Origin of the sequence: Rhizobium sp. Rhizsp42, assembly GCF_047304155.1 — a bacterium.
Classification (GTDB): Bacteria; Pseudomonadota; Alphaproteobacteria; order Rhizobiales; family Rhizobiaceae; genus Rhizobium.
In genome coordinates, this window is sequence record NZ_JBGLYS010000022.1 from 1 (window position 1) to 108,276 (window position 108,276).

At 61.9% G+C, this 108,276-nt stretch carries 94 protein-coding genes and 1 pseudogene; 43 read left to right on the forward strand and 52 right to left on the reverse strand.

Annotated features, from left to right (window positions below):
• Positions 1 to 305 precede the first annotated feature (305 nt).
• The 5 genes from ACCD05_RS19820 to ACCD05_RS19840 all read right to left on the reverse strand — a co-directional run bounded on the left by ACCD05_RS19820 (position 306) and on the right by ACCD05_RS19840 (position 5,194).
• Positions 306 to 1,862, reverse strand: a complete 1,557-nt coding sequence (locus ACCD05_RS19820) for a formate dehydrogenase beta subunit (protein WP_112950332.1) — start codon at positions 1,860 to 1,862, stop codon at positions 306 to 308.
• Positions 1,859 to 2,338, reverse strand: a complete 480-nt coding sequence (locus ACCD05_RS19825) for a formate dehydrogenase subunit gamma (RefSeq protein ID WP_112950333.1) — start codon at positions 2,336 to 2,338, stop codon at positions 1,859 to 1,861. Before ACCD05_RS19825 ends, ACCD05_RS19820 begins: the two co-directional genes overlap by 4 nt.
• Before the next feature lie 159 nt (positions 2,339 to 2,497).
• A complete protein-coding gene (locus tag ACCD05_RS19830) occupies positions 2,498 to 3,394 on the reverse strand; it encodes a LysR family transcriptional regulator (protein ID WP_112950334.1) in 897 nt (298 codons plus the stop codon).
• 198 nt (positions 3,395 to 3,592) lie between these two features.
• Positions 3,593 to 4,453: a DUF1989 domain-containing protein gene (locus ACCD05_RS19835; protein ID WP_112950335.1), complete on the reverse strand. Its 861-nt coding sequence runs from the start codon at positions 4,451 to 4,453 to the stop codon at positions 3,593 to 3,595.
• A gap of 36 nt (positions 4,454 to 4,489) precedes the next feature.
• Positions 4,490 to 5,194 (reverse strand): GntR family transcriptional regulator, encoded by a 705-nt coding sequence (locus ACCD05_RS19840; protein WP_413394819.1) that lies wholly within the window; start codon positions 5,192 to 5,194, stop codon positions 4,490 to 4,492.
• A 401-nt stretch (positions 5,195 to 5,595) separates the two neighbouring features.
• On the opposite strand from ACCD05_RS19840, the gene ACCD05_RS19845 reads away from it, so the two are divergent.
• A complete protein-coding gene (locus ACCD05_RS19845; RefSeq protein WP_112435912.1) occupies positions 5,596 to 6,381 on the forward strand; it encodes a transporter substrate-binding domain-containing protein in 786 nt (261 codons plus the stop codon).
• A 96-nt stretch (positions 6,382 to 6,477) separates the two neighbouring features.
• Complete coding sequence (locus ACCD05_RS19850) at positions 6,478 to 7,974, forward strand: amino acid ABC transporter permease/ATP-binding protein (protein ID WP_112435940.1); 1,497 nt, start codon at positions 6,478 to 6,480, stop codon at positions 7,972 to 7,974.
• 83 nt (positions 7,975 to 8,057) lie between these two features.
• Here ACCD05_RS19850 and ACCD05_RS19855 read toward each other — a convergent pair whose 3' ends face one another.
• The 3 genes from ACCD05_RS19855 to ACCD05_RS19865 are packed head-to-tail and all read right to left on the reverse strand — an operon-like array spanning position 8,058 to position 12,156.
• A complete protein-coding gene (locus ACCD05_RS19855; RefSeq protein WP_413394822.1) occupies positions 8,058 to 9,770 on the reverse strand; it encodes an acetyl/propionyl/methylcrotonyl-CoA carboxylase subunit alpha in 1,713 nt (570 codons plus the stop codon).
• A complete protein-coding gene (locus tag ACCD05_RS19860; RefSeq protein WP_112435914.1) occupies positions 9,767 to 11,389 on the reverse strand; it encodes an urea amidolyase family protein in 1,623 nt (540 codons plus the stop codon). The genes ACCD05_RS19855 and ACCD05_RS19860 overlap by 4 nt, the downstream gene beginning before the upstream one ends.
• Positions 11,386 to 12,156 carry a LamB/YcsF family protein gene (locus ACCD05_RS19865; RefSeq protein ID WP_413394824.1) on the reverse strand — a complete coding sequence of 257 codons (771 nt, stop codon included), beginning with the start codon at positions 12,154 to 12,156 and terminating at the stop codon, positions 11,386 to 11,388. The genes ACCD05_RS19860 and ACCD05_RS19865 overlap by 4 nt, the downstream gene beginning before the upstream one ends.
• A 177-nt stretch (positions 12,157 to 12,333) precedes the next feature.
• On the opposite strand from ACCD05_RS19865, the gene ACCD05_RS19870 reads away from it, so the two are divergent.
• Positions 12,334 to 13,020, forward strand: coding sequence for a GntR family transcriptional regulator (locus ACCD05_RS19870; RefSeq protein ID WP_413394826.1), 687 nt, complete (start codon positions 12,334 to 12,336; stop codon positions 13,018 to 13,020).
• A gap of 22 nt (positions 13,021 to 13,042) precedes the next feature.
• Here ACCD05_RS19870 and ACCD05_RS19875 read toward each other — a convergent pair whose 3' ends face one another.
• The 7 genes from ACCD05_RS19875 to ACCD05_RS19905 form a co-directional block, all read right to left on the reverse strand.
• The gene (locus ACCD05_RS19875; protein WP_413394828.1) at positions 13,043 to 13,990 is read right to left on the reverse strand and encodes an NAD(P)-dependent oxidoreductase; all 948 of its coding nucleotides are present in this window, start codon (positions 13,988 to 13,990) and stop codon (positions 13,043 to 13,045) included.
• A gap of 63 nt (positions 13,991 to 14,053) precedes the next feature.
• Positions 14,054 to 14,773, reverse strand: a complete 720-nt coding sequence (locus tag ACCD05_RS19880) for a GntR family transcriptional regulator (RefSeq protein ID WP_348531769.1) — start codon at positions 14,771 to 14,773, stop codon at positions 14,054 to 14,056.
• Between the two features lie 85 nt (positions 14,774 to 14,858).
• The gene (locus ACCD05_RS19885; RefSeq protein ID WP_112435917.1) at positions 14,859 to 15,680 is read right to left on the reverse strand and encodes an alpha/beta fold hydrolase; all 822 of its coding nucleotides are present in this window, start codon (positions 15,678 to 15,680) and stop codon (positions 14,859 to 14,861) included.
• A 3-nt stretch (positions 15,681 to 15,683) separates the two neighbouring features.
• The gene (locus ACCD05_RS19890; RefSeq protein ID WP_112435918.1) at positions 15,684 to 16,529 is read right to left on the reverse strand and encodes a carbohydrate ABC transporter permease; all 846 of its coding nucleotides are present in this window, start codon (positions 16,527 to 16,529) and stop codon (positions 15,684 to 15,686) included.
• Between the two features lies 1 nt (position 16,530).
• Positions 16,531 to 17,469 (reverse strand): carbohydrate ABC transporter permease, encoded by a 939-nt coding sequence (locus ACCD05_RS19895; protein ID WP_112435919.1) that lies wholly within the window; start codon positions 17,467 to 17,469, stop codon positions 16,531 to 16,533.
• 15 nt (positions 17,470 to 17,484) lie between these two features.
• The gene (locus ACCD05_RS19900; RefSeq protein ID WP_112435920.1) at positions 17,485 to 18,789 is read right to left on the reverse strand and encodes an extracellular solute-binding protein; all 1,305 of its coding nucleotides are present in this window, start codon (positions 18,787 to 18,789) and stop codon (positions 17,485 to 17,487) included.
• A 46-nt stretch (positions 18,790 to 18,835) separates the two neighbouring features.
• Positions 18,836 to 19,918: a sn-glycerol-3-phosphate ABC transporter ATP-binding protein UgpC gene (locus ACCD05_RS19905; RefSeq protein WP_112950340.1), complete on the reverse strand. Its 1,083-nt coding sequence runs from the start codon at positions 19,916 to 19,918 to the stop codon at positions 18,836 to 18,838.
• 299 nt (positions 19,919 to 20,217) lie between these two features.
• On the opposite strand from ACCD05_RS19905, the gene ACCD05_RS19910 reads away from it, so the two are divergent.
• The 15 genes from ACCD05_RS19910 (at position 20,218) to ACCD05_RS19980 (ending at position 37,501) form a co-directional block, all read left to right on the forward strand.
• Entirely contained in the window at positions 20,218 to 21,006 is a 789-nt protein-coding gene (locus tag ACCD05_RS19910) for an SDR family oxidoreductase (protein WP_047503451.1), read from the forward strand.
• 2 nt (positions 21,007 to 21,008) lie between these two features.
• A complete protein-coding gene (locus ACCD05_RS19915) occupies positions 21,009 to 22,148 on the forward strand; it encodes a pyridoxal phosphate-dependent aminotransferase (protein WP_112435922.1) in 1,140 nt (379 codons plus the stop codon).
• Between the two features lie 43 nt (positions 22,149 to 22,191).
• Positions 22,192 to 23,070 (forward strand): alpha/beta fold hydrolase, encoded by an 879-nt coding sequence (locus tag ACCD05_RS19920; protein WP_112435923.1) that lies wholly within the window; start codon positions 22,192 to 22,194, stop codon positions 23,068 to 23,070.
• A 5-nt stretch (positions 23,071 to 23,075) separates the two neighbouring features.
• Positions 23,076 to 24,329, forward strand: a complete 1,254-nt coding sequence (locus ACCD05_RS19925; protein ID WP_112435924.1) for a hydantoinase/carbamoylase family amidase — start codon at positions 23,076 to 23,078, stop codon at positions 24,327 to 24,329.
• Positions 24,329 to 25,258, forward strand: a complete 930-nt coding sequence (locus ACCD05_RS19930; protein ID WP_162718062.1) for a cupin domain-containing protein — start codon at positions 24,329 to 24,331, stop codon at positions 25,256 to 25,258. The genes ACCD05_RS19925 and ACCD05_RS19930 overlap by 1 nt, the downstream gene beginning before the upstream one ends.
• Positions 25,258 to 26,196: a nucleoside hydrolase gene (locus ACCD05_RS19935; protein ID WP_112950341.1), complete on the forward strand. Its 939-nt coding sequence runs from the start codon at positions 25,258 to 25,260 to the stop codon at positions 26,194 to 26,196. Before ACCD05_RS19930 ends, ACCD05_RS19935 begins: the two co-directional genes overlap by 1 nt.
• 345 nt (positions 26,197 to 26,541) lie before the next feature.
• Positions 26,542 to 27,477, forward strand: coding sequence for an ABC transporter ATP-binding protein (locus ACCD05_RS19940; protein WP_112435927.1), 936 nt, complete (start codon positions 26,542 to 26,544; stop codon positions 27,475 to 27,477).
• Positions 27,478 to 27,499: 22 nt separating this feature from the next.
• Positions 27,500 to 28,279 (forward strand): class II aldolase/adducin family protein, encoded by a 780-nt coding sequence (locus ACCD05_RS19945; protein ID WP_112435928.1) that lies wholly within the window; start codon positions 27,500 to 27,502, stop codon positions 28,277 to 28,279.
• 51 nt (positions 28,280 to 28,330) lie between these two features.
• Complete coding sequence (locus ACCD05_RS19950) at positions 28,331 to 29,356, forward strand: ABC transporter substrate-binding protein (protein WP_112435929.1); 1,026 nt, start codon at positions 28,331 to 28,333, stop codon at positions 29,354 to 29,356.
• A gap of 5 nt (positions 29,357 to 29,361) precedes the next feature.
• Complete coding sequence (locus ACCD05_RS19955; RefSeq protein WP_112435930.1) at positions 29,362 to 30,150, forward strand: ABC transporter permease; 789 nt, start codon at positions 29,362 to 29,364, stop codon at positions 30,148 to 30,150.
• Positions 30,147 to 30,905, forward strand: coding sequence for an ABC transporter permease (locus ACCD05_RS19960; protein ID WP_047503477.1), 759 nt, complete (start codon positions 30,147 to 30,149; stop codon positions 30,903 to 30,905). The genes ACCD05_RS19955 and ACCD05_RS19960 overlap by 4 nt, the downstream gene beginning before the upstream one ends.
• A 6-nt stretch (positions 30,906 to 30,911) precedes the next feature.
• Positions 30,912 to 32,213, forward strand: coding sequence for an LLM class flavin-dependent oxidoreductase (locus ACCD05_RS19965; RefSeq protein ID WP_112435931.1), 1,302 nt, complete (start codon positions 30,912 to 30,914; stop codon positions 32,211 to 32,213).
• Positions 32,214 to 32,563: 350 nt separating this feature from the next.
• The gene (locus ACCD05_RS19970; protein WP_413394835.1) at positions 32,564 to 33,133 is read left to right on the forward strand and encodes a TetR/AcrR family transcriptional regulator; all 570 of its coding nucleotides are present in this window, start codon (positions 32,564 to 32,566) and stop codon (positions 33,131 to 33,133) included.
• Between the two features lie 39 nt (positions 33,134 to 33,172).
• The gene (locus tag ACCD05_RS19975) at positions 33,173 to 34,366 is read left to right on the forward strand and encodes an efflux RND transporter periplasmic adaptor subunit (RefSeq protein WP_413394837.1); all 1,194 of its coding nucleotides are present in this window, start codon (positions 33,173 to 33,175) and stop codon (positions 34,364 to 34,366) included.
• Positions 34,367 to 34,372: 6 nt separating this feature from the next.
• Positions 34,373 to 37,501 (forward strand): multidrug efflux RND transporter permease subunit, encoded by a 3,129-nt coding sequence (locus tag ACCD05_RS19980; protein WP_112435934.1) that lies wholly within the window; start codon positions 34,373 to 34,375, stop codon positions 37,499 to 37,501.
• Between the two features lie 80 nt (positions 37,502 to 37,581).
• Here the strand turns inward: ACCD05_RS19980 and ACCD05_RS19985 are convergent, their stop codons facing one another.
• The 3 genes from ACCD05_RS19985 to ACCD05_RS19995 form a co-directional block, all read right to left on the reverse strand.
• Positions 37,582 to 38,796: an MFS transporter gene (locus ACCD05_RS19985; protein WP_112435935.1), complete on the reverse strand. Its 1,215-nt coding sequence runs from the start codon at positions 38,794 to 38,796 to the stop codon at positions 37,582 to 37,584.
• 45 nt (positions 38,797 to 38,841) lie between these two features.
• Complete coding sequence (locus ACCD05_RS19990; RefSeq protein ID WP_112435936.1) at positions 38,842 to 39,348, reverse strand: GNAT family N-acetyltransferase; 507 nt, start codon at positions 39,346 to 39,348, stop codon at positions 38,842 to 38,844.
• A 130-nt stretch (positions 39,349 to 39,478) separates the two neighbouring features.
• The gene (locus ACCD05_RS19995) at positions 39,479 to 40,732 is read right to left on the reverse strand and encodes a multidrug effflux MFS transporter (RefSeq protein WP_112435937.1); all 1,254 of its coding nucleotides are present in this window, start codon (positions 40,730 to 40,732) and stop codon (positions 39,479 to 39,481) included.
• A gap of 429 nt (positions 40,733 to 41,161) precedes the next feature.
• Here ACCD05_RS19995 and ACCD05_RS20000 point away from each other — a divergent pair, with 429 nt between their 5' ends.
• A complete protein-coding gene (locus ACCD05_RS20000) occupies positions 41,162 to 48,196 on the forward strand; it encodes a DUF4082 domain-containing protein (RefSeq protein WP_413394841.1) in 7,035 nt (2,344 codons plus the stop codon).
• A gap of 52 nt (positions 48,197 to 48,248) precedes the next feature.
• Positions 48,249 to 49,469: a CobW family GTP-binding protein gene (locus ACCD05_RS20005; RefSeq protein ID WP_112436009.1), complete on the forward strand. Its 1,221-nt coding sequence runs from the start codon at positions 48,249 to 48,251 to the stop codon at positions 49,467 to 49,469.
• Positions 49,470 to 49,779: 310 nt separating this feature from the next.
• On the opposite strand, the gene ACCD05_RS20010 is transcribed toward ACCD05_RS20005, so the two are convergent.
• A complete protein-coding gene (locus ACCD05_RS20010) occupies positions 49,780 to 49,983 on the reverse strand; it encodes a cold-shock protein (RefSeq protein ID WP_018896919.1) in 204 nt (67 codons plus the stop codon).
• Positions 49,984 to 50,207: 224 nt separating this feature from the next.
• On the opposite strand from ACCD05_RS20010, the gene ACCD05_RS20015 reads away from it, so the two are divergent.
• Positions 50,208 to 50,504: a YkgJ family cysteine cluster protein gene (locus tag ACCD05_RS20015; protein WP_111565073.1), complete on the forward strand. Its 297-nt coding sequence runs from the start codon at positions 50,208 to 50,210 to the stop codon at positions 50,502 to 50,504.
• On the opposite strand, the gene solA is transcribed toward ACCD05_RS20015, so the two are convergent.
• From solA to ACCD05_RS20045, 6 genes are all read right to left on the reverse strand, one after another.
• Positions 50,501 to 51,658 (reverse strand): N-methyl-L-tryptophan oxidase, encoded by a 1,158-nt coding sequence (gene solA, locus ACCD05_RS20020; RefSeq protein ID WP_111565074.1) that lies wholly within the window; start codon positions 51,656 to 51,658, stop codon positions 50,501 to 50,503. The two genes, ACCD05_RS20015 and solA, sit on opposite strands and share 4 nt — an antisense overlap.
• 10 nt (positions 51,659 to 51,668) lie before the next feature.
• Positions 51,669 to 53,162 carry an HAL/PAL/TAL family ammonia-lyase gene (locus ACCD05_RS20025; protein WP_112435983.1) on the reverse strand — a complete coding sequence of 498 codons (1,494 nt, stop codon included), beginning with the start codon at positions 53,160 to 53,162 and terminating at the stop codon, positions 51,669 to 51,671.
• Positions 53,159 to 53,935, reverse strand: coding sequence for an ABC transporter ATP-binding protein (locus ACCD05_RS20030; RefSeq protein ID WP_047503518.1), 777 nt, complete (start codon positions 53,933 to 53,935; stop codon positions 53,159 to 53,161). The genes ACCD05_RS20025 and ACCD05_RS20030 overlap by 4 nt, the downstream gene beginning before the upstream one ends.
• Positions 53,936 to 53,962: 27 nt before the next feature.
• Positions 53,963 to 54,667 carry an ABC transporter permease gene (locus ACCD05_RS20035; RefSeq protein WP_047503521.1) on the reverse strand — a complete coding sequence of 235 codons (705 nt, stop codon included), beginning with the start codon at positions 54,665 to 54,667 and terminating at the stop codon, positions 53,963 to 53,965.
• A gap of 10 nt (positions 54,668 to 54,677) precedes the next feature.
• Positions 54,678 to 55,403 carry an ABC transporter permease subunit gene (locus tag ACCD05_RS20040; protein WP_112435984.1) on the reverse strand — a complete coding sequence of 242 codons (726 nt, stop codon included), beginning with the start codon at positions 55,401 to 55,403 and terminating at the stop codon, positions 54,678 to 54,680.
• Between the two features lie 96 nt (positions 55,404 to 55,499).
• Positions 55,500 to 56,342, reverse strand: coding sequence for a transporter substrate-binding domain-containing protein (locus ACCD05_RS20045; RefSeq protein WP_111565076.1), 843 nt, complete (start codon positions 56,340 to 56,342; stop codon positions 55,500 to 55,502).
• A gap of 186 nt (positions 56,343 to 56,528) precedes the next feature.
• Here ACCD05_RS20045 and hutC point away from each other — a divergent pair, with 186 nt between their 5' ends.
• Positions 56,529 to 57,284, forward strand: coding sequence for a histidine utilization repressor (hutC, locus tag ACCD05_RS20050; RefSeq protein ID WP_413394846.1), 756 nt, complete (start codon positions 56,529 to 56,531; stop codon positions 57,282 to 57,284).
• A 323-nt stretch (positions 57,285 to 57,607) separates the two neighbouring features.
• Here hutC and ACCD05_RS20055 read toward each other — a convergent pair whose 3' ends face one another.
• A complete protein-coding gene (locus tag ACCD05_RS20055) occupies positions 57,608 to 58,210 on the reverse strand; it encodes an outer membrane protein (protein ID WP_112435986.1) in 603 nt (200 codons plus the stop codon).
• Positions 58,211 to 58,545: 335 nt separating this feature from the next.
• On the opposite strand from ACCD05_RS20055, the gene ACCD05_RS20060 reads away from it, so the two are divergent.
• Complete coding sequence (locus ACCD05_RS20060; protein ID WP_413394865.1) at positions 58,546 to 59,442, forward strand: DUF6030 family protein; 897 nt, start codon at positions 58,546 to 58,548, stop codon at positions 59,440 to 59,442.
• 11 nt (positions 59,443 to 59,453) lie between these two features.
• On the opposite strand, the gene ACCD05_RS20065 is transcribed toward ACCD05_RS20060, so the two are convergent.
• The 7 genes from ACCD05_RS20065 to ACCD05_RS20095 all read right to left on the reverse strand — a co-directional run bounded on the left by ACCD05_RS20065 (position 59,454) and on the right by ACCD05_RS20095 (position 67,385).
• Entirely contained in the window at positions 59,454 to 60,602 is a 1,149-nt protein-coding gene (locus ACCD05_RS20065; protein ID WP_112950386.1) for a serine hydrolase domain-containing protein, read from the reverse strand.
• Positions 60,603 to 60,623: 21 nt separating this feature from the next.
• The gene (locus ACCD05_RS20070; protein WP_112435989.1) at positions 60,624 to 61,655 is read right to left on the reverse strand and encodes a histone deacetylase family protein; all 1,032 of its coding nucleotides are present in this window, start codon (positions 61,653 to 61,655) and stop codon (positions 60,624 to 60,626) included.
• Positions 61,656 to 61,724: 69 nt separating this feature from the next.
• Positions 61,725 to 62,759 carry an extracellular solute-binding protein gene (locus tag ACCD05_RS20075; protein WP_162718083.1) on the reverse strand — a complete coding sequence of 345 codons (1,035 nt, stop codon included), beginning with the start codon at positions 62,757 to 62,759 and terminating at the stop codon, positions 61,725 to 61,727.
• A gap of 22 nt (positions 62,760 to 62,781) precedes the next feature.
• Positions 62,782 to 63,582 carry an ABC transporter permease gene (locus tag ACCD05_RS20080; RefSeq protein WP_112950385.1) on the reverse strand — a complete coding sequence of 267 codons (801 nt, stop codon included), beginning with the start codon at positions 63,580 to 63,582 and terminating at the stop codon, positions 62,782 to 62,784.
• The gene (locus ACCD05_RS20085; protein ID WP_112950384.1) at positions 63,575 to 64,495 is read right to left on the reverse strand and encodes an ABC transporter permease; all 921 of its coding nucleotides are present in this window, start codon (positions 64,493 to 64,495) and stop codon (positions 63,575 to 63,577) included. Before ACCD05_RS20085 ends, ACCD05_RS20080 begins: the two co-directional genes overlap by 8 nt.
• Position 64,496: 1 nt before the next feature.
• The gene (locus ACCD05_RS20090; RefSeq protein WP_112950383.1) at positions 64,497 to 65,597 is read right to left on the reverse strand and encodes an ABC transporter ATP-binding protein; all 1,101 of its coding nucleotides are present in this window, start codon (positions 65,595 to 65,597) and stop codon (positions 64,497 to 64,499) included.
• 117 nt (positions 65,598 to 65,714) lie between these two features.
• Positions 65,715 to 67,385, reverse strand: coding sequence for an amidohydrolase (locus ACCD05_RS20095; protein WP_112950382.1), 1,671 nt, complete (start codon positions 67,383 to 67,385; stop codon positions 65,715 to 65,717).
• 186 nt (positions 67,386 to 67,571) lie between these two features.
• Here ACCD05_RS20095 and ACCD05_RS20100 point away from each other — a divergent pair, with 186 nt between their 5' ends.
• Positions 67,572 to 67,970, forward strand: coding sequence for a cupin domain-containing protein (locus ACCD05_RS20100; RefSeq protein WP_111565086.1), 399 nt, complete (start codon positions 67,572 to 67,574; stop codon positions 67,968 to 67,970).
• Positions 67,970 to 68,671, forward strand: coding sequence for a RibD family protein (locus ACCD05_RS20105; protein ID WP_112950392.1), 702 nt, complete (start codon positions 67,970 to 67,972; stop codon positions 68,669 to 68,671). The genes ACCD05_RS20100 and ACCD05_RS20105 overlap by 1 nt, the downstream gene beginning before the upstream one ends.
• A gap of 62 nt (positions 68,672 to 68,733) precedes the next feature.
• Here ACCD05_RS20105 and ACCD05_RS20110 read toward each other — a convergent pair whose 3' ends face one another.
• The 5 genes from ACCD05_RS20110 to ACCD05_RS20130 all read right to left on the reverse strand — a co-directional run bounded on the left by ACCD05_RS20110 (position 68,734) and on the right by ACCD05_RS20130 (position 72,433).
• The gene (locus ACCD05_RS20110; protein ID WP_112950381.1) at positions 68,734 to 69,348 is read right to left on the reverse strand and encodes a dienelactone hydrolase family protein; all 615 of its coding nucleotides are present in this window, start codon (positions 69,346 to 69,348) and stop codon (positions 68,734 to 68,736) included.
• Positions 69,349 to 69,360: 12 nt separating this feature from the next.
• Positions 69,361 to 70,317, reverse strand: a complete 957-nt coding sequence (locus ACCD05_RS20115; protein WP_112950380.1) for a glutathione S-transferase family protein — start codon at positions 70,315 to 70,317, stop codon at positions 69,361 to 69,363.
• Positions 70,318 to 70,427: 110 nt separating this feature from the next.
• Positions 70,428 to 71,321, reverse strand: a complete 894-nt coding sequence (locus tag ACCD05_RS20120; RefSeq protein WP_413394852.1) for a LysR family transcriptional regulator — start codon at positions 71,319 to 71,321, stop codon at positions 70,428 to 70,430.
• A gap of 114 nt (positions 71,322 to 71,435) precedes the next feature.
• Positions 71,436 to 72,035 carry a nitroreductase family protein gene (locus ACCD05_RS20125; protein WP_111565090.1) on the reverse strand — a complete coding sequence of 200 codons (600 nt, stop codon included), beginning with the start codon at positions 72,033 to 72,035 and terminating at the stop codon, positions 71,436 to 71,438.
• Between the two features lie 179 nt (positions 72,036 to 72,214).
• The gene (locus ACCD05_RS20130) at positions 72,215 to 72,433 is read right to left on the reverse strand and encodes a hypothetical protein (RefSeq protein WP_047503571.1); all 219 of its coding nucleotides are present in this window, start codon (positions 72,431 to 72,433) and stop codon (positions 72,215 to 72,217) included.
• A 169-nt stretch (positions 72,434 to 72,602) separates the two neighbouring features.
• Here ACCD05_RS20130 and ACCD05_RS20135 point away from each other — a divergent pair, with 169 nt between their 5' ends.
• Positions 72,603 to 72,854, forward strand: a complete 252-nt coding sequence (locus ACCD05_RS20135) for a DUF982 domain-containing protein (protein ID WP_047503574.1) — start codon at positions 72,603 to 72,605, stop codon at positions 72,852 to 72,854.
• A 121-nt stretch (positions 72,855 to 72,975) separates the two neighbouring features.
• Positions 72,976 to 74,793, forward strand: coding sequence for an EAL domain-containing protein (locus ACCD05_RS20140; RefSeq protein WP_112950391.1), 1,818 nt, complete (start codon positions 72,976 to 72,978; stop codon positions 74,791 to 74,793).
• 11 nt (positions 74,794 to 74,804) lie between these two features.
• Here the strand turns inward: ACCD05_RS20140 and ACCD05_RS20145 are convergent, their stop codons facing one another.
• The 7 genes from ACCD05_RS20145 to ACCD05_RS20175 form a co-directional block, all read right to left on the reverse strand.
• Complete coding sequence (locus tag ACCD05_RS20145; protein ID WP_112950378.1) at positions 74,805 to 76,526, reverse strand: glycerol-3-phosphate dehydrogenase/oxidase; 1,722 nt, start codon at positions 76,524 to 76,526, stop codon at positions 74,805 to 74,807.
• Positions 76,527 to 76,585: 59 nt separating this feature from the next.
• On the reverse strand, positions 76,586 to 78,115 hold the full coding sequence (locus ACCD05_RS20150) for an FGGY-family carbohydrate kinase (RefSeq protein WP_112950377.1): 1,530 nt from the start codon (positions 78,113 to 78,115) through the stop codon (positions 76,586 to 76,588).
• A 7-nt stretch (positions 78,116 to 78,122) separates the two neighbouring features.
• Positions 78,123 to 78,983, reverse strand: coding sequence for a DeoR/GlpR family DNA-binding transcription regulator (locus ACCD05_RS20155; RefSeq protein ID WP_112950376.1), 861 nt, complete (start codon positions 78,981 to 78,983; stop codon positions 78,123 to 78,125).
• 103 nt (positions 78,984 to 79,086) lie between these two features.
• The gene (locus tag ACCD05_RS20160) at positions 79,087 to 80,034 is read right to left on the reverse strand and encodes a D-ribose ABC transporter substrate-binding protein (RefSeq protein WP_018896948.1); all 948 of its coding nucleotides are present in this window, start codon (positions 80,032 to 80,034) and stop codon (positions 79,087 to 79,089) included.
• An 86-nt stretch (positions 80,035 to 80,120) separates the two neighbouring features.
• Entirely contained in the window at positions 80,121 to 81,173 is a 1,053-nt protein-coding gene (locus tag ACCD05_RS20165; protein ID WP_112950375.1) for an ABC transporter permease, read from the reverse strand.
• A gap of 23 nt (positions 81,174 to 81,196) precedes the next feature.
• Entirely contained in the window at positions 81,197 to 82,747 is a 1,551-nt protein-coding gene (locus ACCD05_RS20170; RefSeq protein ID WP_112436001.1) for a sugar ABC transporter ATP-binding protein, read from the reverse strand.
• A complete protein-coding gene (locus tag ACCD05_RS20175) occupies positions 82,744 to 83,400 on the reverse strand; it encodes a DUF2291 domain-containing protein (protein WP_112950374.1) in 657 nt (218 codons plus the stop codon). Before ACCD05_RS20175 ends, ACCD05_RS20170 begins: the two co-directional genes overlap by 4 nt.
• Positions 83,401 to 84,332: 932 nt before the next feature.
• Between ACCD05_RS20175 and ACCD05_RS20180 the strand changes: the two genes are divergently transcribed.
• From ACCD05_RS20180 to ACCD05_RS20215, 8 genes and pseudogenes are all read left to right on the forward strand, one after another.
• Positions 84,333 to 85,886: an FGGY-family carbohydrate kinase gene (locus ACCD05_RS20180; RefSeq protein ID WP_112950373.1), complete on the forward strand. Its 1,554-nt coding sequence runs from the start codon at positions 84,333 to 84,335 to the stop codon at positions 85,884 to 85,886.
• 85 nt (positions 85,887 to 85,971) lie between these two features.
• Entirely contained in the window at positions 85,972 to 87,486 is a 1,515-nt protein-coding gene (locus tag ACCD05_RS20185) for a glycerol-3-phosphate dehydrogenase (protein ID WP_111565097.1), read from the forward strand.
• 10 nt (positions 87,487 to 87,496) lie between these two features.
• On the forward strand, positions 87,497 to 88,429 hold the full coding sequence (locus ACCD05_RS20190; protein ID WP_112950390.1) for a TIM barrel protein: 933 nt from the start codon (positions 87,497 to 87,499) through the stop codon (positions 88,427 to 88,429).
• Between the two features lie 63 nt (positions 88,430 to 88,492).
• A complete protein-coding gene (locus ACCD05_RS20195; protein WP_112950372.1) occupies positions 88,493 to 89,428 on the forward strand; it encodes a sugar-binding transcriptional regulator in 936 nt (311 codons plus the stop codon).
• A 41-nt stretch (positions 89,429 to 89,469) separates the two neighbouring features.
• Positions 89,470 to 90,267 carry a triose-phosphate isomerase gene (locus ACCD05_RS20200; protein WP_112436005.1) on the forward strand — a complete coding sequence of 266 codons (798 nt, stop codon included), beginning with the start codon at positions 89,470 to 89,472 and terminating at the stop codon, positions 90,265 to 90,267.
• Positions 90,264 to 90,719 carry an RpiB/LacA/LacB family sugar-phosphate isomerase gene (locus ACCD05_RS20205; RefSeq protein ID WP_047503606.1) on the forward strand — a complete coding sequence of 152 codons (456 nt, stop codon included), beginning with the start codon at positions 90,264 to 90,266 and terminating at the stop codon, positions 90,717 to 90,719. Before ACCD05_RS20200 ends, ACCD05_RS20205 begins: the two co-directional genes overlap by 4 nt.
• 220 nt (positions 90,720 to 90,939) lie before the next feature.
• Positions 90,940 to 91,914, forward strand: a pseudogene (locus ACCD05_RS20210) (alpha/beta fold hydrolase); the annotation flags it as partial.
• A gap of 189 nt (positions 91,915 to 92,103) precedes the next feature.
• Positions 92,104 to 92,241 carry a DUF1127 domain-containing protein gene (locus ACCD05_RS20215; protein ID WP_111565103.1) on the forward strand — a complete coding sequence of 46 codons (138 nt, stop codon included), beginning with the start codon at positions 92,104 to 92,106 and terminating at the stop codon, positions 92,239 to 92,241.
• Between the two features lie 36 nt (positions 92,242 to 92,277).
• Here the strand turns inward: ACCD05_RS20215 and ACCD05_RS20220 are convergent, their stop codons facing one another.
• Genes ACCD05_RS20220 through ACCD05_RS20240 form a run of 5 tightly spaced genes read right to left on the reverse strand, consistent with a single transcriptional unit; the run spans position 92,278 to position 97,190 of the window.
• Entirely contained in the window at positions 92,278 to 93,348 is a 1,071-nt protein-coding gene (locus ACCD05_RS20220) for a siderophore-interacting protein (protein ID WP_112950371.1), read from the reverse strand.
• Positions 93,345 to 94,172: an ABC transporter ATP-binding protein gene (locus ACCD05_RS20225; protein WP_112436007.1), complete on the reverse strand. Its 828-nt coding sequence runs from the start codon at positions 94,170 to 94,172 to the stop codon at positions 93,345 to 93,347. The genes ACCD05_RS20220 and ACCD05_RS20225 overlap by 4 nt, the downstream gene beginning before the upstream one ends.
• Complete coding sequence (locus ACCD05_RS20230) at positions 94,169 to 95,203, reverse strand: iron ABC transporter permease (RefSeq protein ID WP_162724686.1); 1,035 nt, start codon at positions 95,201 to 95,203, stop codon at positions 94,169 to 94,171. Before ACCD05_RS20230 ends, ACCD05_RS20225 begins: the two co-directional genes overlap by 4 nt.
• Positions 95,204 to 95,205: 2 nt before the next feature.
• Positions 95,206 to 96,246, reverse strand: a complete 1,041-nt coding sequence (locus tag ACCD05_RS20235) for a FecCD family ABC transporter permease (RefSeq protein WP_413394860.1) — start codon at positions 96,244 to 96,246, stop codon at positions 95,206 to 95,208.
• Positions 96,243 to 97,190 (reverse strand): iron-siderophore ABC transporter substrate-binding protein, encoded by a 948-nt coding sequence (locus tag ACCD05_RS20240; RefSeq protein WP_413394868.1) that lies wholly within the window; start codon positions 97,188 to 97,190, stop codon positions 96,243 to 96,245. The genes ACCD05_RS20235 and ACCD05_RS20240 overlap by 4 nt, the downstream gene beginning before the upstream one ends.
• Before the next feature lie 361 nt (positions 97,191 to 97,551).
• Here ACCD05_RS20240 and ACCD05_RS20245 point away from each other — a divergent pair, with 361 nt between their 5' ends.
• Positions 97,552 to 99,693 carry a TonB-dependent siderophore receptor gene (locus ACCD05_RS20245; protein WP_112950367.1) on the forward strand — a complete coding sequence of 714 codons (2,142 nt, stop codon included), beginning with the start codon at positions 97,552 to 97,554 and terminating at the stop codon, positions 99,691 to 99,693.
• 56 nt (positions 99,694 to 99,749) lie between these two features.
• On the opposite strand, the gene ACCD05_RS20250 is transcribed toward ACCD05_RS20245, so the two are convergent.
• Together ACCD05_RS20250 and ACCD05_RS20255 are read right to left on the reverse strand one after the other, a co-directional pair.
• A complete protein-coding gene (locus ACCD05_RS20250) occupies positions 99,750 to 100,640 on the reverse strand; it encodes a helix-turn-helix domain-containing protein (RefSeq protein WP_112989568.1) in 891 nt (296 codons plus the stop codon).
• A 187-nt stretch (positions 100,641 to 100,827) separates the two neighbouring features.
• On the reverse strand, positions 100,828 to 101,529 hold the full coding sequence (locus ACCD05_RS20255) for a GntR family transcriptional regulator (RefSeq protein ID WP_047503627.1): 702 nt from the start codon (positions 101,527 to 101,529) through the stop codon (positions 100,828 to 100,830).
• 121 nt (positions 101,530 to 101,650) lie between these two features.
• Here ACCD05_RS20255 and ACCD05_RS20260 point away from each other — a divergent pair, with 121 nt between their 5' ends.
• The 7 genes from ACCD05_RS20260 (at position 101,651) to ACCD05_RS20290 (ending at position 108,160) form a co-directional block, all read left to right on the forward strand.
• Positions 101,651 to 103,165, forward strand: a complete 1,515-nt coding sequence (locus ACCD05_RS20260; RefSeq protein WP_112989575.1) for an aldehyde dehydrogenase family protein — start codon at positions 101,651 to 101,653, stop codon at positions 103,163 to 103,165.
• 253 nt (positions 103,166 to 103,418) lie between these two features.
• Positions 103,419 to 104,369, forward strand: a complete 951-nt coding sequence (locus tag ACCD05_RS20265) for a substrate-binding domain-containing protein (RefSeq protein WP_112950365.1) — start codon at positions 103,419 to 103,421, stop codon at positions 104,367 to 104,369.
• Positions 104,370 to 104,438: 69 nt separating this feature from the next.
• Positions 104,439 to 105,458: an ABC transporter permease gene (locus ACCD05_RS20270; protein ID WP_183795221.1), complete on the forward strand. Its 1,020-nt coding sequence runs from the start codon at positions 104,439 to 104,441 to the stop codon at positions 105,456 to 105,458.
• Positions 105,458 to 106,195 (forward strand): ATP-binding cassette domain-containing protein, encoded by a 738-nt coding sequence (locus ACCD05_RS20275; RefSeq protein WP_016554332.1) that lies wholly within the window; start codon positions 105,458 to 105,460, stop codon positions 106,193 to 106,195. Before ACCD05_RS20270 ends, ACCD05_RS20275 begins: the two co-directional genes overlap by 1 nt.
• Positions 106,196 to 106,226: 31 nt before the next feature.
• Positions 106,227 to 107,069, forward strand: coding sequence for a 5-dehydro-4-deoxy-D-glucuronate isomerase (gene kduI, locus ACCD05_RS20280; RefSeq protein WP_112950162.1), 843 nt, complete (start codon positions 106,227 to 106,229; stop codon positions 107,067 to 107,069).
• A complete protein-coding gene (kduD, locus tag ACCD05_RS20285) occupies positions 107,066 to 107,821 on the forward strand; it encodes a 2-dehydro-3-deoxy-D-gluconate 5-dehydrogenase KduD (RefSeq protein WP_112437412.1) in 756 nt (251 codons plus the stop codon). The genes kduI and kduD overlap by 4 nt, the downstream gene beginning before the upstream one ends.
• Before the next feature lie 3 nt (positions 107,822 to 107,824).
• On the forward strand, positions 107,825 to 108,160 hold the full coding sequence (locus tag ACCD05_RS20290; protein WP_409527962.1) for a cupin domain-containing protein: 336 nt from the start codon (positions 107,825 to 107,827) through the stop codon (positions 108,158 to 108,160).
• Positions 108,161 to 108,276: the final 116 nt, after the last annotated feature.

Here is a 108,276-nt window from a genome sequence, read left to right on the forward strand (position 1 = left end):
TGACTGTCCCTCGATCATTACCCGCATCTCACTGATCCGTTCTCTCAACGGGCGCGGCATCTTTCATGCCACCTCCTGTCTGGAGCGATATGTTCTGCTTGATGCGATCGGGTTTAGATCTCGGCGCCAGCCGCCACCCCCCTCTGTCCTGCCGGACATCTCTCCCACAAGGAGGGAGATTGGCTGGAAGCGGCCGCTCGCTCCACTTTCATTGTTTGGCTCTGCACAGGCCACGGGTCGATCTCCCCCCCTGTGGGGGAGATGCCGGGCAGGGCAGAGGGGGGTATCGCAAGCCGCAGCGCTCATCATTCCGCAGCCTCCACCATCGGCCCCGGCGCGAAATCATCAGGAAAATGCGCCATCGCGCTCAGCACGGGATATGGCGTGAACCCACCCAGCGCGCAGAGCGAACCAAACTTCATCGTGTTGCAGAGATCGGCCAGCAGCGCCCGGTTCTTCTCCGGCTCGATACCGCTGGCGATCTTGTCTGCCGTCTCCACCCCGCGCGTCGAGCCGATGCGGCACGGCGTGCACTTGCCGCAACTCTCCACCGCGCAGAACTCCATCGCAAACCGCGCCTGCTTCAGCATGTCGGCGCTGTCGTCGAAGACGACGATCCCCGCGTGGCCGATAAGCCCGTCCCTGGCTGCGAACGCCTCATAGTCGAACGGCGTATCGAACAGCGCACGTGGGAAGTAGGCGCCGAGCGGCCCACCCACCTGCACCGCCTTGACCGGTCGCCCCGAGGCTGTGCCACCGGCGATCTCATCGACGATCTCACCCAGCGTCAATCCGAAGGCGACCTCATAGAGGCCGGGATGCTTCACATTGCCGGCGATCTGCAGCGGGATCGTGCCGCGCGAGCGGCCCATGCCGAAATCGCGATAATACGCAGCGCCCTTCTCCATGATGACAGGCACCGATGCGAGCGAGATCACATTGTTGATGACGGTCGGACAGTCGAACAGGCCCTTGTGCGCTGGCAATGGCGGCTTGGCGCGCACGATCCCACGCTTGCCCTCCAGGCTGTTCAACAACGCCGTTTCCTCGCCGCAGACATAGGCGCCGGCGCCGGTGCGGATCTCGATCTCGAACGCCTTGCCGAAGCCGAGCACCGACGGACCGAGCACGCCGGCACGCGCCGCGATCTCGACAGCCTCGGTCATGGCTGCAATCGCATGCGGATATTCCGAGCGAATATAGACGAAGCCCTTGGTGGCTCCGGTCGCGAGCCCCGCGATCGCCATGCCCTCGATCAGCACAAAGGGGTCACCCTCCATGATCATCCGGTCGGCGAAGGTGCCGCTGTCGCCCTCGTCGGCATTGCAGACGATATATTTGCGCGCACCCGGCGCATCGAGCACCGTCTTCCACTTGATGCCCGTCGGGAACCCCGCGCCGCCGCGGCCGCGCAGACCGGAATCGGTCACGTCCTTGACGATATCGGCCGGCTGCATGGAAATGGCGCGCCGTAGACCAGCCAAGCCGCCATGTGCCTCGTAATCGGCAAGCGACAGCGGATCGATCAAGCCGCAACGGGCGAAGGTCAATCGTGTCTGTCGCTTGAGAAACGCGATCTCCTCGACCGCGCCAAGACAGAGCCGGTGATCGCCGCCCGACATAAGCCCGGCATCGAACAATCCCGCGACATCCCGCGCTTTGACGGCGCCATAGCCGATCCGCTGCCCGGCGACTTCAACCTCCACCAGCGGCTCCAGCCAATGCATGCCGCGCGAGCCGTTGCGCACGATAACGGCATCGAGGCCGCGATCTGCAATCTCCCTGGCGACCACATCGGCCACCTTGTCGGCGCCGAGCGCCAGTGCGGCGGCATCGCGCGGGATAAAGATCCGGACACTCATCGGCGTGCCTCCGCGATCATCTCCTCAATATCGGCGACATCCACCCGGCCATGAACCTCTCCATCAAGCATCGCTGATGGAGAGCACGAACAGAGCCCGAGACAGAAGACCGGTTCCAGCGTGATCGCCCCGTCGGGCGTCGTGCCGTGCCAATCGATGCCCAGCATCGCCTTCACCCGCTCGGCCAGACGGTCTCCCCCCATCGACTGACAGGATTCGGCGCGACAGAGCTTCAGCACATGCCGGCCGGCCGGGTGGTTGCGATAATCGTGATAGAAGGTGACGACGCCATGCACTTCGGCCCGCGACAGGTTGAGCCCATGCGCGATGACGGGAAGCGCCTCCTGCGGGACGTAACCGAACACGTCCTGGATCTCGTGGAGGATCGGCAGCATCGGGCCTTCGAGCGTCTTGAGACGATCGACGATCTCACGCACCTGGTCGGAAATATCGCCGTCGGCGACACGAATATTCATCAGCGGCCCTCCCAGACCAGCAGCGACGTTCACGGACGTTCGGCAAGCCTCCTCCAGAAGCCGTTGGCCGACGATACGGGACCGTCAAATCATTATAGAACTTTCTCAGGGAAGGACGAAGCGATCAATAAAGCTGTCTCGTCAGTCGATAGGAATTTCCTATTGAAGGTCCGGCTTCTCTATGAGGATGCGCGCCTCGTGCAGGAGCGCCGAGACCAGCGGCGTGAAGGGCTCACGGTGGGTCGCGACCAAGCCGACGACATGATGCGCCTGCGGCTCGACAATCGGGATCATCCGGATTTCGGCCGGAAAGCCGAATGATTTCGCGACATTGCGCGGCATGATGCTGGCCCAGCGGCCTGTGCGCACGTGCGAGAACAGCACGATCATCGAATTGGATTCGAGCGTGGGCTGAGCCGTCACTCCAGCTTCTGACAACAACTGATTGATAATACGTCGGTTCTGCATGTCGGCCGTCAATAGACAGAGCCTGATATCGCCGACCTCTTTCCAGGTAACGCTTTCGCGATCGGACAATGGGCTGCCGGCCGCCGTGATGAGATTATACTGTTCGGCAAAGAGAGGAACGCTGGTGACGCGCCCGAGCGGCTCGTTTTCGAGATAGGTTATGCCGGCATCGATCTCGAGATTCTCAAGCATGCTAAGCACTTGCAGCGAATTGCGCGAGACGATCGAGAAGGTGACGTCGGGATGGCGCTCCTGAAAGGGTGCGGTCAGCTGCGGCAGCATGGAGAGCGCGGTTGGGATGGCAGCGATCCTAATATGGCCCGCGAGGCCCGATCGGGCGGCGCGCATTTCCTGGCGCATGGTGCGGGCGTCGCCGACGATCCGGCGCGCCCATTCGAGCACGCGCTGCCCTTCAGGCGTCAGCCCCTGAAAACGCGAGCCGCGCTGTACGAGGATGACGCCAAGTTGGTCTTCGAGCTGACGGATGGCGGCGGAAAGGCTGGGCTGGGAAACGCCACATTCCTCGGCGGCACGGCCGAAATGCTTTTCATTGGCAAGCGCGATGAAGAATTCCAGTTTGTCGATCATGCGGCCTCCCTGCCGGGCGCCACCTTACCGCCATCGCGGCGAATGTGAAGAGCCGAGCGGCAGCCTCGATACGTGCCGTAGGTCCGTGCGGCTTGAGGCTCGCGCCCCGGCGGTCATGCCGATGAATCTGCTCCCCAAAGGCGAGAGAACTCCCGTGAATTTGTCACGAGAGCTCGACTTGGTTGCGGCCTGAAGGAGTCAGAGCCCGTGCGTGCCGTCGTAGCCGTTGACCGCGGGCGCTCTCCAGCCTTCCGGCGGATGTGCCGGCTTGTAGAGCTCGACCACCAGCGGATAGCAGGCGACGGAATCCGAGGAGTGCTCGGAGGAGCAATCGCCGCCCGGGCAGGCCGACATGCAGCCGAGGAGATCGATCTCGGCGAAGAATTCGAGATAGTCGCCAGGGCGGACCGGGCTTGCCTTCATGAAATACTGGCCGGTGTCGCGTGTGAAGCCGGTGCACATGAAAACATTGAGCACGTCGTGAATGTAGGTGCCGGCTTCCTGCAGCGACTTGCCGGTCTTCGCGGCGAAGGCGCGGGTTAGGTTGGAGTGGCAGCAGTGGTGATACTGGCCGCCATTGCTCAAGAGATTGTGCGTATAGGGATCGCAGCGCGTGCCGATGACGTCGTGCACCGAGCCGCCGAATTCGTCGAAGCCATACCAGTCGAGCGTGTCATGGGTGATTGTCGCGATCGGGCGCAGATAAGGCATGTTGGAGAAGAGCTGGTCGCCGAGGCCGACATGCGTGCCGTTCAGCGCCCGGGTTTTGCCGGTGAAGAGGCGTTCCTCGAGGTTGCTGGCATTGAAGAGGTTGAGATCCCCTACCTGCGAGCCCTCGCTGGAGAGGATGCGGCAGAAATGGCCGGCCGGCACGGTCCAGCAGGCCGCATCACGCGGCGGGACGACCACGCGCTCGACGAATTCCAGATCGTCGCGCAACGCGCGGTATGCCGCAAGATCCGGCCGAGGCAACGTCTCGACGGGATAACAGATGACCGGCTTGATGGCCTTGCGGCTCGCTGCGTCTTCCGGTGCGCTGGTAATCGGCTGGGGCTTCATCCCTCATTTTCTCCTGATATGCCGGGCGGGCTGCCGTCAGTCGGCAGGCGTCGCCAATGTCTTCTTGGGGCGGGGCAGGCTCTGCGCGCGGGCGGCTTCCAGCACCACGCGTTCGGATTCCTGCAGATAGAGTTCGAGTGCGCGGGTGGCTGCCGTGCGATCGCCATCGCAAAGCAGGCCGCAGATTTCGACGTCGCGCGCCACCCACGGTTCCTGGAATCGGCGGGCATCGGGCGCCATCGAGAAGGCGAGGCGGGCCTGGGCGGCGACGGTCGCGAACACGTCGTTCAATCTCGGGCTGCGGATGAAATCGACGATCTGCTGGTGGAATTCCAACGATGCGGTGCCGCACTGCTGCCAGTCCTTGGCAAGCGCGGCGCGCTGTACCGCTTCGACGCGGGCAACGAGTTCCGACATCGCTTCCTGCGAGGCATAGGCGCTGCAGGTGACGCCGCGCAGCTCAAGCGTCATGCGGATCGCGTAGATCTCGCTGATCTCGGTGGAATTCAGCGCCCGCACCGTCGCGCCGTAATGCGCGCGGTGCTCGATCAAGCCTTCGGCAACCAGATCCCGCAGCGCCTCGCGCAACGTGTTGCGCGAAACGTTCAGCGCTTCCGCCCACACGACCTCACGCAGCGGCGCGCCGGGCGCCAGCTCACCACGCAGAATCTTGTCGCGCAGCAGGCCGGCGGCGGTCTGCGTCAGCACAAGAGGTCGGTCGGGGGAATTTTGGTTGGTCAATAGGGTCTCCTTGGTGATTTATTTTTGTTGAACAACTTACGCATGTCAAGAGAGATGAAGTCCGCATGCCGGGATGTCGCCGGTGAGAGAGAAGCGGTTCCGAGGCGCCATGGGCTAAGGACCTTGCTTTCTAGCGTTACCAGATTCGTGCCCCTCCTGCTTCGGAGCTGAATGTGCTGTTGCGACGTCTTTTTTCGTCGTATTGCAGGTGCTGTAGCCGGGGCGTCTCGTTTTATCTCGTCATTTCAGTCGCTTGTCAGCATTCCGTCAAGTTCCTTCGCCGGGATGCGGATGGACGATCTGCTCGAAATCAGCCCCTTGATGAAACTTTATGCATCGAGGGGGATTGCAATCTCATAATTGTTCAACAAAAATGAGCCATCAATCGAGAGGAACAGTCCATGAAAAAACTCCTTGCCGGTCTCATCATGTTGGCGGCGCCGCTGACGGCGGCCCATGCGGAAACGCTGAAGATCGGTGTCGATCTCACCTATCCCCCCTACAACTACTTCGACGACGCCAACCAGCCCGCCGGCTTCGACGTCGAGCTGATGAGACTGATCGGCAAGAAGACCGGCAGCGATGTTTCCTTTCATGACACACGTTTCGAAAACCTGATCCTCGGCGTCTCCAGCGACCAGTTCAACGTCATCGCCTCCACGCTCTACGTGACGGCCCCGCGCGCCAAGCAAATCGACTATATTCCCTACATGAAGACGGGCGTTTCGATCGCGGTTTCGGCCGCCGGCGGCCAGAACTTCGCCAAGCCGGAGGAGCTTTGCGGCAAGCGCGTCGGCTCGATCAAGGGCGCGGCCTGGATCCCCGAGCTCGAGAAGCTGAACACGACGGTTTGCGCCGCCAGCCCGATCGATTCCCGCGAATTCCCGACCTCGCCTGAAGCAACACAGGCCGTCATGTCTGGCGGCGTGGACGCCCAGCTGGAAAACTCGGCGGTGCTTGCCGATGCTGCCAAGAAGCTGAACGGCCGCCTGAAGGTCACCTCCACCGAACAGCTCTACCCCGTCATCGTCGGCTTCGGCGTGAAGAAGGGCAACACCGAGGTCGCATCCTTCCTGCGCGATACGCTGGCGAAGCTCGATGGCGATGCCGACTACGAGGGGCTGTTCGCCAAGTATGGCGTGGCCAAGTCGACGGAAGCCGAGTTCAAGGCGGCTGTCGGGCAGTAAGCGTTCCAGGCAGGTGCCGGTGAAGCGCTCGCCTGACTGATCAACACAGGAATGCGCGGCGCTTCGGCGCCGCTGCTCTTTTGGGGATACCCGCCCATGAACTTCGACTGGAACTACCTCTTCAGCCTCGTGCTCTATCCGGACTTCTGGCGCGCGACGGCTCTCGTCGCCTGGCTCGGCGTGCTGACCTGGGTTATCGGAACCGTGCTCGGCTTCCTCCTGGCGCTCGCCCGGCAATCCAGCCTGCGCGCGGTGCGCTGGTTCGCGAAGACCTATATCTGGCTTTTCCGCAGCCTGCCGCTGCTGGTGCTGCTGATCTTCGTCTACAACATGCCGCAGTTCATGCCGGCGCTCGGGCCGGTGCTGTCGGTGCCCTTCTGGGCCGGCCTGATCGCGCTGGTGATATCGGAGACGGCTTATCTCGCGGAAATCCACCGCGCCGGCCTCATCGCCGTCGATCAGGGGCAGCATGAAGCGGCCCACGCGCTCGGTGTCCGCCCCGTCGGCAAGTACCGGCATATCATCCTGCCGCAGGCGATCCGCGTGGCGCTGCCCTCGCTTGGCAACGAGTTCATTACCATCGTCAAGCTGACCTCGCTCGTCTCGGTCATCTCGCTCGCGGAAATCCTGCTCGTCGGCCAGCGGCTTTACACCCGCAACTTCATGGTCATCGAAACGCTGGTCGCGGTCTCGTTCTATTACGTGCTCGTTGTCTCGATCTTCAGCTTCTTCCTGTCGCGCCTTGAAGGTCGTCTCGACATCTCCAGGATGACCGGCGCCGAGATCGCCGTCCCAGCAGCCGTCGCCCAGGCAAACGTTGCCAGCAACGAACGCCGCGTCGGCGAAGAGGTCGTGGTCGGCGTCGATGGCATCAGCAAGAGCTTCGGCGACAAGCGGGCGTTGTCTGACGTGTCGCTTCAGGTGCGCAAGGGCGAGGTGCTGAGCATCATCGGTCCCTCGGGCTCCGGCAAGACGACGCTCATCCGCACGATCAATGCGCTGCAGGACATCGACGACGGCCGCATCACGCTCGACGGAAACGAGTGGATCACGGCGGACGCCAAAGGGTACCGGATGGTTCCCGACTTCCATCACCGCGTCACCTGTCTCGGAATGGTGTTCCAGTCGTTCAACCTCTTCCCGCACATGACGGCGCTGGAGAACGTGACGTTTGGCCCGCGCTATCACGGCAATCGCGACAAGCAGGCGGTGCGCGCCGCGGCAATGAACCACCTGGCCCGTGTCGGTCTGGCAGCGCATGCCAACAAGTATCCGCACCAGCTCTCGGGCGGCCAGAAGCAGCGTGTGGCGATTGCCCGCGCGCTCGCCATGGACCCAGAGATCATGCTGTTCGATGAGCCGACCTCTGCGCTCGATCCGGAACTGGTGGGCGAAGTGCTGCAGGTCATCGAGGGTCTTGCGCGCGAGGGCATGACCATGGTGATCGTCACCCACGAAATGCGCTTCGTCAGCCGCGTCAGCGATCGTGTCGTGATGATGGAAAACGGCCACGTCGTCGTCAACATGACGGCGGACGAACTGGAAAGCTCTCCGGCCGACAGTCGCATCCAGCAGTTTATGCGGCAGAGCTGATCGCTCTTTTATCATCTGAACAAAAGAAAGCCGGCGGATCGCAAGACCCGCCGGCTTTCCTGCTTTGAGCTTTACGCTTCCTCTTACGCGATGAGCGCCAGCTCCGCGCCGAGAACGACGCTGTCGCCCACCTTGGCGCTGAGCTTGATCGTGCCGGCCTTGGGCGCGGCAACCCGCGTTTCCATCTTCATGGCCTCGATCACGGCAACGATCTCGCCCTCGACAACCGTCGCATTGTCCTCGACCAGCCACTGCCGGAACGTGCCCGGAATGGGCGCGGTAACCGCGCCCTCTCGCTTCTGAGACGCTTGCGGCGCGGATGCCTGCGGGGAGACCGCGAGGCCGGAAAACAGCGCTGCCGGCAAGCCGATCTCATGGCGCTTGCCATCGATCTCGATGAAGCTACGCAGCAGACCGCCGTCGACAGGTTCGATCCTCGGCGAGGAGGCGACGCCACGGAATTCGGTCTCGATCCAGTTGGTGAAGACCTTGAAGCCGTCCTCGCCGGTAAAGTCCTTCTCCTCGAGAACCGCGCGATGGAAGGGGAGCACAGACGCCACGCCCTCGATGCGGAACTCGGCGAGCGCGCGGCGGGCGCGAACAAGCGCTTCCTCGCGCGTGGCGCCGGTCATGATCAGCTTCGCCATCATGGAATCATAGAGGCCGGGGATTTCCGAGCCGCTTTCAACGCCGGTATCGAGGCGGATGCCGGGACCTGATGGTGCGCGGAACCGGGTAATGAGGCCTGGCGTCGGTAGGAAGCCACGGCCGGGATCTTCGGCATTGATGCGGAACTCGAAGGCGTGGCCGCGTGGCTTTGGCGTTTCCGTCACCGAGAGCGGCTCGCCATCGGCAATCCGCAGCTGCTCGATGACAATATCGACGCCGGTGGTCTCCTCGGTCACGGGATGCTCGACCTGCAGGCGCGTGTTGACCTCGAGGAAGGAGATCGTGCCGTTCTGCGAGAGCAGGAACTCGACCGTGCCGGCGCCGGTATAGCCGGCCTTGGCGCAGATCGCGCGGGCGGCATCATGGATGCGCTGGCGCTGCTCCTCGGTGATGAAGGGAGCCGGCGCCTCCTCGACGAGTTTCTGGTTGCGGCGCTGCAGCGAGCAGTCGCGGGTGCCGAGGACGACCGTATTGCCGTGGCTATCGGCAATCACCTGCGCTTCGATGTGGCGCGGCTTTTCGAGGAACTGCTCGGCGTAGCATTCGCCACGGCCGAAGGCTTCGACGGCTTCGCGAACGGCGGAATCGAAGAGCTCACCGACTTCGTCGATATGGTGCGCCACCTTCATGCCGCGCCCGCCGCCACCGAACGCGGCCTTGATCGCCAGCGGCAATCCGGCTTCGCGGGCAAAGGCGACTGCTTCGGCTGCCGAAGCCAGCGGGCCGGCGGAGCCCTTCACCAGCGGTGCGCCGACGCTTTCGGCGATCCGCCGCGCCTCGACCTTGTCGCCAAGCGCCGTGATGACATCAGGCGCCGGACCAACCCAGATCAGGCCGGCATCGATGACCGCCTGCGCGAACTCCGCGCGTTCGGAAAGGAAGCCATAGCCAGGGTGGACGGCATCGGCGCCGGCGCGCTTGGCGATCTCGAGAATCTTCTCGATGTTCAGATAGGTGTCCGCGGGGCGACCGGCGCCGAGGCCGTAGGCTTCATCGGCAAGTTCGGCGTGCAGCGAGCTTGCGTCGGCATCCGAATAGATCGCGACCGAGGCGACGCCATAGTCGCGGGCGGCGCGGATGATGCGGATGGCGATTTCGCCGCGATTGGCAATGAGCAGCTTTTTCATGAAATCAGTGTCCTGTTCGGCTCGATGCCGGCGATGACCTCGCGCGGCTCGAAGGCGGAGATCGAATTGAAACGGATGCGGGCGCCGATCGGGATCTGGCCGGCGAGGTCGAGATGGTGGCTGGCGACGACGCCGATGACGGGGTAGCCACCTGTCAAGGGATGATCGGCAAGGAAGAGCACGGGCTGGCCGCTATGCGGCACCTGGATTGCGCCCAGTGCCGTGCCTTCGGAGGGCAGTTCGGCATTGTCGGAACGCTCGATCGCCACCTTGCCGTCAAGGCGCATGCCGACGCGGCTGGACTGGGGCGTCACGTCCCACTCCTGCGATGTCAGCGTGGCGACGCCGTGCTCGGTGAACCAGTCAGTGCGCGGGCCAAGCACGATATCGAGCATCACGACTTCGCCAGCGCGCGGGAGACGTCGTTGCTTGGCGTCGGCCGGCATGACAGCAAGTGATCGCCGCTCAGCCGGAACAAGGATGTCGCCGGCTGCGATCGGCGCCGGGCCGACCTTGGCGAGGGTATCGGTCGCCGCCGAGCCAAGCACCGGCTGAACCTCGAACCCGCCGCGCAGGGCGAGATAGCTCATCATGCCCTCGGGCGGAATGCCCAGCACCAGCTCGTCGCCGGCATCAAGGGCGATCGGGCTTGCGAAATCTGCGCTACTCTCGCCACCAGCCGCCGTACGGATCGTCAGCGGGCAGGGGGCGCCGGTTACGGCGAGGGTCGCCGGCCGATCGGCCTTGACGGCGAAGCCGCCGAAGAGCACTTCGACCACGGCAGTATCGCGCGGATTTCCGAGGCAGCGATTGGCCTCGATCATCGCCGTGCGGTCGAGCGCGCCGGATTCGGAGACGCCCTGGCTGGCAAGGCCCGGTCGGCCGAAATCCTGAAAGAGTGCCGGACGATCCGAGCGGGTGACCAGCAATCCGGCTTTCTGTGCCGGAGCGTCATTGACTGACGGCTTGGGTGAGGAGACCGGGACGACAGCGCCCTTGGCTATGTCGCGAAATCGAACGCGGTCGCCGGGCGCCAGCAGCGCCGCCCGTTCCCGGGTCGTGTCCCACATCGCGAGCGGCGTCTTGCCGAGCAGCTGCCAGCCGCCGGGGCTGTCTGATGGGTAGATACCGCCGAACTTGCCGGCGATGGCGACCGAGCCGACGGGGATTTTTACCCGTGGGCTCTTGCGCCGCGGCACGTCGAAACGTGGATCGTCTGAGGTCATATAGGCGAAGCCCGGCGCAAAGCCGGTGAAGGCGACGGTATAGGTCGCCTCGGTGTGGCGCTGGATGACCTCCTCGATCGTGCAGCCGAGCATTTCGGCGACATCGCCGAGGTCCTCGCCATCATAGGCGACCGGGATCTCGAAGAGCTCGCCACCTCGTGATGAGCGTGTTGAAAGGTCAAGCGCGGCGATCTTGTCGTAGAGCCCTGCCACGCTCGTCAGCCACGGATCGAAACGCACCATGACGGTGCGCGCGCCGGGGATCACTTCACGCACGCCTTCGAGCCGCGCCGCCAGAAGCGCGTCGAGCAGGGTCAGCGTTGCGGCGAGGTCGTCGAGCTCGACGAGGAAACTGTCGCTGCCTGAGGGTAGGAAACGCAGGCGCTCGCTCATGACGACATATCGACGAAGGACTTGAGCTCGACGCCGCGTGCTTCCAGCGTCTGCCGAAGCGTGCGGGCGATCGCGACGGCCGCCGGCGTGTCGCCGTGAATGCAGATCGACTGCGCGTCGAGCGCGATCTCGGTTCCGTCGATCGCCACAACGCGGCTTTCCGTGACCATGCGCAACATGCGCTCGGCGACGGCTTCAGGATCATGGATCACCGAACCGTCCAACCGGCGGCTGACGAGGCTGCCGTCGACGTTATAGGCACGGTCGGCGAAGGCCTCGCAGACGACGGTCAGTCCGGCCTCACGCGCTTGCGCCACGATCGGCGCGCCCGCCAGCGCCATCAATACGAGGCTTGGATCGACGGCCTTGATGCCTTCGATGACATCGGCGGCCTGGCGGGCGTCATGGGCGATGGTGTTGTAAAGCGCGCCATGCGGCTTCACGTAGCGCACCCTAGTTCCGGCCGCCTTCGCCAGACCCTGCAGGGCGCCGATCTGGTAGATCGTGTCGCCGACCAACTCGGCGCTCGATGGATCCATGTTGCGGCGGCCGAAGCCGACCAGGTCGCGGTAGCCGATATGGGCGCCGACGGCGACACCGCGCCGCGTCGCTTCTTTTAGCACCGTCAGGATTCCCGAGGGATCGCCGGCATGGAAGCCGCAGGCGATGTTGGCGCTCGTCACCGTCGCCAGCATGGCGGCGTCATCCCCCATCGGCCACGGGCCGAAGCTTTCGCCGAGATCGCTGTTCAGATCGATTGCCGCCATGTTCCATCTCCATTGAAAATACTGACGTCACGGATTATTGTTCAATAAAGCAATATGTATTGTTGAACAATATGCCGGAGCGCATTTTTGGACGTGCTGATGGTAGCCGGCGATAAGGCCGGTTGGCATGCGCTGGAATTCGATATGGTGCCCTGAACAAAGGGGGGAAGGGCGTTGATGATGCGCACGGCGATTACTGAGATGGACGACGAGCCGTTGACGGCGCAGATTGCCGGAAAGATCCGCGAAATGCTGATCTCGGGCGAACTGGCGCCGGGCGCCAAGCTTTCCGAACAGCAGATCGCCACCCAGTTCGGGATCTCGCGCAACACGCTGCGCGAAATATTCCGCCTGCTGACGAGCCAGAACCTGCTCGTGCACATACCCAACCGCGGCGTCTTCGTTGCCACGCCGGGCGAGGCTTCGGTGGTGGATATCTACAGGGTGAGGTACGTCATCCAGAAGGGTGCAGTTCGTGCCACCGTCCGCACACACCCGGCATTGGCGAGCATGAGGGAACTTCTCGCGCGCACTGATACGTCGCGTGAGGCTGGCGACTGGCGAAGCGTGGGTACGATCAACATGGAGTTTCATCGCTCGATGGTCGAGCTATGCGATAGCCCACGGCTAAGCGCCTGCTTTGAGCTTGTTCTGGCGGAGCTACGCTTGGTGTTCGCACAGTTCGAGGATACCGCCCATCTGCATGCTCCCTACATCGCTCTGAATTGCGAACTCCTTGCGTCTCTTGAGGCTGGCGACATCGAGACGGCATCGGATCAGCTAGACGCCTATCTTGTGCGCTCGGAAAGATCCGTTCTTGCGGCACTCCAAACAGCCAAGCCGAAGTCTTTCGGGCGGGCGTGATGATTGAGCCGTTTGATCCCGGTCAGTAACCGCGCACGGGATCGACCAGCGCCTCAAACTGTTCGCCTTTGAGATAGGCGTCGAGGTTCCGCATCAGCCTATGCTGGAAGGCCTGATCCTGATCGCCGCCGGCCCAGGAAATGTGCGGGCTGATGAAGGCGTTGGGCAGGGTGTAGAGCGGGTGGCCGTCGGGCAGCGGTTCCGGCGTTGTCACATCGAGCGTGGCGCTGCCGATATCTCCCGCAACGAGTGCCGCCACCAGAGCTTGCTGATCGACAAGGCCGCCGCGTGAGATGTTGATGAGATGCAAACCCGGCTTGGCTGCGCCAAGCAATTTACCATCGATCATTCCTTCCGTCTCCGCGGTCAGCGGCGCGGCGATGACGAGGTGGTCGGCGGTAGCGAATATCTCATGAATACCGGCCGCGACGATGCCGCCGTCTCCCTCCCAGGGCGTGCGCCGGTTGACCATGACGTTCATATCGAAGGCCAGCGCCCGGCGGGCGATCGCCTGGCCGAGGCTGCCGTAACCGATGAGGCCGAGCGTCTTGCCGTAGACGCGGCCGATGTCGTGACGGCGCCAGTCCGCTTCACCGCGGGCACGTGTCTCTTCCAGCCGCTTCTCGGCGCGCAGTATCGCCGCGAAAACGAACTCGGCGATCGGCAGCGCGTTCAGTCCGCGGCCGCAGGTCATGACCCGGTCCCGCAGCAAGGTCGGCGGATAGATCTCGATGCCTGTCGTCTGCGATTGCACCCATTTCAGCCGCTCCGGAAATCGCCAGTCGCGTGGCGCCAGTTTCCAATTCGCGAAACCGCCAGTGACGAGGATATCCGCCTCTGCCGCTATTCTCCATGGCTCCGAAGGTAGAGAATCCTGGATCACGACCGGTCGGGAGGGATGTTCTTCGAGAGCCTTGCCGAGCTCAGGACCAAGCTGGTTCAGGATGACGAGGCGTTGTGGGGCGGACATGTGTTTCCTCCTCCGCGCGACGATTGCCGCGCGGTCTCCTTGCGAGCGTGACGCTCGGTCTTGTTACTGAGCGCGGCTCATATGCGCCGGCAGCGACGAAATGAAGTCTGTCAGCTGGTCGCCGAGGAGCTGCACGTGATCGCTGGCCGCCTTGCGCGCCGCTTCCGGATCGCCCGCATCGATCGCATCCATGATGCGGACGTGCTCGGTCAGCGTGCTCAGCATGCGGCCGGGCTGGTAGGTGGCGCGCATGCGGTAGGCGCCGATGCGGCGGCGAAGCTGGATCGCTTGGTCCGCGATGAAATGCGTGTGTGCGGCTTCATAAAGCTGGTCGTGGAACTTCTGGTTCACCTTGTAGAAGGCAACCGGATCACCCGAATTGTAGGCTTCGACCAGTTCCTCGTGCACCTTGCGCATGCCGGCGCGTTCGGCTGGCGTTGCGCGGCGGGCTGCGAGCCGGGCACAGAGGCCTTCGAGAGCCGACATCACGTCGAACATCTCGATCAGCGCCGGAATGGAGAGCAGTGCTACGTGTGTGCCTTGGCGGCCGCGTGTCTCGACAAGCCCGATCGCCAATAGCGCCTTGATGGCCTCGCGCACCGGAGTGCGGGAAAGGCCGAAGCGACGCGCGAGCTCCATTTCGTCCAGCCGCTCGCCGGGGACGAGCCTGCCGTCGAGGATCATCTGCTCAAGCTGTTCACGCAGCTCGCCGGCGCGGGTCGGAGCGCGCATCCCGTTTGCCGCTTCGGGCAGACGCGTGTCATCCTGATCCAATGCGGTCACTCCTCTCGCCGAACTGCGAATGGCCAATTTGTATTTTGCTGGCGGCATTTATACTTTTCTTTTTGCGGTGCATTCAATGGGGGGATTATGGGTATACGAGTGTAGCAAGGCAGCTTCGAAGCTTTTCCACAATCATCACGGGAGCTTCTATCATCGGGAAGTGACCGGAATCGTATTCGACGACGTCAGTGTCGCTGAAGCAGGGCATCGGCTTCGGATCCGCCAGTCTCGCGACCCACGTCGAGTTGAGCATGATCGCCGGGCAGGAGATAAGCGGCCAACGTTGCTCGGCGTCCCAAGCGAAGAGGTCATCCTTCACATCAAGCGCAAAGGTGGCCGGAGCCGAGGCGATCATGTCGTCGGTAATTGCCTGGCGCATCGCCTCGTTCGTCGATGGATGCACGATGATATCGATCATGGCGCGCATACGGCCCGCATAGTCGGCAGCGAACTCCTCGTGGCGTCGGATGAGTTCGTTGTCGGGAACACGGCGGTAGTAGTCGCGGTCCGTCAGCGTATCGAGCCCGATCAGCGCCCTCACGCGGTCGGGCGCGATGATCGCGACCTCGGTCATGATCGGGCCACCCATCGAGTGACCGATCAGCGTCGCGCTTTCGATGCCGAGATAAGCCAACAGATGCGCGACGGCGGCGCCCATCGCGCGGATCGTCTGACCGGCTGGCGGCGGCGGGAGCATGCCGCCGAAGCCCGGATGCGAGACCGCGAGCACCCGGTGGTCGCGCGCCAGTTCGGGCGCGATAACGTTCCAATGCTCAGCATTGCCGCACCAGCCGTGGATCAGCACCAGGCAGTCGCCTTCAGTTCCGAAGACGCGATAGCCGATCTGACCACCCATAGGGGCGTCCAGTTTCAAAAGCGGGGCGAGGTTGTGGGTCGGTTCGTTCATGGCCTAGCCCTTGATCCCGCTGGTGGTCATGCCTTGCGTGAAATACTTCTGCAGCAGCAGGAAGAGCAGGATGAGCGGAACCGTCGCAACGGTCGCGCCGGCAAAGGTTTCGCCCCAGTTCGGCAGCTGCGTCGGCGAGCCCTGCTGGGCAATCGCCACCTGGATGACCTGGATTGCCGGATCCTGGATGATGACGAGCGGCCACAGGAAGCTGTTCCAGGAGAACAGGAAGGTGATAAGCCCGAGCGTCAGCATCGGCACCTTCACGTTCGGCAGCACGATCGAGAAGAAGATGCGCACATGGCCGGCGCCATCGATCCGCGCCGCGTCCTCGAGCTCGACCGGCAGCTCCTCGAACGCCTGCTTCAGCAGAAACAAGCCGAACGGGCTGGCGATCCAGGGGATCATGACGCCGAGCAGCGAGTTGGAAAGACCGAGGCCGGAAACCACCTGATAGAGCGGCACCATCATCGCCTCGATCGGCAGCAGGAAGGTGAGGAGGATCAGCACGAAAACGATCTTGGCGCCCGGGAAGCGGATGCGCGTCAGCGAGTAGGCGGCCATTGAACAGAGCAGCAGCGTCAGCGCCACCTGCCCGCCGGCAACGATGGCGGTGTTCATCAGCGCGGTCAGCACATTGGTGCGCTCGAACAGCGTGCGATAGTTCTCGAACGTTCCCTCGACGGGCAGGAAGGCGCGCCAGGAGAGCGGCGTGACGTCGTTGAACAGCGTCAGCTGATTCTTGAAGGACGATGAGACGATCCAGGCATAGGGCGCCAGGAAGCAGCACAGGATGACGACGATGACGAGTGCGACAATGGCGCCGCGCCGGAGATGTTGCTTCTTCATGTCAGTAATTCCAACGAGAGCGCAGCAGGGCCATCTGCGCCATGGAAATGGCAAGCACCACGAGCAGCAGCGCTACTGATAGTGCCGAGGCATAGCCGGCCTGCTGCATGATGAAGGCGCTGTTGTAGATGTGGTAGACGATCAGGTTGGTGCTGTCCTGCGGTCCGCCCTGTGTCATCAGGAAGGCGGGCGCGAAGGCCTGCAGCGAAAACACCGTCATGATCACCACGACGAAGAGTGTCGTGCGGGAGAGGAGCGGGATCGTCACGTTCCAGAGAACCTGGCGACGGGTGGCGCCATCGATACGGGCGGCCTCGGTCAGTTCCACCGGCAGCCCCTGCAGGCCGGCGAGGAAGAGAATGGCGCCGAAACCGACCTGCTGCCAGAGCGTCATGGCGATCAGGGCCGGCAGCGCCTGGCTCGTCGACGTGAGGAAGGGCTGGTTGCCGATACCGATAATGTTCAGAACGCCGTTGATGAGGCCGTTCGACGGGTCGAGCAGGAAGGACCACATGGTGGCGACGACCACGGAGGAGGTGACGACCGGCAGCATGATCATGGTGCGGACAAGGCCGCGCGCCGGCAGCTTCGAATTGAGGAAGAGCGCCAGCGAGAAGGCGACCGGGATGACGAAGACGACGACGCCAAGCGCGAAGAGGAAGGTCACGCCGAAGGAGACGGCGGCATCGTCATAATCGATCATGTCGGTGAAATTGCGCAACCCGACGAACTTGGCGGCGGCCGGGTTGAGCAGGGAGTAGTCATAGACGCTGTTGCGGGCCATGACGAGCAAGGGCACGTACTGGAAGACCAGCAAAAGGATCATGAACGGCGCAAGGAAGCCGGCCGCAAACAGCCAATCCCGCTTCTGCCGCTTGGTAGCGGGCTTTCGCGATTTTGGTTTGGCCGAAGCCGTGGATAGGGTATTTGAGACCGACATTCTTGCGTCCAATGCTTACCGATCGAGAACTCGCTGTACTTTCTTCTCCGCGTCCGCCATCAGGTCGGCCGGATCGCCGCCGAAGGCCACGGCACGCAGAGCATCGGTAACGAGCTTGTCGTACTGGGCGAACTTCGGACCCGGAGGACGCGGCTGGCCCCATTCCTGCAGCTGATCGACGAATACCTTCATCGGATAGGCGTTGTAGGTCTCGAAGCGTGGGAACAGGCTCTTCAGCGTCGGGAGATTGCCGCGCTGGCTGACGTTCATGTAGGCATATTCACCCGTGGACATGTCGACCACGAACTTCGCCGCGATCTCGGGATGCTTGGAACGCGCCGTTGCGCCGATCGTGGTCGAGCCGGTGTGGACGATCGGGGTCTTGAAGTAGGGGATCGGGGTGATGCCCCACTCGATCTTCGGATCCTTGATCAGCGCGCTGCCGGCGGCAGGCGTATCGATATAGAAGCAGGCCTTGCCGTCAAAGAAGGCGTTCGGGATGCCGACCTTGGGAGCGACACCTTCGGAATTGAACAGCGACTGATAGAACTTCAGCGCTTCGATCGCTTCCGGCGTGTTCAGATATCCCTCGACCGACTTGCCGTCCTTGGAGAGCGCCCAGAAGGTCTTGTAGGCGGAGCTTTCCGGATCGGCCTTCGGGTCGCCGGCGGAGCGCTGGTAAATCAGGTCCTGGTAGACGAGGCCGGGCTGGCCGTTACCGAAGCGGGTCGGGCCGAGACCCCAGACGCTCGGTGCGCCGGCCGGGCCCTGCTGGCAGGCCTTGAATGCAGCCAGTGCTTCCGGCCAGGTCCAGGCCTTGTCGAGCGTCTGCGGCGGCTTGATGCCGGCGGCTTCGACAAGCTTCTTGTTGTAGTACATGGCGACCGTGGTCTGCTCGATGCCGGGCGAATAGACCTCGCCTTCATAGCTGTGCTCGGCCTTGGTCGCGGGAAGGATATCCTCGTCCCAGCCCTTGGGCAGGTACTTGGTGATGGGCAGAAGGATGCCGGAGGCGGCGTAGGACTGGGTGTTGGGGCCGTCGTAAACCAGCACGTCAGGCGGGTTGGAGCTTGCTGCCTGAACGGAGATCGTGTCGGCAAGCTGGGCGAAGGGAACTTCGTTGATCTCGAATTTAACGCAGGGATTTTCCTTCTGCCAGGCTTCCATGGGCGCCGGATAAGGGTAGTTTCCCGGCGTGCGCAGAATGCGCAGCGTCACGGTTTCGCCGGTACAGGCAGCGCTGTCCTGGGCAAATGCGCCGGTGCTGCCAAGCGCGGTGGCGCCAAGCAGGCCGGCGAGAAAGAGTAGGCGTGCATTCATCAGCTGTTCTCCTTGTTTTTATGCAGTCGTACAGGCAGTGGTCGCGTCAGATGGCGCGGCCGGTATTCGGGTCGAAGAGGGACATGCGATCACGGGCAATACGGAGCGACTGGGTCTGCCCCTCGGCCGCCGCGAGTTCTGGCGGCAGCATGGCGGAACAGGAGACGCCTTCCAGCGTGAAATGAACAAGCGTCGTCGGGCCGAGTAGCTCGGCCATGTCGACCGGGACCGAGATTTCGGTTGCGCCGTCCGCCAGGAAATGTTCGGGGCGCAGGCCAATCTCGACATGGCGGCCCGCGTAGGCCTTCAAGGTTTCGACCTTGTCGGCGGGAGCGGCCAGCGTCGCGCCCGCGAACGTCAGCATCGGCGTTTCTCCGTCCATAACGACCTTGGCCGGCAGGAAATTCATGGTCGGGCTGCCGATGAAACCCGCGACGAAACGCGTGGCCGGACGCTCGTAGAGTTCCTGCGGCGTTCCCTGCTGCTCGATCAGGCCCTTATTCAGCACAACCACTCGGTCGGCCAGCGTCATCGCCTCGACCTGGTCGTGGGTGACGTAAACGGTGGTTGCCTTCAGTCGCTTGTGCAGCCGGCGAATTTCCGCGCGCATCTGCCCACGCAGCTTCGCATCGAGGTTGGAAAGCGGTTCATCAAACAGGAAAACGGCCGGATCGCGCACCATCGCGCGGCCCATGGCAACGCGCTGGCGCTGACCGCCTGAGAGCTGCTTGGGCCGGCGCTCCAGCAGAGCCGAGATATCGAGGACCTTTGCGGCTTCCTCGACGCGGCGGCGAATCTCGGCCTTGTCCATGCCCGACAGCTTCAGGCCGAAGCTCATGTTCTGCGCCACCGTCATATGCGGATAGAGCGCGTAGTTCTGGAAGACCATGGCGATGTTGCGATCGCGCGGCTCCAGCTCGTCGACGCGTCGATCACCGATCCAGATCTCGCCGTCCGTCAATTCCTCAAGGCCCGCCAGCATCCGTAGCGTCGTCGACTTGCCGCAACCAGAAGGCCCAACAAGGACGACGAATTCGCCGCTGCGAATGTCCAGGTTCAGGTTCTCGATCGTATTCGCCGAGGCGTTTTCGTAAGTCTTCCCCACATTCTTGAGGGACACATCTGCCATGAGAATTCCAGCCGTCCGTTTCAGAGGTCATTCACGCCCGAGGGCTGGGATGCGACATTATGCCATTTCGGTATTCGCGCAATAGGTATTCGTATACACAAAATAAGTTTTCGAAAATAAAAGGGAAAACGCTAACGAAATAAGCTTCACGCCTATTTGGTTCGCATTGTATGCAAAATTGTTCGTCAATTGGCGACAAGGCGGTAAAAAATCCAACTTGATCGCAAAAAACTCTATGGACATGGTGATAAATCGGCGTATGCAAGAATGCGAAATATGTATTCACACAGGAGATGCAAATGGAACTTAATCTTGCTGGAAAGACGGCGCTGATCACCGGAGCCTCGCAGGGCATCGGCCACGCCATCGCGAAGGTGCTGGCTGCTGAAGGATGTCACCTTCACCTTGCCGCCCGCAACGGCGCGGCGATGGAAGAGCTGAAGGCGGAGCTGGCGCAGTACCCGGTCAACGTCACGGTGCATGAAGCAGATCTCGGCACGACCGAGGCCATGGTGGCGCTCGACAAGGCCTGCGGCGACTACGACATCCTCATGAACAACGCCGGCGATATTCCTGCCGGCTCGATCGAAGACGTCACCGACGAATCGATCCGCCGCGGCTTCGATCTCAAGGTATTCGGCTACATCACGCTGGCGCGCGAATTCTGGAAGCGCCGCAAGGGCCAAGGTGAGGGCAAGGGTGGTGTGATCATCAACGTCATCGGCAATTCCGGCGAGAACTGGGATGCCGCCTACTTCGCCGGCTCCACCGGCAACGCCGCTCTGATGAGCTTCACCAAGGCGCTCGGCGGCCGCAGCATGGATGAAGGCATCCGTGTCGTCGGCGTCAACCCCGGCCCGGTCGATACCCCGCGCATGTTCAAGATCATGAAGCGCAAAGCCATCGACATGCTCGGCGACGAGAGCCGCTGGGAAGAACTATACGACAAGTATCCGGGCAAGCGTCCGGCAACCGCCGAAGAAGTCGCCGATCTCTGTGTCTTCCTGGCATCGCCCAAGGCCGCCTATATCAGCGGCACGGTCGTTACGATTGACGGCGGCATTGCCGCGCGCGGCTCGGTGATCTGACCATGGCCGCTGATGCACGCACCCGCAACCGCTATTTCGACGACCTGTTCTCCACGGCTGATCTGGCGTGGATGGGTCAGAACACCAACCACGTGCCCGCCCATCCAGCGGTCGCGGAAGCCATGATCCGCTCGGTCGAGGCCGGCGAATTCAATGCTTATGCCCCGCCGATGGGTTTCGAAGCGCTGCGCAGCGCAATCGTTGCCGATCTCGGCGTCGCCGGAACCTCAGCCGAGGCGCTCATTACAGAAGGTGGCGTCAACGCGCTCGCTATGATCTGCAAAGCGCGGTCGAAGCCTGGCACCACGTTCGTCACCACCGACCCGACGTGGAAGTGGCCGTGCATGTTCGCCGAACAGGCAGGCGCACAAGTGATCCAGATCCCGATCTACGACGCCTCGGTCAACTACAAGCTGACGCCGGAGGCTCTGCGCGCCAACGTCGATGAGCGCTGCGCGATCATCTACATCGTCGATCCGAACAATCCGCTCGGCATTCGCTATGACCGCGAAGAGATCGAGGCTTTCGCCGAGATCGCTCGCTCGGTCGGCGCGCTGCTGATCCACGATTGCACCTACCGCGATTTCGCCGACGGCCATACTCCGGTGTTGCAGGTCGCGCCGGAGGGCACGGTCGTTTCGCTGTCGTTCTCCAAGTGGCTCGGTCTCGCTGGCATGCGCATTGGCGCGCTCGTCGCCGAACCGAAGCTGGTCGACGAGTTCTCGGCCGCTTCCACCTCGGTACTCGGCGCATCGGTCGTGGCACAACGCGCGGCGATGGCCGGCCTTTCGGTCAAGCCGGAATGGATGAAGGACGTGCGCCGCATCGACAGCGCCAACAAGGCGATGATCATCGAAGCGGCGAAGGCGACCGGTCTCTCGGTTCCGATCCCGGTCTCGCATGGCAACTTCCTGGTTCTCGAGACCGCCTCCACCGGCGTGTCGCCAGAGGCCATCGTCGAAGCCGCCCGCCGCGAGGGCGTGATGATCCGCCAGGGGCGTTACCACACAGCCGCCTTCGGTGATCGCTTCATCAAGGTCTCGACCTCGGTGCCATCGGCTTGGGCTGAGCGTTTCTGCGAAGGCCTGCCGCGCTATATCGAGACCGCGCGCACGCTCAACGACGTACCGGCCCTTTTCTAGGGCCGGCATATCCATCGACGATAAAAGGCAAAGAGGCTTTCATATGTACGCGACCGCCAAGGATGGAACGAAGCTTTACTACGAGACGGCAGGAGAGGGCGGAACGCCTATCCTGTTCATCCACGAGTTCGGCGGCAACTACGATGCCTGGGAACCGCAAATGAGCTTCTTTGCCCGTCGTCACCGCTGCATCACTTATGCGGCGCGCGGCTACGCGCCATCCGATATCCCGGCTGATATCGAGATGTATTCACAGGCCAATGCCGCCGATGATGCAATTGCCGTGCTCGATGCGCTTGACATCGAGAAGGCGCATATCGTCGGCCTGTCGATGGGCGGCTTCGCCGCCCTGCATTTCGGCCTGCGCACGCCGGAGCGCGCCCTGTCGCTGACGATTGCCGGCGCCGGTTACGGTACGGAGCGGGAAACGGCCGACTATTTCCGCAATACCTCGCTGAAGGTCGCCGACAATTTCGAGAGGGATCCGGCCGAATTCTCGAAGATCTATTCGCTCGGCGCCAGCCGGGTGCAGTTCCAGAACAAGGACCTGCGCGGCTGGGCGGCCTTCGCCGAACGCCTGTCGCATCACTCGGCCGTCGGCGCCTCCAACACCATGCGCGGTGTCCAGTGCCGGCGCCCGTCCTTCTGGGATCTTGAAGAGCAGCTTAAGACGATGATGGTACCGACGCTGGTCATGACCGGCGACGAGGACGATCATTGCCTGCAGCCTTCGATCTACCTGAAGAAAATGCTGCCGGCCTGTGGTCTCTCCGTTCTTCCGAAGGCGGGCCATACGCTGAACCTCGAAGAGCCGGCGCTGTTCAATTCCGTAGTATCCGATTTCATCGCCCAGGTGGAGCAGGGTGCCTGGAAGGTGCGCGATCCCCGCGCCGATCCCGGTCAGGTCATGCGGACGGAGTAGAAGACATGGCGCGGCCCGCAATCTCTCCCGACCGGCTCTGGACCCGCCTTATGGCACTCGGCGAGGATGGCGCGCTGCCCGGCGGCGGCGTCAATCGCCAGGCACTGTCAGGCGAGGAAATCCTGGCCTGGCGGCGGATCATCGCCTGGGGTGCAGCGGCCGGCCTCGAAGCTTCGACCGATCCGGCGGGCAATCTGTTTCTGACGCTTAAAGGCGTGCTTCCCCACCTGGCGCCTGTCGTCGCCGGCAGTCACATCGACAGCCAGCCGACAGGCGGTCTTTTTGATGGCGCCTTCGGCGTGCTGGCGGCCCTTGAGGCCGTGACCGCGATATCGGAGGCGGGCCTGAAACCGGAGCGTTCGATCACGGTCGTCGGCTGGATGAACGAAGAGGGAAGTCGCTTCGCTCCCGGTATGATGGGCTCCGAACTGTTCGCAGGCCTGCGCACCCACGAAGAGGTGATGGCGGTGCGCGACGCCGATGGCGTCAGCGTCGGCGAGGCGCTTGGCGAGCTGCATGCGGCGTTCCCCGATTTGCCGCGTCGCAAACTTGGTTTTCCGATGCACTCCTACATCGAGCCACATATCGAGCAAGCCGATGTGCTGGAAACGGAAGGCGCCGTTATCGGCGTCGTCTCCGGCATCCAGGGCAAGAAAACCTACGACATCACGATCACGGGCCGCGAGGCACATGCGGGCACCGAGCCGATGAGCCGCCGGCAGGATGCGGTGCAGGCGTTCGCGCGCATGGCGACGCGGATGCATGACGCGATGGCAGGCGAAGAATTGATCAAATTCACCATCGGCCGTGTCGTGGTCGAGCCCAATGCGCCGTCGGTCGTCCCCGCCAAGGTTACATTCCGCATAGACCTGCGCCATCCTGAAAACACCGTGCTGGAAGCGTGCGGCGCCCGCCTTGAGGAAATCGCACGCGCCGAAGCCGGCGCATGCCAGGTAGACATCCGCCGTCTTGTCGACGCGCCCTCAAACGGGTTCGACGAGGGGCTGAAGCAGGCGATCCGGGTGTCGGCGGACCGGCACGGATTGTCGCGCCTTGAGGTTCTTTCCGCCGCCGGCCACGATGCGCGGCAGATGGCGCCGCTGACGCGGTCCGCCATGATCTTCATTCCCTGCCGGGGCGGCATCAGCCACCACCCGGACGAATGGTCCGAGCCGGATCATGTCGCTGCCGGGGCGACCGTTCTTCTCGACCTGCTTCTGGAGAAAGCCGGTGTTTCGTTCAACCAAGGAGATGCATGATGAGCACAGCCAACGACATGGCCGAAATGCCGGTCCAATTGCCGCGCGAGCCCGCCAACGCGGCCGAGGCGCGCAGCCGCTATTTCAATTCCGGCAATGCCTTCAACATAAAGCTTCCGGCGGTGCCGGGGCACATCTTCATGGAAGAGCCGGCGAAGGCGATGAAGATGGAAAAGACCGGCTTCATCAATTGCGACCAATCCCAGAAGATGGAATGTGCCTTCGCCGCGACCACGCCGCTGATGCTGGCGCGCTATGCAGTCGTGAAGGCCGGCGAGACGCTGGATACGACGCTCGTGAACACGGCGTCTATCTGGTACGTCATCAAGGGCAGCTCCAGCCTCGTCGTCGGCGACGAGAAGGCGACGCTCGGCAAGGGCGATGTCTTCCTTCTCCCGGGTGGCATCACCTCGGCGATCACCGCCAAGGACGATTGCGTCTTCTGGGCTGTCGGCAACGATCCACAGTTGAAGTTCGACGCCTCCGCTCCGGTCACCGGCAAGGAGGCCGCGGTACAGTTCGTGCACTATCCGGCCGATGAAATCACCCATCAGCTCGATGTTGTCTACAGCTCGAACGCCAATGCCTCGACCTCAGGCCACGCGCTGATCTTCTCGGCCGAAAAGACCGAAGCCGCCCGCAACATCACACCGACCATGACGCTTTCGCTCAACACGCTGAAGCCGAAGAGCGCGCAGCCGCCGCACAAGCACAATTCGGCCGCCATCACGCTGGTCGTCGCAGGCGACCCCGCCTATTCCATGGTTGCCGAGCAGAAATGCGACTGGTCGCCCTGGGCAACGCTGGTGACGCCTGCCGCCGCCAAGCACAGCCACCACAATGACGGGAACACACGCGCCGAATTTCTGATCGTCCAGGACGGCGGGCTCTACTATCATGCCCGCACCATGGGATTCGAGTTCTACTGATGCGGCTGATCATCGATACCGATACCGCAGGGGACGATACCTATTCCCTGCTGCTGGCCATGAAGACGCCGGGATCGACGCTGGAGGCGGTGACCGTCTGCGTCGGCAACGTGCCCTTCGACCAGCAGGTGGAAAACGCGCTGGCGACCATCGAGGCCGCTGGCTTCTCCGGCAAGGTGCCGGTTTACTGCGGCTCGCGCCGGCCGATGGTCAAGCCGTGGGAAGCCTCCACCATGCACGGCAATGACGGGATGAGCGGCGCCAACCTGCCGATCGCCCGCCAGCGGCCCGAGACGATGCATGCCGTCGATGCGATCATCGAGAAGGTGATGGCCGAGCCCGGCGAGATCGACATCCTCGCCCAGGCGCCGCTGACCAACATCGCGCTGGCGGTGATGAAGGAGCCGCGCATCGCCAAGGCGGTTCGCCATCTCTGGATCATGGGCGGTACCGACAACTCGGTCGGCAACATCACGCCCTGCGCGGAGTACAACTTCTTCATCGATCCGGAAGCCGCGAAGATCGTCTTCGAGGCGGGCTTCAACATCACACTTTCGACCTGGACGCTCACCATGCGCTCCAGCCTGTTCGAAGCGGATCAGCTCGACGAAATCTTTGCGATGAACACGCCGCTTTCGGAGTTCTACCGCAAGGTTTCTGCCACCCCTCGCCAGACGGCGGAAGCACGCTACGGTCGGCCGATCAGCACGCATCCCGACTCCTTGACCTGCGCCATGGCGCTCAATCCCGATCTGATCGAGAGTGCGCGGGACGCGGTCGTCCGGATCGAGACCGCGGGTGAAATCACCAGGGGATTTTCGGCCGTTCATCCTCCGGTTCTCGGCAATCGCTGGCCGGAGTTCAAGGTCAACGCGCGGGTCGTCGAAAAGGCATCGAACGGCGGCTTCTTCGATATGATGAAGCGGGCGCTTTCCTGAAGCTGCGACCGCTGAGCTGGCAATTTTGAGAAGCCGGGAACGAAGTCCGCTCCCGGCTTTTTTGTGTTCGGTAGCCGGAAGCGATCCAAAAGGCGGATGGCTACAAATCGCTCATCGAATGCACAACAAATAGCACATTACGGACACGTAGATTGGATACTTGTATCCACATAACCACTATTATGCATACTTATGGTGATTTCCATGCCTCTAACGAGGATGCTGATTGGGTTTTCTGCCGCAAGAATCGGTTTTTGAATAAAAAACCAGGGCAGTTAGCATCTGGCACGCCGCTTGCTTGTATCCTGCAGACGAAGAATTGCATACGTGACAGGAGTTTTGCGAATGACTGATCGGGCGATAACGCCTAACGAGCTCTTCCCACGCGGTTCGGCCTCCGGCGCTATGGGGTTGATCGAGTTGCTGATGCCGCGAAAGGCGCAGCCTGTGGCCACAGCTCCAGCCTTGCTTGAAGCTCCCGAGGCCGCCGACGACGGCAAGCCGCTTATCGAGCTTCGGAATGTGTCGAAGACCTTTGGTGCGACGAAGGCGCTGAGCGATCTCGAAGTGTCCATTCGCCCCGGTGAACTGGTCACCGTGGTTGGCCCGTCGGGTTGCGGCAAGAGCACGCTTTTCAATATCCTCGCCGGCCTGGAAGAGCCCGATCCGGGCAATATCCTGCGTCTCAAGGGCGTCAGCTCCACGGCATCCGATCTGCTCGGCAAGGTGTCGTTCATGCCGCAGCGCGATCTGCTGCTGCCTTGGCGTAACGTGATCGACAACGCCATTCTCGCTCTTGAGATCGAGGGGATGTCGCGCAATGAGGCGCGAAAGCTCGCTATGGAAATGCTTCCCGAATTCGGTCTCGCCGGCTTCGAGAACCAGTACCCCAACCAGCTTTCCGGCGGCATGCGCCAGCGCGTGGCGCTGATGCGTACCTTCCTGTTCAAGCGCGATCTGATGCTGCTCGACGAGCCATTCGGGGCACTGGATGCGCTCACCCGCACGATGATGCAGCGCTGGCTGCTCGATGTCTGGCAGAAGCATAAGCGCACCGTGCTGTTCATTACCCATGACGTCGACGAGGCGATCTTCCTCGGCGACCGTGTGCTGGTCATGACCGCGCGCCCGGGCAAGGTGAAGCTTGAGCAGGTTGTCGACCTGCCGCGTCCGCGCAAAGCCGACATCGTCACGTCGCCCGAATTCATTGCGCTGAAAAAGACCCTTCTCGAGGCAATCGAGGAAGAGAGCATGAAGTCCTTCCAGGTTGCTGGACACTGATTGAAGCATGAGGAAACAGATTATGACTGACCACTATTCGGGTCGCCCGGCCCATATCGCCGAAGACGAATGGAAGGCGCGCGTCGATCTTGCCGCCTGCTACCGCATGGTTGCCCGCCTCGGCATGGACGATCTGATCTACAATCACATCTCGATGCGCGTGCCCGGTCACGAAGACCAGTTCCTTCTCAACCCCTACGGTTTCCTGTTCGAGGAAATCACCGCGTCGAGCCTCGTAAAGATCGATATCGAGGGCAACAAGCTCGACGATACGCCTTACACGGTCAACAAGGCGGCCTTCGTCATTCATGGTGCACTTCACAAGTCGAGCCATGATGCTGTCTGCGTATTGCACACGCACTCCGATGCCAGCGTCGCGGTATCGTCGCAGAAGGATGGCCTGCTGCCGCTCAGCCAGTTCGCAATGCGCTTCTACAAGCGCCAGGCTTTCCACGCCTATGAAGGCGTCGCCATCGACTTGGCCGAGCAGGAGCGCCTCATCAGCCATCTCGGCGATAACAGGGTGATGCTGATGCGCAACCACGGCATCCTCACCATTGGCCGTACGCCGGGCGAAGCCTTCATGTTGCTCTACTATTTCGAGCGCGCCGCCCGCATCCAGCTCGATCTTCAAGCCGCGACCGCGTCCGGCGCCGAGCTGGTCATCCCGCCGCACGACGTATGCGAGAAGGCGGCACGCCAGTTCTGGGAGAGCAAGGGCGACATTCTTATTGCTGGCGAGCGGGAGTGGCCGGCCTTCCTGCGCCAGCTGGACAGGGAAGGCTCCGACTTCCGCAAGTAAGCGCATCATTGGGAGGAAAACGCCAAGTCACGAAAATCAAAAGAGGGTTTCATGCTTAACAGACGTAACGTGATTGCAGCTTTCGCTGCCGCCGCCATGACGCTTCCCGCGCTCGGCATGTCCGCCGCTTCAGCCAGTGCGCAGGAGATGGTCGATGCCAGCCTGCGCCTGAAGTGGCTCACCCAGGCTCAGTTCGCGGGCTTCTACGTGGCGCTTGAAAAGGGCTACTACAAGGACGAAGGCATCAACCTCACTATCAACCCAGGTGGGCCGAACCTTCTGACCGAAAACCTCGTCGCGACCGGCGCCGATACGTTCGGTCTTTCCGGCGGTTCCGACAGCGTGTTCGCCGCGCGCGACAAGGGCCTGCCGGTCGTCTGCATCGGTGTGGCCCATCAGCAGACGCCGTTCGTCTTTGTCTCGCACAAGGACGGGGCGGTCCAGAGTGTTGCCGACTTCAAGGGGAAGAAGATCACCACCTGGTTCACCGGGGCCAACCATGTGCTTGCGGCCATGCTGTCGAAAGCCGGCATCGATCCGAAGCAGGCCGATATCCAGCCGCAGCAGGTCTCCGTCACCCCCTTCGTCGACAAGCAGGTCGATGTCGTGACCGCGACCCGCTACAACGAGCTCTACGTCATCAACCAGCGCGTCGGCAAGGAAAACCTCAACATCTTCGTGCCCGAGGATAGCGGCGTTTCCTTCCCGCGCGATACGCTGATTGTCTCCGAGCAGACCGCGCAAGAGAAGCCGGAACTCGTCGAAAAGTTCCTGCGCGCCAGCGTCAAGGGTTGGAAGGAAGCCTTCGCCAACGAGAAGGAAGCAATCGACATCATCATGAAGATCGCGCCGACACTCGACCGCGCGCAGCAGGAATTCATGCTGTCCGAGATCAAGACGCTGATGACGGCAGGCAAGGCCTCCACCGACGGTATCTTTACTATCGACAAGGCCGCGGTCGGTTCCGCCAACGAGCTTCTGGCCAGGTATGGCGTGATCTCGAAGCCCGTCGATCTCGACAAGGCCTTCAACGCCTCCTTCATCGAGAAGATCCCGGCCGAGGAACGACGCCTGTGAGTGGAATGAATTCTTCTGCGACAAGCCTGCCCGTCATTTCGACGGGCAGGATCTACGCCGCGGCAAAACCAATCCTATGGCTGGCTGTCGGGTTGTTGGCGATCGAAGTCATCGTCATGGCCTTTGGCATCCGCCCCTATTATCTGCCGCGTCCGAGCGCCATTGCAGCCAATATCATGGCGACACCAGGCGCCTATATCGCCGGCCTGTGGCGGACCTTCCTCGAGACGGCGCTCGGCTTCGTTGCCGGCAGCTTGTTCGGCGTGGCCATTGCGGTCGTCTTTCACCGCTGGTCTGTGCTCCGCGAGCTGTTCTTTCCGCTCTTCATCGTGTCGCAGACCATTCCGGTCATCGCCTTCGGCGCGGTCGTCGTGCTCTGGTTCGGAAACACGCTGTTCGCCAAGGCGGTAATCTCTTTCTACGTCAGCTTCCTGCCGGTTACGGTCAATGCGATCCTCGGCTTTTCATCGGTCGATCCGAAACAGGTCCAGCTGGTGCGCAGCTTCGGCGCCAAGGATGGACAAATCCTGCGGCGGATCTATCTGCCGGCCGCCCTCCCGCAAATCTTCGTCGCGCTGAAGCTTGCCTCTTCGCTGGCTCTCGTCGGCGCCATCGTTGGCGAGTGGTTCGGTGACACTACCGGGCTTGGGGTGTTGTTGCTGCAGGCGATGTACAACGAAAACGTCGTCGGCATATGGGCCACCATCGTCGTCTCAGCCTGTCTCGGGATGGGGCTTTACGGCATCGTCTCCTTTGCAGAGCGCCATTTCGTCTTCTGGGGTAGCGAGAAATGAACAGCCAACCGAATGAAAACCTGCGCCAGATCGGGCGTGGCATCGCCGGCGCGCTTCTGCTTGCGGTGGTCTGGGAGCTCGCCGCACGTGGTCTCAACCTGCCAGCCTATGTGCTGCCCTCGGTCAGCAGCATTCTGGCCGGAATTGTCTCCGACGCGGGTAACCTTCTCGATGCCACCGCCTTCACAGCAGGCGAAGCCCTGGCGGGCTACGTGATTGGCTGCGGCATCGGCATGTCGCTGGCGGTCCTCGTTACGATCATCCCGGCTGCTCGTGGGGTGGTTTTGCCACTCGCGACCGCCATCAACTCCGTCCCCGTCGTCGCCTATTCGCCGCTTGTCCTGCTCTGGTTCGGCATGGGCATGGCCTCCAAGGTGGTGATGGTCGCGATCGCGGTCTCTTTCACGATCTTTCTCAGCACCATCGCAGGCCTAGATCGGATCGATCGCAAGACGGTCGATCTCATCCGTTCCTTCGGGGCAGGGCAGCTCGCCATCGTCTGGCGGCTGCGTCTGCCGACCGCATTGCCGCTGATCATCGCCGGCATGCGTGTCTCCACAGTGCGAAGCGTGCTGGTCGCCATCGTCACCGAGATGCTTGGCGCCTATGGCGGGCTCGGCTGGGTCATCTATCAGGCCGTGCTGCAGATCGATTTCGTCAAGGTCTGGGCGGCCATCATTGTTGCCTCGACGATCAGCCTCGTCTTCTTCGGCCTGATCAGCTTCGTCGAGCGACGCTACGTCTTCTGGAGATAAGCAGGCATGACACGCAAGATTCACTTCGGCCTCTTTCTTCTCGGCACCGGCAGCCATGTTGCCGGCTGGCGTATGCCGGGCGCGATCGATAGCTTCCAGAATATCGATCAGGTCCGCACGATCGCGCAGGAAGCCGAGCGTGGTCTTTTCGATCTGATCTTCATGGGCGATAACCTGCACGCCGATCCGGCAGCGCACCCATCCTACACAGCGCGGCTCGAGCCGCTGACGCTGCTGTCGGCTATCGCCGGCGCGACAAAGCATATCGGGCTCGGCGCCACCGTGTCGACGACCTACAGCGATCCCTTCACGGTCGCCCGCGTCTTCGCGTCGCTTGATCATCTGAGCGGCGGTCGCGCGGCCTGGAACGCGGTGACGACCGCAAACCCGACGGCGGCGGCGAATTTCGGGACCATTCATCCCGATCACGCCAAGCGCTACGAGATCGCAGAGGAATTCCTGACCGTTGTTCGCGGTCTCTGGGATTGTTGGGCTGATGACGCAATCGTCGCCGACCGCGAGACGGGTCTTTACATCGATCCGGCCAAGGTTCGCTCTCTTGATCACGAGGGCGCGCATTTCAAGGTCAAGGGCCCTCTGAACATCGGCCGCTCGCCGCAGGGTCAGCCGATCATCCTGCAGGCCGGCGGCTCTGGTCCCGGCCAAGAACTGGCGGCGAAGTCGGCGGATGTTGTGTTCTCGGTCACGCAGGATCTGGAGGAGGCTCGCGCCTTCTACCGCTCCGTCAAGGACCGCTTGCTGAATTACGGCCGCGCCGAAGACAGCATGGTGATCCTGCCGGGCGTGATGCCGATCGTCGGCCGCACGGAGCGCGAAGCGCACGACAAGCTCGCGGCGCTACAGGGCTTTATTAGCGAAACCAATGCCTTGTCGCTGCTGTCCGATCGCTTCGGCATCGACATGAGCGTCTACGATCTCGACGGTCCCATCCCCGACGATCTGAAGCCCTCCGACAGCTATCACGCCTTCGCCAAGGTCATGCTCGACAAGGCGCGGCGCGAGAACATGCGGCTGCGCGACGTCTACAACCTCATGGCCGCCGCGCGCGGTCACTGGGTGCTTTGCGGCACGCCCGAATATATCGCCGACACGCTCGAGGCCTGGTTTACGACCGGCGCCGCCGACGGCTTCAACATCATGCCGTCGCACTTTCCGGATGGGCTGACCGACTTCGTCGACATGGTCGTCCCGATCCTTCAGCAGCGCGGCCTTTATCGCACCGAGTACGAGGGCAACACGCTGCGCGACCGCATGGGCTTCGCACGTCCGGTGCGCGTTCCATCCTGAAGCTCTGAGCCTGCAGGAAAACGGTGAACACATCAGCACGCAGCGGGCTGCGTGCGCGCGCCATCGTGCACCTTTTCGGTGTGTTGCGGTGATCAGAGAGGCGGTAGCCGTCCGCCTAGTCCTGCTACAAAACGTCGTGTTTGTGCTTCCCCGCATTCGCCGCTTCAGACATCGGCCACGCCGACATTTCGGCCATGGCGACACAATCTGCCTTAACTGCTAAGCTGTTTTCATCGACCAACTGCCTTCCCGAAGGGGAAGCCGCCGCACCTACTTGAAGGCGTGACCGTTCAAGTTGGCGGTTTTTGTTGTTGCATTTAAATCCGATCGTTCGTAAATAAACGCCCGAATTGGAGCACTGCATGGGCCGGACGAGAAAAATCAGCGAGGATGACATCCTGGACGCAGCGGAGCGCGTGGTTGTACGGCTCGGCGCGACGGGGCTGTCGATCGATGCCGTCGCTCAGGAGGCCGGTGTCAGCAAGGCCAGGGTGGTCTACGATCACAAATCCAAAAGTGGCTTGCTCGAGGCTCTGGTTCATCGGAAATTCGAGGCTGACTTGGCGCATATCAATGATTGCGTGCGGGCGTCTCAAGATACGCCTCACCCCGAGCTCTTCGGTCGTATCTCGTCTGCCGAGATCACCGTTGACGAAACCTATCGCGCCGTTGCGATGGCTCTCAGCGCGTCGATGGCAAGCGGCGATAAGCTTCAGGAAACGATGCGCGAGTGGTGTGATCTCGATCTTCGCAAGATGGCGGAGGGAGCCAAGCCGAAAGCAGCTCTGATGGCCTATCTCGCACTAAGCGGTTTTTTCTGCACCGAGCTTTTTGCCTTCCATACCTGGCCGGAGAACGAGCGCCGGCAGATCCTCGAGGGCATACGCTCAATCTATCTCTCCTATGCGGATATGACATGACCCGCTCGACGCGCGGGGCACCTCAAAAAAGGAATGTAAATGCGACGCAGTAGCCGAATGGCGCGCCTGAAGGCGTGTCTGATCGCCACCAGCTTTCTCGTAACCCCCCTTGGTGCGTCCCAGGCCCAAGAGGCAGGCGCGATGCCGCCGCCGGCAGTTGCCGTTATCGAGTTGACGGGCAAGGATGTGCCCGTCGTCAACGAACTTCCCGGACGTATCGCGGCAACGCGTATCTCCGAGGTGAGGGCACGTGTGTCCGGCATTCTGCAGGAGCGTGTTTTCGAGCAGGGCGCGACCGTCAAGAAGGACGATGTCCTCTACCGGATCGATCCCCGTCTGTTTCGCGTTCGCGTGGCGAGCGCCGAAGCGGCGCTTCAACGTGCGAAGTCGATCCAGGATAATGCGCGACTTCAGCTCGAGCGGCAGAAGAGCCTGCGTGATCGCAACATTGCCTCCGGCATCGAGTACGACACGGCGGCCGTCAACCTCGCGCAGGCGACCGCGGATGTCGCCTCGGCCGAAGCCGGGCTGGACGAGGCGAAGATCAATCTCGAATATACCGAGGTCCGCGCGCCGATATCGGGCGTTATCGGCGCCGCGCTTGTTACCGAAGGTGCCCTGGTCACAGCCGATGGGACGTCGAACCTTGCCCTCATACAGCAGGTCGATCCCGTCTATGCCGATTTTACCCAGTCGGCGCAGGAATTGCTGAACCTGAAAAGGGCGGTGTCCGCCGGCACGCTTGCCAGCACGGCCCCCGGTGAGGCCCGCGTCGAGCTGGTGTTCGACGACGGCTCTCTCTATGCCGAGCCGGGCAAGCTGCTTTTTGCCAATGCCAATGTCGATTCCAACACGGGGCAGGTTACGCTGAGGGCGGAATTCCCCAACAAGGCCGGCGATCTTCTGCCGGGCATGTATGTGCGCGTCCGGATAGAGCAGGCCGTTCGCCACAATGCCTTCACGATCCCGCAGCGCGCGGTCATTCGTGACGATGCCGGTCAGGCCCAGGTATACGTGCTTGGCGCCGATAACGTGGCTGAGCTTCGCAAGGTCACGCTTGGCCAGGCCCAGGGTTCCGAATGGCTGGTCGAGGGCGGCTTGAAGCAGGGTGAAAGCATCATCGTCGACGGTGTGCAGAAGGTGCAGCCTGGCGCCAAGGTTGCGCCGGAAGCATGGAAGCCGGCCGAAGCGGCGGCCTCTTCTTCTCAGCAGCCGGTGAAGACATCGGAGTAATCGATCATGGCACAACTTTTCATTCGCAGGCCGATTCTGGCCTGGGTCTTCGCGTTGTTCATTTCCATCGCGGGCATCATCGCAATCCCATTCCTGCCGATTGCGCAGTATCCCAAGGTCGCGCCGCCCCAGCTGACGATCTCCACCGCATATCCCGGTGCATCGCCGCAGGAAATTTATCAGGGCGTAACACGCCAGATCGAAGATGAGCTCAACGGTGTCGCGGGCCTGCTCTATTTCGAATCGACCTCGGACAATTCCGGCTCGGTCAGCATCAATGCGACGTTCCGCGCCGGGACGGATATCGATCAGGCATCGGTCGACGTTCAAAACGCGATCCGCCGCGTGGAAGCCCGTCTTCCTGCCACCGTGCGCACGCAAGGCGTCACCGTCGAAGAGGCAAGCTCAGGCTTCCTGATGATCGTCTCGATGACATCGACCGACGGCAGTCGCGACGAAGTGGAGCTTGGCGACTACATCAATCGTAGCGTCATCGGTGAAATCCGACGCATCGATGGTGTCGGACGCGCTCAGCTTTTCGCAGCGCAGCGCGCTCTGCGCGTATGGATCGATCCGGACAAGATGGTCGGCCTCAACATCAACACGGACGATATCAACGCGGCAATCACCGCGCAGAACGCCCAGGTTGCGGCAGGCCAGATCGGCGCCAGTCCCAATCCCATCACACAAGATCTGACCGCGACCGTCCTGGTCCAGGGGCAGCTGAGCACACCGGAGCAATTCGGCGAGATCATCCTGCGCGCGAATTCGGACGGCTCGACCGTTCGCCTGAAGGATGTCGCGCGCATCGAGCAGGGCGCGGAGTCCTATAACTTCACCAGCCGTCTCAACGGTCAGCCCTCGGCAGCCATCGGTATCCAGTTGTCCTCGACAGGCAATGCCGTTGCGGTCTCCGCCGCGATCAAGGCCAAGATGGAGACGCTGAGCCGCTTCTTCCCGAAGGGGGTTGAGTATAGCGTTCCGTACGACACCAGCCCGTTCGTCTCGGCGTCGATCGAAAAGGTCATTCACACGCTGCTCGAAGCGATCGTGCTGGTGTTCATCGTGATGTTCGTGTTCCTGCAGAACTTCCGTTACACCGTCATCCCAACGCTGGTCGTACCCGTTGCGCTGCTCGGCACCTGCGCCGTCATGTACGCGACCGGGTTCTCGATCAACGTTCTGACCATGTTCGCGATGGTGCTCGCGATCGGCATCCTCGTCGACGATGCGATCGTCGTGGTCGAGAATGTCGAGCGCATCATGGCCGAGGAAGGCCTGTCGCCGAAGGCGGCGACGAAAAAGGCCATGGGCCAGATCACCGGGGCGATCCTCGGCATCACGCTCGTGCTTTCATGCGTGTTCATTCCGATGGCCTTCTTCCCAGGCTCGACGGGCATCATCTATCGGCAGTTTTCGCTGACGATGGTCGTGTCGATCCTGTTCTCGGCCTTCCTTGCCCTGTCGCTGACGCCGGCACTCTGCGCCACCTTCCTGAAGCCCATCAAGGGCGGTCATCATCAGAAGGGCGGCCCGGGCGGCTGGTTCAACCGCAAATTCGAGAAGCTGACCAACCGCTACACCAGCTCGGTGACTGGAATGGCGCGCCGCGCCGGCCGGATGATGATCGTCTATCTCGCGCTCGTCGTTGGCCTCGGCTATCTCTTCGTGAGCTTGCCGACATCCTTCGTGCCGGATGAAGACCAGGGCTTCCTGATCGTCGACATCCAGGGGCCGCCGGAAGCCAGCGCAAACCGCACGATCGAGTCGATCAGAAAGATCGAGACGATCTTCAAGGCGGAGCCGGCGGTCGCCAACATCGTGGCGATCCAGGGCTTCAGCTTCTCGGGCAATGGCGCCAATGCCGGTCTCGCCTTCGTGACGCTGAAGGACTGGTCGGAGCGCGGTGAAGGCAACTCGGTGCAGGATATCGCCAACCGGGCCAACATGCAGCTCTTCGCGCTGAAGGATGCCACGTCCTTCGCTCTTTCGCCGCCCCCGATCGAGGGCTTTGGCACCACCGGTGGCTTCTCCTTCCGTCTCCAGGACCGTGCAGGACTTGGCCAGGCCGCGCTCGCGAACGCGACGGCCGAGCTGATGGCGAAGGCCGGGCAGAGCAAAGTCGTAACCGGCGTGCGCATGGAAGGCCTTCCGGACGCCGCCCAGGTGCTGTTCGTTATCGACCGCGAAAAGGCCAACACCTTCGGCGTGACCTTCGCGGATATCAACAACGCGATCACCGCCAATCTGGGCTCGTCCTACATCAACGACTATCCCAACCGTGGCAGGATGCAGCGTGTCATCGTCCAGGCCCAGGACCGCAGCCGACTGCAGATCGAGGATGTGCTGAAAATCAACGTCCGCAATGCGACGGGCGGGATGGTTCCGCTTTCGTCCTTCGCAATCGCGCAGTGGCAGAAGGGCCCGCCGCAGATCGTCGGCTATAACGGCTATCCGACCGTGCGCATCTCCGGCGCACCGGCACCGGGAGAGTCCACAGGTGCTGCGATCGCCGAAATGGAGCGGATCGCCTCCGAGCTTCCCGAAGGCTTTGGTTTCGAATGGTCGGGCCAGTCGCTGGAAGAAATCACCTCGGGCAGCCAGGCGCCCTTCCTTTTCGGGCTGAGCATCCTGTTTGTCTTCCTCCTGCTTGCAGGTCTCTATGAGAGTTGGTCGATTCCGATTTCGGTCATCCTCGTCGTGCCCTTGGGGGTGATCGGCTCGGTACTCGCGGTCATACTCCGCGACATGCCAAACGACCTCTACTTCAAGGTCGGGCTGATCGCCATTATCGGGCTTTCGGCCAAGAACGCGATCCTGATCGTGGAGTTCGCCAAGGACTACTATGCAGAGGGCAAGTCATTGCTGGAATCGGCCGTGGATGCGGCGAAATTGCGCTTCCGACCGATCGTCATGACGTCACTCGCCTTCACGCTCGGCGTCGTGCCGCTGGCGATTGCGACGGGACCGAGCGCGGCGAGCCAGAACGCCATCGGAACGGGCGTGCTCGGCGGCATGATCTCAGCTACCGTCCTTGCGATCTTCTTCGTGCCGGCGTTCTTCGTCTTCGTGCTCAAGGTGATGAGAACGAAGCGACCCGTCGAAGACGACGCCTCGGAGGAGGGGCGCGGTTGAATAGCGACGGGGTGAGTTCCGCAGAGAACTCACCCCGTCAAACACGCCGAGCGCAAGCCTATCCGGCAGTTCCGGATTGATTACCTAACTTCTTTCTTGGGCCCCGTGGACACCGAGAGATGATGGCGCTGGATGAGCCAGAGAGCGAAGGCCAGGCAGATCAACGCCATCGCACCGGTCATGATAGCCTTCCAGCCTGCCATCTCCCACAAGAGCCCCGCCAGCAACGAACCCAAGGCACCACCGAGGAAATTGCACGAAACGAAAGCTGTGTTGAGACGGCTGCGGGCTTCGGGCTCAACGGAAAACAGGCGCGTCTGATTGAGGACGTTGTTGCTTTGGATAGCGACATCGAACAGCAGAACGGCGAGCGCGACCAGCAGAATGTTGCTTGCCCCGATTGCGCCGATACCCAGCGAGACGAATGCGAGGACCAGAGCGGCGCCCGTACCGGCCGCCGAATAGCCGTTGTCGTGGAGCCAGCCTATCCGCCTCGCGGCAAGCGAACCGGCGAGGCCGACGACACCCATGAGACCGATCTGGCTGAGCGAGTATGAGAACGGCTCAGAGCTTAGCAGGAATGTGAGGCCCGTCCAGAACATGGTAAACGTGCAAAAGCCCACTGTCCCGATCACCAGCGTCACCTGCACGGATCGGTGCTTTCGCACCACGACCGGCACCGAGGCAAGCAATCGTCCATAGGCGATGCGGGGCCGTTCCTTTTCGCTCGGAAGCACGCGTGTCAGCAAGAAGGAGAAGGATGCGGTTACGACAGCGGCGAGGAGATAGACAGCACGCCATCCGAAAAGATCGGCAATGACGCCGCTGACGGTGCGCGACAGAAGGATGCCGATCAGGATGCCGCCGACGATCGTTCCGACCGTTCGTCCGCGTTCCTCAGGGCTCGACAGGTCGCTGGCGAGCGGTATGAGCAACTGGCCGGCCACCGTTGTAATGCCGACCGCGGTCAAGGTGGCGAGCAGCGTTGCGTAGGACGGCGCGAATGCGGTGCCGAGCAGTGCCAGAGATGAAAGAAACATGATGATCGGGATCAGTCTGCGCCGGACGACCACATCGCCAAGCGGTACGATCAACACGATGCCGAGCGCATAGCCAATCTGCGTCATTGTCACGAGCGCGCCTGCGGATCCGATCGGTACATCGAGGGACTTCGCGATTGCCGCGAGCAGGGGCTGCGCCCAATAGAGGTTGCCTACAGCTGCCCCGCCCACGATTGCAAACAGCAATGTCATTGCGCCCGACATGCCGGGCGTTGATTGTGTATTACGCGTCATTATTCCATTTCCCGGGGGGTGCGAGATCGCGCGCGATGGGCACGATCAATCATTGAGTTCGCAAGTCATCTCCACCATCGTCGGTCGGAAACCCAGAGACGCAAACAATTGCTGCGCCGCCTTGTTGCGATGAGCGGTGGAAAGAACGGCACGTGCGGAGCCGTGTTTTTTTATTTCGGACAGCGCAGCCTCAAGCAATCTGCGTCCGATGCCTTCGCGTCGGCGGCCTTCGTCGACGAAGAGGTCGTGCAAGACGCCTGCTGGTCCGCGCAAGGACATGTAGTCGTATCCCTCGATCTGGGCGTAGCTATAGCCCAGCACCGCGTCGTCCTGCACGGCTACGAGCAGGACCGCATTCGGATCGGCAATCTTCTTTTCCAGAAACCGGCTGTACCCGGACGGCGTACCGTCCGTCGTCTCGAGAAAGCGCTGCGGGTCGAGTTCGTGATGAAGGGCGACGAGACGAGTACCGAAATCTCCGAGCGTCCCGACATCTGAAGGCGATGCGGGGCGTATGATGACCTCAGATGGCACTGATTGCGTTTTCGTCATGATGTGCTGGAGCCTTGTGGCTGACCGGCGAAGCCGTTCTTCGTATAACGAGTTTTATCTGGTTGAAGGAGATCCGCCAGCCAATCCTTTCAGATATCGTGGCGTCCCGGCAAGTCCCGCGCTCTGCGGATCAACCCCTACCTTTTTCCGAATTTCCCTGTACCACCAGACCCACGCACAGCACGGAGCCAATGCTCATGAGGGCAATAACCCAGCCCATCGGCCATGGCGTCCCATCGGCAAACAAGCCAACGAGGCCGGAGCCGGCAATGCCGCTGCCATACTGAATGGCGCCGACGAGCGCCGACACGGATCCCGCCTGCTCGGGAAAATCAGACAGCGCACCGGCGATCGAGTTGGCGACGATGAAACCGGTCATCGAGACGAACACCAGCAGCGGGATGAACAAGCCCCACAGGCCGCCGGCATCAAAATACGAGGCGACACCCAGGACAAGGCCAGCCAGCATGGCGACCACCGCCCCCCGCACAAGGATCGCGTCCATACCGAAACGGGGGACCAGGCGCGTGTTGACCAGATTGGTGACGACGATGCCAACGATACCCGATCCAAACAACAGGCCGTAATATTCGGCGGGGACGTGGTGATAGGTGATGAAGGCGAAGGGCGTTCCGGCGATATAGGCATACATTCCCGAATAGAAGAACGCGCCAACACCCGCATAACCGAGAATCTTCTTCTGCCCCAGCAGCTTACCGTAGCGTCCGAACGCGCCGAGAAGCGAGTCCTGCCGGCGCTTTTCCGGCGGAAGCGTTTCGGGAAGCGTGAAGAGTGCTGCCAGGCTGGCCGCGCCGAGGATCACCAACGTCCAGAAGATCGCCCGCCAGCCGGCGACGGCAGCAATTTGCCCACCGATGATAGGACCGAGAAGCGGCGCGATCGCCATGACCGCAATCAGCGTCGACAACATCTGGGCGGCGCGCGGACCGGCGTAAAGATCGCGAACCATGGCACGCGACAAGACAACGCCCGCACATGCGCCCAGCGCCTGAATGATGCGCCAGATGATGATCGTTTCGACGTTCTGTGCCATGGCGCAACCCGCGGAGCCGATGATGAAAAGAACAAGGCCGGCGGCAACCGGCATGCGTCGTCCGTACTTGTCGCTCAAGGCGCCCCAGACCAGCTGGCCCAGACTGAAGCCGATCAGGAAGCCGGAGATCGTGAACTCCACGCTGCCTGTGCTGGCGCCAAGCGAAACAGCCATGTCCGGCATGGCGGGCAGATAGAAGTCCGTCGAGATGGAGGCGAAGCCCATCAGCGCGCTGAGAATGCCGAGAACATGCCAGCGGCTGGAATGGGCCGGCTGGGCGTCTGCTTCATTTGCTCCACCAAAGGAGACCGTATCGTTTTCGGATGACATTGTGATCTTTGCAATTCGCTGAATTTGGCGCGAATTTATACTTGGTCATCCTTGCTGATTAGCCGCTTAGTTTGGGATGAACCTATGTCCGGCATTCATGAGTTCGGCGGCCGGAAATCTGGCGATGCAAGCGGTGGCGATCGCGGCCTGCCACCGCTCTAGGCGCGTTGCTTCATCGCGACGAGCTCACGGACGTACGACGCCACTCCGATGTCGGGATCGCCAGAAGCCCGACATGCGTTGCGAGTCGAAGCATTCCCGCGCGGCAGACCGGTTTTTCCGCAAAAGTCCATTCGCCAAAAGGATGGTTTTTCGATCGGTCGAAGTTGGTAGCGCCCATTATTCGCCTTTTCGAATATAGTTAACGCGCAAGCACATCCGACACATTCTCAAACATCCGATCCCGGTAATTAAGCGAGAGGGCATGCCATGTATCGCAGCGCGCACCGATGGGCTCCCCGTTCGATATTAACGGACCTGTTCGATCCTCGTTGGTGGCTAAGCGCTGGCGGAACGACGAAAGCGCGCGCGGCGCCGAAGAAGGAGGAGACGGGCGATGAGCTTGCCACCGCTCCCGGCCAGGCATTGGGTGAGAAGAAATATGATGGTGCGCTTGGACACCTGAGCGATAATTCAGCGCTCGGCGAGAATGGTGCCACCCAGGAAGAGGATACCGCAGGCACCGTTGATGCCCGGCTTGACGGCGAGCATTCGCCATCCGCACGCGACGGCAATTCTGCGACAACAGGCGATATCTCGGCGCATGGCGGCCGTCACCCGACGCATTCGCGGTTTTCAACCGTGGCCGGTACCTCGGGCTTTGCAAGCGCGCCTGCATCGGCGAGTTTGTCGTCGCTGCACGGTGCGCGCTTCGCAAGCGGATCGATGAGTGGCGATCCACTTGCTCCGTTCCTGCGACCGAGTGCTGTGTCCGACGGACGTGGTTCAGCGGTCTCCACGGGCGGAGCCAGCGATTCCGGCCACGTCGTCATCCTGGATTCGGCACCGTCCGGCCAGACAACCGCCCACGTCACGGGCTCGCAGTTTCTGGCGTTCGGAATGCCTTTCAGCGTTTGCGGATGCGGTTACTACAACTCGCCAACCCGGATTCTCGAGCTTGCCAAGGACAGTGGCATTCTCCAGCCCGATGGTCAGCTGCCGGGCACTCGGCTGGTGGAGGGACCGGACTACATCTCGACGGGCAAGTCGGCGATGGGTGCGTCGGTCAGCGATCCGCTTCTTGACCGCAACCTGTCATTTGCCACGACGTGGACGGGAACCGCGAACTGGAGCAACGCAACAGGCCCAGCTGGGTTATTGCCGGGCGGCGGAGAGATGGGCGGCGCAAACGCGACCAAGGGGACCGGCGTGCTGACCGGTTCGGTCACCACGGCGCAACTCACGCAGCGCGCCGCCACGCAAAGCTTCGCGGTCACGGCCGCCGCCGCGGCTGCGCCCAATAACATCATCGTCGCAGAGAACCTGAAGCAGGGTAATCCGGAAAGCGAATGGGGCATCGACGGCGCCGGCAGCTCCAATATCGAAGGCTTCGCGACCGATATCAGCGTCGACAACGGCAAGACGATCAGCTTCAAGATCAACACGGATTCCAGCAACTACCGCATCGACATCTACCGCCTCGGCTACTACGGCGGAATGGGTGCCCGCAAGGTTGACACCATCCAGCACACAGGGGTGCAATCGCAGCCCACTCCGCTGCGCAATGCGGCGACCGGGACTGTCGATGCGGGCAACTGGTCGGTATCGGCATCGTGGACGGTGCCCGATGATGCCGTGTCCGGCGTCTACATCGCCAAACTGGTCCGCCAGGACGGGACGTTCGGCGAAAACCATATTCCGTTTATCGTTCGTGACGACGACAGCCACAGCGATATCGTTTTCCAGACCGCGGACCAGACCTGGCAGGCCTATAACGGCTGGGGCGGCGCGAACTTCTATGGCGGCAACGGCCCGGCGACAGGGCAGGGTGCCGGTCGCGCCTACGCGGTCAGCTATAACCGCCCGATCGCGACACGCGGCGAGGTTGGCACATTTGCCGGCCCGCAGGATTATCTGTTCGGGGCCGAATATGCCGGTATCTACTGGCTGGAGCAGAACGGCTACGACGTGTCCTACATCTCGGGTGTTGATGCCGATCGCTACGGGAGCCTGCTTCTCAATCACAAGACGTATGTGGATGCCGGGCATGACGAATACTGGTCCGGCCAGCAACGCACCAATGTCGAAGCGGCGCGTGATGCGGGCGTCAACCTCATGTTCTGGAGTGGCAACGAGGTCTATTGGCGCACCCGCTGGGGCAACGCCTACAGCGCCGACGGCACGCCATATCGTACGCTGATCTCCTATAAGGAGACGTGGTCGCCAGGTGCCAGCATTGATCCCTCGAGCGAGTGGACCGGCACCTTCCGCGATCCACGGCTCAGCCCGCCGGCCATCGGCGGCGGAAATCCGGAAAACTCCCTGACCGGACAGCTGTTCAAGGTCGATGATGTAGGCACCAACCTGCAGTCGATCACCGTCACTTATGACGATGCGAACCTGCGCTTCTGGCGCAACACGAGCATCGCCAATCTGCAGCCCGGTCAAACCGCAACGCTCACCAAGAATTATCTCGGATACGAGTGGGATGAGGCGGTCGATAACGGCTTCGATCCGGCTGGTCTTGTGAAGTTGTCGTCTACGACGCTTCCTGTTAGCACCTATCTCTTCGACTACGGCAACACGACCGGCAATGCCGTCGCGACGCATAATCTGACATTGTATCGTGCGCCGAGCGGTGCGCTGGTTTTCGGCGCGGGCACGGTCTATTGGACTTGGGGCCTCAGCGACAACCACGACAATCAGGCGACACCGACCGATCCGCGCGTACAGCAGGCGATGGTCAATCTGCTTGCCGACATGGGCATTCAGCCTGGAACGCTGCAGGCAGGACTGGTCGCGGCGACCGGATCGACCGATCACACAGCTCCAACCTCGGTCATAACGGTCCCAGCGACGGCGGCGGTTGGATCCAGCATCACCATCACCGGAACCGCGGTGGACGCAGGCGGCGGCGTGATCGCGGGTGTCGAGGTCTCCACCGACAACGGGGCAAGCTGGCATCCCGCGACCGGTGACGAGAACTGGACGTATGCGTGGTCACCGCAGACCGCCGGCACCTATACCATCCTCTCCCGCGCGGTCGACGACAGCATCAACCTCGAAAGGCCGTCGGCGGGGAAAACGATTACCGTCAGCGGACCGAGTTTCACCTCGCTGTTCCTCGGCTCGACGCCAACCATCGTCAATACCGACGACCAGGCCTCCGTTGAACTGGGTGTTCGTTTCCAGACCTCGGTCGCAGGCACGATCAGCGGCATTCGGTTCTATAAGGGCAGCCAGGACACCAGCACGCACACCGGTTCACTCTGGTCGAGCACGGGCGTTCAACTCGGGACACTGACGTTTACGGGTGAAACGGCGAGTGGCTGGCAGACGGCCTATTTCACAAGTCCAATCACGATCACGCCCGGCCAGATCTACACGGCGTCCTACCACACCGATACCGGCCGCTATTCTTCGACAACCAATTATTTCACATCCAATGTGGTCAGCGGGCCGCTGACCGCGCCTGCGAGCAACAACGGCGTCTATCGCTACGGCACCGGTAGCCTGTTCCCGACCGCCACGTTCCAGGCGGAGAACTACTGGGTCGACGTGATGTTCAATGCCGGCTCCGCGCCTACGAACACGGCTCCGACGGCGGTTGCCGATACCGGAGACGCGACGGAGAAGGGCGGCATCGCCAATGGCTCCGGCGGCCTTGCCGCCACCGGCAACGTGCTCACCAACGATACCGATCCTGACAGCGGCGACACCAAGACGGTCAGCGCGGTCAGCTTTGGATCGACGGCAGGCACCCTTGGCTCGGCGCTCAACGGTACCTACGGCAGCCTGATCCTGAATGCCGTAGGTACCTACACTTACACGATCAACGAAAGCAGTGCCGCGGTTCAGGCTCTGCGGCTGTCGACCAACACGCTGAGTGAAGTCTTCAACTACACGATGCGCGATACGGCCGGCGCCACGGCAAGTTCAACGCTGACCATCACCATCCATGGCGCCAACGATGCCCCGGTTCTGGCGGCACAGACGGCGGCTCAGAATGCCACTGTCGGCACGGCCTTCTCGCTGGCGCTGCCGGCCAACACCTTCACCGACGTCGACACCGGCGACACCCTGACCTACAGCTCGACGCTGGCTGACGGTTCGGCACTGCCGTCCTGGCTGAGCTTCAACGCCACGACGCGGACCTTCAGCGGGACGCCGACGGCAGCCGGCACGCTCAGTGTGCGGGTCACGGCCACCGATCTTGGCGGTCTTGCCACCAACGAGACCTTCAACATCGCCGTGTCGATCCCCGGCAACACGACGCCGACGGCGGTCGCCGATATCGGCGACGCGACGGAAAAGGGCGGCATCGCCAATGGGTCTGGTGGTGTCGCGGCCACCGGCAACGTGCTCACCAACGATACCGATCCGGACAGCGGTGACACCAAGACGGTCAGCGCGGTCAGCTTCGGATCGACGGCAGGCACGCTCGGCTCGGCACTCAACGGCACCTATGGCAGCCTCGTTCTGAATGCCGCGGGCACCTACACCTACACGATCAACGAGAACAGTGCCGCGGTTCAGGCTCTGCGGCTGTCGACCAACACGCTGAGTGAAGTCTTCAACTACACGATGCGCGATACGGCCGGTGCCACGGCCTCCTCGACGCTGACGATCACCATCCATGGCGCCAACGATGCCCCGGTTCTGGCTGCACAGACGGCCGCGCAGAACGCCACGGTCGGCACTGCCTTCTCGCTGGCGCTGCCGGCCAACACCTTCACCGATGTCGATACTGGCGACACGCTGACCTACAGCTCGACGCTGGCCGATGGCTCGGCACTGCCGTCCTGGCTGAGCTTCAATGCCACGACGCGGACCTTCAGCGGCACGCCGACGGCAGCGGGCACGACCAGTGTGCGGGTTACCGCCACCGATCTTGGCGGTCTTGCCACCAGCGAGACCTTCAACATCACCGCCACGACGGCGCCGACCACCTACAGCCTGTTTACGGCTGCGAATACGCCGGCACAGACCAATCTCAACGACGGGTCGCAGCTCGAACTCGGCGTCAAGTTCCAGTCGAACGTCGCCGGCACGATCACGGGCATCAAGTTCTATCGCAGCGCCAACGACAACGGCCAGAACGTGGTCGATCTCTGGAGTTCGACGGGCACCAAGCTTGCCACGGCGACCTACTCAAGCACCACAGGGAGCGGTTGGCAGACGGTGAACTTCGGCACAGCCGTCTCGATCTCGGCCAACACCACCTACATCGCGTCGTATCACACGACCGGTACTTACGTGGCGACCAACAATTACTTCACCAACGCCGTCACCAGCGGCCCTCTGACCGCCATGTCGAATGCAACAGCCGGCGGCAATGGCGTCTATGCTTACGGTGGAACCGCAACAGCGGGGATCTTCCCCAATGCCACCTATGGCTCATCGAACTACTGGGTGGACGTTGTCTTCAGCAATGGCTCCGCGCCTGCGAACACGGCTCCGACGGCGGTTGCCGATACCGGTGACGCGACGGAGAAGGGCGGGGTGGCCAATGGGTCCGGCGGCGTTGCCGCCACCGGCAACGTGCTGACGAACGATACCGATCCTGACAGCGGCGACACCAAGACTGTGACGGCTGTCAGCTTCGGATCGACGGCAGGCACCCTCGGCTCGGCGCTCAACGGTACCTATGGCAGCCTCGTTCTATCGGCTGCGGGTGCTTACACCTACACGATCAACGAAAGCAGTGCTGCGGTTCAGGCTCTGCGGCTGTCGACCAACACGCTGAGTGAAGTCTTCAACTACACGATGCGCGATACGGCCGGCGCCACGGCCTCCTCGACGCTGACCATCACCATCCACGGCGCCAACGACGCCCCGGTTCTGGCAGCGCAGACGGCGGCGCAGAACGCCACTGTCGGCACGGCCTTCTCGCTGGCGCTCCCGGCCAACACCTTCACCGATGTCGACACCGGCGACACCCTGACCTACAGCTCGACGCTGGCCGATGGTTCGGCACTGCCGTCCTGGCTGAGCTTCAATGCCACGACGCGGACCTTCAGCGGCACGCCGACGGCAGCGGGCACGACCAGTGTGCGGGTTACCGCCACCGATACAGGCGGTCTTGCCACCAACGAGACCTTCAACATCGCCGTGTCGATTCCCGGCAACACGACGCCGACGGCGGTCGCCGATAGCGGTGACGCAACGGAAAAGGGCGGTATCGCCAACGGGTCGGGCGGCGTTGCCGCCACCGGCAACGTGCTGACCAACGATACCGATCCTGACAGCGGCGACACCAAGACGGTCAGCGCGGTCAGCTTCGGATCGACAGCAGGCACCCTTGGCTCGGCCCTCAACGGCACCTATGGCAGTCTGGTCCTGAATGCCGCCGGCACCTACACCTACACGATCAACGAGAACAGTGCCGCGGTTCAGGCTCTGCGGCTGTCGACCAACACGCTGAGTGAACTCTTCAACTACACGATGCGCGATACGGCCGGTGCCACGGCCTCCTCGACGCTGACGATCACCATCCATGGCGCCAACGATGCCCCGGTTCTGGCTGCACAGACGGCGGCGCAGAACGCCACTGTCGGCACGGCCTTCTCGCTGGTATTGCCGGCCAACACCTTCACCGATGTCGATACCGGCGACACGCTGACCTACAGCTCGACGCTGGCCGATGGCTCGGCACTGCCGTCCTGGCTGAGCTTCAATGCCACGACGCGGACCTTCAGCGGCACGCCGACGGCAGCGGGCACGACCAGCGTACGGGTTACCGCCACCGATCTTGGCGGTCTTGCCACCAGCGAGACCTTCAACATCACGGCTACGACGGCGCCGACCGCCTACAGCCTGTTTACGGCTGCGAATACGCCGGCACAGACCAATCTCAACGACGGGTCGCAGCTAGAACTCGGCGTCAAGTTCCAGTCGAACGTCGCCGGCACGATCACGGGCATCAAGTTCTACCGCAGCGCCAACGACAACGGCCAGAACGTGGTCGATCTCTGGAGCTCGACAGGCACCAAGCTTGCCACGGCGACCTACTCAAGCACCACAGGGAGCGGATGGCAGACGGTAAATTTCGGCACAGCCGTCTCGATCTCGGCCAATACCACCTACATCGCGTCGTATCATACGACGGGTACTTACGTGGCGACCGATGGCTACTTCACCAACTCCGTCAGCAACGGCCCGTTGACTGCCATGTCCAGCGCTTTGGCTGGAGGCAATGGGGTCTATGCCTATGGTGGAACCGCGACCTCGGGCATCTTCCCGAACAGCACCTACGACTCGGCGAATTACTGGGCCGACGTCGTCTTCAAACCACTGGCGGCGTAGGACACTAAACGGTCGATCGAATGAGGCAGACACAAAGACGATGGACATGATGATGACAACCCCGCACGAGCGGGGCAAGGAGGCGCCGCAAAGTGCCGTCAAGAAACTGCCTGTCACGGTGTTGGCCGGGTTTCTCGGCGCGGGCAAGACCACGCTTCTGACCCATGTCCTCACCAACCGCGAGGGGCTGCGCGTCGCGGTGATCGTCAACGACATGAGCGACGTCAACATAGACGCCAGCCTTATCCGCAATAGCGGCTGCGACCTGTCGCACACCACCGAGACCCTGATCGAGCTCAGCAATGGCTGTATCTGCTGTACCCTGCGCGACGATCTGCTCGCGGAGGTGCGGCAGTTGGCGCAAGGCGGACGCTACGACTATCTGCTGATCGAGGGGACCGGTATCGCCGAGCCGCGACCGATCGCGGCGACATTCTCGTTTCGCGACGAGAGCGGCTTTTCACTGTCCGACTTCGCGACGCTCGATACGATGGTAACCGTTGTTGACGCGGCCAATCTTCTCAACGAATACAGCCGCGCCGATCTTCTAAGCGACCGCGGAATGCAGCGAGACAACGAGGACACGCGTACGCTCGTCGACCTCCTCGTAGACCAGATCGAATTCGCCGATGTCGTCGTGATCAACAAGATCGGGGATGCGACCGAGGATCAGCGCGCCGATGTTCGCAAGGTGGTGGCCGCGCTCAACCCGCAGGCGCGACAGATCGAGGTGGACTACGGTCGGCTGCCGCTCGATACAATCCTCAACACCGGGCTTTTCGATGAGGAGAAGGCGGCCGAAAATCCGCTTTGGTACAAGGAACTGTACCAACCGGAGGCGCATGTTCCCGAGACCGAGGAATATGGCGTTTCGAGTTTCGTCTATCGGGCCAGACGGCCTTTTGATCCTGGAAGGCTCGTCGCCTTTCTGGATGCCCCATGGCCGGGCGTCGTTCGCGCCAAGGGCCATTTCTGGCTTGCCACACGTCCGCTCCACGTTGGCCTCATGTCGGCGGCGGGCATCCAGCGACGCTGCGAACCCATGGGCTTCTGGTGGGCCACCATTCCGCGCGAGGATTGGCCTGATCATCCGCAGTTTGAGGCGCAGATGCGAAGCCAATGGGACGATGCCTGGGGTGACCGGCGCCAGGAGCTGGTCTTTATCGGTGTCGACATGGATGAGGCTGGTATCCGCGCAGCCCTTGACGGCTGTCTCGCGAGTGCCAATCCGCATGATTGGCCCGAGCTTGAAGACCCGTTCCCGGCTTGGTGATCCCGCGTTGCTTGGCGACCGCCCCCTGCACAGGCGATAATGCTCAAGACAAATAAAAAGTTGGTGGATGAAACTGGGTCGACGTTTTCCGCGTAATGGCTCCCAAAATGGCATGGAATTGCGTGGAGCAGCAGTTGCGTCTTTTAATAATGATACTTGGTATACTTACGTTACTCGCCTGGATTGTGACTTTTTATCTCACCTCGATCTATCATTAGTATTGGTTGAGCATGCGCTAGACCGGCAGCTGGCTCTTCGCGAATCTAGCCTGCCGCACCAGGCGGCAGGCTAGACGTTTTGAAACGTTCAATCAGAGGATGGAGACGTTTTCAGCCTTCGACTTGCCGGTCTTGCGGTCCTGGCCGAGGTCGAAGCTGACCTTGTCGCCTTCGCGAAGCGAAGCGCCGCGCGGCAGGGCAGTGATGTGAACGAAAACGTCGGTTCCGCCGTTCTCTGGCGTGATGAAACCGAAGCCCTTGTCCTCGTTGAAGAATTTAACAGTACCCTCAGGCATGGATATTCCCTTTTAAGTGTTTTGCTTGCAATGGCGACGCGAACCTATAGTGCTGTCGCGCGTCCATCAACTCCCAGCATGCCTTCGAGCCACTTCATTTGCATGAAATATGAATTTTGGTCCGCCTGCAGCCCGATTAGACGCGTCGCAGGGGCGATAGCGCCAAAATCGACAAAGTCTCGTTGCATCCTGTGCAGCGAATTCTTCGGAAAAAGAAAGCGCCGATGACCATTTCAGCCGATTTCGATTGTCAGACCTGCGGCGCCTGCTGTTCTTACTCGTCAAGTTGGCCGCGATTCTCCGTCGAAACAGATGCCGATCTCGACCGCTTGCCCGACCGCTTCGTCGCCGATGATCTAACGGGCATGCGCTGTCATGACAATCGCTGCTCGGCCCTGGATGGCACGGTTGGTTCGGGCACATCATGCATGGTCTACGAAATCAGGCCGCAAGTGTGCCGCGACTGTCTTCCCGGCGACGGGGAATGCCTTGAGGCCCGCGCCGCCTTCGGCTTCCGCTAACTGGCTCTCCCGTTAAGGTATCGCCGCATCGCGTCGAAGGAGAAAGCACCGATCGGCAGCTTGCTCCCGCCATCAAGCGCGAGATCGGCAAGGATTTCACCGACGACGCTGGTGAACTTGAAGCCGTGTCCCGAGCAGGGCGAGGCGACAACGATGTTGGAGCTTGATGGAGCAAGGTCGAGCAGGAAATCCTCGCTCGGCAGCATCGTGTAGCGGCATGTCGTGGCATTGGCGCGTGTACCGGCGGCAGCCGGCAGACGCCTGCCGATAAAGCCATCAAGCAATGCGGTATCGGTATCGTTGACCGGCGGGTTTGGCTGGTTCGGGTCGATCGGCTCGCGGAAATGCGCATGCCTGCCGACCTTCACGCCATCCACGCCAATGGCGGGGAAGCCGAAATAGGATCCTTCGTCACCCTCGTCGCGCAGGAAGCATGGCATGCGCCCGGGCTGAGTGACGAAGCCGTCGCGCGGCTGGTACCAGGCCACGACCTGTCGGATCGGAACGGCATGCTCTCGCAGCTCCGGCACGAGTTCCGCGATCCACGATCCCGTGGCGACAATCACCTTGCGAGAGCGATAGGTTCCCTCGGCGGATCGGATGGTCACGCCTGCATCGTCGGGCTCGATCGATGTCACGCGCTCGCCGAAATGAAGCACGGCGCCATCTTCCGCCGCAAGCTTCAGGTAGCCCATGACCGCCATTTCCGGACGCAGGTAGCCGCCCTGCGGGTCGAGTATGGCGATCTCGTTTTGATCGAGCTGGAACACCGGAAAGCGGCGGGCCGTCTCCTCGCGATCAAGCACCTCGTGCGCCAGGCCATGCATGGCACAGGATGCCCGCGTTCCGCTGACGATCTTGCTGTCCGGAGCCCCTATCTGCAAGACACCCGTTATCTCGAGCACATTGGTCCGAAGTCTGGCTTCGAGCGCGCGCCAGTTTTGATAGGCGCGTTGCAGCAGCGGCACGTAGGAGGGGTCCTCGAAGTAGCCGAGGCGGATCAAGCGGCTGTCGCCATGCGAAGAGCTTAGAGCATGCGCGGGGTAATAGGCATCGATACCGATCACCTTGACACCGTGGGCGGCCAGGAATGCGACGGCCGCACTGCCCATGGCGCCAAGCCCGACAACGGCAACGTCATATTGAGTGGTCATGGCTGTTCCTTCAGGCGATTGACGGCGGCAAGCTGCGCTGGATCAGCGACCGCGCCTGTTCCATATCGTGCGATAGCGGCCGGTCGTCTGCATAGTGGGCGACGACGCCTCGAACGGCGGCGTGGATCATGTCGGTGCCGGCGGCGCGTCGCGCCGTTGACGACAGAAAGTCATGCGCCTGTGCCGCAGCCATCAGCTCGATGGCGAGGATGTATTCCGCGTTGTCGATGATTGAAAGAAGCTTGTTTGCGGCCGCCGTCGGGTGGGCGAGAAAGTCTTCCTGCAGACCGGATGTCAGCCCCCCATCCAGCGATGCCGGCGCGGCAAGACGGCGGTTTTCGTTGCTCAAGGCGGCTGCCGTGTACTGCGCGATCATAAAGCCGGAATTGCTACCGGCATCGCTTGCCAGAAATGCCGGCAAGCCGCTGACAAGCGGATTGACGAGCCGGTCCATGCGCCGTTCGCTCATGGCGGCGATCTGTGCGAGCGCGATGCCGAGGCTATCGGCCGCTTGGCCAAGTGCCGGCGCCACCGCATGTGCTTCCGATGAGACGATGGGCGCATCAGGTGTCCCCGATACGGCGGGGTTGTCGGTGACGGAGGCAAGTTCGCGATCAACGACAGCGCAGGAAGTGTCAAACACATCGCGCGCGGCGCCATGGGCATGCGGTACGGATCGCAGGCTCAGCGCATCCTGTGTGCGCTTGCCGAGTGCCGCCTCCACCAGGCCGCTGCCCGCGAGATAGCGGCGCAGCCGGGCGCCCACGTCCTGAATGCCCTTCGAATGCCGCAGTGCCAGAACATCTTCGTCGAAGGCCGCCATCTGGCAGCCGACAGCTTCGAGGGTCAGCGCGGCAATGGCGTCCGCCCAATCGAGCAACCGCTCGGCGCGCGCCAGCGCCACGCTGGAAAGCCCGGTCGCACAGGCCGTGCCGTTGACAAGGCTCAATCCCTCCTTGGCGCCAAGTACAAGTGGCGCCAGATTGAGCGCTGCAAGCGCCTCGCCGCCAGAAATCTGTTTCCCGGCAACATGCGCGTTACCCTCGCCGAGCAGCACGAGCGCCGTATGGGCGTTGTGCGTGAGATAGCCTGCCGAGCCCTTGGCGGGCACATCGGGGATGCAGTCCCGCTCCAGGAACGTCAGGAGATAGCGCAGGATCTCGGATCGCACGCCGGAGTGACCGTGGCTGAAATTGGCGATCTGGGCCGCGATTATGGCGCGCACTTCGCGCGGCGCGAGCCTATCTCCGACCCCACAGGCATGGCTGAGGATGATGTTGCGGGACAATCGGCTTTGCGACTGGCGATCAACCACCGTATCGGAAAGCGCGCCGACGCCGGTGTTGACGCCATAGGCCCGAACACCGGTCTCGACGATCCGCTCGACAATGCGGCTGGCGTTATCCACGCGCTGCCAGGCGGCCTGCGAGAGCGCCAGTGTGTCTCCCTCCGCGACGCGGGCGATATCGCGCCAGCCGAGGACGCCATCGAGAACGATTGTCATTGTCCGGTTCCGAAGTGACCGATGAACTGGCGAAACGCCGGCGATCCGCCACCACCGAACATCTCGTCGGGCGTGCCGCTGCTGTCAACGACGCCTTCGCGCATGAAGACGACCCGGTTGGAGACGTTGCGGGCAAAACTCATTTCATGGGTCACAACCAGCATGGTCATGCCCTCTTCGGCAAGCGCGCGCATGACGCGCAGCACTTCGCCGACGAGTTCAGGATCGAGCGCCGACGTCGGTTCGTCGAACAGCATCACCTTTGGCTTCATGGCGAGCGCGCGGGCGATTGCCGCGCGTTGCTGCTGGCCGCCCGACAGATGGGCCGGATAGGCATGACGCTTGTCGGCGATGCCAACCTTTTCAAGCAACGCTTCAGCCTCGGCGATGCACTCGGAGCGCGGGCGCTTCAAGACATGCACCGGGCCTTCGATGATGTTCTGCAGGATCGTCATGTGAGACCAGAGATTGAAGGACTGGAACACCATGCCGAGTTCGGAGCGAATGTGGTCGACCTGCTTCTGGCTCGCGGGCCTGCTCTTGCCGCCCTTGTGGATCATCCGTATCTGTTCGCCGTCGACCCAGATTTCGCCATCGGTCGCGGTTTCCAGGAGGTTGATACAGCGCAGAAAGGTCGATTTGCCGGAGCCGGAAGCGCCGAGCAGCGAGATGACATCGCCATCCTGCGCATCAAGCGAGATGCCGCGCAGGACTTCATGGATGCCGAAGCTCTTGCGGATATTGCGGACCGAAAGTCGGGTTACGCCGGGCATGGGTGCTCCATCGGTTTGGTTCTGCTCTTATGCCTTCAGCGCGGGCGGCGCGGCGCGGCGATGTCGCGAAAGCGAATATTCAAGCAGGGCCATGGCCTGCAGAATTATGAAGTTCAACACGAGATAGATGATGGCCGCGCAAAGGAAGACCTCCATCGTCCGGTAGGTCTGCGAGATCAGCCTCTGTGCGACGCCGGTCACTTCCCAGACGGTGACGAGGCTTGCAAGCGCCGTCGATTTCATCATCAGCACGATTTCGGTGGAATAGGCGGGCAGGGCATGGCGGAATGCGATTGGCGCCAGGATGCGGCGCACGAGCAGAAAGCCCGACATGCCGATCGAACGGGCGGCTTCGATTTCGCGCGGCGAGACAGCGCGAATGCCGCCTCGGAAGATCTCGGCCGAGTAGCCGGCGGTGCACAACGCCAGTGAAAGCACGGCGCAGATGAAAGGTTCGCGCAAGAAAGGCCAGAGGAACGAGTAGCGGATGAAGCCGAACTGGCCGAGGCCGTAGAAGATCAGGAACATCTGGATCAGCAGGGGCGATCCGCGAAAGACGAAGATGTAGCCCTTGGCAAAGGCGGACAGAACCGGGTTTCCGCCAACGCGCATCCAGACGATCAGCAGCGCAAGCAGGCATCCGGAGACGACCGACACCGAAAACAGCGCGAGCGTCGTCGGCACCGCTTTCAAGAGTGTCAGCATGGTTTGGGTGAGAAAGGCGATATCCATGGGCTTGTCCTTATGCCTTTCCCATCGCCGCCGTCGGCATGCTGCGGTTGGCGCGTCGTTCGGCACCGTTGAAGACGCGGTCGGACAGGCTGGTCAGGATCAGATAGAGAATGCCGCCGACGATGAAGAACAGGAAATACTGTCGCGTCGAACCCGCCGCCACCTGGCTGGTGCGCATCAGCTCGGCGAGGCCGGTAACGGAGATCAGCGCGGAATCCTTCAGGCTTAGCTGCCAGACATTGCCGATGCCGGGAATCGCGAAGCGGAAGACCTGGGGCATGATGATGCGGCGGAAACGCAATGCGCGGTGCATGCCGATCGCCGACGCTGCCTCGAGTTCGCCCTTGGAAATCGCCTGGAAGGCGCCGCGAAAGACTTCGGCCTGATAGGCGCCGGAGATGATGCCGACCGCCAGCGCGCCTGCGATGAACGACGGCATGCCGAGGAAGCCCTCGTAGCCCATCGCCTTGCCGATCGCGGTGACCGCCGAAGAGCCGCCGAAATAGATCAGGTAGATGATCAGAAGTTCAGGCACGCCGCGAAAGACGGTCGTGTAGATATTGCCGAGCGTGGCGAACACGAGGTTGCCGGACAGCTTAGCGGTAGCGACGATCGCGCCGATCACCGCGCCGATCACGAGCGCTGTCGCCGTTACGCACAGGGTGATGAAGGCGGCAAAAAGCAGCAGCGCGCCCCATCCGCCGGAGCCGAATCCAATCAGTGACAATGATCCCATGGCACGTTCCCCGCATGCGTCGCTCGATCGACGACGTTGTCAGACATGCGGTCTCCGGCGCTTGCGTCGGAGACCGGGCTGTGTTTGCCGGAGGCCTTACTGCTGCGGGCTGACGTCGATCTTGAACCACTTCATCGACAGGTTCTTCACGGTGCCATCGGCGAGTGCCGACTTGATCGCTTCGCTGAACTTGTCGCGCAGGTCGGTGTCGGCCTTGCGGATGCCAAGTCCTTCACCTTCGCCCCAGATCGATCCGACGATCTCGGGGCCGGTAAAGGCGAGCGCGCCGCCGGCCGTCTCGAACGCGCTGTTGAAATAGACGGCGTCGTCGAAGCCGAGGTCGATACGTCCGTTCTGCAGGTCGAGGTCGCGATCGGCGCCCGTCTTGTATTCGCGGATCTGGGCTATATCACCGAAGTTGTCATAGACGAACTTCGCATAGACGGTGGCGGCCTGGATGCCGATCGTCTTGCCCTTGAAGGCTTCCTTCAGCGCGTCGATTTCCTTCACGCCGGTCTGGCCGGGCGTCATCTTGATGGTCGCGCCAGTGCCGGCAGCATTGGCGAGCGGGCTGTCCTTGGCAGTGGCGAAAGCAGCCGGCGTCGCGGCATAGGGCACCGTGAAGTCGATGATCTGCTTGCGCTCTTCGGTGATCGACAGCGCATCCATGATCACATCGAACTTGCCGGCGTTCAGTGCCGGGATCATGCCGTCCCAATCCGAAGCCACGAGCGTGCATTCGATCTTGGCGCGTTCGCACAGAACCTTGGCCAGTTCGGGTTCGAAACCGCCGAGCGTGCCGTCGGCATTCGTCATGTTCCATGGCGCATAGGCGCCTTCGAGCGTGATGGTGGCGGTCTTCCAGTCCTTGGCGGAAACGGGAGCGACGAGCCCGGAAAGCGCGACGGCGCTGGAAAGAAGAATGGCTGCGAGTTTCATAGAGATCTCCTCTGAAGTGACGATGGCCTTGCGGCCGCGTGATGCCGATCTACGCCGGCTTGCCTGCCATCCTTCGAAGAGAAGTTGATCAGGTGGTTGTATAGGGTACCATATGAGATAATTTGTGTTATGCAAGAGGAAAGTCGATTGAATGGGCGGATTTCATTCGTGCAAAAGGAATAGGCAATGAAGCATTCCAGCGAGATGAAGCGTGAGCTTGCGCAGAACGATAGCGCGCCGCTCTATGTCGGTGTCAAGCAGATGATTCTCGACCGCATCCAGAGCGGCGAATGGCCGCCGAAATTCCGCGTTCCTTCCGAGAATGAACTGGTCGCCGAACTCGGCGTCAGCAAGATGACGGCGAACCGCGCGCTGCGCGAATTGGCAGCGGAAGGGGAGCTCGTTCGCATCCAGGGCGTCGGCTCGTTCGTGGCGGAGCGCAAAGGCTACTCACCGCTATTCGAGGTCAGAAACATCGCCGACGAGATCGCGGAGCGCGGGCATTCGCACGAAGCGTCAGTCATTGTGATCGCTGAAGAGCCCGCATCTCCGGAGACCGCGGACGCGCTCGATCTCGATATCGGCGCGCCGGTCTTTCATTCGCTGATCGTGCACAGCGAAAATGGCGTACCGGTCCAGATCGAGGATCGTTTTGTCAATCCGGCGGCCGCGCCGGACTATCTCATTCAAGATTTTTCGTCCCAGACGCCGAACGCTTACCTGGTGGCTGCCGCGCCGCTCAGTGGCTCCGAGCATGTGGTGGAGGCGGTGATGCCGCAGGCCTGGGAGTGCAAACTGCTGACGATCCTGAGAAGCGAACCTTGCCTGACCATTCGGCGCCGGACATGGTCTGGCCGCCAGGTGGTGTCGACAGCCCGGCTTGTCTATCCCGCGCACCGCTATCGCCTCGAAGCGCGAAGCGGCAAGGTATTCGAAGAGTAATTGGCGCCTATGTTGTATATGGTACTTGAGCCTGGCGGGATTTAGCTCGGGCTCATGCACGGGGAGCTGGCCAAGTGGGGGAGGGGATAAGCCCCTGTCTTTTCGGGGTGAGCGTCAGGCTTGTTATCGGCGCTTCTGCGAACGCGAAACAACTCGGGGATCTGCGACATCGGCGCGAAGCACCGCATACCCCTCGCAGGCAATCTATCTGACCACATTGGGCCAGGGCGCACGATCCGGCGCGTGCTGGTGTGCAGGCAGCACCGGAGATCTTTTGCGCGAGGAGATGGCGCCAACAATTGCTGACGCCATCCTTGCTGCTGTTAGAAGCTGACGTTCAGGCCGGCTTTCAGCGTGTGGTCGTGGACGTTGCCGGTCGTGCCGACACCGTTGGAGAAGGTACGCACGCTGTTGGTGATCGTGTAGTTATATTCGACGCGAGCCGAAACGTTGGACGTCAGCTTCTGCTCGACACCTGCGCCGAGAATATAGCCCGGCTTCCAGCCGTCGGGGCCGGCGATGTTGCCATTGTCGCGGAAGTTGGTCATCGCAAAGCCGGCCGTTCCATAGATCAGCGTCTGGTCGATCGGTGCGCCGACCTTGCCCTTGGCGCTCAGGCGGTGACGCTCCTTGAGCTTGCCGTCTTCCACCTTCACGCGGCTGTCGCCGAGATAGGAGGCTTCGACTTCGCCGCCGACGACCGCGCCGCCAACCATGGTGTTGTAGCCCGCCTGTCCGCCGACGCTCAGGCCATTGTTGCCGGAGAAGGGGTTGAGGTTCGGAGAGGCAATGCCGCCGTGAACACCGGCGTAGGCGCCTTCCCAGCTGCCGGAAGACGGCTGGTCGTAGGAGCCGAAATCGGCGGCGAGAACCGGCGAGGCAAGAAGGCTGACGGCAAGGGCTGCCGCGAAGTGTTTGATACTCATGATACGCTATACTCCATACGCATTGCTACGCACCGTCGAGCGCGTGAGCATTTACTCATTGAACCACGTCATTGGGGTGCAACGCGCGCGAATGCCGCATTGCCACGATCGTCCATCTCTAATTTTCACGATTTCATAAATAGTTTCTTAACTTGCCGGCCAATCTCGCGGATGTGATTGCTGGTGTATTCCTGCTGTTCGATGCACATGGCGAATGGTAATGCCGACTGATTTTTTCGCGTTGCAGCATGAATTCGCAATCAAGCGATTGCTAATTCGAATGTATTGAACCATTGTGAGTATGAGCTTTAACTTATAATCCAGCCGCGAAGGTGATGGATTTGGTGAGTGATGCATCACAAGAGCAGGTAAGGGTGCCGTTGCGGAACAATATCCGCAGGTCCGTCTGGTCGATATTCTTTCTCATCCTGCCGTGCTTCGCGGCCGCGGCGCTGTTTCTTGGCGCTCCTCAGCGGTTCGAAGAGCTCTTTCGCCATTTCGGAATTCAAATCTTCGATGAGCCGCCACAGCCGCCCATGATTGTCGAGTCGGCCGCGACGTCCACGCCGCCGCCGGCGCAAGCGGTCGACATCCCCGTTCGCTTGATCGAAGCCCCGGAACCCGACGTGGCGGCCCAGTTCCTGCGCATGTGGCGGGTATCCGGACCGACCGTTTGCAAAGCGCTCCGCGATGCCGGTATCGAGACAAGCGAATGGCGCGCGCCCTCGATGCGCAGCACCAGCCACGAATGCTATTTCCAGCGCATATACAAAAAGAACGACGTACGGCCGCTGAACTCGGTGTTCCTGAAGGTCAAGGGCAACGCCAGCGGCGACATTGTGGAAATCAGGGGACGGCTCGTCGGTCCGCCGACGGACGCCGAAGGGCGGCTGGACGTCGGTCACATGAAGATATTCGAGACGCTGGTCCGGCAGGCGGGATGGAGCGATTTTCAGGACGCGCTGGCGCCGATCAGCAGTCTTCGTGATTTCGAAAACGAGCGGTTCGGCGCCTATTTCAGCTTCAGGCGCGACCCCGAGAGCCAGGACAGCTACAATTTCATGCTTGTCGTTGCCGCCGATTCCGGGCCGCAAACGCGCACCAAGGCCTACTTCTCGCCGGAGCGGTGGGTCGAGGCGCCCGATCCCAGGATTGCCGAACTCTCCTTGCCGATGAGCCAGTTGGCGTCGAAGCAAGGTGCGTATCGTCAGCAAGGGGTGGCCTCCCGCTGACCGGGAGCGGCCTATGAGCCACAGATCGCGCGCATCATCCGCACGATCGCGTGGTCAAGGGCCGGATCAACCGGTAACCGCTGCGACGACAGCTTGACGATGACAGTTTCACTCTCCGGGTGGATCCAAATCCACTGGCCATGAATGCCGATCGCCGCCAGTTCTCCGGCGCCCGTCTCATACCAGTAATTGCGGTAGCTTCCTTCCGGAAACAGTTCCAGCTGATCGCCGTTCTTCCATGCCTCGCGACGCTTGCGCGACCAGAGGTCGGCGATAAAGTCCTCTGACATGATCCCGGCGCCGCGCCTGCGGAGAAGGTCCCCCACCAGGGCAAGGTCTCGCGCCATCGCCGAAATCCCGCCTGCCGCGCGCGCGGTGCCGATACGGTCGACGGTGACCATGCCGTCCGCTTCGGCACCGACTGCTTTCCACAGGTGGTCGCTGAGCAGCGAGGCGAATCGCGCGCCAGCGGCCCGCTCGAGAACGATGCCGGCCAAATCGGTGTTCGGCGAGCGATAAGCGTGCCTCTCGCCGTGTGATCCGGCACCCTTGCCGATGCCGCAGATGAACGTCTTCATATCCGGCGCGGGGTCGCCGGGCTTTTCAGGGTTCCATCCGGTGGAGCGGCGGTAGCGCTCGAAACCACCTGAGGTGTCGAGATAGCTCTCCACGAAATCGACGCTGATCTCCATGTCGAACAGCTGCTGCACCGTTGCATCGGCATAAGCCGAACCAGCAACCCCGGGCACATAGCGACTGATCGGGCTATTGAAAGAAAGTAGGCCTTTGTCCGCGAGAATTCCGCCGAGCAGCCCTGTCAGCGACTTGGAGACGGAGAATATGATGTGGGGGCATGATGGATCGGAGTGCGGCGCCCTCCAGTCGGCGATGACGCGTCCGTCTTTCATGACGACGAATTCGTCAGTTTCGCTTTCGGCCAGAAAGTCCGGCAGCGATGACGGTATACCTTTCAGCCCCGCAAACGAGATGCCTGACAGCGCGTCGAGCCCGATTGGCCCGGTGCTTTCTCGTCCGCGCGTGCCCGGGATGACCGCAGAGGGGACGATCTCGCTGACATGCTCGAAGGACCACCGGCTGTAGGGGACGCTGCGCCAGTTGGCGAGCGTCACTTCCGCGCGATTAAAGTTCGCCTCAGGCATTCCATCACTCCCTTCAGGCAATCAGGCGCCTTCGAAACCGGTGAGCACGCTCACGGCGTTGACGCCGATCTCCTCGACGGCATAGCCGCCTTCCATGACGAACAGCGTCGGGAGCCCGAGCCTGGCGATCCGCTCGCCGATCTTGGAGAAGTCCTCGGTCCTGAGCTTGAACTTGCTGATCGGGTCCTTCTCGAAGGTATCGACCCCAAGCGAAACGACCACCACGTCTGGCGCGTAGGCAAGCAGCTTGCCGCAGGCGTCGTCCATGGACTGGCTCCACCTCGTCCAGTCGGTGCCGAAGCGCATGGGGTAGTTGAGGTTGAAGCCTTCGCCGGCGCCGATGCCCCGCTCGTCGGCATGGCCGAGAAAATAGGGGTACTCCTGCATCGGATCGGCATGCAGGTTGATGACCTGCACGTCATCACGCGCGTAGAAAATCTCCTGCGTGCCGTTGCCGTGATGATAGTCCACGTCGAGGATCGATACCCGCTTGGCGCCGTTGTCGCGCAGCCATTGCGCTGCCACGGCGGCGTTGTTGATATAGCAATAGCCGCCCATGAAGCCGGCGCCGGCATGGTGGCCGGGCGGGCGGCAGAGCGCGAAGGCGGCGCGTTCGCCGGATTGCACCAAACCGGCAGCGGTCAGCGCCACGTCATGGGAAGATTTGATCGCATCCCACGAGCCCTCGACGATGCCGCAGCCGGCATCGAAGGAGTAAAAGCCGAGCAGGCCATCGATGAACTCGGGCAGCACGTCGCCGCGCAGGCCGCGTGTCGGCCATGTGAATGGCAGCGCCGTTCCAGTGCGTCCCTCCGCCGTCCAGCGGTCCCAGATCGTCGGCAGGAAATCGAGATAGTCCTTGCGGTGAACCCGCGCCGCTGTCGTCAGATCGTGCTCCGCCGGCTCGATGATCGCGCCGAGTCCGACCGCCGCGACACGGGCGGCTATATACTCCGCCCGCGATGTCAGCTCGAAGCCCGGAACGATGTCGCCCGCCACAAGCTCAAGCTGGTTGGCGTGGCCGCGATGGCGGGGAGAGAAGACGGTCTTCATCAAAACATCCATTCGCTGGAAAATGGTGGCACCCCGCACCATCGACGGGGCGGGGTGCCGAGATCGGGCTTACTTCTGCAGCTCGGTCCAGATCTTCGTGTAGAGCGCCTGAACATCAGGCGGGCAGGTCTGGGATGGCACGCCGACCGACGCGAATTCCGCCGGAATGGTGATCTCGGGTGCGTTCTTCATGTCCTCAGGCATGAACTTGTCGGAGCCGGCAATGCCGTTTGCATAGCGATGGAAACCGGAATTCATGCCGGCGTTTTCAGGATCCATCATGAAGTTCTGGAACAGCTTGGCGTTCTCGACGTTCTTGGCGTCCTTGAGCACGGAGAGATTGTCGCTCCAGTTGACGAAGCCTTCCTTGGGATAGCCGAACTTGATCGCGGGGTTCTTGAGGCGCTGGCGGAAAGCCGAGCCGTTCCAGTCGCTCGATGCCGCGAAATCGCCAGAGCCCATCTTCTCGATGGTGCCGTATTCCATCGCCACCCAATCGGGCTTGGCCTTCAGGAGCGTGTCGCGCACTTTCTTGAGCACGGCCAGATCGCCGGTGCACTTCTTGCCGCCATTGTAGAGCACCGCCGCGTCGATGACGTCGGTCATTTCGGGGACGACGTTGACCTTGCCCTTCAGCTCCGCCGGCGTGTCGAAGATGATGCCCCAGGTGTTGATGTCACCCTTGTAGACATCGGTATTGACGACGGTGCCGACGATGCCCATCGCCCAAGGAACGGTGTATTTGCGGCCTGGGTCGAAGTCGGGGTTGGCCCATTCCTTGGCGACGTTCTTGAAGTTTTCCATCTTGTCCGGATCGGTCTCAAGCAGCAGGCCCTCGGAAATCCAGATCGGAATGTAGTTCTGCGAGGGCACGACCATGTCGAAGCCTGAGCCGCCCTGGCGCACTTTGGCAAGCGCCGTGTCGTTGGAATCATAGTCGGTGATCGTGACTTTGACCTTGTACTTGTCCTCGAACTTCTTGATCATCTCGGGGCTGGTGTAATTGCCCCAATTGTAGATGTTGAGCTCACCCTCGGCGTGGGCGAGGCCTGCGGTGCCAAGGAGTGCCGCCATAAGGGCGATTGTCGAAGTCATCCGTTTCATGCGCATGTTCCCTCTCTTGTTTTCAGGCACGTTTTCGATTGACGACAAAGAAGATGGAGACGACGAGGATCGACAGGCCGAGAAACAGCGTCGAGATCGCGTTCATTTCGGGCGTGATGGAGCGGCGGATCTGGCCGAGCATGTAGGTCGGAAGCGTGTCCTGGCCTGCGGATTTGACGAACTCGGTGATGACGACATCATCGAGCGAGATGACGAAGGCCAGCATGAAGCCGGCAAGAATGCCCGGCCATAGCAGCGGCAGCGTCACATGGCGGAACGCCATCCACGGCGTCGCATAGAGGTCGGCCGCGGCCTTCTCCAGCGTCAGGTCCATGTTTTCGAGCCGCGCGCGAATCGGCAGATAGGCAAAGGGGATGCAGAAGGCAGTATGGGCGGCGATGAGATAGCCGATGCCGGCGTAGCCGGTCCAGATCTTGATGCGCGCGAAGAAGATCAGAAGCGCCACGGCGGTGACGATCTCGGGGATCATCAGCGGCTGGTTGATGAAGGCATACTTCATCGTCAGGCCGCGATAGGGCGCGGTCCGCGTGGTCGCAAGCGCCGCCATCGTCGCCGCGATCGTCGAGACGACGGCGGCGATCGCCGCGATCTGCAGTGAGCGCAGCGAGGCGTCGATCACCTGCTTGTTCTCGAAGGCCTTCTGAAACCAGCGCAGCGACACGCCGTCGAACGAAGCGAGCGACTCGCCAGCGTTGAAGGAATAGAAGACCAGCACGCCGATCGGCAGATAGAGCGCCGCGAAGCAGATCATCGCGATCGTGGTGAAACCGCGCTGGCGCCTGATGGAGAAGGATCTAGCCATGCCGGTTCTCCTGCCCGCCCGCATTGCGCACGTAGAAGAGCAAGGCGATCATCACGATCATCATCAGCGTGATCGACAATGCCGAGCCGAGTGGCCAGTTGCGCCCCTGGCCGAACTGCAGTTCGATCAGGTTGCCAAGCATCAGGTTCTTGCCGCCGCCGAGGATGCTGGGCGTCACATAGGCGCCGAGCGCCGGGATGAAGACGAGGATGGAGCCGGCGATGATGCCCGGCTTGACCAGCGGAATGATGATCCGGCGCAGGACCTTGAAAGGCGTGGCGTAAAGATCGTATCCCGCCTCGACCAAGCGGAAATCGATCTTCTCCATGCTGGCATAGAGCGGCAAGACCATCAGCGGCAGGTAGACGTAGACCATGCCGGTGAGGATCGCGCCGTCGGTGAAAAGCATCTGTATCGGCTTCGAGATCAGCCCGAAGCGCATGAGCAAGCCATTGATCAGCCCCTCATTGCGAATGATCTCCAAGATCGCGAATGTGCGGATCAGGAGGTTCGTCCAGAAGGGAATGGTGATCAAAAGCAGCCAGAGCTCGCGTGTCGTCTCGCGGCGGGTGGCGATGAAATAGGCGGTCGGAAAGCCGATGGCGAGCGTGAGCAGCGTGGTGGCAAGCGACAAAACGACAGAGCGGATGAAGATCGAGACATGCGCGTCGGCCAGGGATAGCGAACCGTCGAAAATGTCCTGCTGCAGCGCGACGTTGATCCAACCCTCGATGGAGGGCACCCAGACGACGTCGCCGTAAGGCCCCGGTGTCAGAAAGGAATAGGCGACGACGATCAGAAGCGGACCGCTGGCGGCCGCGAGAATGATCAGCAGGGCGGGCAGCGAAAGAAGCCAGCGTGTCCGGATGTCCCGGCTCTTTTCCGCTTCGATCACGTCCGCCACATGGGTCATGTCAGCTCCTCAGCACCCTGGCGGCATTGGGCTCGATCGTGATGCCGACCCTGTCACCCTCGGCGTACCGCGCAGCCTGCAGCGGCTTGTTCTGCTCGCGCAGCGTGAACAGGGTTTCGTTGTCGGCGAGGCGGACGTGATAATGTGTATCGGTGCCGAAATAGACGATCGTCTCCAGCGTGCCCGTCATCTGGCAGCGCGCATGATCCGCCGGCCCGCAAAGGGCGGCGTGCTCCGGCCGCAGCACTAGGGTGACCTCTCCGTCATCGGAAAAATTGCTGGGCATCGTCGCCGAAATGCGGCCGGCGGCGGCGGTTTCCACTTCCGCGATGCCTGAACTCACCGCTTGAATGCGCCCCTTCAGAAAATTCGTCTCGCCGATGAAATCGGCCACGAAGCGGTCGGTCGGCGCATCGTATATTTCTCTGGGGTTGCCGACCTGCAGGATCTTTCCAGCCGACATCACGGCGATGCGGTCCGACATGGTCAGCGCTTCTTCCTGGTCGTGGGTGACGAAGATGAAGGTGATCCCGGTTTCGGCTTGCAGGCGCTTCAGCTCTATCTGCATGTCCTTGCGGAGCTTGTAGTCCAGCGCCGACAAGGGCTCGTCAAGCAGAAGCACCTTCGGCTGCGGCGCTAGCGCGCGGGCAAGCGCCACGCGCTGCTGCTGGCCACCGGAAATCTGGCTGGTGCGGCGGTTGGCGAGCGCTTCCATCCGCACCAGCTTGAGCATCGCCGCGACCCGGTCGCGGATCTCCTGCTTCGGTCGGCCGAGCATGGTCAGGCCGAAGCCGATATTCTCGGCGACCGTCATGTGCGGGAAAAGCGCGTAGCTCTGGAAAACCGTGTTGATCGGCCGCTTGAATGGCGGCATCGCGGCGATGTTATCGCCGTTCAACATGATCTCGCCAGATGTCGGGTATTCGAAGCCGGCGATCAGGCGCAGGAGCGTTGTCTTGCCGCAGCCGGACGGCCCCAAAAGGGTGAAAAACTCGTTCTGCCTGATGGAAACCGATGCGTCGTCTACCGCGGAAAATGCGTACTCACCAAAGCCGAACACCTTGGAAACACTGCGAATCTCAATCGCGTTCAATCCCGCCATATGCGGCCCACTCGTGGTTGCTGATGCTGCTGTCCCCGCCTTTTCGGCTTTTGGCTAGGTGACCACACGCCTCGCGCATTGACAACCCGATTTTACGCTTCCGGTAGAAAATATTTATCAATCGGAAAAACTAATATACCCGCCGCAGATAGTCGTAACCGGCTTGATAGTGTCGAGATTATCAGGATCGATCGCCTCGATATCGCTGTCGAGAATGACGATGTCGGCCAAGTAGCCTTGCCTTATCATCCCCTTGCGATCCTCCTTGAACTCGGCATAGGCGCCCTCGACGCAATAGGCGGCAAGCGCTTCCTGCAACGAGAAGGACTGGTCAGGGTCGCTGTCGCTCCACCGCTTGCGCGTCACCGCCGCCTTGAGGCCTACGAGTGGATCGATCGGCGAAACCGGCCAATCGGATGCGAAGCAGATATGGGCCCCGGCGTCCTTCAGCGTGCGCCAGGCGTAGCTGACCGGCCAGCGGTCCCTGCCGATGCGCGATATGGTCGGCTCCAGCGGCAGGCCCGCGCAACCCGGCGGATGGGGAGGCTGCATGGAAGCGATGACGCCGAGTTCGGCGAAACGCTTGATGTCGTCTGGGTGCACGACCTCGATATGCTCGATGCGATGGCGGCTGTCGCGCGCACCATTCTCTTCGCGCGCCGCCGCGTAACCATCAAGCACCGCCCGGACGGCGCCATCGCCAATCGCGTGAACAGCAATCTGTAGGCCGCGACGATCGGCTTCGACGGCGACCGCGCGAAACGCTTCCGGCGTGAAGAGACCCTCGCCACGATCGCCGGGTTTGTCGGCGTATGGCTCGACCATAACTGCAGTGCCGCTTTCGATCACGCCGTCATAGAAGAGTTTGACGAGGCCGGAGGAGAGCCAGTCGCTCTTGTAACTGGCCGCCATGTTTGAAGCTTTCTCCAGCATGTCGAGCGACATGAAATTCTTGAAATGGAAGGGGATCTGCACGCGGCAGGGCAGGTGGCCATCCTCTTTCTCGATCGCTGCGAGCAATTGCAGCTGATAGAGATTGCCGTCCATGTTCTGGACTGTGGTGATGCCGTGGCGGGCGCAATAGGCAAGGCCCGTTCGCATCACGGCAATGTCCTGCGCCCACTGCGCGGCATCCGGGTAAGGCTCGGGCTCACCGCCGGTCGAAAGACCCAGCCGATAACGATCGAAACCGCCGGCGGCCTGAAGCGGGCTGAAGGCTTCCATTTCCCTGAGCTCACCGGTGGCAAACCCATCCGCGCCCATCACAACCTCGTTGCCGGGTCTGAGATCGGCGCCGTGGAGAATGCCCACCAGCTCAAGCGCAACAGTGTTCGCCCAGGCCGTATGATGATCGGGCGCGAAGAGGACGAGCGGCTGATCTGGCAAGATGGCATCCAGGTGCTGGCGGGTCAGCGGTTCTGCTTCGCCAAGAATATTGTAGTCGACGCCCTGTGCGAAAAGCACCTTCTGCGTCCGCCGGCCCTGCGCGTAGTCACGGATGGCCTCGGTCAGCGCGGCCAGTCCCGTCACGCCCTTCAGCTGTAGATGATCCAGCTCGGCGGCGCCGGAAAACAGGTGCATGTGGTTTTCCGAGAAGCCCGGCAATACGGTCTTCTCGTGCGCGTCGATCACCCGCGTTGCCGGACCGTGGAGAGCCTTGATCTCTTCGTCCGTGCCGACGGCGATGATCCTCCCATCGCCAAGCGCCACCGCCTGGGCATCAGGGTGATTGGGATCGAGAGTGAGGACGCGGGCGTTGATTACGATGATGTCGGCCGTCGATGTCATGGGATGCTCGCTGCTGAAGGACTGTAACGAGCTAAGCCTATGCCCGCGGCGAATTCAACCGCCTCGCGTGCCCAGCCATTCATGAAGTGTTCGCATAGGATTATGCCGCGTCAGGCACCTAGTCCTCGCAGGACGTCTGGCCTATGTGGCACAGTGAGTTATCAGACCTGTCACAGGAGCAAGACAATGGAAATCAGGAAAAGCGGCGCAAAAGCCTCTGCAAAGGGCCCGGAAGACTATTTCACCGGAACGGTGCGCATCGATGCGCCATTCAACGGCAGCGGCAGCCTGAGCGGTGCGACCGTGACCTTCGAGCCCGGCGCCCGCACCGCCTGGCATACCCACCCCCTCGGTCAGACCCTGATCGTGCTTTCGGGCCTTGGCTTGATCCAGCGCGAAGGCGGAGAGGTCCAGGAAATCCGGCCCGGCGACATCGTGTGGTTCGAGCCCGGTGAAAAGCACTGGCACGGTGCTTCCCCGGATTGCGCAATGAGCCATCTCGCCATCGCGGAAATGAAGGATGGTTCCGCTGTTACCTGGATGGAGAAGGTCGCCGATCAGGATTACAGGGGCTCGGCCGCGTGATGAAGCCACACATCATCTGCCATATGATCACCTCGCTCGATGGCGGGCTTCACCCTAGCCGCTGGACCGCAAGCCCGGATGGAAACCGGGCGGGGTGGTCAACCGCCTACGAGACAATTCACAAGACGATGAACGCCGACGGATGGCTGGTCGGGCGCGTCACGATGGCCGAGATATCAAAGGCCGGCGCACATCCGCCAGCCGGACCATTCGACGTCAGCCGGTCGTTGCACGTTGCCAACCGCGACGCCAAGAGCTTTGCAATTGCTGTCGACCAGCACGGCAAGCTGCATTTCAACGGCGGCGATCTCGATGGTGATCATTTCATCGTGTTGCTCGGTAAGGATGTCAGTGATCAGCATCTGGCCGAGCTCGTCGCCGACGGCGTGTCCTATATCGTGTCCGACGGGCAAGAGATGGATCTATCCAGCCTGCTGGAAACACTGGGACGCGAATTCAATATCCGCCGTCTGCTTCTGGAAGGCGGAGCCGGTGTCAACGGTTCGTTCTTCGCGGCGGGCCTGGTCGATGAGCTGAGCCTGCTGGTTGCCCCTGCCATCGACGCGCGCAAGGGGAGCGACCGTTTCATCGAATACGGTCAGGATGGTCTGGCGGGCAAATCCGAGCTTTCGCTGCTTTCCTGCGACAAGCTTGATGACGGCCTGTTGCACCTTAAGTACACGGTCAAGGCTTCGGCTTAGCCTTCCGAGAGAGCGTTGCGCCGAGCTTGGCGCAACGCTTCACATTTTGCCGAGAGCTTGAATTACTTCAGCGCTTCAGCCATGAAGGCACCCGCCCGGGCAGCGCCATCCGCTGAAATGGTATGGCCGAGCCCGGGAACAATCATGGTCTCCACCTTCATGCCAAGCGTCTCAAGAGCCGCCGCGGCACGCGTCGTTTCAGCTGCCGGAATGACCGGATCGGCGCTGCCATGCACCAGGAGCACCGGCGTCTTGACCGCGGGCGTGAGCGGGAGCGGCGAGGCGAGGCGGCCGGAGAAGCCGACGACGGCGCCGACTGGCCAGCGCCCAGACGCCACGGCATCGAGCGCCATGATGGTGCCCTGCGAGAAACCGACCAGAACGACGCGATCGAGCCGGTCGGCAAAACCTTTCTCCTTGATGATCGCGGAGATGGTGTCGTCGAAAGCCGGGCGCGCCTCGTTAATACGTCCGCTTCGGTTCTCCTCGGTCACACCGGCAACGCTGAACCACTGGTAGCCTGCGCCGAAGCTGGAGTGGCTAGGCGCATTCGGCGAAGCGAAGACGGCGCCTGGAAGGGCGTCTTTCCAGACCTTGGCCAGGGGCGCGAGATCGGCGCCGCTCGAGCCGACGCCGTGGAGCATGATGACCAGTGCATGTGATGCGATTGTCGACATGGCTATTTCCTCTCAGATCTCGAACGGAAGTTGCGGGCCGACGGGAACGATCCCGGTCGGGTTCAGCGCCTTGATCGAGTAATAGCCGCGCTTGATATGATCGATGCTGACTGTCTGGCGGATACCGGGTATGGCGAGCATGTTTTCGACGTAACGGCTTAGGTTGGGATAATCCGCCAGCCGGCGCAGATTGCACTTGAAGAGCCCGTTATAGGCAGCGTCGAAGCGGATGAGCGTTACGAAGAGCCGTACATCAGCCTCAGTCAGTCGCGTGCCGAAGAGGAATGGCTTCTGCCCTTCGAGGCGCGCCTCCAGTTCGTCGAGCATCGCGAAGACCTCGGCAAAGGCTTCCTCGTAGGCCACCTGTGTCGTCGCAAAGCCGGTGCGATAAACGCCGTTGTTGAGCTGCGGATAGATGCGCTCGTTGAGGGCATCTATCTCCGCGCGCAGATCTTCCGGGTAGAGATCGACCGCGCCATCGGCAAGCGCGCCGAAGCCAGAGTTGAGCATCCGCAGGATATCGGCCGACTCGTTGTTGACGATGGTACGGCGCTCCTTGTCCCAGAGCACAGGCACGGTGGCGCGGCCAGTGTAATGCGGGTCGGCACTCGTGTAGATCTCGTGCATATAGGTGGCGCTGTTGAGCTCATCGCGATTGGCGCCCGGGTAGTCTCCGAAACGCCAGCCCTGATCGGACAGCGCCGGTTCGACGACCGATACCGAAATCACATCCTCCAGCTTCTTGAGCGCCCGGCCGATCAGCGTGCGCGAGGCCCAGGGGCAGATCAGCGCGACGTAGAGATGGTAGCGGCCGGCCTCGGTCTTGAAGCCGCCGTCCCCTGTTGGCCCGGCGCTGCCATCGGGCGTGACCCAGTTGCGGAAACCCGAAATCTGCCGGACGAAGCCGCCCTTGGCATCGGTTGCCTGTACGGGGTGCCAATCGGCGGTCCACTTGCCATCCACGAGCATGACTGAACTCCTGATCTGTTCTTGCGCGGTGTTGGAGCTTGATATGGCGCAATTCCAGATGGATTATTATCCGGTCATGAAGAGAATATTTCCTTCCGGAATGGAAGCAATCAGCCCCAATCCTTGTCCCACACCGGTTGTCCGCGAAAAGCGTCGGCCAGGAAGTCGACGAGCACTCTGACTTTCAGCGCCAGATGCCGGGCAGGGGGATAGACCGCGTACAGGCCGCGCGGCTCATCCTCGAAATCGGACAGCAGCGGGCGCAGCGCCTGAAGACGAAGTCGCGCACCGGCAACGAAGCTCGGTACGCGTGCGATCCCCAAGCCCGCTTCGGCTGCGGCAACGCAGGCCTCGGCGTTCGAAAACTCAATGCGCCCGCGGACTTCTGTCACGATGGGCTGCGAACCGGCCTTGTCGCGGAAGCGCCAAGTGAGCGGATCGCGGAAATTGGTGTCGATGATGCAATCATGGGCCGCGAGATCCGCCGGCGTCACCGGCACACCGCGCTGGTCGAGATAGGACGAGGCGGCAACGAGAACGATGCGCGCGGCGCAAAGCTTGCGCGCGATCAGGCTGCTATCATCGGGGCGTCCGATGCGCACGGCGGCATCAAATCCTTCATCGACCAGATTGACTGTACGGTCCGAGAAGCTGACGTCGAGATTGATGTCGGGGAAGGCCATCGCGAACTGATTGAGAACGGATGTCAGCTGCGTGGTGCCGAAGGTGATCGGCGCGGTAATGCGAAGCCGGCCTGATGGCGCGCGCGAGGCATTGCGCACCGAGGCATCAAGCGCATCGAACTCTTCGAGAAGCGATTTCACGCGTTCGTAATAGGCGCGACCTGCCTCCGAAAGCGACAGCGCGCGCGTCGTTCGCATGATCAACTGAACTCCGAGGCTTGCCTCCAAGCGAGAGACCAGCTTCGAAGCCTGGCCACTGCTCGTGCCGAGACGGGCTGCCGCGGCAGCGAAGCTTCCCGTATCGATGACGGCTACGAACATGCGGTCACATTCCAGACGGTCCAAATCGCTGTCCTCTTACCAACTTGCCGCCGTGAGAGCAGTCACCGCTGAGGCAAGGAAACCGGCGGCGCATGACGCCGCCGGCAGATTTTATCAGCCGAAGACCTTGAAGCGGTCGCTGTCGTCCATGAACGCCTTTTCGCCGAAGGCGGCGGAGTTGGCGCCGAACGGCATCTGCGCGCGCAGCTTCCACGAGGCCGGGATGTTCCACGCGGCTGCGATCTCGGCGTCGGCCAGCGGGTTGTAGTGCTGCAGGCTGGCGCCGATATCGGATGCGGCGAGCGCCGACCAGACGGCGAACTGAGCCATGCCGCTCGACTGTTCCGACCAGATCGGGAAGTTGTCGGCGTAAAGCGCGAACTTTTCCTGCAGGCCCTTAACGACGTCCTGGTCTTCGAAGAAGAGAACGGTGCCGGCGCCGGCGGCGAAGCTGTTGATGCGCTTTTCGGTCGATTCAAACGCGTCGGCAGGAACGATCTTGCGCAGTGCGTCCATCACGAAGCCCCAGAGCTTGTCGCTCTCCGCACCGTAGAGAACCAGAACACGCGAGCTCTGCGAGTTGAAGGAAGACGGCGTGTGCTTCACGGCTTCCTGGATGAGCTTGGTGGTTTCTTCCTGGGAGATCGGCAGGGTCTTGCCGAGAGCATACTGGCTGCGGCGCTTCTTGATGGATTCAATCAGAGTATTCGTCATGTGGGGCGCTATCCTTTTTCATATATGCGGCCACCCTGCTGCTGGGAGGAGCAGCGACATGCGGCCGGCAAGAAGGGATAGTGCATGCGAACGGATATGCATATTGCGTTGCATCAAGCGCGCGAGATTTTTTTGCTTCATCGCGATCTTGTGACCGTTTCGCCCGTGCCTCCCGAAGGCTAGGACTTCAGCGGCAACTCGTCGCGCGCCAGCCGCGCGAGCTCTTTCTCGTCCTGCACGCCGAATTCAAACCAATCGATCAGCGCCTTGGCGGTCGCCTGGCCACGGTCACTGCTCACGTCGCAGTTCTGCTCAAGGCACCATTGTTTGAGGATGCGATCCAGCATCTCCATTGCTTCCGATGTCAGCGCCTCTTTTGGCCAGTCCGTCTTCGTCATCGCATCCACCCCCGTTTCGCACCACCGTAACGCGTATCCGTCGGGGCGCTATGACCGGCGAAGCACAGTCGCACAAAATCGTCGCCGACCGTCCGGTATCGACGATGACGCTCAAATATTGGAACGCCACAACCGCACGTGCGTTAACCGGTATCGGAGGTATTGCGTTATGGACCCGAAACGATGGAGCCGGCCGATCTACTTCCAGGCGAGCAGATACGGCGAATTTCGAACAGTGACGAATACAAGCGAGGCCGCGACGGCGTTGAATACGGCGTGGCCAATCGCGCGCGGGCGCAGTCTGAAGACCGCCAAGCGCACCTGCCAGCAGGTTCTAAGCGGCAAGAGACCGCCTTCGGAGGCACGAAATGCCTTCATCGCGGCAGCTGTCGAGGCCAATGTCTACGTCAAGGAACGATAGCCGGAGCAGAAATCAGAAAAATCTTATTTAGGTAGAGTGCAAAGATAGAAGTTTAATGATGCATTCAATCCGATTTGAACACGAGCGTGCCACTATGGGTTTCGTAATCTCGAGTGGGACAATCATGCTGACGCTGCAGAATGCCATTCTTGAAATGATCGCCAAGGGCGAGCCGCTCGGCGCCGTCGTCCATGATCTTTGCACGCGCGTGGAGACCGCCATCCCCTGGACGGTCTGTTCGGTGCTGACGGTCAAGGATGGCCGCATGCATCCGCTTGCCGGGCCATCGCTGCCGCTCACTTATTCGCAGGCCGTGGACAATCTGGCCATAGGCCCGCTGGCCGGCTCCTGCGGGACGGCGGCCTATCATGGCGTGCCTGTCACGGTGACCGATATCGAAAACGATGCGCGCTGGCAGGACTTCAAAGCCATGGTTTTGCCCCTGGGCTTCAAGGCTTGCTGGTCGACGCCGATCATGAGCGGCGATCGGGTTCTGGCGACCTTCGCCTTCTATTTTCGCGAAAAGCGTGGTCCGAGCCAGCTTGAGCGCGATGTCGTGGATGCATGCGTGCATCTTTGCGCGATTGCGCTGGAGAGAAACGAACGCGCGCTAGAGCGCGAGGCACTGACCTACACGGATGCGCTTACGGGGCTGCCCAATCGCGCGCGGTTCAACGAGGTGCTCAAACAGCAGCATCGATCCGCCGAGCGAAGCTGGGGTATGCTGCTTGTCGACGTCGACAACTTGAAGCTGGTAAACGACACATTCGGTCATGGCGCGGGCGACGCGCTCATCCAGGTCGTTGCACGTCGCATGGCCGCCACCATGCCGACCGAAACGACGTTCCGATTGGGTGGTGATGAGTTCGCGGTCATTCTGCATGACGGACCGGAGCCGGATCTTGCCGCGAAGGCCGAGGACATTCTCCGCGAGATCAAGCGGCCGGCGCAGTGTGATGGCCACGTGATCTTTCCGGCGGCCAGCATTGGCGGCGCGATTGCCGAGATCGACGACATGCCCGAGCAGGTCCGGCACAATGCCGATGTGGCGCTCTATCACGGTAAGGAGCGCAACCGTGGTCAATATACCGCTTATCATGCGGGGTTGGGCACGGCGCTGACACGGCGCTTCCGCGCCATTCGCGACGTCAGTGTCGCGCTGGCGCAAAACCGCATCGATGCTCACTACCAGCCGATCCTTCGCCTCGATACGCGTGAGGTGGTCGGCTTCGAGGCCCTCTGCCGGATGACAACCCAAGCCGGGGATGTCGTTTCGGCGGCGAATTTTCATGATGCGACGCTGGATGCCCAGGTGGCGTCCGAGCTGACCGAGCGTATGCTGTCGCGCGTTGCAGCCGATGTTAGGCGCTGGCTGGATATGGGCTTGCCGTTCCAGCATGTCGGCATCAACCTGTCGGCGGCCGATTTTCACGCCGGTCATCTTCAGGAGCGGCTGTGCAGCGCGTTTGCGGCATCAGGCATACCGCTGAAGCATGTCATCATAGAGGTCACGGAATCGGTCTATCTCGGCCAGGGCGATCATGTCGTGGCAAACGAGATCAAGGCCATGCGGTCCCGAGGGCTGCGCGTTGCGCTCGATGATTTCGGGACCGGCTTTGCGTCGCTGACGCATCTGCTGACCGTACCCGTCGATATCATCAAGATCGACAAGTCATTCGTCGATCGGCTGGTGCCCGGCGATGCGGGTGCGGTGATCATCGAAGGCTTGATGGGCATCGCCGAGAAGCTCGGCATCCGTGTCGTTGCGGAGGGAATAGAAACGGAGATGCAGGCCGAACACCTGCGTGCGCTCGGATGTCTGCTGGGCCAAGGCTATCTGTTTCACAAAGCGGTCGACCGACATTCAGCTGCATGGCTGTTGCGGGAGCTCGGCCAGCATCCGACGGCCGACGAGCAGGCGATGTCACGTCTCGCATAGGACGGCGACGATCAGGCCGCCTGCCTGAGGTCCTGCCCGTGGAAATCCGCGAGCGTCGTCACGACGTCGTCGATCTCCGCCTGCGTCCGCGCCGCATCCCAGCCGAGTGCTTCGGCGGCGACCTTTGCCATGTCCCGCAAGCCTGCCATCGTCAGCGCGCCTTCGATCGCGATCGTCGTCCGGCGAAGCACAATGTCGGAGAGATGAACGACAAACTCTTTTCTTGCGATCCAGTCGATCTCAAGCAGGCTGTAATCGTCTGCATCGGAAAGCCGTTCGATGTCGCGGTGAGGGGACGTCGCTTCGTGAGCGAGGATCGCGGATGCCGTGGTGCCGTATCGCGACAGCAGCGTTTCAGCGCGCTTCATATCGATACCGCTTTTCTGTACGGCGGCCCCTAGCCAGGCTCGACGCTGAGCGGCATCGCCAGGAAACTGGCGTCCGCCGCCAATTGCCAGCTGCTGCGTCGATTGGCGGCGTGTGCGCAGGAGGCGTTTGAGTACGAGGTCGGCGACCTCCTCGGAGAAGCCACGGAACGTCGTCCATTTACCTCCGACCAGCGAGACAACAGGAAAGGGACGTCCGGCTGTCGCTTCCATCACTGGTGCCGAGTGATCGCGGCTGATGAGGCCGGGCGAGGAGGCGTCGGAGGCCGGCAGCGGGCGGATGCCGCTATAGGTGTAGACCACTTGATCGCGGCTGAAGCACAGCGAAGGGAGAAGGGAACGCACGCTCTCGAGGAAATACTGGATCTCCGGCTCTTCGCAGCGCACGTTCTCCGGATCGCTTGCCGGTATGTCCGTCGAGCCGACCATGGCGAGACCCAGGTAGTCGTAGACGAGGCAGATGCGGCCGTCATCCGCCTCGAAGTAGATCATGTGCCCGTTGAGGCTCTTCACCAGTTCCGGATGATCGAGCAGGATATGCGAGCCCTTGGTGCCGCCGATCAGCTTCGAGGGCGCGTTGAGCGAGGCGTTGGCATGATCGATCCATGGTCCGGCGGCGTTGATGACCAGCTTCGGGCGAACGGAAAACGTCTCGCCATTGGCGCGCTTGAAGGTCAGCACGCCGTTTTCCGATGAGACCAGCGTCGTGAAGTTGGTCGCCAGCGCGTTCTCGTTGGCCTGCAGGCCGTCAGCCACCAGTTCGTAGACCAGGCGTTCCGGGCGGCTGATCTTGGCGTCGTAGTAGATACCACCCGCGACGATGGCGGGTGTGACATGCGGCATCTCCTTCAGCGCCTTCTTCTTGAACAGAAAGCGATGGTTCGGCATCACCCGGTTGCGGGCGCCGAAGAAGTCGTACATCCGCAGGCCGATCTTGACGAGAACGGCGCCGCGGCTGCGCGGTGCGGTGGTCGAGCCGGTCAGCGTCCTCAACGCCGCCCAGATGCCGCGCGTCCAGGAAAACACGGGAATGAAGGTCGGAAGCGGCTCGACGCAATGCGGCGCGTTGCGCAGCAGCAGGTTGCGCTCCAGCGTCGATTGCGCCACCAGGCCGAACTCGCCGGTCTCAAGATACTTCAATCCGCCATGGATCAGCCGCGACGGCGCCGAACTGGTGCCGGAACCGAAATCCGCCTTGTCGACGATCAGGCAATCGACACCCTGCACACAAAGATCGCGGAACGTTCCTGCGCCGTTGATACCCGCGCCGAGGATGACGACGTCAATGTCCTTGATCGCGCCGAGGTCTTGGAAACGAAGCGTGTTGGCGGCGGAAATGTCGATCATCTGAAATCGTCCTGCTGAATGTCATTTGCAAACCGTGCCCGGCGGGCGCGGTTCGTATTTCAAGCCGATGGCTTGCCTGCTGTAAGCTTGCCGATCTTCGGCCAGATGGGCGCCATGGCATCGGCGATCTCGCGGAAGAGGTCGTAGCGCTCCTGGTATGCGGCACTTCGCGCCGCATCAGGGTAGCAGCGATGCGCGATGGCCGCCGTGTCGCGTGGATCGTTCCGAGGGCTTGCATAGAGACCGGCGCCTGCGCCGGCGCAAAGGGCTGCACCCCACGCGGCAGCTTCATCGGTCTCCGTGACCGTCGCCGGCATGCCGAGGATGTCGGCGAACATCTGCACCACGCGCTTGTTGCGCGAGATGCCGCCGGCAAGGCGCGCCTCGCTGAAGGTGAAGCCATCCCGCAAGGCGTCCACATGGATGCGGTGGTTGAAGGCGATGCCCTCGAGCACGGCGCGGAGCATATCGCCGCGATTGTGCCAGCCGCCGAGGCCGAAGAAGCCGGCGCTGGCCGCGGCCCCATAGGGCGAGCCAAAGAGATAGGGGTGGAAGAGGGCTGTTAGCGGACGCTCGAAGGCGGCCTCGATCTCCGGGGCGAGCAGCGCGTGGACCGAGCCACCGGATGCCTCGACGCTCTGGCGCTCGCTGGCGCAGAGCGTGTCGAGGAACCAGTCGTAATTGGCCGTCGATGCCGGCGAGATCGACATGTTGTTCCACTGGCCGGGTTCGATGGCATTGCGGCAGAACCAGCGGCGGTCCATGCGCGGATGCGGCGACAGCGTCTCATTGATGGAGTAGGTGCCAGCAATGACGGCGACGACATCGTCGGCATAGCCGCCGGAGCCGAGCGCGGAGGCTGTCACGTCGTGCAGGCCGGCAACGACGGGCGTTCCGACGGCAAGCCCGGTGCGTTCGGCGGTTTGCGCGGTCACGTAGCCGATGATCTCGTCCGAGCGGGAAATCGGCGGCAATGCGGAAGCCATCTCCTCAATGCCGAACAATCTCAGGGCATCGAGGTCGTAATCCTGCGTCCGGACATTGGTGAAGGAGGTGCTCGCCTCGGTGCGATCAGTGCCGATCACGCCGCTCAGGCAGAACCGCAGCCAATCCTTGCACGACAGGATATGGCCGATCTCCTTGTAGCGTGCCGGCTCGTGTTTCTTGATCCAGGCGAGCAGTGCAGAGGGCGCCGAAACGTGCGGAACCTGGCCGGTCAATTCCAAGGCCTCGTCGGCGAGCGGGCTGGCAAGCCAGGCCTCGACGATATCGACCGAACGGCTGTCGAGCGACAGAAGCGCGCGGCCGAGAGGGGCGTTGGACTTGTCGGTTAGGTAGATGCCGTCGCCATGCGCGGTGGCCGCGATTGCTGCGATATCATTGGCCGGGCGGCCGCTGAGTTCGATCGCCTCGCGAATGGCATCGGCCGTCTGTGTCCAGAGTTCGTTCATGTCGCGCTCGACATGGCGCGCATGCGGCATGAACTGGGTCACGCGGCGGCGGGCAACCGCGATCGGCGTTCCGTCGACGTCGAAGATCACGGCCTTGGTGACGGTGAGGCCGCTGTCTATTCCAAGCAGACTTGGCATTCAGGCTTTACTCCGGCTGATGTGGTCGCAGACGCGCCTTGTCCTCTCGCGCGATGATCACGTTGATATCGCGCGATCGCATGCGGTCGATGTGGACGGCGGGCGTCTTGTCGTCGACGATGATGACGTCGAATTCGCCAAGGGCTGCGAAGCGATGCAGGGCGCGCCGCTCGAATTTGGTGTGGTCGGCCAGGAGGACGCGCTTGGCGGCGCAGTCGAACATGGCGCGTTTGGTGTCGACCATCTCAGGCGACTGGTGAAACACCAGATCGTCGGTGATCGCCGACATGGAGATGAAGGCGACGTCGGCGCGCAGACGGTGGATCTCATTGACGGTGGTGCGGCCGACGAAAGCGTTGCACCAGTTATAATATTGCCCGCCGAGCGCCAGCAATGTCAGGTCCTGCATGCCCTTCAATGCGTTGATCAGCGTCAGCGAGTTGGTGATCGCCGTGATCGGAACCTTCGCGGGCAGGTGGTCGGCCATCGGCAGCACGGTGGTGGAATCGTCAAAGAAGATGGCCTGGCCCGGCTCGACGAACTGCATGGCCGCCGCGGCGATCATGTTTTTTTCAGCCGATTGGCGGCCGGAGCGGTAGACGTCGCTGGATTCGATCAGGCTGGAGGCCGCTGCCGTCACCACGCCGCGCGTCTTGCGAAACAGACCGCGGCTGACGAGGTCGTCGACATCGCGATGCGCGGTCATGAGACTGATACCGAAGCGATCGGTCAGATCCTCGATCCGCATCTGCCCTTCCGCCATCACGGCCTCGGCGATCATCTGCCGGCGCACGAGCTGACGTGTCTGCCGGCTGTCGCTTGGAAGTTCGTCGATGGGGAGCGCGCCTGCGCCTATCTTCTGTGTCACGATGGCCTCTGCGCTCGAACGACTGGTGTGCGCGTTGTATCGCGAAGATACGCAACTGTGGAGGAAAAAGGGGGCGCCTCATTAAGGCGTCCCCTTCCGTGTCTTACTGCTCGAGAACGAAGGGAGCCGTGTACTTGTCGACGTTGTCCTTGGTGATCAGCAGGCAATCGAAGAGCTGCTTTTCGCTCTTGGCGCCGGTGCTACCGTTCTTGATGACATTGTCGGCCTGCTTGACGGCTTCTTCCGAGAACACGGCGACCGGCTGCAGAACGGTGTACTGCAGATCGCCGGCCTTGATGGCGGCTACTGCGTCAGGCGAACCGTCGAAACCGCCAACCTTGACGTTTGCGAGCTTGCCGGCTTCCTTCAGAGCTGCGATCGCGCCGAGAGCCATTTCGTCGTTGCCAGAGATGACGCCGATGATGTCAGGGTTTGCCTGGAGCATCGACTGCATCTTGTTGTGGCCCTGGGTACGATCCCAGTTGGCAACTTCCTTGGCCGACTTCACCAGGTCAGGATACTGGGTCAGGACCGACTCGTAGCCGTTCGAGCGCGTTGCGGCGTTGTTGTCGGAAGGAGAGCCGAAAAGTTCGGCATACTTGCCCTTGTCGCCGACAGCTTCAACCCACTGCTGCGCACCAATGGCCGCACCCTGTGCGTTGTTGGAAACGAGCTGTGCCTTGGCCAGGCCTTCCTGGTTGATTTCAGCGTTGACGAGAATGACCGGGATGCCAGCGGCAACGGCCTTCTTGACGGCGCCGACCGAACCATCGGCGTTTGCCGGGTCGAGGATGATGGCAACCGACTTGTTGGTGATCGCGGTGTCGATCAGGTTGCTTTCGGTGTTGGTGTCACCCTTGTGCGCGCCGACGGTTGCGGTGTAGCCGAGCTTTTCAGCGGTTGCCTTGGCAACGTTGCCTTCGGTCAGCCAGTAGGGGTTGGACGGGTCGTTGACGATAACCGTCATCAGGCCCTCAGCCCATGCGGAGCTTACGAAGATCGGCGCTACGGCAACAGCTGCCAGAAGAACGCGCATGCCCTTTTTAAACATAGTCTCTCTCCCATTGATGAGTTCGTGTTGTGCCGGCTTCCCGGCGGTGCTTTCCGCATTGTTGCGGAGAAGTTCGGTGGCGTGCGTCAGGAGGATTTGACCCGACGCCCGTATTCGATGCTGTTCATGAGAACGGCGAGAACGATGACCGCGCCGGTAAAGACAGTCTGCCAGTAGGCCGAGACGCCGATGATCACGAGGCCGTCCGACAGGAAGCCGATAACGAAGGCGCCGAGCATGGTGCCGCGTACGGTCCCCCGTCCGCCGGTGAGCGCGGCACCGCCGATGACCACGGCGGCAATCGCCGTCAGTTCATAGGTGGTGCCGGCGGTCGGACCGGCGGACGTCAGCTGGGAGGAAAGGACCAGGCCGGCAATGGCCGCGCAGACGCCGGAGAACACGTAGACGAGAATCTTGACGCGCTTGACGGGAACGCCCGACAGTTCGGCGGCGCGTTCATTGCCACCGGAAGCGTAGAGCCAGCGACCGAAAGCGGTCTTGCTGAGCACGATGCCGCAGATGATGGCGAGAGCCGCAAGCACAAGCACGCCGATCGGGATGCCGCCGAGACGGTTGAAACCGAGCCAGTCGAAGCCGGTATTACCGAGTTCGGGCCGGCCGCCGAGATTGTTGTAGGTCAAGCCGTTCGTCATCAGCAGCGCGATGCCGCGGGCAACATAGAGAACGCCGAGCGAGGCGACGAATGCGGGAACCTTGAGATAGGCGATGAGCACGCCGTTGACGGCGCCAACAAGCGCACCCATCGCGCAGGTGAGGACCACGACCGCCCAGACCGGCGTGTAAAGGATGACGCCGAAGGTGGGAAGCTGCACGCCCTGCATCAGGAAGCCCGCGATACAACCGGCGAGACCCAGCGTCGAGCCGACCGAAAGGTCGATACCGCCATTCAGGATGACGAGCAGCATGCCGATCGCCAGGATCCCGAAGATCGCCACGTGCGAGGCCATGATCAGGAAGTTGTTGAGGCTGAAATAGTAAGGCGACAGGAAGGAGAAGACCGCGATGATGACGATCAGCGCGAAGAACGCGCGACCTTCCAGCAGCAGGCGAATGATATTGAAATCCCGCCGTGGCCCGTTCGAAACTGTCTTTTTGTCGTTTGCTTCAGTGACTGACATAATCAGTGCTCCATAATTCCGGGCTAGTGCGCGACCACTGCTTCGCCAGAGGCGGCCATGATCTTTTCCTTGGTGACGTCAGAGCTGAACTCGGCGGAAATCTTGCCGCGATGCATAACGATGATGCGGTGTGCGATGCTCAGGCATTCGGCGACCTCCGAGGTGGAGTAGATCACCGCCAGCCCCTGCTTGGCGCGTTCCGCCAGAAGCTTGAACACTTCGGCCTTGGCGCCGATGTCGATGCCTCGGCTCGGCTCGTCGAGCAGAATGACCTTTGGATGCGTCGCCAACATCTTGCCGATGACGACCTTCTGCTGGTTGCCGCCGGAGAGCGAGCCGATGGCGGCCGCGCCACCGTCGGTCTTGATGTGAACCTTGCGGATCGAATCCGTGACCAGTTCGCGCTCGCGGCGACCCGAGGTGAACAGCCCCTTGGTGAAGGCGCCGATGCTGGCAAGCGAGAGGTTGGTGCCGACGGTCATCGTCTGCACCAGGCCGTCACGCTGGCGGTCTTCGGGAACGAGGCCGAGGCCGCTTGCGATGCGGTTGGCGATGCTGAGGCCGGCGACGTCCTGGCCTTCGAGAAGGATATGGCCACCGCTTGCGTGCAGGCGTCCGGCCACGCATTCGAGAAGCTCGGTACGCCCGGCGCCCATGAGGCCATAAATGCAGACGATCTCACCGGCGCGGACATCGAGCGACAGGCGGTCGACCGCGTTATAGGCAGCACCGGAAGGGCCGGGAACGGTGAGTTCCTTGATCGAGAGCGCGACCTTGCCCATCTCATAGCCATCAGGCGGGCTGCCGAGATCGAAGTTCTCGCCCACCATGTTGCGGACGATCCATTCGAGATCGATGTCCTTCCGCTCGGCATAGGCGGTCATGGTGCCGTCGCGCAGCACAACGGCATGGTTGGTGATCTGCAACGCCTCTTCGAGGTGGTGCGAGATATAGACGATCGAGACGCCGCGGCTGGTCAGATCGCGGATGACCTTGAAGAGCACTTCGACTTCGGTGGCGCTCAGCGCCGAGGTCGGCTCGTCCATGATCAGGATACGCGAATTGACCGACAGCGCGCGGGCGATTTCCACGATCTGCTGCTGGCCGAGGCGGAGATCCTCGACGGGGGTCAGCGGATCGATATCTTCTTCCAGCTCTTCAAGCAGGGCGCGGGTCTGGCGCTCTTCCTCGGCGAAATCGACGGTTCCGGCCGTGATGATCTCGCGGCCCATGAAGATGTTGTCGCGGACGCTCAAGTTGGGCGCCAGGCTGAGTTCCTGGTGGATGATCGAGATGCCGCATTCGCGGGCATGCGTCGAGGACACGAAGTTGACCGTCTGCCCGTCGAGAATGATCTCGCCTGATGTCGGGCGAACGACGCCTGACAGAATCTTCATCAGCGTCGACTTGCCGGCACCATTTTCGCCGAACAGCGTGGTGACCTGGCCGCGGTGGATGTCGAAGTTCACGCCCTTGAGGGCCTGCACGCTGCCATAGGTCTTGGCAACGTTGCGGGCGCTGAGCACGACCTCACCGATCTCACCTTTGATCTGGCGTTGGCTTGCCTGGCTCATTTGACTTCAACCTTGACGGGGGTGACGAGCCAGTTCTTCGGATTGATGAGCTTGAAGACGCCGGTGACCGTGACCGTCTTGCCGGTGAGCTGCGTGGGGTCGATGCTCCCAAGCACTGCCTTCTTCATCTCGTTGTTGATCGCCGAACCGGCGTCCTGGTACTCGATCTGATTGGTGAACTGGCCAAACTCGATCGTACCCGTGGCATCGCGCAGATCGGTGCCGTTGATTGCCGGGCCGGTCTGCATGCGGATGACGACTTCGGGCGGCAGGCCATCGACCTTCACCTCGTTGATGTTGCCCTTGCGCTCGCCGACGACGCCGGAGAAGGAGACCGGCAGGACCGGGCCTGTGGTCGTTGCCACACCGTATTTCTCGCCCGCCGCCTTCTTGTCGGCGAGGGCGGCCGGTGCCAGCTCGGCCGCTGGGACCGCGCGCTTCTCGACATCAGCCGCGATCTTCGGGAACTGCTCCACGCCGTAGGTTTCCGAGGAAAACGCCTGCTGGCGCACGTCGTTTTCGGAGCCGATATGGACAACCTTCGTGTCCAGCGCGATCGCACCGACGACAACCACGACGGCCGCAATGCCGACCGCGATTTTCAGTTTGCCGCTCTTCGGCTGGGAAGCCGCGTAGTCCGTTTCTATGCTCATTTTCTGACAACCTTCGGCGCAAGGCCGGATTTCCTGTTGAGGGAAAGAAAAGGGGATGAGGGATTATCGACGTCGCGACCGGTCGGTCGGGCGACAATCCCGTGTGTTGGCCAGCATGTCGGCTGGAGAGTTGGCGAGGAGGCCGCCAAGCGGGGATCGCGCGTCGGGGCGGAAGTGCTGGCGGGACGCCAAGCCATGTCTGGAAACAGAAATTCGCACCGTCGTGATCCTCCTCAATAACCCGGCGTTTGTTTCTCCTCCAACCGCCAGGCGCTTCACGAAGATACCGTGTCAGCCCGTGGGCTATGGTATCGCCGTGTTATCAATGGCAGTAAAGATGTTATAAATATTGCACCTTGTCAATCGGCCATTCGGTGGCGTTTTCCGTTTTAGGCGATATTGATGGCTGTAGAGAACGATCGGGCTGGCGCGCGGAAAGGGTGTTAACAGGGCAACGTTTTGTAATCTCTTGCGTTACCGGCGCATGCGCGACCAATCGCGTGTCGAAATCACAAGTAATTGATATCATTGTATTTGCTTGAGATCCACGCTGGCATGCGCTTTGGCGCTGGAGAGCATCCTCGCCGTACTTGCATAATGGCGCTCAGTCGAGCGCTTCGCCGATCGTGTCTATTTGATGGTTCGCATTATAGCTGAAAAAAATTGCGACAACAGAAAAAAAATTCATTTGCGGTGATAAGTTTGTGTTATATTCTGCATGAAACGAAAATCCGGTGCTTGCCGGTTTCCGGTTGCTGCCCGAGGCGAGGTCTTTCAGTCTGATCTCGCGAGGAGCAGTCGCAATGCGACGTACTTGCCTGAGTGGTGGCGCTTGGCGCGGTCCATCGGCGGTCGTCTGGGAGGAGTGACCATGAATGGGATGAGGATGCCGTATCCAGCGGCATGGATGATCGTGGCCGACGAGGCTTTCGATGTCTGAACGTGGACAGATCATTATCGGTATCGATGCCGGGACCTCGGTGATCAAGGCGGTTGCCTTCGAGCTCTCCGGGCGCCAGATCGCGTCCGCTTCGGCGCGCAATCAATATGCGACCGGCGATGACGGTTCGGCGACGCAGTCTTTGACGCAAACCTGGACCGACTGCGTGACCGCGTTGCGCGGCCTCAGCGAGAAAGTGCCGGGCCTTGCCGAGCGCGCGGCGGCCATTTCGGTTACGGGGCAGGGCGACGGCACATGGCTCGTCGGCGCCGGCAATCGCCCGGTTGGCGATGCGTGGCTCTGGCTCGATGCGCGTGCGGCTCCGACCGTGACGCGACTCAGTGCCGGTGCCGGCAATCGCGCCCGCTTCGAAGCGACCGGGACCGGCCTCAATACCTGCCAGCAGGGCGCGCAGATCGCCCATATGGACCGCAATCAGCCCGATCTTCTCGATCGCGCCGAGGTCGCGCTTCATTGCAAGGACTGGCTCTATCTCAATCTCACGGGCATCCGCGCCACCGACCCCTCGGAAGCGAGTTTCACCTTCGGCAATTTCCGCACGCGGCAGTATGACGAAGCGGCGATCGATGCGCTCGGACTGTCCCGCCGCCGGTCGCTGCTGCCTGAAATCATCGATGGCACCGAGGTCACACATCCGCTTTCCGCCGATGCGGCGCGGGCCTGCGGGCTTCTTGCCGGTACGCCTGTCAGTCTCGGCTATGTCGACATGGTCATGACCGCGCTCGGCGCCGGCGTGCGCAGCGCGGGTCAGAACGCCGCCTGCTCGACCGTTGGCTCCACCGGCGTCCATATGCGCGCGAAGGCGGTGGCCGATGTGCAGCTCAATGCCGAGGGCACGGGCTATGTGATCGCCTTGCCGATGCCCGGGATCGTCACCCAGGTGCAGACCAATATGAGCGCCACGATCAACATCGACTGGCTGCTGCAAATGGCCGGCTCGCTGATGGCCGACGGCGGCAAGACGGTATCGCATGCCGATCTGATCGCCCGGATCGACAGTTGGTTCGCCGAGAGCCGGCCGGGCTCGGTGCTTTATCACCCCTATATCTCGGATGCCGGCGAGCGCGGTCCCTTCGTCAATGCCGCGGCTCGAGCTGGGTTCACCGGTCTTTCGATGCGTCACGGCTTTGCCGATCTGTTGCGCGCCGTCGTCGAGGGTCTCGGCATGGCGACGCGTGATTGCTATGCCGCGATGGGCGATATGCCCGAAGAGCTCAGGATTACCGGCGGCGCGGCGCGTTCGCGCGCACTTCGCGGTTGCCTGTCGGCGGCGGTCAATGCCCCGGTCAGGGTGTCCAGGCGCGAAGAGGCGGGTGCTGCTGGCGTTGCGATGATGGCGGCGGTCGCGATCGGCGCTTACCGCAACATGGACGATTGCATTGCCGAATGGGTGACGCCGCTGCTTGGCGAGGCCGAGGCGCCCGACAGCGAGCAGGCCGAGCGCTTCGAGCGCCTGTTCAAGGCCTATGTGATGGTGCGTGAGGCGGTAGCGCCCGCCTGGGATCAGCTGATCGCCACGCAATAACGGAAATCCCGCGCCGGGCCGCGACGTATGCGCGGCCGCGCTGAATGAATGTGTTGATGCAATGAGCATCCGAAGGAGCATGTTGATGACTGAGTCCGGAATGGTGGATCTGTTCGTGATCGGTGGCGGGATCAATGGTGCCGGCATCGCGCGCGATGCGGCGGGCCGTGGCCTGAAGGTCGTTCTGTGTGAGAAGGACGACCTGGCGCAGGGGACATCGTCGCGCTCCGGCAAGCTCGTCCATGGTGGCTTGCGCTATCTCGAATATTACGAGTTCCGGCTGGTGCGCGAGGCGCTCATCGAGCGCGAGGTGCTGCTGAACGCCGCCCCCCACATCATCTGGCCGATGCGCTTCGTGTTGCCGCATTCGCCGCAGGATCGCCCTGCCTGGCTCGTCCGTCTCGGCCTCTTCCTTTACGATCACCTCGGCGGCCGCAAGAAGCTTCCGGGCACCCGCACGCTCGATCTGCGCCGGGATCCCGAGGGAACGCCGATCCTCGATCAATACACCCGCGGTTTCGAATATTCCGACTGCTGGGTTGACGACGCGCGCCTCGTGGTGCTCAACGCGGTCGATGCCGCCGAGCGCGGTGCCGAGGTTCTGACCCGCACGGCAGCCGTCTCTGCCCGCCGCGAGAACGGCGGCTGGAGCATCACCACCAAGAACAGCGTCACCGGTGAAACCCGCAACTTCCGCGCCCGCTGTATCGCCAACGCGGCAGGTCCCTGGGTATCCGACGTCATCGGCCGCGTGGCCGGCGCTAACAGCAGCCGCAATGTCCGGCTGGTCAAGGGCAGCCATATCATCGTGCCGAAGTTCTGGGCGGGCTCCAACGCCTATCTCGTGCAGAACCACGACAAGCGCGTGATCTTCATCAACCCCTATGAGGGTGACAAGGCGCTGATCGGGACGACCGATATTTCCTACGAAGGCCGGGCCGAGGATGTCGCGGCCGACGAGAAGGAAATCGAATACCTGCTCACCGCCGTCAATCGCTACTTCAAGGAAAAGCTCCGCCGCCAGGATGTGCTGCACAGCTTCTCCGGCGTGCGTCCCTTGTTCGACGATGGCAAGGGCAACCCGTCAGCCGTGACGCGCGATTACGTCTTCGATCTCGAAGAGACCGGCAACGCGCCGCTTCTCAACGTCTTCGGCGGCAAGATCACCACTTTCCGCGAGCTCGCCGAGCGCGGCATGCAGCGCCTGAAGCATATCTTCCCGCAAATGTCCGATAACTGGACGGAGCACGCGGCACTTCCGGGCGGCGATATGCCGAAGGCCGATTACGAGACCTTCTTCAATGGCCTTAAGGAAACCTATCCCTGGATGTCGCGCACGCTCGCCGGGCACTATGGCCGTCTCTACGGCACCCGCACCCGCAAGATCGTCGGCGATGCAAAAGGTGTCGAAGGCCTTGGCCGTCACTTCGGTGGCCATCTCTATGAGGCCGAGGTTCGCTATCTCGTCTCGTCCGAGTGGGCGCTGACCCCTGAGGACGTGCTGAAGCGCCGTACCAAGCACTATCTGCACCTGACCGAGGCCGAGCAGGCCGCCTTTGCCGACTGGTTCGCCGGCGCGAATCTCGTTGCGGCCGCCTGAGGATACCGACATGGCATTGACCCTTTCCTTGAACACCAATCCGCTCGTCAATCGTTTCGCCGAGCCGGATGACCTGATCGAAACCGTGGCGCGGGATTTGCGCATTCGCGACCTGCAGCTCACCCACGAGTTCATCAATCCCAGCTGGCAGGCGCCCGTCATCCGCAGGCTGACCCGCAACATGTCCGCAGCACTCCAGCGCACCGGCGTCAGGGTGACCTCGGGCATGACCGGGCCTTACGGCCGCCTCAACCACTTCGGCCATCCCGATGCCGACGTTCGCCGCTACTATGTCGACTGGTTCAAGACCTTCGCCGATATCACCGCCGATCTCGGCGGGACCTCGATCGGAACGCAGTTCGCGATCTTCACCTACATGGATTTCGACGATCCCGCGCGGCGCGAGGAACTGATCAAGATCGCCATCGATTGCTGGGCCGAGGTTGCCGTGCATGCGAAGTCGGCGGGCCTCTCCTACGTTTTCTGGGAGCCGATGAGCATCGGCCGCGAGTTCGGCGAGACGATCGCCGAGTGCATGAAGCTGCAGGACCGTTTGACCGCCGCCGACATGGCCATTCCGATGTGGATGATGGCCGATATCGACCATGGCGACGTGACGTCGAGCAACCCCGATGACTTCGAGCCCTACGCCTGGGCGCGCGCCGTGCCCAAGGTCTCGCCGATCATCCACATCAAGCAGAGCCTGATGGACAAGGGCGGGCATCGGCCATTTACAGCCGAGTTCAATGCCAAGGGCCGCATCCAGCCGCCGGAGTTGCTCAAGGCGTTTGCCGAGGGCGGGGCTAAGGATAACGAGATCTGCCTCGAACTGTCCTTCAAGGAGCGCGAGCCGAACGATCGCCAGGTGATCTCGCAGATCGCCGAAAGCGTGGCGTTCTGGGCGCCCCACATCGACACCGGCATCGCCGACCTGCATATCTGACCGAAAGGCGAATCAACAAAAGAGGCGGGATATGCGCATGGCCAAATCGGGAGAAGACTGTCGATGAACGATCCGGAAGAATCGCTTGCGGTGCGAGCCGCCTGGCTGCATTACGCCGGCGGATTGACGCAGTCCGAGGTAGCCAAACGTCTCGGGCTGCCATCGGTGAAGACGCACCGCCTGATCGCGCGTGCGGTGGCCGAAGGTGTCGTCAAGATCAGCATCGAAGGCGACATCATCGAGTGCGTTGCGCTGGAGAACAGCCTCTCCGAACGCTTCGGCCTGCAATATTGCGAAGTGACGCCCTATGTCGGCGAAGACGAGTCGATCTTTCGCACACTCGGCCTTGCTGGTTCCAACTTCCTGAAGCGCGAGATCGAGCGCGGCGAGAATGCCGTGATCGGGCTTGGCCATGGCCGCACGCTGTCGACAGCAGTGCATCTCCTGCCGCGCGTTTCCGCCCGTGACCTGCGCTTCGTCTCGCTTCTCGGCGGCTTGACCCGAAATTACGCGGCCAACCCCTATGACGTCATGCACCGCATCGCCGAAAAGACCGGCATGCCTGCTTATGTCATGCCCGTCCCGTTCTTCGCCAATACGGCGGAGGACCGCGAGGTGCTCTTGGCGCAGCGCGGCGTGAAGGAGGTGATGGATCTCGCCAATGCCGCCACGCTCAAGCTGGTCGGGCTCGGCACGGTCGATACGCAAGCGCAGCTTGTGCAATCGGGCATGATCGAGGCCCGCGAGATCAAGGAAGTGGCGGTCGCCGGCGGCGTCGGCGAAATCCTCGGCTACTTCTTCGATTCCAACGGCCGGATTCTCGACACCGCGCTGACCGAGCGAACGCTCTCGGCCAACCTGCCGCAACCAAGAACCGAGCGGCTGGTGGCGCTTGCGGGCGGCGGCGGCAAGGTCGAGGCCATCCGCGCCGTATTGCGCAGCGGCAGCCTCCACGGGCTCATTACCGACGAACGTACGGCGGAAGCGCTTCTGCGCTAGCCGGATGATCAGATAGACGACGATAGGGAATAGGATTGCAGATGGCCAACTCACCACGCTTCTGGATCGGCACCAGCTGGAAGATGAACAAGACGCTTGCCGAGGCGCAGAGCTTCGCGAGCGGGCTCAAGGCTGCGGATGGCGCGCGCGATCCGCGCATCCAGCGCTTCGTTATTCCGCCCTTCACGGCGGTGCGCGAGGTCAAGGCGATGCTGGCGGAGACGTCCGTCAAGGTCGGCGCGCAGAACATGCACTGGGCCGATGACGGCGCTTGGACCGGCGAGGTGTCGCCGGTGATGCTCAAGGACTGCAATCTCGACATCGTCGAGCTCGGCCATTCCGAGCGACGGGAGTTCTTTGGTGAGACCGACGAGACCGTCGGGCTCAAGACCGAAGCGGCCGTTCGTCATGGATTGATCCCTCTTATCTGCATCGGCGAGACGCTGGCCGATCGCGAAAGCGGCCGTGCCGCCGAGGTGCTGGCGACCGAGGTTCGCGGCGCCCTTTCCAAGCTGACCGGCGCGCAGAAGCAAGCCGAGATCCTGCTCGCCTACGAGCCGGTCTGGGCGATCGGCGTCAATGGCATTCCGGCGACGGCCGAATATGCCGATGCGCGCCAGGCAGAAATCATTGCCGTTGCCGAGGAAGTGCTGGGTCGCCGCATTCCTTGCCTCTACGGCGGCTCGGTCAACCCTGGCAATTGCGAAGAACTCATCTCAAGCCCACATATAGACGGGCTTTTCATCGGCCGTTCGGCCTGGAACGTCGAAGGTTATCTCGACATCCTCGCGAAATGCGCCGCCAAACTTGACGCCAAACTCGAAGGAGAAAAAGCATGAAACTGGCAATCGCAGGAGACAGCGCGGGCGAAGGCCTCGCCAAGGTTCTCGCCGACCATCTGAAGGACCGCTATGAGGTGTCCGAAGTCTCGCGCACGAGCGCGGGCGCCGATGCGTTCTACGCCGGCCTGTCCGACCGCGTTGCGTCGGGCGTGATCGACGGCACCTATGACAAGGCGATCCTCGTATGCGGCACCGGCATCGGCGTTTGCATCTCCGCCAACAAGGTTCCGGGCATCCGCGCCGCGCTGACCCACGACACCTACTCCGCCGAGCGCGCCGCGTTGTCGAACAACGCCCAGATCATCACCATGGGTTCGCGCGTCATTGGACCTGAATTGGCCAAGGCTATCGCCGACGCGTTCCTGGCGCAGACCTTCGACGAAAACGGCCGCTCCGCCGGCAACGTCAAGGCGATGAACGAACTCGACGCGAAGTACAATCAGCGTTGATTGAATAGGAGATACGGTCCGCCTCTCGCGGGCCGTATCTTCCATGAGCGCGTCGACGAAGTCCGCGTTCATCCGGCAGCCCTTCTATCGTCTGCCAAGCTTTCCCGCACGAATATCCAAACGCCACCGAAAACGACAATCGCCAAGCGCGTCGTTTTCATAAGCTCGTGACATCAAAGGGCGGCTATGCCGGCTCTGATGATTTGAGACGGAGCGCCCTGTGGCAAACGAATTTTCATTCCCGCTTTCTCGCCGCCAAGCAATGCTTGCCGGAGCAACGATTTCATTCGCGATGGCCACCCCAGCCTTCGCCGCGAAGCAAAAGACACCACACACTGCAAAAGGAGCAACTCCCATGACCGGAAACTTTGTGAAGACGAAAGATGGCGTTGAAATCTTCTTCAAGGATTGGGGTCCGAAGGACGCCCAGCCGATCGTTTTCCACCATGGCTGGCCGCTCTCGTCCGATGATTGGGACGCGCAGATGCTATTTTTCGTCAGCAAGGGCTACCGTGTCGTTGCTCATGATCGTCGTGGCCACGGGCGTTCCGCGCAGGTAAGCGACGGTCATGACATGGACCACTATGCCGCCGATGCCTCCGCCGTTGCCGAACACCTTGATCTGCGCAACGCGGTCCACATCGGTCACTCCACCGGCGGCGGTGAAGTTGCTCGCTATGTCGTCAAGTATGGCCAGCCACAGGGCCGTGTTGCCAAGGCAGTGCTGGTCAGCGCCGTTCCCCCGCTGATGCTGAAGACACCGGGCAACCCGGATGGCACGCCAATGGAAGTCTTCGATGGCTTCCGCGCGGCGCTCGCCGCCAACCGCGCCCAGTTCTACATCGACGTCGCCTCCGGTCCCTTCTACGGGTTCAACCGGCCTGGCGCGAAGGTATCACAGGGCGTGATCGACAACTGGTGGCGGCAGGGCATGATGGGCTCGGCCAAGGCGCATTATGACGGCATCAAGGCGTTCTCAGAGACGGACCAGACCGAGGATCTGAAGGCGATCACCGTTCCAACGCTGGTGTTGCAGGGCGATGACGACCAGGTCGTGCCCTACAAGGATGCCTCGCTGTTGCAGGCGAAGCTTTTGAAGAACAGCACGCTGAAGGTCTATCCCGGCTTCTCGCACGGCATGCTGACGGTGGATGCGGATGTCATCAACCCTGATCTGCTGGCCTTCATCAAGGCCTACCCGGGTATCGATCAATCACTCTGGCGTATGTGGCCGGCTCATGTCGTGGGCTACGCACGCCAGGGTGCGCATTTGCCTTTCCGGCAAGACCGATTGCGATTCTCGGATGCCTCTTATGCAAATTTATCTCTGCTCATTATCCAGGCAATGAGATAAATAATTGGGCATTCAAAAAGGAGAAATGCAATGAAAATCGCCAACAGGATTGTCGAGTATTTTCAGCTCGGCAAAGCATACCGTGAACTTTCCCGCCTTGACGACGCTGCCCTCAAGGACATCGGTGTTAACCGCTCTGATTTGAAGCGTCGCGTATACGGTCGCTGATCAACCTCACGACCTGATTGCTTCCGAAGGGCCTGCTCAAGCGGGCCTTTGTTTTTTCTCCCAGTACCAAGCCACGTACATTCTCTTCCGGTCGTGCTTGATGGCCTTCAAGCGGGCCTTTATCGAACGGATGTCTTCCTTCTCGCAGGCAGCCCAGACGAATGTATCGTCGGTCATCGAGCCAATCGCGGTCTCGACCTCCTCGCGGAGAGTATTGCCTTCGCCGGCTCCATAGCTTCGGCGATGCAACCAGCGGACAGCAAGCGCGGCGCCGGATGGCAGTGGCTGCTCTTCCGACTTATCCGCGACTTCGATAATCGCCTGAATTCGCGTGCCCGCGGGCATCTCGGCAACGATGCGCGCGATGGCGGGGAGGGCACTTTCGTCTCCGGCCAACAGCAGATTTCCTGCCTCGGGAAGCGCTCCACCTCCTGGACCAAGCAAGGCCACCCGGTCTCCCGGCAGGGCATCGCGAGCGAAATCCGCTCCAGGCGTTTCGACGCCGGCAGAGCTATGCTGCAGAAAATCGATCCAGAGCTCGCCGCGTTCGATATCAACCGCGCGGATCGTGTAGACGCGGACCAATAAGGCGTCCTCGCCCTCCGGCCAGGCAACACGACCGTCCTCGCGCAGGCCCGGCCATACGGGCCGGCGGCCTCTGGGCGGGACGAGCAGGCGAACATGCATCTCGCCACCGATGAACGGCCTGACATCGGCGCAGCTGAATTTAACCCGGCGCATATGCGGCGTGACATTCTCGGCCGAGACAACCGTTGCCTCGTGGATATTGGGCAATTGCGCAAGCGCTGCGGATTGGGACCAGGACAGCTCTAGCGCATCGTCACCAGCGAAGTAGAACAGATGCTCGGCAATGCTGGTCCGGCTCATCTGCAATGCTTGTTGTGAAGGGCAAGTCAGTTCTATCGATAGTCGCTGATCGTCGATGCGTATGTCGGCGCAACCAAGCTTGCTGGTGAGTAGCGCCCCGTTCTCCGTGCGCCTCACATCCGCATGTTCGACGAAGTGCTCGCAGATCTCGCTCAGCATCTGGGCGGCGTCCCTCGGAATAGCGATGCCGGAGAGCTTGAATTCCTGGGTGGTGTTCATTTCACCTTCTCCTTTGCGCTCACGCTCGGCGCCATGTGGTTGCGACCGATCGGAAGCATGATGGGGCGGCCGGATGTGGGATCGATGATGATGCGGCTCTCAAGCCCAAAGACCTGCCGGACGTTGTCTTCGGTCAAGACCTGTTCCGGCGCGCCCGTGACGTGCACGCGACCATCGCTCATCGCAACGAGATAGTCCGCGTAGCGCGCGGCGAGATTGAGATCGTGGAGCACCATGACGACGGTGGTGCCGCGTTCCCGGTTGAGATCGGTCAGGAGATCGAGGACTTCGATCTGATGGCTGATGTCGAGGAACGTCGTGGGTTCGTCCAACAGAAGAATATCGGTGGCTTGCGCCAGCGCCATGGCGATCCACACGCGCTGGCGCTGGCCGCCGGACAATTCGTCAACAGCCCGATCGGCGAGTTCCGCCGTGTTTGTCGCCGCAAGAGCGCCATCCACCGCCTCATCGTCCTTGCTGCTCCAGCGCGAGAAAAGGCTTTGATGCGGATGCCGGCCGCGGCTGACGAGGTCGGCAACCGTGATGCCTTCCGGTGCGACCGGCGACTGGGGAAGCAGCCCCAGGGTGCGCGCCAGCTCTCGTGGCGGTGTCTTGTGGATGGATTTCCCATCGAGAAGCACCTGTCCCGCGATGGGCGACAGAAGCCGCGACATCGCTCGGAGCAGAGTGGACTTACCGCAGGCATTGGCGCCGACGATCACGGTTATCTTGCCGGGCGGGACAGCGAGGTCGAGGCCGTGCAGGATTTCCGTTTCGCCGTAGCCCGCAGAGAGATTGCCTGCTGTCAGAGTGCGAGCCATCATAGGGAACCTCCGGTCCGGTTGACGCGGACGATCAGGAAAATCAGATAGGGAGCGCCGAGTGCGCCGGTCACCACGCCAACAGGATAGCGGCCGGGTAACAGGAACTGCCCGATGTAATCGCCGCCGAGCACCAAGACGGCGCCGATCAGCGCCGAGGGGACGAGGAGCGATCCGCTGCCGCCGACGATGCGGGCGGCGATCGGACCGGCAAGGAATGCGACAAAGGCGATAGGGCCAGTCACGGCCGTCGCTGTTGCGATGACGCCGACGGCACCGATGATGATCATGATGCGGGTTCGCGATACGCGCACTCCGAGTGCCGCCGCCGTATCATCGCCAAGCCGGAGCGCCTCAAGGTCTCGGCTCCGGCTCAAGAGAAGACCGCCGAAGACGATGAGCGACAAGAGAAGCGGCGCAGCCTGGCCAAGCTGCACGCCGTTGACGCTGCCCGTCAGCCAGCGCATAGCCTCCTGCAGGTTCCACGCCGGCGCCTGCGACAGGATATAGGAGATGATGCTCTCCAGCATGGCCGAGACCGCGATCCCGACCAGAACCAGACGCGTCCCCGCCACGCCGTTTCGTGACGAGAGGCCGTAGACCAAGAGGGCAACGCCAAGCCCCGCGACCACCGCGAAGATCGAAACGAATGGTCCCTTCATCGACAGCACGATGATCGCGAACACGGCCGCTGCGCCGGCGCCCGAGCTTATGCCGATAATATCGGGGCTGGCGAGCGGATTGCGCAGCATGACCTGAAAAGCCACGCCGCCGAGACCGAAACTCAAGCCGGCGAGAATGGCAAGCACGGCGCGCGGCAAGCGCAGCTGACCGACCGTAAAGCTCGCGCCCGGTACGTTCTCTCCCATCAGCACGCGAAGAACATCGCCCGGCGGTGTCACCGTCTGCCCGACAGAGAGCGTGAACGCAAAGATGGCGATGACGAGCAGCAGAAGCGCAAGCACAACGGACGCATGCCTGCGACCGCGGCGGCGACGGCTGGTGGCGATCAAACCTGATATGGCCGAAGGCATGGTCACAGTTCACGAACCCTTTGGCGTCTGACGATCCATATGAAGAACGGCGCGCCGATCAGGGCGGTGACAACGCCGACATCGAGCTCGGCCGGACGAGCGACGATGCGTCCGACGATATCGGCGGCAAGGAGCAGGCACGCGCCGCCGATGGCGGAGAAGGGGAGGAGCCAACGGTGATCGACGCCGATCAGCAGCCGGCAGAGATGCGGGACGACGAGGCCTATGAAGCCGATCGGTCCGCAGATTGCCGTTGTCGCGCCGCAGAGCAGAATTGCGCCAAGCGCGCCCATGCCGCGCGCCACTGCCACACGTTCGCCGAGCCCGGCCGCCAGATCGTCGCCCAGCGCAAGCGAGTTGAGTTTCCGGGCGGAAAGAAAGCTGATCGCAAACCCCACCGCCAGGAAAGGCAGAACCGGCACGATCCGCTCAAAGGCCGCCCCGCCGACGCCGCCGATCTGCCATGAGCGTATGCCGCCGGCGATATCGACGCGTGGCAGAACGACGGCAATCACCATGGAGGCGAAGGCGACCGAGGTCGCAGCGCCAGCAAGCGTCAGCTTCAGCGGCGTCGCGCCGCCACGGCCCAACGAGCCGATGGTGTAGACGAAGCAGGCAGAGCAGCCGGCACCAACAATCGCTGTCCAGACATAGGCTTCGGCGGAGGCGATGTTGAACCATGCGACGCCGACGACCACGGCAAGCGAGGCGCCCATGTTGACGCCGAGGATACCGGGATCGGCCAGCGGGTTGCGCGTCACGCCCTGCATGATCGCACCCGCAAGCCCAAGCGCGCCGCCGGCAAGCATGGCGAGGACAGTACGCGGGACGCGAACGGCAACCGCAGCCTGGCCGATATCATCGACATGTCCGAAGAGCGCCGCGCCGATATCGCTCCACGGCACCTGACGCGTGCCGACGGTGATCGACAGCGCAAGCAATGCCAGGAGCAGCACGAATAGACCCGCCAGCCACAGGCCCCGGGCGCCGTTCGACCGTGCGGCGATGGCCGCCGGCGCGACCGTCTTTCTCGATGAAGTCATTTCGACTTTTCCACGCCCTCGGCAAGCAAAGCGACATAGTCCTTCAGCACCCAGGAGATCGAGAGCGGTGTGGGATTTGCGGCTGTCCCGACGCTGTTTGCGCCGAGAATAACAATCGCCCCCTTTTCGACAGCCGGCATCTTGGACATCAGCAGGTTTGCCGTGACCGCCGACAGCAGTTTCGTATTGCCATAGGTCACGACGAGATCGACGTCGTCAAACATGTCGATGCGCTCGGCGCTTATCGAGCCCGAGAATTTGCCAGGTTGCGAGACATCGACAACGCTCTTCGGGCTCTCGAGCCCGAGATCCGTGAAGAATTTCACGCGTGTATCGTTGGTCGTGTAGAAGTTGATTGTACTGAGGTCGAGTGGGTTGAGATGCGTGACGAACATGGCCTTCTTGCCGCGAATCTCCGGGTGCGTGGCAACAGCCGATGCGATCTCGCCTTCGATCTTCTTGATCAGCGCCTCGCCCTCCGGCGCCATCCCCATCCCGGCGCTATTGAGGCGGATCATCTCGCGCCAGTCGGTGGACCAAGCGGCGTCAGGGTAGGCGACAACCGGGGCGATCTGGCTCAGCGTATCGTAATCGGCCTGGCTGAGTCCGGAGTATGAGGCGAGGATGACGTCGGGATGCGTGGCCGCGACCGCCTCGAAGTCGATACCATCCCCCTCGTCGAACAGCACGGGCTTGTCGGCGTGAAGTTCCTTCAGCCTCTCAGCGACCCAGGGCAAAAGACCATCACCGTTATCATCGCCGAAATTGGCTTTCGCAAAGCCCACGGGCACGACGCCAAGCGCGAGCGGCACCTCGTGGTTCGCCCAGGCGACGGTGGCGATCCGTTCAGGCTTTTTCAGGATGATCGTCGTGCCGAGCGCGTGCTTTATGGTGATGGGGTAGGTGACGCCCTCATCGGCGAACGCGCCGCGAATGGGCATCATCAATGCGCATATCACCACCGCGAGGGTAAGGCGCCAGAACCGAAACATTGTGCAAACTCCGCCGAACGTATAAGTGGACCCTCACTTTCAGGTTAAGGCGTGAGCGTCAACGGCAATGCGTTTGTCGAATGGCCAGGCAGGCGAGATTCCCATGGTATCCTACAAAACGCGGAAAACTTACAATACTAGACAATCTCGCTCAAGTTAGAGGCTGTGACCGGGGATGTAGACGAGACCATGCCGGCTGGCGACTGCTTCGCGCATTTCGCAACGTCGTCTGGTGCGTTCCCCTGCAACCGGCATGCACTTTCGGTCTCCACCGGGTGTCTACCATGGTGAAATCAGCTTCTGGAACGCGAATATGAATATCGAAACAAAAGGCCTGCGCTCTCAACGAACCCGTCTTCGCTGGCGCAAGGCGGTGCTGCTGGGATGCACGGCCATCAGCGCTCTTGCTCCTGCCGTCTCCTTTGCGCAGGACGCATCCAGCTCGGATTCCGCGACGACGCTGGCGCCGATCGTTCTGGAAGGGCGCAAGGCCTCGGGCACCAGGATCGATACCAGTAACGATTCGAAGTCGATCGTCGCCACGCAGACCACCGGCGCCGGCAAGTTGGCGACCGAGATTCTGGACACGCCGGCCTCCGTTTCGGTCATTACCTCCAAAGAAATCGAGGAGCGCAATGCCGACACGATGGAGAAGGTGGTGCAGTACACCTCGGGTGTCGTCACCGACTTCTACGGTTCGGACGATCGTTTCGACTATTTCGATATTCGCGGTTTCACGCCCTACACCTATCGCGACGGGTTAGCGATCGGCAGAACGTTTGCAGGTGTCCGGGAGGAGCCCTATGCATTTGAACGCATCGAGATCCTGAAGGGCGCCAGCTCCTCAAGCTTCGGTTCGGCGGAACCGGGCGGCTCTGTCAACTACGTCACCAAGACGCCAAAGTCGGAGCGTTTCGGCGAAATCTATGCGACCGGCGGCTCTTTCTCCCACAAGGAAACCGGCTTTGATTTCGGTGACAACATCACCGCGGATGACACGCTGTCCTATCGCCTGACCGGCAAATTGCAGCGTGCGGACGACGAGTACGATTTCTCTCAGAACGACGAGAACTTCATCATGGGCGGCCTGACATGGCGCCCGACCGCCGCGACGAACCTGACTGTGGTCTTCGATCACCTGGACAAGGATGGCGTTCCCGGCAGCGGCGGCCATCCACTCGGCACCGATTTCGACCGGAGCGTCTTCTTCGGCGAGCCGGACTACTATTTCAACTCGACGAACCGCAACACTCTGAACGTGATGTTCGACCACGACTTCGACAACGGTCTGAGCTTCAGCTCCAAGGCGCGTTACAGCCAGTCGAACGATGGTTTCGGCAGCGCCTATATCGGAAGCACGCCGACCGACGGTTCAACAACAGCCGGCCGCTACTTCTTCGGTAACGAGAGGTCGAACGAGCAGTTCATCATCGACGCGAACCTTGCCTACGAAGCAAATTTCGATGACGTCGAAAGCCGGACGCTTCTCGGTGGCGAGTACAACGCGTTCAAATCGGACAGCGACAATTTCTACACGGGGGCACCTTCGATCGACTGGCTGAATCCAGTCTACACGGGTGGCCCTGGCCCAATGTCGCCTTACTCGAGCACCCTGAACGACCAGAAGACGGCCGCAGTGTATCTGCAGCAGGATCTGACGTTTTTCGACCGGCTGACGGTCAGCGTCGGCTTGCGCAATGACTGGCTCGACCTCGACGAGACGAACCAGCTCACCGGCGTGACCACCTCCGGCACTCATAGCGAATTCACCAAGCGCATCGGCGTCAGCTACAAGCTGACCGACGAATGGGCGACCTATGCGAGCTACGCCGAATCCGCTGCTCCGCCCGCAGCCGGGGCCGATCCGACGACCGGAAAACAGTACGAAGTCGGCGTCAAATACAAGCCCGACGCATTTCCTGCCTTGTTCACCGCTTCGGTCTACGACCTGACCAAGGGCAACATCACCGTCGCCGATCAGGTCACTTATCTTCCGATCACGGTCAACAAGGTCCGGCACCGCGGCTTCGAATTCGAAGCCAAGGCGGAGATGACGGACAACATCAACCTGATCGCCAGCTACAGCTACATCGATTCCCGTATCGACGAGCCGGGCGGCGTGAACGACGGCAACCGCTTGATGCGCGTTCCCAAGCATTTCGCTTCGGTGTGGGGTACCTATACGCTGGAAGGCGATGGCCCTCGCGGCGACATGACCTTTGGTCTCGGCGCGCGCTACACTGGCGCCTACTTCACCAACATCACCAACACGATTTCAGCCGACAGCGCGGTCGTGTTCGATGCCGCCTTCACCTACAAGTTCGCCGAGAACACGACGCTCCAGCTGAACGCCAGCAACCTGTTCGACGAAAAGCACGTCGCCAGCAAGGATGGTGGCGCGGTCTACTACAATCCCGGCCGCACGATCATGGCAACGCTGCGCCAGACCTGGTGATCGAACCTTGAAAACACGGACTGTCCCGCCCGCCATGTGCCGGCGGGACTTTCGCCTTAGATACCCTGACGAATTCGCCGCCAGGCAGCCGGTGTTTCGCCAACGATCTGTCTGAAGACCTTGGTGAAATGCGCCTGATCGGAGAAGCCGAGCTGGGCCGCCACGCCGGCAACCGTCACGCCCTCGTCCAGCAAGGTTCTTGCGAGGTCGATGCGCTTGGCAAGCTGCCATTGTAGCGGGGTCTTGCCGGTGGTCTGCTTGAAAACGGTGGCGAACCAGCTCTCCGACAAGCCGACCGTCGCCGCCATGTCGGCGACGGACATTCGGTAATCGCTTGTCCTGTCCATGCGAGCGTTGAGCCTGTTCATCTGCGCCTGCGTCATGCGGCCATCGCGTTTCTCGCTGCCTTCGTCCGGCAGGTCGAGAAGTCCCGTGACGATGCTGCCAATCAGGCTTTCGGCATAGAGGGCATGCCGCGACGGCTTCGATATCTCGTCGACGAGCAGCCCGCCCAACGTCTGCACGGCGCCCGCATCCTGGATCTCCACCGGCCGGCGCAGGGCCGATAGCGCGGCCGAGCTGCCAAGCGAAGGCGATAGAAACTTCAAAATCCGGTCCTTGTGCATATGCAGGTTCAGGTGTGAGAACCGGTGCGTGGATCGGCTGGTGGTCCACATCGGCACTCCAGCAGGCACGTAGATGGCACGGGTCATCGATCGGGCATTGTTGGAGAAGTCGCCGTTCTGGTTCGACACATGGATCTGAGATGAGACGTCGTTGAAGAAGATCATGATGCGCGGATCATCGGCCAGATAATAGCCCTTCGCCCCAGACTGGCTTTCTGCTTCCCAGTAGGCGCTCACCAGGCCATCGAACTGGCGCCATTTCACCGGAGCAACAACCCGAATTCCCTCGGTGTGCCATTTCATCGTGTGCCAGAAAGCCAATGCCAAGATCCGTTTACGCTGAGATGGCGGCGCATGCGCACGGCATGACCCTTGCGCCATCTCTTAATCATCCACGCCCTTGCCACACCAAGGCGCATATCGAAAGAAAGATGATTTTAATACTCATATTTATTAGCAATAACAAGAGCGGAGAGCATCTCCCCGGCTGAACACCTTCAGCGCCGCATCATTCGAACAGGTCGGGATTGTCCGCCTCGATCTGCGGCAAATCCGACAAGATCCCATTGAGATGCGCGCGCATAGCGCCAGCGGCGGCGTCCGCGTCGCGTCCGTCGATCGCCGTAATGATCGCCTCGTGCTCCGCAATCAGCCGCATCATGGAATCGGGGTGGCGAAGCTGCAGATTGCAGACGCGGTCCATATGGGCCTTGATATCGGCGATGGCGTTCCAGGCCAGGCTGCAGCCGGCGCCTTCGGCAATCGCGATATGGAACTGCTCGTCCTCGCGCCGGAATGCGTTGTGATCGTGCGCCTCCATGGCCATCCGCTGCTTGCCGATGATCGTATCGATCCGGCGGCGCGTCCAGCTGTCGAAGCTCTCGCTGGCGCGCCGCGCAACGGCGGTCTCCAGCGCCTCGCGCACGAAACGCGCCTCCATCATCTGCCGCGCCGAGATTCGGACGACGACGGTGCCACGGTTGGGGCGCACGTCAACCAGCTTCGACCTCCCGAGCGCGATCAGCGCCTCGCGCACCGGCTGTCGCGAGACGCCCATGCGGGTCGCGATCTCCTGCTCGGAGAGCCGCGTTCCCGGCGCCAGTTCCAGCTTGATGATCTGCTCGCGCAGGTCGCGTTCCACCTGCGCCGCAGCGGTTTCGCCGGTCTCAATCTTCAAGGATTCGAGGTTCATGTCTTTCGTCGCCGTCATCCGTTGACATCCAATTTAAACCACCATACAGTACCATACAATTCAAACGCAACATAAATCCGGTGGCCTAAAGCCGGGAAGAAAGGGAGGGCCGGCACGATGTGTCGGCTTGGAGGGAAACGTGCTGTCCAATTTCATTGCGCCTGATTCCAGTGATCCGCGGCTGAACATTAAATCCCGCTACCAGATGCTTGTCGATGGCAAGTCGGTGGATGCCGCATCCGGCCGCACGATTGATCGTGTCAGCCCCGGTCACGCGGGCGTCGTGGTCGGCACCTGGCCGGAAGCTTCGGCCGATGATGTACGTTTGGCCGTTGCCGCCGCCCGCCGCGCCTTCGATACCGGCCCGTGGCCGCGCATGTCGGGTGCGGAGCGCTCGCGCCTGATGTTCAAGGTGGCCGATCTGATCCTCAAAAATCAGGAAGAGCTTGCGCTGGCCGAAAGCCTCGAAGTCGGCAAGCCGATCGCCCAGGCGCGCGGCGAGATCGGCTTCTGCGCCGACCTCTGGTCCTATGCCGCAGGCCAGGCGCGCGCTCTGGAAGGCCAGGCTCACAACAACATCGGCGATGATCGCTTAGGCCTGGTGCTGCGCGAAGCCGTTGGCGTCGTCGGCATCATCACGCCGTGGAACTTCCCCTTCATCATCGCATCCGAGCGCGTGCCGTGGGCGATTGGCGCGGGCTGCACCGTCGTCCTCAAGCCGTCCGAATTCACCTCCGGCACCTCGATCCGCATGGCGGAACTGGCGCGTGAGGCCGGCATTCCCGATGGCGTGTTCAACGTCGTCACCGGCTATGGCGATCCGGCCGGCCAGCTGCTCGCCGAAGACCCTGGCGTCGACATGGTCGCCTTCACCGGCTCCGTACGTGTCGGCACAAAGCTCGGCGAGATCGCGGCACGTAGCGTCAAGCGTGTCGGGCTGGAGCTCGGCGGCAAGGGTCCGCAGATCGTCTTCGCCGACGCGGACCTCGAGGCCGCCGCCGATGGCATCGCCTATGGCGTCTATCACAATGGCGGCCAATGCTGCATTTCAGGCAGCCGACTGCTGGTTCAGGAAGGCATTCGTGACGCATTGATGGAGCGCCTGCTCGACATCTCGCGCAAGGTAACCTTCGGCGATCCGCTGAACGACCGCACCAAGATCGGCGCGATGATCTCGGAAGCCCATGTCGGCAAGGTCCATTCCTACGTGGAAGCCGGCATTGCATCCGGTGCGGAACTGCTGCTCGGCGGCGAGCGCGTCGGAAAGGACACCGGCATTTACTACGCACCCACCGTCTTCGCAGGCGTGAAGCCGGAGATGTCGATCGCCCGTGAGGAGATCTTCGGGCCGGTGCTTTCGACCTTGACCTTCAAGACCGCGGACGAGGCCGTCGCGCTCGCCAATGCCAGCGAGTTCGGCCTGTCCGCCTCGGTCTGGTCCACCAACCTCGAAAACGCCATGCAGAGCATCCGCCGCATTCGCGCTGGGCGCTGCTGGATCAACAGCGTCATCGACGGCACGCCGGAGCTGCCGATCGGCGGCTACAAGAAAAGCGGCCTCGGCCGCGAACTCGGCCGCTATGGCTTCGATGAATATTCCCAGTTCAAGGGCGTGCACGTGACGTTCGGGCGACCGGCGCCGTGGTTCGGCTAAAGCATGTCTCCCGAAAGTGGTCACCGGTTTCGGGATAAAGACATGCGACGAAACAAGAAGCTGAAGCGCATCAGCGAATCTGAAAGATCGCGACGCGCTTCAGGGAAATAAAGGGATAGGACGTTTCCGCTTTTGGGAGAAGGCGGGACGTCTGGGAGGAAAATCTCGGCCGGCGTGATCTTTGGTCGGAGCCCGCCAGCCGAGACTTGGGTCTTTCGACCCACATTGCACATCCATAAGGGAGGATACGCAAATGAAATTGACCAGGTTGAAAACCGCAGCACTCGCCGCGGGTATCGCCACGATGATGACATCTACGGCATTGGCCGCCGACGTCAAGGCAACGATGATCATCTATCTCGATCCGAGTGTCCAGTTCTTCAACCCCGTGGTGAAAGGCGCCAAGGACGCGGCGGCACAGTTCGGCGTCGATCTCGACGTGCAGTACGCCAACAACGATCCGGTCCGCCAGAACGATCTGATCGAAAGCGCCACGGCAGCAGGCGTCGATGGCATCGCCGTCGCCATCTCCTCGTCGGATGCCTTCGACGATAGCATCTGCGCGGCGGTCAAGGCCGGCATCGTCGTCATCGGCTTCAACAATGACGACCTCGAAGGCGCCAAGGGCAATTGCCGCCAGGCCTATGTCGGCATGAACGAGTTTTCTTCCGGCTACGAGCTCGGCAACCGGATGATCAAGGAATTCGGCCTGAAATCCGGCGACGTCGTCTTCAACCCGCGCGAAATCCCCGAGGCGAGCTTCGCGGTCGCGCGTGGCGGCGGCATCGAGAAGGCGATGAAGGAAAACGGCATCAAGGTCGAGACGGTTCGCGCCGGGCTTGATCCGGCCGAGGCGCAGAACATCATGGCGCAGTTCCTGATTGCCAACCCCAACGTCAAGGCCGTGTTCGGCACGGGCTCGGTCACCTCGACCGTCGGCGCCGGCGCTATCAAGGACGCGGGCGTGAAGGTTCCGTTCGGCGGCTTCGACCTCGCGGTCGAGATCGTCAATGCAGTCGAGTCAGGCGCGATGTTCGCGACCATGGACCAGCAGCCCTACCTGCAGGGCTATTACCCTATCGCCCAGATCGCGCTCTCGAAGAAGTACGGACTGACCCCGACCGACGTCGACACCGGCCAGGGCGCCTTCCTCGACAAGTCGCGCATCAGCTCGGTCAAGCCGCTGATCGGCAGCTTCCGCTAACCGCGTTTCGTGGGAGCCTGCCGGCGATGTCGGCAGGTTCTCCGTCTCCAATCGATCGAGTACCAGACCGTGACACCAATTCTTGAGACAAGTGCCGCGCCCCGGTCGCGGACGCAGAAACAACCGATGATCCGGCAGATCATGGCGATGCCGGCAGGCGCGATCTTCCTCGTCTTCATGACGCTGCAGATCGTCTGCATCGCAGGCGCCTTGCTCTATCCCGATCAGTTCCGCTACCTCTCGCCGCAAAACCTGACGATCCTGATGAAGGCTATCCCCGTGCTCGGCTGCCTGGCGCTCGGCGCCGGTGTGCTGATGATTGCGGGCGAATTCGATCTCTCCATCGGCTCCGTTTACACCTTCACCGCCATCCTGATGGCAAGCCTCGTCGGCGCCGGAATGAGCGCCTTCATAGCCGCCCCGCTCGGCGTTCTCGCCGGCATCATGATCGGCCTGCTCAACGGCCACATCACGCTGCGCTTCGGGCTGCCGTCCTTCATCGTGACCCTTGGCGGCCTTTTGTTCTGGCGCGGCGCAGTGCTGCTCTATAACGGCGCGGTCCAGGTTCGCTTCGATCCGGAACCGATCTTCACCAGCCTGTTCTCAGGCACGCTGCTCGGCATCAACGCCGCCTTCATCTGGATCGTGCTCTTCGTCGTCGGTTTCCACTACCTCGTCCACCGTCACCGCTTCGGCAACCATGTGTTCGCCACCGGCGGCAATCGCGGCGCTGCGGAAGCGATCGGCATCAACACCAACCGCGTCAAGCTCGTGGCCTTCGCGATTGCCGGCGGCATGGCGGCAGTGGCCGGCATCATTGCAACGGCCCGCGTCGGCAGCGTGCAACCGGGGCAGGGCGCAGGACTGGAACTCCAGGCGATCGCCGCCTGCGTCATCGGCGGACTGTCTCTGCGCGGCGGACGAGGGTCGATCATCGGCATCTTCCTGGGCGTGCTGCTGATCCACACCATCACCGACGTGCTGCTTCTCCTGCGCGCACCGGGCTTCTATCTCGACATGTTCATCGCGACGCTGATCGTGCTGGCCGCCATCTTCAACCATCTTATCGAGCGGCGAGGTCTTGCGTGATGTCGGCCCCCAATCTTCTTGAACTGCACAACATCTCGAAAAGCTTCGGCGCGCTGACCGCGCTGCGCAATCTAAGCTTCCACATCGGCGAAGGCGAAGTGGTGGGGTTGCTCGGCGACAACGGCGCCGGCAAGTCGACGACCGTCAACCTGATCTCCGGCATCCACAAGCCGACGGACGGTTATCTCAGCGTCGATGGAAAGAAGACGGCATTCACCTGCCGCTCTGATTCCGCCGATGCCGGTATCGAAACCATCTATCAGCATACGGCGCTGGTGGATTCGCTCTCGATCACCCGCAACATCTTCATGGGCCGCGAACTCACCGATCGCTTCGGCTTCCTGCGCCAGCGCGAAATGCGCGAGATCGCCATGGAGGTGTTGCAGAACGCCGTCCACATCTCCGGCATCGATAGCCCCGATACGCTCGTCGGTAATCTCTCCGGCGGCCAGAAGCAGGCGGTCGCCATCGCCCGCGCCGTCTATTTCAAGAAACGCGTGCTGCTTCTCGACGAGCCGACCTCGGCGCTCTCGGTGCGCGAGACGGAAGCGCTCTTGAACCAGGTGTTGAAGCTCAAGGCGGAGAACGTCTCCAGCGTGCTTGTGACCCACAACATCTATCACGCCTATCAGGTCTGCGACCGCTTCGTGATCATGAGCCACGGCACCAAGGTGTTCGATGTCGACAAGGCGGACACGACGATCAACCAGCTGACCGAATATGTCGTGCTCACCTGATCCCACCCAACAGACGGAAGGGGCATAGCCCGTGACCATTTCAGTATCAGTACGCCAGGTCGTCGGACCAGAGGACGCCGCAAGGCGTGACACGCAGGGCCTGCGCGACGGCTTTGTGATCGAGAACCTGTTTCGCCCCGGCGAAGCAAATCTCACCTACAGCCACCTCGACCGCATGATCGTCGGCGGCGTGGTGCCGACTGTGAAGCCTCTGGAGATCGCTGCCATCGCCGAGACCGGCACGGAGCGCTTTCTCGACCGCCGCGAGGCCGCCATCGTCAACATCGGCGGCGCAGGCACGGTCAGCGTAGGGGGTAAGGCTTACGAACTGGGCTTCCAGGAAGCGCTCTATATCGGAATGGGCGAGGGAGCGTTGAGCTTCGCAAGCCGCGATCAAGGCGAACCGGCGCTCTTTTACCTCTTGAGCGCACCCGCGCATCGGACCTGCCCGACTGTTCATATCACCCGCGAGATGGCGAGGAAGGTGGTCGTGGGTTCGGCGGAGGAATCCAACGCCCGCACCATCAATCAATACGTCCACCCCGATGTCTGCGACAGCTGCCAGTTGCTCGTCGGGCTGACCATGTTCGAGCCGGGTTCGGTCTGGAACACCATGCCGGCGCATGTTCACGATCGGCGTATGGAGGTCTATCTCTATTTCGGCATGCAGGAGCAGACGCGCATCTTCCACTTCATGGGAGAACCCAGCGAAACGCGGCATGTCGTGCTGAAGAACCATGATGCGGTGCTGTCGCCCGGTTGGTCGATACATTCGGGTGCAGGAACCGGCCGTTACGCCTTCATCTGGGCCATGGCTGGCGATAATATGAGCTTCACCGACATGGACAAGGTGCCGATGGAAGACCTGCGATGAGCCTTTTCGATCTCACCGGCCGCTGGGCCATCGTCACCGGCGCCAATACCGGCATCGGCCAGGCCATCGCGGTTGGCTTGGCTGACGCAGGCGCTGATATCGTCGGCGTCGGCCGCTCGGCGATGGACGAGACAGCGGACGCGGTCACATCGACGGGGCGCCGGTTCGTATCGCTCAAGGCGGACCTGTCCGATACCGGGGAGGCGAAGGCCGTTGTCGAACGCGCCCTTGCCGCCGGCGCCTCGCCCGACATCCTCGTCAACAATGCCGGCATCATCCGTCGCGCCGACGCGCTGGAATTCACGGAGGAGGATTGGGACGCGGTGCTCGACACCAACCTGAAATCGGTCTTCTTCCTCTGCCAGGCCTTCGCGAAGGCCGCGGTCGCGCGGCAATCGCCGGCAAAGATCATCAACATTGCCTCGCTCCTCTCCTTCCAGGGCGGCATCCGCATCCCGTCCTATACGGCGGCGAAAAGCGGGCTTGCGGGGATCACCAGGCTGATGGCGAACGAATGGGCCTCGAAGGGCATCAATGTGAACGCCATCGCCCCCGGTTATGTCGAAACCAACAATACCGAGGCGCTTCGCGCCGATGCCGAGCGTAGCGCCGATATCCTCAAGCGCATCCCGGCCGCCCGCTGGGCCAAGGCCGAGGATATGGTGGGCACGGCGGTCTATCTGGCGTCGCGCGCTTCCGATTATGTTCATGGCACGGTGCTGCCGGTCGATGGCGGCTGGCTTGCCCGATAGGAGATGATAATGGCCGATCACTACACGCTTCCCGACGACATCACCTGGACCGAAGTCGCGCCCGGCAACCGCCGCGCCGTACTGTCCCATCGCCCCGAGGCGATGCTGGTCGCCTTCCGCTTCGAGCCCGGCGCGATCGGCGCGCTGCATTCGCATCCGCATACCCAGGTGAGCTATGTCGCCGAGGGTGCCTTCGACGTGACCGTGGATGGCGTCACCACAAGGCTGGATGCCGGCTCGAGCTTCATCGTTGCACCCAACCTGGTGCACGGGGTGGTCGCGCTTGAAAAGGGAATGCTGATCGACACCTTCACGCCACGGCGGGATGATTTTCTTTAGTCACGTCAGTTCCATAAGATAGATTATCGAACAAACGTATGTAGCCGCAAAGTTAGAATGTCCTAATTTAGCAAAGTTAGAGTGTCACACTCCCCGCGTTTGATAACGCGGAGACG

Bases quoted from the DNA above. Each gene is read 5' to 3' on its own strand.
- ACCD05_RS20205 (WP_047503606.1), top strand. From the start codon at position 90,264: ATGAAACTGGCAATCGCAGGAGACAGCGCGGGCGAAGGCCTCGCCAAG.
- ACCD05_RS19955 (WP_112435930.1), top strand. From the start codon at position 29,362: ATGAATTCTTCTGCGACAAGCCTGCCCGTCATTTCGACGGGCAGGATC.
- ACCD05_RS20095 (WP_112950382.1), bottom strand. From the start codon at position 67,385: ATGACATCGACGGCCGACATCATCGTAATCAACGCCCGCGTCCTCACT.
- ACCD05_RS20255 (WP_047503627.1), bottom strand. From the start codon at position 101,529: ATGACGGCGACGAAAGACATGAACCTCGAATCCTTGAAGATTGAGACC.
- ACCD05_RS19825 (WP_112950333.1), bottom strand. From the start codon at position 2,338: ATGAATATTCGTGTCGCCGACGGCGATATTTCCGACCAGGTGCGTGAG.
- ACCD05_RS20040 (WP_112435984.1), bottom strand. From the start codon at position 55,403: ATGGGATCATTGTCACTGATTGGATTCGGCTCCGGCGGATGGGGCGCG.
- ACCD05_RS19975 (WP_413394837.1), top strand. From the start codon at position 33,173: ATGCGACGCAGTAGCCGAATGGCGCGCCTGAAGGCGTGTCTGATCGCC.
- ACCD05_RS20125 (WP_111565090.1), bottom strand. From the start codon at position 72,035: ATGACGAATACTCTGATTGAATCCATCAAGAAGCGCCGCAGCCAGTAT.
- ACCD05_RS19910 (WP_047503451.1), top strand. From the start codon at position 20,218: ATGGAACTTAATCTTGCTGGAAAGACGGCGCTGATCACCGGAGCCTCG.
- ACCD05_RS20165 (WP_112950375.1), bottom strand. From the start codon at position 81,173: ATGTCAGTCACTGAAGCAAACGACAAAAAGACAGTTTCGAACGGGCCA.
- ACCD05_RS19860 (WP_112435914.1), bottom strand. From the start codon at position 11,389: ATGAGCGAGCGCCTGCGTTTCCTACCCTCAGGCAGCGACAGTTTCCTC.
- ACCD05_RS20195 (WP_112950372.1), top strand. From the start codon at position 88,493: ATGAACGATCCGGAAGAATCGCTTGCGGTGCGAGCCGCCTGGCTGCAT.
- ACCD05_RS20105 (WP_112950392.1), top strand. From the start codon at position 67,970: ATGAAGCCACACATCATCTGCCATATGATCACCTCGCTCGATGGCGGG.
- ACCD05_RS19995 (WP_112435937.1), bottom strand. From the start codon at position 40,732: ATGTCATCCGAAAACGATACGGTCTCCTTTGGTGGAGCAAATGAAGCA.
- ACCD05_RS20170 (WP_112436001.1), bottom strand. From the start codon at position 82,747: ATGAGCCAGGCAAGCCAACGCCAGATCAAAGGTGAGATCGGTGAGGTC.
- ACCD05_RS19830 (WP_112950334.1), bottom strand. From the start codon at position 3,394: ATGATCGACAAACTGGAATTCTTCATCGCGCTTGCCAATGAAAAGCAT.
- hutC (WP_413394846.1), top strand. From the start codon at position 56,529: ATGAAGCATTCCAGCGAGATGAAGCGTGAGCTTGCGCAGAACGATAGC.
- ACCD05_RS20080 (WP_112950385.1), bottom strand. From the start codon at position 63,582: ATGGCTAGATCCTTCTCCATCAGGCGCCAGCGCGGTTTCACCACGATC.
- ACCD05_RS20275 (WP_016554332.1), top strand. From the start codon at position 105,458: ATGTCGGCCCCCAATCTTCTTGAACTGCACAACATCTCGAAAAGCTTC.
- ACCD05_RS19870 (WP_413394826.1), top strand. From the start codon at position 12,334: ATGATGCGCACGGCGATTACTGAGATGGACGACGAGCCGTTGACGGCG.
- ACCD05_RS20075 (WP_162718083.1), bottom strand. From the start codon at position 62,759: ATGAAACGGATGACTTCGACAATCGCCCTTATGGCGGCACTCCTTGGC.
- ACCD05_RS20135 (WP_047503574.1), top strand. From the start codon at position 72,603: ATGGACCCGAAACGATGGAGCCGGCCGATCTACTTCCAGGCGAGCAGA.
- ACCD05_RS19820 (WP_112950332.1), bottom strand. From the start codon at position 1,862: ATGAGTGTCCGGATCTTTATCCCGCGCGATGCCGCCGCACTGGCGCTC.
- ACCD05_RS19935 (WP_112950341.1), top strand. From the start codon at position 25,258: ATGCGGCTGATCATCGATACCGATACCGCAGGGGACGATACCTATTCC.
- ACCD05_RS20035 (WP_047503521.1), bottom strand. From the start codon at position 54,667: ATGGATATCGCCTTTCTCACCCAAACCATGCTGACACTCTTGAAAGCG.
- ACCD05_RS20150 (WP_112950377.1), bottom strand. From the start codon at position 78,115: ATGCCAAGTCTGCTTGGAATAGACAGCGGCCTCACCGTCACCAAGGCC.
- ACCD05_RS20200 (WP_112436005.1), top strand. From the start codon at position 89,470: ATGGCCAACTCACCACGCTTCTGGATCGGCACCAGCTGGAAGATGAAC.
- ACCD05_RS20230 (WP_162724686.1), bottom strand. From the start codon at position 95,203: ATGCCTTCGGCCATATCAGGTTTGATCGCCACCAGCCGTCGCCGCCGC.
- ACCD05_RS19835 (WP_112950335.1), bottom strand. From the start codon at position 4,453: ATGAAGCCCCAGCCGATTACCAGCGCACCGGAAGACGCAGCGAGCCGC.
- ACCD05_RS19940 (WP_112435927.1), top strand. From the start codon at position 26,542: ATGACTGATCGGGCGATAACGCCTAACGAGCTCTTCCCACGCGGTTCG.
- ACCD05_RS19890 (WP_112435918.1), bottom strand. From the start codon at position 16,529: ATGAAGAAGCAACATCTCCGGCGCGGCGCCATTGTCGCACTCGTCATC.
- ACCD05_RS20160 (WP_018896948.1), bottom strand. From the start codon at position 80,034: ATGTTTAAAAAGGGCATGCGCGTTCTTCTGGCAGCTGTTGCCGTAGCG.
- ACCD05_RS19920 (WP_112435923.1), top strand. From the start codon at position 22,192: ATGTACGCGACCGCCAAGGATGGAACGAAGCTTTACTACGAGACGGCA.
- ACCD05_RS20235 (WP_413394860.1), bottom strand. From the start codon at position 96,246: ATGACTTCATCGAGAAAGACGGTCGCGCCGGCGGCCATCGCCGCACGG.
- ACCD05_RS19845 (WP_112435912.1), top strand. From the start codon at position 5,596: ATGAAAAAACTCCTTGCCGGTCTCATCATGTTGGCGGCGCCGCTGACG.
- ACCD05_RS20115 (WP_112950380.1), bottom strand. From the start codon at position 70,317: ATGCTCGTGGATGGCAAGTGGACCGCCGATTGGCACCCCGTACAGGCA.
- ACCD05_RS20100 (WP_111565086.1), top strand. From the start codon at position 67,572: ATGGAAATCAGGAAAAGCGGCGCAAAAGCCTCTGCAAAGGGCCCGGAA.
- ACCD05_RS20045 (WP_111565076.1), bottom strand. From the start codon at position 56,342: ATGAAACTCGCAGCCATTCTTCTTTCCAGCGCCGTCGCGCTTTCCGGG.
- ACCD05_RS19950 (WP_112435929.1), top strand. From the start codon at position 28,331: ATGCTTAACAGACGTAACGTGATTGCAGCTTTCGCTGCCGCCGCCATG.
- ACCD05_RS19875 (WP_413394828.1), bottom strand. From the start codon at position 13,990: ATGTCCGCCCCACAACGCCTCGTCATCCTGAACCAGCTTGGTCCTGAG.
- ACCD05_RS20000 (WP_413394841.1), top strand. From the start codon at position 41,162: ATGTATCGCAGCGCGCACCGATGGGCTCCCCGTTCGATATTAACGGAC.
- ACCD05_RS20010 (WP_018896919.1), bottom strand. From the start codon at position 49,983: ATGCCTGAGGGTACTGTTAAATTCTTCAACGAGGACAAGGGCTTCGGT.
- ACCD05_RS20110 (WP_112950381.1), bottom strand. From the start codon at position 69,348: ATGTCGACAATCGCATCACATGCACTGGTCATCATGCTCCACGGCGTC.
- ACCD05_RS20265 (WP_112950365.1), top strand. From the start codon at position 103,419: ATGAAATTGACCAGGTTGAAAACCGCAGCACTCGCCGCGGGTATCGCC.
- ACCD05_RS19965 (WP_112435931.1), top strand. From the start codon at position 30,912: ATGACACGCAAGATTCACTTCGGCCTCTTTCTTCTCGGCACCGGCAGC.
- ACCD05_RS20220 (WP_112950371.1), bottom strand. From the start codon at position 93,348: ATGAACACCACCCAGGAATTCAAGCTCTCCGGCATCGCTATTCCGAGG.
- ACCD05_RS19960 (WP_047503477.1), top strand. From the start codon at position 30,147: ATGAACAGCCAACCGAATGAAAACCTGCGCCAGATCGGGCGTGGCATC.
- ACCD05_RS20055 (WP_112435986.1), bottom strand. From the start codon at position 58,210: ATGAGTATCAAACACTTCGCGGCAGCCCTTGCCGTCAGCCTTCTTGCC.
- ACCD05_RS20190 (WP_112950390.1), top strand. From the start codon at position 87,497: ATGGCATTGACCCTTTCCTTGAACACCAATCCGCTCGTCAATCGTTTC.
- ACCD05_RS19990 (WP_112435936.1), bottom strand. From the start codon at position 39,348: ATGACGAAAACGCAATCAGTGCCATCTGAGGTCATCATACGCCCCGCA.
- ACCD05_RS20025 (WP_112435983.1), bottom strand. From the start codon at position 53,162: ATGACAATCGTTCTCGATGGCGTCCTCGGCTGGCGCGATATCGCCCGC.
- ACCD05_RS19945 (WP_112435928.1), top strand. From the start codon at position 27,500: ATGACTGACCACTATTCGGGTCGCCCGGCCCATATCGCCGAAGACGAA.
- ACCD05_RS19865 (WP_413394824.1), bottom strand. From the start codon at position 12,156: ATGGCGGCAATCGATCTGAACAGCGATCTCGGCGAAAGCTTCGGCCCG.
- ACCD05_RS20240 (WP_413394868.1), bottom strand. From the start codon at position 97,190: ATGATGCCCATTCGCGGCGCGTTCGCCGATGAGGGCGTCACCTACCCC.
- ACCD05_RS20180 (WP_112950373.1), top strand. From the start codon at position 84,333: ATGTCTGAACGTGGACAGATCATTATCGGTATCGATGCCGGGACCTCG.
- ACCD05_RS20070 (WP_112435989.1), bottom strand. From the start codon at position 61,655: ATGAAGACCGTCTTCTCTCCCCGCCATCGCGGCCACGCCAACCAGCTT.
- ACCD05_RS20215 (WP_111565103.1), top strand. From the start codon at position 92,104: ATGAAAATCGCCAACAGGATTGTCGAGTATTTTCAGCTCGGCAAAGCA.
- ACCD05_RS20005 (WP_112436009.1), top strand. From the start codon at position 48,249: ATGACAACCCCGCACGAGCGGGGCAAGGAGGCGCCGCAAAGTGCCGTC.
- ACCD05_RS20030 (WP_047503518.1), bottom strand. From the start codon at position 53,935: ATGCCCGGCGTAACCCGACTTTCGGTCCGCAATATCCGCAAGAGCTTC.
- ACCD05_RS19925 (WP_112435924.1), top strand. From the start codon at position 23,076: ATGGCGCGGCCCGCAATCTCTCCCGACCGGCTCTGGACCCGCCTTATG.
- ACCD05_RS19930 (WP_162718062.1), top strand. From the start codon at position 24,329: ATGAGCACAGCCAACGACATGGCCGAAATGCCGGTCCAATTGCCGCGC.
- ACCD05_RS19895 (WP_112435919.1), bottom strand. From the start codon at position 17,469: ATGTCGGTCTCAAATACCCTATCCACGGCTTCGGCCAAACCAAAATCG.
- ACCD05_RS19900 (WP_112435920.1), bottom strand. From the start codon at position 18,789: ATGAATGCACGCCTACTCTTTCTCGCCGGCCTGCTTGGCGCCACCGCG.
- ACCD05_RS19905 (WP_112950340.1), bottom strand. From the start codon at position 19,918: ATGGCAGATGTGTCCCTCAAGAATGTGGGGAAGACTTACGAAAACGCC.
- ACCD05_RS20090 (WP_112950383.1), bottom strand. From the start codon at position 65,597: ATGGCGGGATTGAACGCGATTGAGATTCGCAGTGTTTCCAAGGTGTTC.
- ACCD05_RS19850 (WP_112435940.1), top strand. From the start codon at position 6,478: ATGAACTTCGACTGGAACTACCTCTTCAGCCTCGTGCTCTATCCGGAC.
- ACCD05_RS20290 (WP_409527962.1), top strand. From the start codon at position 107,825: ATGATAATGGCCGATCACTACACGCTTCCCGACGACATCACCTGGACC.
- ACCD05_RS20085 (WP_112950384.1), bottom strand. From the start codon at position 64,495: ATGACCCATGTGGCGGACGTGATCGAAGCGGAAAAGAGCCGGGACATC.
- solA (WP_111565074.1), bottom strand. From the start codon at position 51,658: ATGACCACTCAATATGACGTTGCCGTTGTCGGGCTTGGCGCCATGGGC.
- ACCD05_RS20120 (WP_413394852.1), bottom strand. From the start codon at position 71,321: ATGTTCGTAGCCGTCATCGATACGGGAAGCTTCGCTGCCGCGGCAGCC.
- ACCD05_RS19980 (WP_112435934.1), top strand. From the start codon at position 34,373: ATGGCACAACTTTTCATTCGCAGGCCGATTCTGGCCTGGGTCTTCGCG.
- ACCD05_RS20175 (WP_112950374.1), bottom strand. From the start codon at position 83,400: ATGAGCATAGAAACGGACTACGCGGCTTCCCAGCCGAAGAGCGGCAAA.
- ACCD05_RS20245 (WP_112950367.1), top strand. From the start codon at position 97,552: ATGAATATCGAAACAAAAGGCCTGCGCTCTCAACGAACCCGTCTTCGC.
- ACCD05_RS20015 (WP_111565073.1), top strand. From the start codon at position 50,208: ATGACCATTTCAGCCGATTTCGATTGTCAGACCTGCGGCGCCTGCTGT.
- ACCD05_RS20065 (WP_112950386.1), bottom strand. From the start codon at position 60,602: ATGCCTGAGGCGAACTTTAATCGCGCGGAAGTGACGCTCGCCAACTGG.
- ACCD05_RS19885 (WP_112435917.1), bottom strand. From the start codon at position 15,680: ATGAACGAACCGACCCACAACCTCGCCCCGCTTTTGAAACTGGACGCC.
- ACCD05_RS19855 (WP_413394822.1), bottom strand. From the start codon at position 9,770: ATGAAAAAGCTGCTCATTGCCAATCGCGGCGAAATCGCCATCCGCATC.
- ACCD05_RS20225 (WP_112436007.1), bottom strand. From the start codon at position 94,172: ATGATGGCTCGCACTCTGACAGCAGGCAATCTCTCTGCGGGCTACGGC.
- ACCD05_RS20185 (WP_111565097.1), top strand. From the start codon at position 85,972: ATGACTGAGTCCGGAATGGTGGATCTGTTCGTGATCGGTGGCGGGATC.
- ACCD05_RS19985 (WP_112435935.1), bottom strand. From the start codon at position 38,796: ATGACGCGTAATACACAATCAACGCCCGGCATGTCGGGCGCAATGACA.
- kduD (WP_112437412.1), top strand. From the start codon at position 107,066: ATGAGCCTTTTCGATCTCACCGGCCGCTGGGCCATCGTCACCGGCGCC.
- ACCD05_RS20145 (WP_112950378.1), bottom strand. From the start codon at position 76,526: ATGATCGACATTTCCGCCGCCAACACGCTTCGTTTCCAAGACCTCGGC.
- ACCD05_RS20130 (WP_047503571.1), bottom strand. From the start codon at position 72,433: ATGACGAAGACGGACTGGCCAAAAGAGGCGCTGACATCGGAAGCAATG.
- ACCD05_RS20060 (WP_413394865.1), top strand. From the start codon at position 58,546: ATGGATTTGGTGAGTGATGCATCACAAGAGCAGGTAAGGGTGCCGTTG.
- ACCD05_RS19915 (WP_112435922.1), top strand. From the start codon at position 21,009: ATGGCCGCTGATGCACGCACCCGCAACCGCTATTTCGACGACCTGTTC.